The 115,343-nt window shown below is 37.4% G+C and carries 105 protein-coding genes and 2 tRNA genes (2 of these 107 running past the window's edge); 56 read left to right on the top strand and 51 right to left on the bottom strand.

What is annotated here, in order from left to right:
- The 4 genes from CH364_RS02215 to CH364_RS02200 all read left to right on the top strand — a co-directional run.
- A protein-coding gene (locus tag CH364_RS02215; protein ID WP_100741990.1) for a hypothetical protein crosses the window boundary here: on the top strand, positions 1-380 show its end. Its footprint begins 751 nt before the window's first position; only the last 380 of its 1,131 coding nucleotides appear in the window; its start codon lies beyond the left edge, outside the window; the stop codon is at positions 378-380.
- A 77-nt stretch (positions 381-457) separates the two neighbouring features.
- Positions 458-1,138, top strand: coding sequence for a biliverdin-producing heme oxygenase (locus tag CH364_RS02210; RefSeq protein WP_100741989.1), 681 nt, complete (start codon positions 458-460; stop codon positions 1,136-1,138).
- 3 nt (positions 1,139-1,141) lie between these two features.
- Positions 1,142-2,395 carry an MFS transporter gene (locus CH364_RS02205; RefSeq protein ID WP_100741988.1) on the top strand — a complete coding sequence of 418 codons (1,254 nt, stop codon included), beginning with the start codon at positions 1,142-1,144 and terminating at the stop codon, positions 2,393-2,395.
- 33 nt (positions 2,396-2,428) lie between these two features.
- The gene (locus CH364_RS02200) at positions 2,429-2,791 is read left to right on the top strand and encodes an LIC13410 family lipoprotein (protein ID WP_100741987.1); all 363 of its coding nucleotides are present in this window, start codon (positions 2,429-2,431) and stop codon (positions 2,789-2,791) included.
- 2 nt (positions 2,792-2,793) lie between these two features.
- Here the strand turns inward: CH364_RS02200 and CH364_RS02195 are convergent, their stop codons facing one another.
- Positions 2,794-3,558 (bottom strand): LIC13411 family adhesin, encoded by a 765-nt coding sequence (locus tag CH364_RS02195; RefSeq protein WP_100741986.1) that lies wholly within the window; start codon positions 3,556-3,558, stop codon positions 2,794-2,796.
- A gap of 63 nt (positions 3,559-3,621) precedes the next feature.
- On the opposite strand from CH364_RS02195, the gene CH364_RS02190 reads away from it, so the two are divergent.
- The 4 genes from CH364_RS02190 to CH364_RS02175 all read left to right on the top strand — a co-directional run bounded on the left by CH364_RS02190 (position 3,622) and on the right by CH364_RS02175 (position 8,037).
- Positions 3,622-4,614 (top strand): helix-turn-helix transcriptional regulator, encoded by a 993-nt coding sequence (locus tag CH364_RS02190; RefSeq protein WP_100741985.1) that lies wholly within the window; start codon positions 3,622-3,624, stop codon positions 4,612-4,614.
- Positions 4,607-6,112: a DUF2779 domain-containing protein gene (locus CH364_RS02185; protein WP_100741984.1), complete on the top strand. Its 1,506-nt coding sequence runs from the start codon at positions 4,607-4,609 to the stop codon at positions 6,110-6,112. Before CH364_RS02190 ends, CH364_RS02185 begins: the two co-directional genes overlap by 8 nt.
- Positions 6,112-7,158: an alpha/beta hydrolase gene (locus CH364_RS02180; protein WP_100741983.1), complete on the top strand. Its 1,047-nt coding sequence runs from the start codon at positions 6,112-6,114 to the stop codon at positions 7,156-7,158. The genes CH364_RS02185 and CH364_RS02180 overlap by 1 nt, the downstream gene beginning before the upstream one ends.
- A 69-nt stretch (positions 7,159-7,227) precedes the next feature.
- Positions 7,228-8,037 carry an LIC13212 family protein gene (locus CH364_RS02175; RefSeq protein WP_100741982.1) on the top strand — a complete coding sequence of 270 codons (810 nt, stop codon included), beginning with the start codon at positions 7,228-7,230 and terminating at the stop codon, positions 8,035-8,037.
- Here CH364_RS02175 and CH364_RS02170 read toward each other — a convergent pair.
- Entirely contained in the window at positions 8,034-8,261 is a 228-nt protein-coding gene (locus CH364_RS02170) for a hypothetical protein (RefSeq protein WP_002978805.1), read from the bottom strand. The genes CH364_RS02175 and CH364_RS02170 overlap by 4 nt on opposite strands.
- Positions 8,258-9,613 carry an MFS transporter gene (locus tag CH364_RS02165; protein WP_207762201.1) on the bottom strand — a complete coding sequence of 452 codons (1,356 nt, stop codon included), beginning with the start codon at positions 9,611-9,613 and terminating at the stop codon, positions 8,258-8,260. The genes CH364_RS02170 and CH364_RS02165 overlap by 4 nt, the downstream gene beginning before the upstream one ends.
- Before the next feature lie 69 nt (positions 9,614-9,682).
- On the opposite strand from CH364_RS02165, the gene CH364_RS02160 reads away from it, so the two are divergent.
- From CH364_RS02160 to lpxD, 4 genes are all read left to right on the top strand, one after another.
- Complete coding sequence (locus tag CH364_RS02160; RefSeq protein WP_322113120.1) at positions 9,683-9,922, top strand: (2Fe-2S)-binding protein; 240 nt, start codon at positions 9,683-9,685, stop codon at positions 9,920-9,922.
- Positions 9,919-10,560, top strand: a complete 642-nt coding sequence (locus tag CH364_RS02155) for a RibD family protein (RefSeq protein ID WP_100741980.1) — start codon at positions 9,919-9,921, stop codon at positions 10,558-10,560. The genes CH364_RS02160 and CH364_RS02155 overlap by 4 nt, the downstream gene beginning before the upstream one ends.
- Before the next feature lie 79 nt (positions 10,561-10,639).
- Positions 10,640-11,077 (top strand): DoxX family protein, encoded by a 438-nt coding sequence (locus CH364_RS02150; protein WP_100741979.1) that lies wholly within the window; start codon positions 10,640-10,642, stop codon positions 11,075-11,077.
- A gap of 91 nt (positions 11,078-11,168) precedes the next feature.
- Positions 11,169-12,227 (top strand): UDP-3-O-(3-hydroxymyristoyl)glucosamine N-acyltransferase, encoded by a 1,059-nt coding sequence (gene lpxD, locus CH364_RS02145; protein ID WP_100741978.1) that lies wholly within the window; start codon positions 11,169-11,171, stop codon positions 12,225-12,227.
- A gap of 69 nt (positions 12,228-12,296) precedes the next feature.
- On the opposite strand, the gene CH364_RS02140 is transcribed toward lpxD, so the two are convergent.
- Both CH364_RS02140 and mazG read right to left on the bottom strand, forming a co-directional pair.
- Positions 12,297-12,710, bottom strand: a complete 414-nt coding sequence (locus tag CH364_RS02140; protein ID WP_100741977.1) for an LIC_13241 domain-containing protein — start codon at positions 12,708-12,710, stop codon at positions 12,297-12,299.
- 57 nt (positions 12,711-12,767) lie between these two features.
- On the bottom strand, positions 12,768-13,631 hold the full coding sequence (gene mazG / locus CH364_RS02135; protein WP_100741976.1) for a nucleoside triphosphate pyrophosphohydrolase: 864 nt from the start codon (positions 13,629-13,631) through the stop codon (positions 12,768-12,770).
- Positions 13,632-13,714: 83 nt separating this feature from the next.
- Between mazG and CH364_RS02130 the strand changes: the two genes are divergently transcribed.
- Positions 13,715-14,227 (top strand): DUF6580 family putative transport protein, encoded by a 513-nt coding sequence (locus CH364_RS02130; protein ID WP_100741975.1) that lies wholly within the window; start codon positions 13,715-13,717, stop codon positions 14,225-14,227.
- A 15-nt stretch (positions 14,228-14,242) separates the two neighbouring features.
- Here the strand turns inward: CH364_RS02130 and CH364_RS02125 are convergent, their stop codons facing one another.
- The 4 genes from CH364_RS02125 to CH364_RS02110 are packed head-to-tail and all read right to left on the bottom strand — an operon-like array spanning position 14,243 to position 19,173.
- Positions 14,243-15,193 (bottom strand): alpha-L-glutamate ligase-like protein, encoded by a 951-nt coding sequence (locus CH364_RS02125; protein ID WP_100741974.1) that lies wholly within the window; start codon positions 15,191-15,193, stop codon positions 14,243-14,245.
- Complete coding sequence (locus CH364_RS02120; RefSeq protein WP_100741973.1) at positions 15,190-16,776, bottom strand: 7TM domain-containing protein; 1,587 nt, start codon at positions 16,774-16,776, stop codon at positions 15,190-15,192. Before CH364_RS02120 ends, CH364_RS02125 begins: the two co-directional genes overlap by 4 nt.
- 1 nt (position 16,777) lies before the next feature.
- Positions 16,778-17,347 carry an ATP-dependent zinc protease family protein gene (locus CH364_RS02115; protein WP_243401203.1) on the bottom strand — a complete coding sequence of 190 codons (570 nt, stop codon included), beginning with the start codon at positions 17,345-17,347 and terminating at the stop codon, positions 16,778-16,780.
- A gap of 17 nt (positions 17,348-17,364) precedes the next feature.
- A complete protein-coding gene (locus CH364_RS02110; RefSeq protein ID WP_100741971.1) occupies positions 17,365-19,173 on the bottom strand; it encodes a chloride channel protein in 1,809 nt (602 codons plus the stop codon).
- An 88-nt stretch (positions 19,174-19,261) separates the two neighbouring features.
- Here CH364_RS02110 and CH364_RS02105 point away from each other — a divergent pair, with 88 nt between their 5' ends.
- On the top strand, positions 19,262-19,963 hold the full coding sequence (locus CH364_RS02105; RefSeq protein WP_100741970.1) for an LIC10920 family plasminogen-binding lipoprotein: 702 nt from the start codon (positions 19,262-19,264) through the stop codon (positions 19,961-19,963).
- Between the two features lie 24 nt (positions 19,964-19,987).
- Positions 19,988-22,192 carry an ATP-binding protein gene (locus CH364_RS02100; RefSeq protein WP_100741969.1) on the top strand — a complete coding sequence of 735 codons (2,205 nt, stop codon included), beginning with the start codon at positions 19,988-19,990 and terminating at the stop codon, positions 22,190-22,192.
- Here CH364_RS02100 and CH364_RS02095 read toward each other — a convergent pair.
- From CH364_RS02095 to CH364_RS02080, 4 genes are read right to left on the bottom strand one after another with little or no spacing between them, the layout of a single operon-like run.
- The gene (locus tag CH364_RS02095; RefSeq protein ID WP_100741968.1) at positions 22,189-23,142 is read right to left on the bottom strand and encodes a polyprenyl synthetase family protein; all 954 of its coding nucleotides are present in this window, start codon (positions 23,140-23,142) and stop codon (positions 22,189-22,191) included. The two genes, CH364_RS02100 and CH364_RS02095, sit on opposite strands and share 4 nt — an antisense overlap.
- A gap of 3 nt (positions 23,143-23,145) precedes the next feature.
- Positions 23,146-24,039 (bottom strand): transglutaminase-like domain-containing protein, encoded by an 894-nt coding sequence (locus CH364_RS02090; protein ID WP_100741967.1) that lies wholly within the window; start codon positions 24,037-24,039, stop codon positions 23,146-23,148.
- Between the two features lie 48 nt (positions 24,040-24,087).
- Positions 24,088-24,900, bottom strand: a complete 813-nt coding sequence (locus CH364_RS02085) for a transketolase (RefSeq protein WP_100741966.1) — start codon at positions 24,898-24,900, stop codon at positions 24,088-24,090.
- Positions 24,901-24,909: 9 nt separating this feature from the next.
- Positions 24,910-25,299: a hypothetical protein gene (locus CH364_RS02080; RefSeq protein ID WP_100741965.1), complete on the bottom strand. Its 390-nt coding sequence runs from the start codon at positions 25,297-25,299 to the stop codon at positions 24,910-24,912.
- Between the two features lie 84 nt (positions 25,300-25,383).
- Here CH364_RS02080 and CH364_RS02075 point away from each other — a divergent pair.
- The 3 genes from CH364_RS02075 to CH364_RS02065 all read left to right on the top strand — a co-directional run bounded on the left by CH364_RS02075 (position 25,384) and on the right by CH364_RS02065 (position 26,277).
- Positions 25,384-25,458 (top strand) — tRNA-Thr (locus CH364_RS02075).
- 12 nt (positions 25,459-25,470) lie between these two features.
- A tRNA-Tyr gene (locus CH364_RS02070) sits at positions 25,471-25,552 on the top strand.
- Between the two features lie 320 nt (positions 25,553-25,872).
- Positions 25,873-26,277, top strand: coding sequence for a DUF4345 domain-containing protein (locus CH364_RS02065; protein ID WP_100741964.1), 405 nt, complete (start codon positions 25,873-25,875; stop codon positions 26,275-26,277).
- Positions 26,278-26,286: 9 nt separating this feature from the next.
- Here the strand turns inward: CH364_RS02065 and CH364_RS02060 are convergent, their stop codons facing one another.
- From CH364_RS02060 to CH364_RS02040, 5 genes are read right to left on the bottom strand one after another with little or no spacing between them, the layout of a single operon-like run.
- Complete coding sequence (locus tag CH364_RS02060; protein WP_100741963.1) at positions 26,287-26,748, bottom strand: hypothetical protein; 462 nt, start codon at positions 26,746-26,748, stop codon at positions 26,287-26,289.
- A complete protein-coding gene (locus CH364_RS02055; protein WP_100741962.1) occupies positions 26,745-27,716 on the bottom strand; it encodes a hypothetical protein in 972 nt (323 codons plus the stop codon). The genes CH364_RS02060 and CH364_RS02055 overlap by 4 nt, the downstream gene beginning before the upstream one ends.
- On the bottom strand, positions 27,717-30,314 hold the full coding sequence (locus CH364_RS02050; protein WP_100741961.1) for a transglycosylase domain-containing protein: 2,598 nt from the start codon (positions 30,312-30,314) through the stop codon (positions 27,717-27,719).
- 15 nt (positions 30,315-30,329) lie between these two features.
- Positions 30,330-31,202, bottom strand: coding sequence for a ChaN family lipoprotein (locus CH364_RS02045; protein ID WP_100741960.1), 873 nt, complete (start codon positions 31,200-31,202; stop codon positions 30,330-30,332).
- Complete coding sequence (locus tag CH364_RS02040) at positions 31,186-31,746, bottom strand: glutathione peroxidase (RefSeq protein WP_423790147.1); 561 nt, start codon at positions 31,744-31,746, stop codon at positions 31,186-31,188. Before CH364_RS02040 ends, CH364_RS02045 begins: the two co-directional genes overlap by 17 nt.
- Positions 31,747-31,755: 9 nt before the next feature.
- Here CH364_RS02040 and CH364_RS02035 point away from each other — a divergent pair, with 9 nt between their 5' ends.
- From CH364_RS02035 to CH364_RS02020, 4 genes are read left to right on the top strand one after another with little or no spacing between them, the layout of a single operon-like run.
- Positions 31,756-32,622 carry a phosphorylase gene (locus tag CH364_RS02035; RefSeq protein ID WP_100741958.1) on the top strand — a complete coding sequence of 289 codons (867 nt, stop codon included), beginning with the start codon at positions 31,756-31,758 and terminating at the stop codon, positions 32,620-32,622.
- A complete protein-coding gene (locus CH364_RS02030) occupies positions 32,615-33,613 on the top strand; it encodes an SPL family radical SAM protein (protein ID WP_100741957.1) in 999 nt (332 codons plus the stop codon). Before CH364_RS02035 ends, CH364_RS02030 begins: the two co-directional genes overlap by 8 nt.
- A 49-nt stretch (positions 33,614-33,662) precedes the next feature.
- On the top strand, positions 33,663-37,400 hold the full coding sequence (locus CH364_RS02025; protein ID WP_100741956.1) for an adenylate/guanylate cyclase domain-containing protein: 3,738 nt from the start codon (positions 33,663-33,665) through the stop codon (positions 37,398-37,400).
- Positions 37,397-39,484 (top strand): adenylate/guanylate cyclase domain-containing protein, encoded by a 2,088-nt coding sequence (locus CH364_RS02020; RefSeq protein ID WP_100741955.1) that lies wholly within the window; start codon positions 37,397-37,399, stop codon positions 39,482-39,484. Before CH364_RS02025 ends, CH364_RS02020 begins: the two co-directional genes overlap by 4 nt.
- Position 39,485: 1 nt before the next feature.
- Here the strand turns inward: CH364_RS02020 and CH364_RS02015 are convergent, their stop codons facing one another.
- Positions 39,486-39,818 (bottom strand): hypothetical protein, encoded by a 333-nt coding sequence (locus CH364_RS02015; protein ID WP_243401202.1) that lies wholly within the window; start codon positions 39,816-39,818, stop codon positions 39,486-39,488.
- Positions 39,819-39,947: 129 nt separating this feature from the next.
- Between CH364_RS02015 and CH364_RS02010 the strand changes: the two genes are divergently transcribed.
- The 5 genes from CH364_RS02010 to CH364_RS01990 are packed head-to-tail and all read left to right on the top strand — an operon-like array spanning position 39,948 to position 44,950.
- A complete protein-coding gene (locus CH364_RS02010; protein WP_100741953.1) occupies positions 39,948-40,466 on the top strand; it encodes a helix-turn-helix transcriptional regulator in 519 nt (172 codons plus the stop codon).
- Between the two features lie 51 nt (positions 40,467-40,517).
- Positions 40,518-42,080 carry a peptidoglycan DD-metalloendopeptidase family protein gene (locus CH364_RS02005; RefSeq protein WP_100741952.1) on the top strand — a complete coding sequence of 521 codons (1,563 nt, stop codon included), beginning with the start codon at positions 40,518-40,520 and terminating at the stop codon, positions 42,078-42,080.
- Positions 42,077-44,014 (top strand): ankyrin repeat domain-containing protein, encoded by a 1,938-nt coding sequence (locus CH364_RS02000; RefSeq protein ID WP_100741951.1) that lies wholly within the window; start codon positions 42,077-42,079, stop codon positions 44,012-44,014. Before CH364_RS02005 ends, CH364_RS02000 begins: the two co-directional genes overlap by 4 nt.
- Positions 44,014-44,448, top strand: coding sequence for a Crp/Fnr family transcriptional regulator (locus CH364_RS01995; protein WP_004787483.1), 435 nt, complete (start codon positions 44,014-44,016; stop codon positions 44,446-44,448). The genes CH364_RS02000 and CH364_RS01995 overlap by 1 nt, the downstream gene beginning before the upstream one ends.
- A complete protein-coding gene (locus CH364_RS01990; protein ID WP_100741950.1) occupies positions 44,438-44,950 on the top strand; it encodes a Crp/Fnr family transcriptional regulator in 513 nt (170 codons plus the stop codon). The genes CH364_RS01995 and CH364_RS01990 overlap by 11 nt, the downstream gene beginning before the upstream one ends.
- On the opposite strand, the gene CH364_RS01985 is transcribed toward CH364_RS01990, so the two are convergent.
- The 14 genes from CH364_RS01985 to CH364_RS01920 all read right to left on the bottom strand — a co-directional run bounded on the left by CH364_RS01985 (position 44,951) and on the right by CH364_RS01920 (position 61,254).
- Positions 44,951-45,664 (bottom strand): SDR family oxidoreductase, encoded by a 714-nt coding sequence (locus tag CH364_RS01985; RefSeq protein ID WP_100743345.1) that lies wholly within the window; start codon positions 45,662-45,664, stop codon positions 44,951-44,953.
- Positions 45,661-46,578 carry a CE1 family esterase gene (locus CH364_RS01980; protein WP_100741949.1) on the bottom strand — a complete coding sequence of 306 codons (918 nt, stop codon included), beginning with the start codon at positions 46,576-46,578 and terminating at the stop codon, positions 45,661-45,663. Before CH364_RS01980 ends, CH364_RS01985 begins: the two co-directional genes overlap by 4 nt.
- Positions 46,575-47,111, bottom strand: a complete 537-nt coding sequence (locus tag CH364_RS01975) for a hypothetical protein (RefSeq protein ID WP_423790146.1) — start codon at positions 47,109-47,111, stop codon at positions 46,575-46,577. The genes CH364_RS01980 and CH364_RS01975 overlap by 4 nt, the downstream gene beginning before the upstream one ends.
- On the bottom strand, positions 47,098-47,712 hold the full coding sequence (locus CH364_RS01970; protein WP_100741948.1) for a hypothetical protein: 615 nt from the start codon (positions 47,710-47,712) through the stop codon (positions 47,098-47,100). Before CH364_RS01970 ends, CH364_RS01975 begins: the two co-directional genes overlap by 14 nt.
- A 9-nt stretch (positions 47,713-47,721) precedes the next feature.
- Positions 47,722-48,828: a DNA alkylation repair protein gene (locus CH364_RS01965; protein WP_100741947.1), complete on the bottom strand. Its 1,107-nt coding sequence runs from the start codon at positions 48,826-48,828 to the stop codon at positions 47,722-47,724.
- Positions 48,816-50,972 (bottom strand): ABC transporter substrate-binding protein, encoded by a 2,157-nt coding sequence (locus tag CH364_RS01960; RefSeq protein WP_100741946.1) that lies wholly within the window; start codon positions 50,970-50,972, stop codon positions 48,816-48,818. The genes CH364_RS01965 and CH364_RS01960 overlap by 13 nt, the downstream gene beginning before the upstream one ends.
- Positions 50,973-51,102: 130 nt before the next feature.
- Positions 51,103-51,645, bottom strand: coding sequence for a PadR family transcriptional regulator (locus CH364_RS01955; protein ID WP_100741945.1), 543 nt, complete (start codon positions 51,643-51,645; stop codon positions 51,103-51,105).
- 40 nt (positions 51,646-51,685) lie between these two features.
- A complete protein-coding gene (locus tag CH364_RS01950) occupies positions 51,686-52,282 on the bottom strand; it encodes an NAD(P)H-dependent oxidoreductase (protein WP_100741944.1) in 597 nt (198 codons plus the stop codon).
- Between the two features lie 118 nt (positions 52,283-52,400).
- Entirely contained in the window at positions 52,401-53,396 is a 996-nt protein-coding gene (locus CH364_RS01945; RefSeq protein ID WP_100741943.1) for a DUF1554 domain-containing protein, read from the bottom strand.
- 216 nt (positions 53,397-53,612) lie between these two features.
- Positions 53,613-54,608 carry a DUF1554 domain-containing protein gene (locus tag CH364_RS01940; protein WP_100741942.1) on the bottom strand — a complete coding sequence of 332 codons (996 nt, stop codon included), beginning with the start codon at positions 54,606-54,608 and terminating at the stop codon, positions 53,613-53,615.
- A 176-nt stretch (positions 54,609-54,784) separates the two neighbouring features.
- Positions 54,785-55,333 carry an NADPH-dependent FMN reductase gene (locus tag CH364_RS01935; RefSeq protein ID WP_100741941.1) on the bottom strand — a complete coding sequence of 183 codons (549 nt, stop codon included), beginning with the start codon at positions 55,331-55,333 and terminating at the stop codon, positions 54,785-54,787.
- 6 nt (positions 55,334-55,339) lie between these two features.
- The gene (locus tag CH364_RS01930; RefSeq protein WP_100743343.1) at positions 55,340-57,760 is read right to left on the bottom strand and encodes an LA_1737 family protein; all 2,421 of its coding nucleotides are present in this window, start codon (positions 57,758-57,760) and stop codon (positions 55,340-55,342) included.
- A gap of 109 nt (positions 57,761-57,869) precedes the next feature.
- Positions 57,870-58,691, bottom strand: coding sequence for a hypothetical protein (locus tag CH364_RS01925; RefSeq protein ID WP_100741940.1), 822 nt, complete (start codon positions 58,689-58,691; stop codon positions 57,870-57,872).
- Between the two features lie 58 nt (positions 58,692-58,749).
- Positions 58,750-61,254: a methyl-accepting chemotaxis protein gene (locus CH364_RS01920; protein ID WP_100741939.1), complete on the bottom strand. Its 2,505-nt coding sequence runs from the start codon at positions 61,252-61,254 to the stop codon at positions 58,750-58,752.
- Between the two features lie 716 nt (positions 61,255-61,970).
- Between CH364_RS01920 and CH364_RS01910 the strand changes: the two genes are divergently transcribed.
- The 3 genes from CH364_RS01910 to CH364_RS01900 are packed head-to-tail and all read left to right on the top strand — an operon-like array spanning position 61,971 to position 66,348.
- A complete protein-coding gene (locus CH364_RS01910; protein ID WP_100741937.1) occupies positions 61,971-63,593 on the top strand; it encodes an FAD-binding dehydrogenase in 1,623 nt (540 codons plus the stop codon).
- Positions 63,594-63,615: 22 nt separating this feature from the next.
- Positions 63,616-65,385 carry a thiamine pyrophosphate-binding protein gene (locus CH364_RS01905; protein WP_100741936.1) on the top strand — a complete coding sequence of 590 codons (1,770 nt, stop codon included), beginning with the start codon at positions 63,616-63,618 and terminating at the stop codon, positions 65,383-65,385.
- 18 nt (positions 65,386-65,403) lie between these two features.
- Positions 65,404-66,348 carry a tRNA dihydrouridine synthase gene (locus CH364_RS01900; protein ID WP_100741935.1) on the top strand — a complete coding sequence of 315 codons (945 nt, stop codon included), beginning with the start codon at positions 65,404-65,406 and terminating at the stop codon, positions 66,346-66,348.
- A 439-nt stretch (positions 66,349-66,787) separates the two neighbouring features.
- On the opposite strand, the gene CH364_RS01890 is transcribed toward CH364_RS01900, so the two are convergent.
- Together CH364_RS01890 and CH364_RS01885 are read right to left on the bottom strand one after the other, a co-directional pair.
- Complete coding sequence (locus CH364_RS01890; protein WP_243401201.1) at positions 66,788-67,201, bottom strand: hypothetical protein; 414 nt, start codon at positions 67,199-67,201, stop codon at positions 66,788-66,790.
- Positions 67,202-67,422: 221 nt separating this feature from the next.
- Entirely contained in the window at positions 67,423-67,845 is a 423-nt protein-coding gene (locus CH364_RS01885) for a hypothetical protein (protein ID WP_243401200.1), read from the bottom strand.
- A 391-nt stretch (positions 67,846-68,236) separates the two neighbouring features.
- Between CH364_RS01885 and CH364_RS01880 the strand changes: the two genes are divergently transcribed.
- The 3 genes from CH364_RS01880 (at position 68,237) to CH364_RS01865 (ending at position 71,827) form a co-directional block, all read left to right on the top strand.
- Positions 68,237-68,725 (top strand): DUF2721 domain-containing protein, encoded by a 489-nt coding sequence (locus tag CH364_RS01880; protein WP_100741933.1) that lies wholly within the window; start codon positions 68,237-68,239, stop codon positions 68,723-68,725.
- A gap of 512 nt (positions 68,726-69,237) precedes the next feature.
- Complete coding sequence (locus tag CH364_RS01870) at positions 69,238-70,548, top strand: 3-hydroxyacyl-CoA dehydrogenase family protein (protein ID WP_100741931.1); 1,311 nt, start codon at positions 69,238-69,240, stop codon at positions 70,546-70,548.
- A 13-nt stretch (positions 70,549-70,561) separates the two neighbouring features.
- On the top strand, positions 70,562-71,827 hold the full coding sequence (locus tag CH364_RS01865) for an acetyl-CoA acetyltransferase (RefSeq protein ID WP_100741930.1): 1,266 nt from the start codon (positions 70,562-70,564) through the stop codon (positions 71,825-71,827).
- A gap of 368 nt (positions 71,828-72,195) precedes the next feature.
- Here CH364_RS01865 and CH364_RS01860 read toward each other — a convergent pair whose 3' ends face one another.
- Together CH364_RS01860 and CH364_RS01855 are read right to left on the bottom strand one after the other, a co-directional pair.
- Positions 72,196-72,627: an OsmC family protein gene (locus CH364_RS01860; protein ID WP_100741929.1), complete on the bottom strand. Its 432-nt coding sequence runs from the start codon at positions 72,625-72,627 to the stop codon at positions 72,196-72,198.
- A 33-nt stretch (positions 72,628-72,660) separates the two neighbouring features.
- Positions 72,661-74,352, bottom strand: coding sequence for a methyl-accepting chemotaxis protein (locus CH364_RS01855; protein WP_100741928.1), 1,692 nt, complete (start codon positions 74,350-74,352; stop codon positions 72,661-72,663).
- A gap of 364 nt (positions 74,353-74,716) precedes the next feature.
- On the opposite strand from CH364_RS01855, the gene CH364_RS01850 reads away from it, so the two are divergent.
- The 4 genes from CH364_RS01850 (at position 74,717) to CH364_RS01835 (ending at position 79,885) form a co-directional block, all read left to right on the top strand.
- Positions 74,717-76,519, top strand: a complete 1,803-nt coding sequence (locus tag CH364_RS01850; protein WP_100741927.1) for a SpoIIE family protein phosphatase — start codon at positions 74,717-74,719, stop codon at positions 76,517-76,519.
- An 80-nt stretch (positions 76,520-76,599) separates the two neighbouring features.
- Positions 76,600-77,991 (top strand): MFS transporter, encoded by a 1,392-nt coding sequence (locus CH364_RS01845; protein WP_100741926.1) that lies wholly within the window; start codon positions 76,600-76,602, stop codon positions 77,989-77,991.
- A gap of 6 nt (positions 77,992-77,997) precedes the next feature.
- Positions 77,998-79,566 (top strand): adenylate/guanylate cyclase domain-containing protein, encoded by a 1,569-nt coding sequence (locus CH364_RS01840; RefSeq protein ID WP_207762200.1) that lies wholly within the window; start codon positions 77,998-78,000, stop codon positions 79,564-79,566.
- Positions 79,567-79,609: 43 nt separating this feature from the next.
- Positions 79,610-79,885: a hypothetical protein gene (locus CH364_RS01835; protein ID WP_243401199.1), complete on the top strand. Its 276-nt coding sequence runs from the start codon at positions 79,610-79,612 to the stop codon at positions 79,883-79,885.
- 9 nt (positions 79,886-79,894) lie between these two features.
- Here the strand turns inward: CH364_RS01835 and CH364_RS01830 are convergent, their stop codons facing one another.
- Positions 79,895-80,380 carry a DUF4468 domain-containing protein gene (locus tag CH364_RS01830; protein ID WP_100741923.1) on the bottom strand — a complete coding sequence of 162 codons (486 nt, stop codon included), beginning with the start codon at positions 80,378-80,380 and terminating at the stop codon, positions 79,895-79,897.
- Positions 80,381-80,641: 261 nt separating this feature from the next.
- Here CH364_RS01830 and CH364_RS01825 point away from each other — a divergent pair, with 261 nt between their 5' ends.
- The gene (locus CH364_RS01825) at positions 80,642-80,932 is read left to right on the top strand and encodes a hypothetical protein (protein WP_100743342.1); all 291 of its coding nucleotides are present in this window, start codon (positions 80,642-80,644) and stop codon (positions 80,930-80,932) included.
- A 1-nt stretch (position 80,933) separates the two neighbouring features.
- A complete protein-coding gene (locus CH364_RS01820; protein WP_100741922.1) occupies positions 80,934-81,656 on the top strand; it encodes a lysophospholipid acyltransferase family protein in 723 nt (240 codons plus the stop codon).
- A 124-nt stretch (positions 81,657-81,780) separates the two neighbouring features.
- Here the strand turns inward: CH364_RS01820 and dapF are convergent, their stop codons facing one another.
- Positions 81,781-82,623 (bottom strand): diaminopimelate epimerase, encoded by an 843-nt coding sequence (gene dapF, locus CH364_RS01815; protein ID WP_100741921.1) that lies wholly within the window; start codon positions 82,621-82,623, stop codon positions 81,781-81,783.
- 111 nt (positions 82,624-82,734) lie between these two features.
- Here dapF and CH364_RS01810 point away from each other — a divergent pair, with 111 nt between their 5' ends.
- Together CH364_RS01810 and CH364_RS01805 are read left to right on the top strand one after the other, a co-directional pair.
- Positions 82,735-83,586 carry a class I SAM-dependent methyltransferase gene (locus CH364_RS01810; RefSeq protein ID WP_100741920.1) on the top strand — a complete coding sequence of 284 codons (852 nt, stop codon included), beginning with the start codon at positions 82,735-82,737 and terminating at the stop codon, positions 83,584-83,586.
- Positions 83,583-83,798, top strand: coding sequence for a hypothetical protein (locus CH364_RS01805; RefSeq protein ID WP_100741919.1), 216 nt, complete (start codon positions 83,583-83,585; stop codon positions 83,796-83,798). The genes CH364_RS01810 and CH364_RS01805 overlap by 4 nt, the downstream gene beginning before the upstream one ends.
- Here CH364_RS01805 and CH364_RS01800 read toward each other — a convergent pair.
- Positions 83,795-84,757, bottom strand: a complete 963-nt coding sequence (locus CH364_RS01800) for a hypothetical protein (protein WP_100741918.1) — start codon at positions 84,755-84,757, stop codon at positions 83,795-83,797. The two genes, CH364_RS01805 and CH364_RS01800, sit on opposite strands and share 4 nt — an antisense overlap.
- Entirely contained in the window at positions 84,754-86,676 is a 1,923-nt protein-coding gene (fliD, locus tag CH364_RS01795) for a flagellar filament capping protein FliD (RefSeq protein ID WP_100741917.1), read from the bottom strand. Before fliD ends, CH364_RS01800 begins: the two co-directional genes overlap by 4 nt.
- A 25-nt stretch (positions 86,677-86,701) precedes the next feature.
- Between fliD and ppk1 the strand changes: the two genes are divergently transcribed.
- From ppk1 to CH364_RS01755, 8 genes are all read left to right on the top strand, one after another.
- The gene (gene ppk1, locus CH364_RS01790) at positions 86,702-88,846 is read left to right on the top strand and encodes a polyphosphate kinase 1 (protein ID WP_100741916.1); all 2,145 of its coding nucleotides are present in this window, start codon (positions 86,702-86,704) and stop codon (positions 88,844-88,846) included.
- 10 nt (positions 88,847-88,856) lie between these two features.
- Positions 88,857-90,269 (top strand): FAD-binding oxidoreductase, encoded by a 1,413-nt coding sequence (locus tag CH364_RS01785; protein WP_100741915.1) that lies wholly within the window; start codon positions 88,857-88,859, stop codon positions 90,267-90,269.
- Positions 90,270-90,389: 120 nt separating this feature from the next.
- On the top strand, positions 90,390-90,719 hold the full coding sequence (locus CH364_RS01780; protein ID WP_100741914.1) for a hypothetical protein: 330 nt from the start codon (positions 90,390-90,392) through the stop codon (positions 90,717-90,719).
- 263 nt (positions 90,720-90,982) lie between these two features.
- Complete coding sequence (locus CH364_RS01775) at positions 90,983-91,360, top strand: hypothetical protein (protein ID WP_100741913.1); 378 nt, start codon at positions 90,983-90,985, stop codon at positions 91,358-91,360.
- A 98-nt stretch (positions 91,361-91,458) separates the two neighbouring features.
- Positions 91,459-92,880: a TolC family protein gene (locus tag CH364_RS01770; protein WP_100741912.1), complete on the top strand. Its 1,422-nt coding sequence runs from the start codon at positions 91,459-91,461 to the stop codon at positions 92,878-92,880.
- 1 nt (position 92,881) lies between these two features.
- Positions 92,882-93,889, top strand: a complete 1,008-nt coding sequence (locus CH364_RS01765) for an efflux RND transporter periplasmic adaptor subunit (RefSeq protein ID WP_100741911.1) — start codon at positions 92,882-92,884, stop codon at positions 93,887-93,889.
- Between the two features lies 1 nt (position 93,890).
- Positions 93,891-94,643, top strand: a complete 753-nt coding sequence (locus CH364_RS01760; RefSeq protein ID WP_100741910.1) for a hypothetical protein — start codon at positions 93,891-93,893, stop codon at positions 94,641-94,643.
- Positions 94,636-97,944, top strand: coding sequence for an efflux RND transporter permease subunit (locus tag CH364_RS01755; RefSeq protein ID WP_100741909.1), 3,309 nt, complete (start codon positions 94,636-94,638; stop codon positions 97,942-97,944). The genes CH364_RS01760 and CH364_RS01755 overlap by 8 nt, the downstream gene beginning before the upstream one ends.
- 89 nt (positions 97,945-98,033) lie before the next feature.
- Here the strand turns inward: CH364_RS01755 and CH364_RS01750 are convergent, their stop codons facing one another.
- From CH364_RS01750 to CH364_RS01740, 3 genes are read right to left on the bottom strand one after another with little or no spacing between them, the layout of a single operon-like run.
- Positions 98,034-99,242, bottom strand: coding sequence for a porin (locus CH364_RS01750; protein WP_423790145.1), 1,209 nt, complete (start codon positions 99,240-99,242; stop codon positions 98,034-98,036).
- A gap of 35 nt (positions 99,243-99,277) precedes the next feature.
- Positions 99,278-99,679, bottom strand: coding sequence for a hypothetical protein (locus CH364_RS01745; protein WP_100741907.1), 402 nt, complete (start codon positions 99,677-99,679; stop codon positions 99,278-99,280).
- 21 nt (positions 99,680-99,700) lie between these two features.
- The gene (locus CH364_RS01740; RefSeq protein WP_100741906.1) at positions 99,701-100,579 is read right to left on the bottom strand and encodes a DUF455 family protein; all 879 of its coding nucleotides are present in this window, start codon (positions 100,577-100,579) and stop codon (positions 99,701-99,703) included.
- A gap of 76 nt (positions 100,580-100,655) precedes the next feature.
- Between CH364_RS01740 and CH364_RS01735 the strand changes: the two genes are divergently transcribed.
- Positions 100,656-100,994: an MGMT family protein gene (locus tag CH364_RS01735; RefSeq protein ID WP_100741905.1), complete on the top strand. Its 339-nt coding sequence runs from the start codon at positions 100,656-100,658 to the stop codon at positions 100,992-100,994.
- 1 nt (position 100,995) lies between these two features.
- Positions 100,996-101,796, top strand: coding sequence for a bifunctional hydroxymethylpyrimidine kinase/phosphomethylpyrimidine kinase (thiD, locus tag CH364_RS01730; RefSeq protein WP_100741904.1), 801 nt, complete (start codon positions 100,996-100,998; stop codon positions 101,794-101,796).
- Between the two features lie 6 nt (positions 101,797-101,802).
- On the opposite strand, the gene CH364_RS01725 is transcribed toward thiD, so the two are convergent.
- The gene (locus CH364_RS01725) at positions 101,803-103,920 is read right to left on the bottom strand and encodes a sigma-54-dependent Fis family transcriptional regulator (RefSeq protein WP_423790144.1); all 2,118 of its coding nucleotides are present in this window, start codon (positions 103,918-103,920) and stop codon (positions 101,803-101,805) included.
- A 247-nt stretch (positions 103,921-104,167) separates the two neighbouring features.
- Between CH364_RS01725 and CH364_RS01720 the strand changes: the two genes are divergently transcribed.
- From CH364_RS01720 to yihA, 4 genes are read left to right on the top strand one after another with little or no spacing between them, the layout of a single operon-like run.
- Positions 104,168-106,096: a GAF domain-containing SpoIIE family protein phosphatase gene (locus tag CH364_RS01720; RefSeq protein ID WP_100741903.1), complete on the top strand. Its 1,929-nt coding sequence runs from the start codon at positions 104,168-104,170 to the stop codon at positions 106,094-106,096.
- Complete coding sequence (locus CH364_RS18880) at positions 106,093-106,416, top strand: tRNA lysidine(34) synthetase (RefSeq protein WP_100741902.1); 324 nt, start codon at positions 106,093-106,095, stop codon at positions 106,414-106,416. Before CH364_RS01720 ends, CH364_RS18880 begins: the two co-directional genes overlap by 4 nt.
- Before the next feature lie 26 nt (positions 106,417-106,442).
- Positions 106,443-107,393: a tRNA lysidine(34) synthetase gene (locus CH364_RS01710; RefSeq protein WP_279306192.1), complete on the top strand. Its 951-nt coding sequence runs from the start codon at positions 106,443-106,445 to the stop codon at positions 107,391-107,393.
- Between the two features lie 5 nt (positions 107,394-107,398).
- Positions 107,399-108,031 carry a ribosome biogenesis GTP-binding protein YihA/YsxC gene (yihA, locus tag CH364_RS01705; protein ID WP_100741900.1) on the top strand — a complete coding sequence of 211 codons (633 nt, stop codon included), beginning with the start codon at positions 107,399-107,401 and terminating at the stop codon, positions 108,029-108,031.
- Here yihA and CH364_RS01700 read toward each other — a convergent pair.
- The 5 genes from CH364_RS01700 to CH364_RS01680 all read right to left on the bottom strand — a co-directional run bounded on the left by CH364_RS01700 (position 108,010) and on the right by CH364_RS01680 (position 113,075).
- Positions 108,010-108,720 (bottom strand): hypothetical protein, encoded by a 711-nt coding sequence (locus tag CH364_RS01700; protein WP_100741899.1) that lies wholly within the window; start codon positions 108,718-108,720, stop codon positions 108,010-108,012. The genes yihA and CH364_RS01700 overlap by 22 nt on opposite strands.
- A 135-nt stretch (positions 108,721-108,855) precedes the next feature.
- On the bottom strand, positions 108,856-109,539 hold the full coding sequence (lsa25, locus tag CH364_RS01695) for a surface adhesin Lsa25 (protein WP_100741898.1): 684 nt from the start codon (positions 109,537-109,539) through the stop codon (positions 108,856-108,858).
- Between the two features lie 13 nt (positions 109,540-109,552).
- Positions 109,553-111,040 carry an Omp85 family outer membrane protein gene (gene omp85 / locus CH364_RS01690; RefSeq protein ID WP_100741897.1) on the bottom strand — a complete coding sequence of 496 codons (1,488 nt, stop codon included), beginning with the start codon at positions 111,038-111,040 and terminating at the stop codon, positions 109,553-109,555.
- A gap of 72 nt (positions 111,041-111,112) precedes the next feature.
- Complete coding sequence (locus CH364_RS01685; RefSeq protein ID WP_100741896.1) at positions 111,113-111,628, bottom strand: acyl-CoA carboxylase biotin carboxyl carrier protein subunit; 516 nt, start codon at positions 111,626-111,628, stop codon at positions 111,113-111,115.
- Between the two features lies 1 nt (position 111,629).
- Positions 111,630-113,075: an acetyl-CoA carboxylase biotin carboxylase subunit gene (locus CH364_RS01680; protein ID WP_100741895.1), complete on the bottom strand. Its 1,446-nt coding sequence runs from the start codon at positions 113,073-113,075 to the stop codon at positions 111,630-111,632.
- A 94-nt stretch (positions 113,076-113,169) separates the two neighbouring features.
- Here CH364_RS01680 and CH364_RS01675 point away from each other — a divergent pair, with 94 nt between their 5' ends.
- Positions 113,170-115,170 carry an LTA synthase family protein gene (locus tag CH364_RS01675; RefSeq protein ID WP_100743340.1) on the top strand — a complete coding sequence of 667 codons (2,001 nt, stop codon included), beginning with the start codon at positions 113,170-113,172 and terminating at the stop codon, positions 115,168-115,170.
- Here CH364_RS01675 and CH364_RS01670 read toward each other — a convergent pair.
- Positions 115,150-115,343, bottom strand: partial view of a 7(1) septoil knot domain-containing protein gene (locus CH364_RS01670; protein ID WP_100741894.1) — the 3' portion only. Its footprint extends 121 nt past the window's final position; 194 of the gene's 315 nt are visible here — the last part of the coding sequence; its start codon lies off the right edge, out of view; its stop codon occupies positions 115,150-115,152. The two genes, CH364_RS01675 and CH364_RS01670, sit on opposite strands and share 21 nt — an antisense overlap.

Here is a 115,343-nt window from a genome sequence, read left to right as displayed (position 1 = left end):
TTCGCACCAATGGAGGCACCATCCAAAGAGTGGTTTCTGAAAAATCAGACATCCAATGGGCCAAAGCTGCCACCATAGTCGATTTAGTGTATGGAAGTTTGTTATTCTTTTTCCAATACATCAGTAATGTTCCCATGTCCACCACCTGGGCTTTCCTCGGACTCCTCGCAGGTCGGGAAATCATCCTGAACGTCATCACTTACAAAGACCTACCTTATCTAGACACGTTTCGCAAAGTGGGAAAGGATGTGGTTCTCGCCACTATTGGTATCCTTGTTTCCATTTTGGTATTTTTTCTTTCCTACTTTCTTTACCCAGAACAAAGGGCCCATACTCCCTTGGAATTTTGGAAAACCCCTACCCAGGAAGATTCTCTATAATTTTCTTTGACACCAACGGCAATTGTCAGGGTAGTGTCATATATGAGATTGATTCTCATATATGAAGAGGAGCCATTATGTCTATAGCAATGATGTTACGAGAAGGAACTGCCGACAAACACCAGGAAACTGAAAAGGTTCCTTATATTCGTGCGATTTTTAGAGGTGGCCTTGATGCCCAAACTTACACCTACCAATTGGAAAGCCTTCACTCCGTTTATGCAGTGATGGAAGAACTCTACCGCCAAAATAAAGAAAACCCTATCCTTTCTAAACTTTACTTTCCAGCTCTCTTTCGTGAAAATTCTTTGAAAGAAGACATCGCTAGTTTTCAAAAAAAATTCGGAACTAAACTTCGTGGTTCTATTTCCAAAGCCACACAAAACTATATTGATCATATCAAAAATACTGCAAAAACAAAACCGGAACTACTCGTAGCACAGGCTTACGTCCGTTATCTGGGGGACCTTTCTGGTGGCCAATCCATCAAAAAAGTAGTAGCAAAAACTTTTGAATTAGAAGGAAATGAAGGAACTGCTTTTTATGAATTTCCTGAAATCGAAGACCTTATGGCTTTCAAAGGAATTTATCGTCAAAACTTGGACACTCTCCCTTTGAACGAAGCACAAAAAGCAGAACTATTGGCAGAAGCAAATGCCACTTTTGATTTAAATAAGTTTTTGTTTATAGAGCTCGATTCCGATCTAAAAGAAAATATCGGAATGGATCGTTACCAAACTCTTTTACCAGCAGGTTAATTTTTGGGATTCCCGTATACTTTAGTCACTTTAGTTTTTTTATCTATGTTACCGGTTACAATGATTGTGCCGGTAGTAAAGGATGTTGTAAAGGATCGGTTGCTCGGTTCCAATTGGGAAGTTGCGTATTTTACAAGTATTCCCATGCTTGGTTCCTTTCTTTTTGCACCGGTTGCGGGAATCATTTCTGATCGTTTTAAAAACAGAAAGTACTTCATAAGTTTTTTCTGTTTTTTGGACGCTGGACTTTTTTATTTACTCACCATTGTCACCGATATGGGACTTTTTCTATTTTTAAGATTCCTAGAAGGTGCCGCTCATATCTTTATCATTGGGCTTTTACTTAGTTCCGCAGCGGATCGCGAAAATGATCCGGAGAACAAACGTTACTATGGCAAAGGAATCCTTATGGGGATCACGGGGATGTTTTTATCCCTGGGTGGAGCTTTTGGAATGCCACTGGGAATTCTAGGAAGAAAGAATCCTCTTTTGCCATTTTATGTAGGTTCGGGAATCCTCATCTTTGTTGGATTAATGAGTTTACTCATGTTAAAAGACAAAGGAATCCATAAATCAAAAGATTTTAAGCTGAGTGACTTAAAAGTTGCCATTTTCGAAAACCCATTTTTGTTTGTTCCGTTTTTATTTAACTTTATCGACCGTTTTACTGTTGGTTTTATTATTTCTTCCTTTAATATACACTTACGAGAAACACTCGCCTTCCACCCTGGAATGCTCGGAGTTTTCTTAGGACTTGTACTTTTTCCTATGAGTTTACTCTCCTATCCATCAGCTCTACTTTCTCGCAAAACAGGCGTTTTACCACTTGTACTTGTTGGGTCCACCATTTATGGAATTTTTCTCGGGTTATCGGGAACCACCAATGAATATTGGTACCTATTTACATTTTTACTCATCTGTGGAATTGGTGCTGGTGTGATGTTTGTTCCTTCCATGATGCTTGCGAGTAAAATGTCTAAACCAGGACTAACTGCTACCACGATGTCCGCTTTTACGGGAGTGGGTTCTCTTGGTTTTATGCTTGGGCCCGTGGTGTCTGTACAAATGCAATTGGTCTTTGAATCAATTTTGCCACCTGCTTATAGTTTTTCTGCACTTTCTTTTTTCTTTGGTTTTTTGGAGATAGGACTCGTTTTTTTAACCATTCCATTTTTCAAAAAGATTTTGGGAAAAATGAACCGAATCGATGAAGAAAGAGAAAAGATATCACTTGCCAACCCTGATCCCATCCTGTAGAATCTTTCCTTAGTCCATCTAAGGTAAGGGTTTATGATCAAAAAACTTTTGATTCTCAGCACACTCGCTTCCGTTTTGTTTTTAGTTTCCTGTACATCAGGAAACAAAGTACAAGCTGGAAGCACTAAAGTTCATCCACACACGGCACTTCGCAAATTAGAAATCGATATGATTAAAGTGGGGGATGGTTTGGTAAAAACAGAAGCTGTTCTTGGCAAATCGACAGAAAAATCATCTGATCCAAGTGGAACTGTGATGGTATGGTATTTTGCTGAAGACCGTGATGTTCCAGAACAGTATTACACTTTAAAAGAAAAACCAGATACAGTAGAAAAGTTTTTGAAGCTCACATTTGATCCCAAAAACAAAATTACTGCAAAAGATTTTAAACTATAAAATCATTCATCTGATGTAGAATCTGTTTCCGCATCGGTAGGAGCGGGAAAAGGAAAACCAGGGAAACTTGGTTTGACTTTTCCTTCCACATCATCATCTAACAAATCAACGGTGGTAAATCCTAATAAAAAATCAAAAGCTTCCGCAACATTAAATCCAAGTCTAGCCCCACCATAAACACCAGCTGTCACTTCTACATTCCAAGAATATCCAGGTGGATATCCAAAAGGTTTTAAATCTTCCTCAGGTAAGTAGACTAAAAATTCTTTTTGGCCAGTAGAGGCAACAATGTCTTTTGTTAACTCACGACGAAAATGTTCCTTTTTTCTTCTCTTTCGATCTTTGACCGGATCATAAATATAAGAGTAATAACGCATCTTATAACTTTTTACATTGGCACGTTCGTCGCTAGTAAGAGGGATTCCTTTTTTATCAACAAGCCAATTCCCTTTAGCGTCCAAAAGTGGCAATCCGGAATGAAAGCTTTCACCACCTAATATACCAAAGACGAGTTGTTGGGAATGGTATGTGCCAAATTGCCCTCCCCGAAGGCCCACTCCACGACCCAAATCTTTTTTACCCATCTCAGATTCTCCACCTTGGAAAACAAAACCGATAGGCAATGGCCCTACTTTAAGGGCAGCTCCATACATCGGTGTTTCCGCGCCAACAGTGACTATGTCTTGGAAATCGTTTTTACGATTTTTCCAATAAGTGGCACATTGCAGAAAAAAAGGAAGGATAAGAAGGAGTCCAATGGTTCGCATTCTTTTCCAGTTTTTTTCATTTTCTACTTTTCGGAATCAAAAAAACAAACAATTTGGGAAGATATGACTTCTTTTGAAGACTTTCCAATGATCGAAGTGAAAAAAATGAATGAGACGGAAGTTCGTCTCTTCGCTTTGCTCTTCAATCTACTCCGTGAACCCAAAGGAATTAGTTTCCAAAAATTTCGTAATATCATGCCTCGGTTCTATAAAAACGAGGATATCGAATCAGATCGTAAAAAACTTTATAGAGATCTAAACCAATTAAAGAGCCTTGGATTTAATATCAAAGTGGCTCAGTTTGGTTACCAATCAGAAGACTATTTTCCTTATTATTTAGAAAAAGAATCCATCGATCGCACACTAAAGTTCACCAAAGAAGAGTTAGAATATCTTTCACAGGTTTTGTTTGCTACCGAACCTAGCACCGAAGGGATAAGCCTTTCACAAAAGTTATTTTCCCATCATTTGGATCTCATTCCCAAATTTGCAAAACAACCAAAAGTAAATTCAGAAACAGAAGAAACTTTCGATTCTTCTCATACCGAAAAAATCCTTCAGGCTATCAAAGACAAACGAGCGCTCACTATCCAATACGGTTTTGAAGAAAAAGAAAGGACCATAGAACCCTACAGACTCGTTCGAAAGAATACTACAGACTTCTATTTACTGGCGTATGACCGAGGTAAAAAGTCATTACGAAGATTCATCCTCCCTAAAATTACAGTCAAAAAAGAATCCAAAGAAGAATTCCAATCCAATCTTAAAATTACAAAAGAAGATTTAAATTTTCATCCTTTGTTACTCTCCAAACATCCAGAATCAGAAATTACAATTCAAATCCATCCCGAATATGAGGATCGTTGGAAATTGTTTTTAGAAGGGTCAAATTTCGAAAAAGTAAATAACGAATACCGAGTCAGGACCACAAACCAAAATGCCCTATTTCAATTTTTTGTCCTTTCCCCGGAAGCTCTTGTCGCTACCTCGGAAGTTTGGAAAGAAACATTCCAATCCTATACAAACCAATGGGAAAAATTGTATCAGTTTGTTTGATCAAAAGCTGACCCCAATCACCAAATCTCAGTATTTACAATACTTAAGATGTAACAATGCGTTCCATTTAATAAAAGATGGAATCGTTCAAAAACCATCTACTACATCTTACGGTGGTTATCTGGAATGGACTGACTTTCTGCAACTTTGTAGAAACCAGTTTCAAAACTCGGCAATTATCGATAAAACACTCGAAAAAGAAGAAAGTTTCAAAAAAACAGAACATTTAATTTTAGAAAAAAAATCAATTTTCCATGCCCACCTTCGTTTTGGGAAATTTGTGTCCACCGTTGAATACTTAGAATACGACAACGAACGTGCAGGTTGGATTCTATGGGATTTCCGACCCATTGGTTCCATCAAACAAGACATTATGCGTTCTATGTTTTTCCACAAACAAGTGGCGGAAGGAATGTCTCTAAACATTCTAGGATACAAACTCATTCGTATCCAAACCAAATATCTTTATCCTGGTGGTCCAATCCAACCGGAAGACTACCTACTCATTGAAGACATAACTCCAAGAATGGATTCAGAACTCGGAACTAGAGAAGAAGAATGGAGACAGTTTCAAGAAGAATTAGATAGAACAAACGAACAAACTGTACTGTATTCTTTTTTGGAATCCAAACCCGGTTGCCGGTCACTCAAAACCTGCTTGTCTCCAAGTCATTGTGCAAAAGGAAAAGAAAATGCCAAAGAAATCTTTGATTTCCGAGACAGCTCCGAATTAGCCAAACAATGGTTTGCCTTGGGTTACAATTCGTACGAAACAGTTCCTGATTCAGAACTTTCGCCCATCCAAAAGATACAAAAACAAGCTCATATTACTGGAAATATTTACTTTGATCGAAAAGCCTTCGAATCTTACTTTTCTAATGTGACAAAATCTGTTGCTTTTTTAGATTTTGAATCAATCAATCCCTATATCCCATTGTATCCCCAAACAAAGCCCTTCCAACACATTCCTTACTTGTATTCCTTACACATTTGGGATCCAGAATCAGACACACTAACACATAAAACCTATCTACACGAAGATCTGGGAACAGATCCTCGTTTTCCAGTGATGACTCAGTTACAAAAAGACTTACCAGAAGGGATCACCATCTTCTCCTTCAATGATTTCTTTGAAAAACTCATCATCCAAGAGACAGCAACTGCCTTCCCTGAGTTTTTAGAGTTCTGGGAAAGAGTCAAATCGATGTTTATCGACCTTGCAATGCCCTTTAAAAAACTTTGGATCTACCATCCCGGCCAAAATGGTAAAGCATCATTGAAGGAAATACTGCCTTGTTTTAGTACAGAAAGTCACGGAGGCCTTTCCATTCGAGAGGGGCAAGATGCAAATTACCAATATTTAAGATTGATAAAAAAGCAGGTGACAGCCGAAGAAAAAAAACGTGTTCTGGAGGATTTGATAGCTTATTGCAAACTTGATAGTTATGGTTTGTTTTTAATCTATAGAATGTTACAAGAAAGATTATCGGTTATTTAATGTTAGGTATCAAAAAATCAGTCGCACAGCTTGTCTTTTCGTTACCGGAACATTGGATTTCCACTTTGGTTCGAAAGAACAACCAACCGGAAACCAACCAATTGGATCCACGTTGTGCTTTAGCATGTAACATTGCGAAGTTCCTACCAAAAATGGAACAAATGAGTCCAGAAAAGGCACGTAGGCATTACCGCGATCAAATGCGGATCTTCGATGAGCCAGAATTTCCGATTGCTCATATCGAAGACAAACTCATTCCCACTCCTAGTGCCTCTTTCATTCCCATCCGAGTCTACAACGCAAACCCACAAAAAAGAAATCTTCCCACGATACTTTTTTTCCATGGCGGAGGACTCACCATTGGTAATTTAGAAACACATGATAACTTTTGCCGTAAAATGTCTCATTACACAAAAAGTATCGTCGTTGCAGTGGATTACCGTTTGGCACCGGAACACCCATACCCTGCAGCTCACGACGATGTTTGGCTTGCTTATCAATATGTTCGCAATACTGCCTATCTTTTTGGAGGATCTCCAAATGCGATCGCCGTCTGCGGAGATAGTGCGGGGGCATTACTTGCCACCTCACTTTGCCTCCGAGCCAAAAAAGACAAAGTCCCAGTTCCAGTTTTCCAGGCACTATTGTACCCAATGCTTGATACAGCGAAAGAATCTGAAACGTATGAACTCTTCGGAGAAGGGTATGTCCTGACAAGATCACTGATGAGATGGTTCATCCAGAACTACCTTCCCAATCCCAAAGATCGACTTTTACACAATAATTCCCCAGTTTTGGCGGATCCAAAAGAGCTGAAAGGCCTCCCACCTACCTACATTGGAGTTGCGGGTTACGACCCTCTCCGTGAAGAAGGGGAAACCTATGCCAAACACTTGCAATCCGCTGGGGTAAAGGTAGAAGAAAGGCTTTTCCCATCCCTTGTCCACGGTTACATCCAATTGACCGGTCTCATTCCCAAAGCCAAAGAAGCGGAGCAGGACCTCTTTCAGTCCTTATTACGTTTTTTTTCTGCAAGAAAAATCTGAGTCAGTCCATTCAAGAATCGACAAGGAAGGATTCGATACTATAAAAGACAGAATTCCCTGAGGTACGTCATGATTCTACGATTCTCCATCGCTCTCGCTTTCCTACTTGGAATTTCAGCTCTTTCTGCTGAGAAACCGGCTTCTGCTACCTTGAAGGAACGTGAGACCCAAAAACAAATCGATCTACAAAGAAAAAACGGGTTTGGTGATAACGAAATCGACACCCTTCACTCAGATATCATTGGAAATCTGAAAAAAATAAAAAAGCTCCAAGAGTTAGGCGTAGATAAAACAGCAGCCCAATACTTGGCGCATACACCTGAAGAACACAAAGAACTTTATAAAAAAGACAAAGATGGAAAACCATATTTGGAAATCAAACTTCCGCAAGGGCAGTCTTACATTGATTATCCGACAGTTTTTTTATACGATGGAATTGCTTACATTTATCCCAAAGAGGATTTTAGCGACTTAGATAAAATCATTTTAACCTTTCGTCGGGTGAACGCGGATGGAACCATCCATGTAAAAGAAATGAGACGTTTAGTAAATCCTACGCCAAGATCGGAAAGTACAGAAAAAGATGAAAAGGGAGAAGCAAAGTTAGATACAAACTCTGATATTCGATTGGAATACTACAGATCCCTAACTTCCGATACCATTTGGCCAAATGATCCTGTGCAACCAGCGGAACCAGATATTGCTATGGTTCTCAATGACGAAAAAGATCCACTACCTTATGACAAACAAAAACATATCATGAGATCTTACAAAAAGATGTTACGTAAAATCTCCAAACAAACAGCATTCAAACTACGTAACATTGAGTTAGACCAAAAACAAATGATTACAAAAATTTTGGATTACAACACAAACTAGTTCTGCTGCTTTTCTCTTCGACTGATGAGGAGTTGCGAAATCGTTTGCTCCTCAGTCACATACTTCCTCTTTAAATAAGATAGGGCGTTGTTAATAAAACGAGGTACCTTTTTTTCTGCATCCAAAAGATCCATCTTTGTTAACATAAGTTCGTCGATAGTTGCCAAAGCCAAATTTCTTTGGCTCTGGTGTAATTCGAAATCGTCCTCGTCTTCAACAATCATGTTTTTTCTTGGAAGCGATTTGCAGCTTCCACTCCCCTTTCTTCATTCACAAAAAGGTTAATGATTAGCGAGAGAAAATAAAAGAAAGCCACAACGAGGAAAGCATTACGAAGGGTTACGAGTGTTTGGATGTATCCAAATAGAAATAATCCTGCCGCTGCAGCAATTTTTCCAGAAAGTCCCCACATTCCAAAAAATTCACCTGATTTGGATTCGGGACTAAAGATACCAACAAGAGCTCTTGATGCTGATTGGGTAGAACCAAGTCCCATCCCTGCAAGAGAAGAGATAAAAACAAATACCCATTGCACTGTCCAATTTTTTCCAAATGTTGCATTTGCAAAATTTGTAAGATCATGCACAAAATAAATTAAAGCACAAGTCACGAGCCAAAGAACGAGGGTTAGGTTGAAAGTTTTTTTGGCACCAATACTGTCTTGGATGACGCCAAAAGCAAGGGCTCCAATCGCAGCAAAAATTTGGATAAAAATAAACATAGTTTGTTTGTGTTCTGCTTCGATATGAATTTCTTGCGATCCATAAATAAAGGCAAAAGAAATGACTATGGCAAGAGCGGCCATCGTAAAAAACAAAGAAACCAAATACACCATTAAATCTTTGAATTTACTTGCATCTTTTAGAGTTTGGACTACCCTATCCTTTCCAATTTTGAAGTAATTGACATTGTGCGAAACACCAAGTGGTAAGTGAGGTTCTTTTAAGAAAAGAAAGGTAGGAATTGCCGCAATCAAAAAGAAAATTGCAGTGTAAGGACCAACTAACTTTAAGTTTTCGAAATTTTCAAAACTGTAATCGCCAAGAGTGGTCGCAAGAGCCACAGATCCAATGCCACCGAAGTATCCAATCCCCCAAGCATAACCTGAAATTTTACCTAAGTCCTCTTTGGAGCCAAGGAAGGGTAAAAAACTTGAGGCAAAGTTTTCGCCAGAGGCAAAGAAAAAGTTTGAAAAGGCAACAAGCACCATTCCTAACCAAACCATTCCCGGTTCCACGTAATAGAGTAAAAAAGTGGCTACAACACAACCAACGTAACTGAGGAATAAAAACAGTTTTTTCTTAGAACTATAGTCAGTGATAGCCCCAAAAATGGGTCCTGTGGCTACCACAAATAAATAAGACGCAGCAAGTGCCCAGGCCCAAAGGGAATTCCCCATTCGGTACGGATTGTCCGATCCAATTTCAGCTGGAACGACGAGTCTTGTGAAAATTTCACAATAAACAACGCTAATAATGACTGTGGTGTAGGAGGAGTTCGCAAAATCGAACATACACCATCCAAAAATTTCGCGGTTTTTTTTCTTTTTTGCTTCCGGGTTTTTGTCTTGGGACATAGAGGGTGTTAGAATTTTCCTTGGTTGAAAGTAATTAAAGAGTTTCCCTCCCTTTCCTAAATCTGTCAAATGAATAGTTCAGGTATGGATCCTTTCGATTTAAATTCCCTCATGAGACCCAAACGGGTTTGTTTATGTCGAATGGTGACAGAAGATGAATTAGTCCGTGCCATCCATGCGGGTGCCGTGACCATGGAACAAATCAGAGAAACAACAAGGGCCTCTACCGGCTGCGGAACCTGCTCCATGCAGGTTTACCACATCCTCCAGCGCGAATTGCAGAATCTCTCCCGGAGGAAAATTTCATGAAACTCTCGATTAATATGGCCATGACCTTGGACGGAAAGGTCGTTCGACCGGATGGTCGTTGGTATGGTCTCACATCCAGTGAGGACAAAACCCAGATGGATGTCTACCGTTCACAATCAGATGCGATCCTTGTAGGTAAAAACTCTATATTAAACGACAACCCTATTGTCAAAATTCGTGCCGTTCCCAATGCTTTAAATCCAAGACCAGTTATTTTGGTCCGCAAAGGAACTCTTCCTCCTGACAAACATGTCTTTGAAGAATCTGACCATATTCCTTTAATTATTTGTACCAAATCCAACTTGAAAGAAATCAAAACAAGCCTGGAGAACAAAGCCGAAATCTTTGCTTTGGATTCCGATGACATTGATCCTAAAAAAGTAACGGGGATTCTAAAACGCAAAGGATACAAAAACGTCATTTTGGAAGGTGGCCCCAAACTCAATTTTTCCTTTTTGGAAGCAGACCTTGTGGACCGAATTTATTTGACCATTGTACCCTTCGTGATCGGTAAAACTGGCCTCCCGGGGATCGCTGACCGCAATTCCGAACTTCCAGGATTTGACCAGAACCGTTGGACACTCAAAGACCATTTTGCCAAGGGAAACGAAATCTTCCTCGTTTATGAAAAACCTTAAAATTTTTTAAAATTTGGATTGACGGGTTTGGTCATCATCAAATAGTTCGATATTAAACTATTTAGCAATAAGAGGTTATATGTTTTATAAACTACTCGCAACAAACAAAGACATCACACTCACGATTCTTCGTGTCGTACTTGGTATCGCCATTTTCCCACACGGAGCTCAAAAAGTTTTAGGTGCATTCGGTGGATACGGATTCGAAGGAACGATGGGATTTTTCTCAAGTTTAGGGATCCCTTACTTCTTTGGTCTTCTCGCTATCATTGCAGAATTTTTTGGAGCGATTGGTCTTATCCTTGGACTCTTCACTCGCGTTGCAGCGTTTGGAATTGCTGTAACTATGGTTGTGGCAGCAGTGCTCGTTCACTTGCCAAATGGTTTCTTTGTAAACAATAACGGTTATGGTTACGAATACCACATTCTTGCTGTAGGCATTGCTCTTCCATTAATCATCAAAGGCGCTGGTTCGTTCTCTTTAGATGATATCTTTGCTCATAAAATCGAAGGATAATAGAAAAATCGTGACTAAGACTATCTAATAGTGTTAGCCAAACTTTGACCTCTCTGATTCCTTGTCTTAAACCAACGATAAGGAATCGGAGATGAACCAACTCAATCTATCTACTCTCCAGTCATTACTCCCAGAAGCAAAGTTTCAAAATACAGATAAGATTCTTTCTGTTTCTTTTACTGGACTCAGTTCTCTTTCTTTAGCTACTACAAACGATATTTCTTTTGTAGCTTCCAAAACATTTGTCAATGATGCCAAAACCTCCAAAGCTCTCGTACTCATTGTATCTTCTGATATTGTTGATTCGTTAACAGAAAAAGCTTTAATCATTGTTCCTAAAGTGGAACTAGCGACTGCAAAAATCATTCGCCACTTTTTTCCGGAAAAACAACCCACAGGAAAACATAGTGCGCAAGTTGCCATCGATCCTACTGCAAAAATAGGAACAAATACCGATATCGGACATTTTGTAACCATAGGAAAAAACTCAATCATAGGAAATGACTGCATCATCGAAGATGGAGTCAAAATTGGAGACAATGTTCATATTGGAGATGGTGCAAGGATTGGAAAAAACTGTGTCTTCTTTGATGATACCATTGTAGGAAAACGATTCATTGTATTTGGAAATTCTAGTTTTGGTGGAGATGGATTTGGATTTGTTTTTGCTGATGGCAAACACAACAAAATCCCACAAGTAGGTCGGGTTGTGATTGGTGACGATGTAGAAGTTGGAAGTAACTGTACCATCGACCGTGGCGCTTTAACAGACACAACGATTGGAAACGGATGTAAATTTGATAATATGGTTCACATTGCTCACAACTGTAAAGTAGGAGATCATGTGATTATCGCTGGTCAATCCGGTCTTGCAGGCAGTGTGACACTCGGAAATCATGTAATCATCGGTGGTGCGTGTGCGATCAGTGACCACTTAACGCTTGTAGATGGAACCATCATTGCTGGTGGATCAAGCCTTCGTACATCCCCAAAAACGAAAGATGTTTATGTGGGTTGGGACTTGGGTCTTACCTTCCCTGAATTTCAAAAGTATCGAGTAAACATCAAAAACATTGTGAACCTAAACAAATGGCTCAAACGAATTGAAAACATTGAAAAGAAAGTAGGAATCGAAGCTAAGGAATCTTAATTAAATTCCCTAAAGAAAGATTTTCGAAATACATACTTTCATCAATCTTTTGGCCTTTCATTCTTCCATTTAAGAAACCGAATCAATATACAAATGAACTCGGTTTTGGATTTCCACAAGAATGGATGAATCTGGGAAAGGAACTGGATTTCCTTCTGGATCTGTCCAATGGAACTTTCCCTCTTTTGATTTTCTGAGACTTAAATAAAAAATGGGAGCCGGATTCCTTCGGTTCCCTTCCAATCCACCTAACCTAAGTGTTACGGATCCCATATCCGAAACCACCCATTCAAATCTTTGACCAAATTGTTCTATAGTCCAACGAATTGGGAACTCAATGGGTTCATTGGATTGGTTGTCCTTTTCATTTAAAGTTGGACTATTCGGAATTTCGATTTTTGGGAATTCATTTAGTAACCAATGAAACACACGAAGGGATTCTTCTTTTAAAAATGGCAAATCGTTAAAGTCGAGAGAGTTCATAGTTAGTTTTTTATATTTCCGATCTAGTTTTATTCTAAAAGATGATTTGTTAAACCATCAGTTGGATTCTTTTTTGTTTGTTTCTTCTTTTAATCTTAACTTCGCTTTGTCCCAAAACTGGTCCAATTCCTCTAGAGAATAATCTTTTAAAGTTTTCCCAGTTTCTTCTATGAAACCCTCCACGACACGAAACCGAGTTTCAAATTTTTCGTTCGCTCGACGAAGGCAGGTTTCAGGATCAATAGAGAGTTTACGAGATAAATTGACGAGTAAAAAGAAAAGATCACCTAACTCATCTTCGATGCGTTCGTCATAAGGTAATTTTTTTAAATTTAGGGAACCTTTGGTTCTTAGTTCTGTAGCTAGTTCCCCTATTTCTTCTTGGAATTTCTCAAATACTCCAGAGACTGTTGGCCAATCAAATCCTTGTTTCGTAACCTTACTCTGGATTTTTTCGGAACGTTGGATGGCCGGAAGAGCTTTTGGAATCCCTGCAAGAATACTTTTGTCTGAATCGGTTTTCCCTTTCGATTCCTTTTGTTTTAGTTTTAACTGATCCCACTGCGTAAGAACCTGCTCACCCGAATGGATTCCTGCGGTATCTCCGTAAACATGCGGGTGGCGAAAAACCAATTTTTGAAATACATCGTTGGCAACGTCCTGAAATCCGAAGGCTCCCCTTTCTTTTGCCATTTGGCTATGAAAGGTAATCTGAAACAGTAAGTCACCTAATTCTTCTTTTAGGTGGTTGTCGTCTCCCCTTTCAATCGTATCAACGACTTCGTAGGTTTCTTCGAGCAAGTGCGGAATGACGGAAAGGTGGGTCTGTTCTTTATCCCAAGGACAGCCATCAGGGCTGCGTAGATCCGCTGTCAGAGCCAGTAAGTTTTCCAAGGGTGAATCAAAATTAGGAGGGTTCACTGATTGTATTTTTCCCGAACCTTGCGGGAAGCAAACGGAAATTTTATCTTGCGAAAGCCCCCCCCCTTTACGAGTCTATCCCTATGTTCCAATCTCGTGTCTCCGTTGCCATCCTTATGGTGATCGCTACTGTCATCAGCCGTATCCTACCTCACCCACCGAATTTTACGCCCATTTTGGCCGTTTCTTTGTTTTCGGGTGCTTATTTGGCAGACAGACGAATTGCTCTTTTAGTTCCTATTTTGGCAATGTTTGTTTCTGATTATTTCATCGGGTTTCATGACCTAATGCCAGTGGTATATGGATTTATGATTCTCGCAGTACTCTTTGGAAAACAAATCGGAAGTTCGCTTACAAAATCCTTTGGGTTTACTGTGGTTGGATCGATTGTTTTCTTTGTGCTCACTAACCTTGCGGTTTGGGCAACAAGTGGGATGTATACTTTAGATGTTTCTGGTCTTGTGACTTGTTTTACACTCGCCATTCCTTTTTTCCAAAACTCTATTGTTGGTGATTTAGTTTATTCAGGAATCCTATTTGGATCGATGGCCTTTCTCAATCGCACTGTATTTGTTACGACAAAACAAAACGCTTAAAGTTTAAGCCTCTATTTACAACTCTTGAAACATTCGGTGGACTCTTGTCTTAGGACCATCCGCCGAATTCTTGATTCTCTCCACTAGCTGCAAACGATCTCGTAATCCCATCCGATTCGCAATTTGGATTCCAAGTCCTGGCCTTGCATTCATTTCCAAAAGCAATGGCCCTCTTAATTCATCCAGGACAATATCCACACCCAAATATCCAAGTCCGGACATATCGTAACACCGAGATGCCATTTCCAAAATAGTTTCCCAATGAGGAATCTTCCTTCCGCTTAACTCTTGTTTTGTGTCTGGATGAAGATGGATTATTTTGTCATTACAAACTGAATGGGTAAGGATTCCTGTTTGTAAATCTACTCCCACACCAAGTGCGCCCTGATGGAGATTTGCCCTTCCACCCGATTCCTTAGTGGGCAAACGTAACATAGCCATTACAGGATAACCCAAAAATACAATCACACGAATGTCAGGAATCCCACGAAAGGAAATCTCACGAAAGAAGGAATGGCATTCCAACCTCTCTTGTAAAATACAAGAATCGGAGTTTCCATCTAAAGAATACAATCCCGATAAAATTCCTGAGATATGATGTTGTAATTCTTTTTCTGTAATTTTTTTTCCATCTACTTTGTGATAAAGCGTAGGTCCATTAGGAGACTCCGAATCACCAGTAATTACAAGGATTCCATTCCCCATACCGCCGTTCGCTGGTTTCACCACAAATCCTGGTTGATTCTGGATAAGTTCGCGAGTGTCGCGAATTCCACCAAATGCATCGACAACTCCATAATGGTGAGGCATAGGAACATGAAACTGCCTAGCTAGTTCAGCCGTTTTCCATTTATCATCCACTAAGGGATAATATTCTCTTGGATTGAAAGGTAAAATGTATTCGCCAATCCTTCGATTGATTCCGAGAATTCCCTCTTCATCAAATTTTTTGAAAAGAGAAATCATGGTTTAAAAATTTCCTTAAACCGAAAGAGCTCTGAAACTCGATACCCTTTGTATTGCCCAAGAAGAATTTGGATGGCAATGACTATAAACAATAATTCGGGATGAGTAAAAAAGAGAATTTGTAAGGAACCAAAAAAGAAAATCATATAACTGATGAGTGCAATGAGTAGAGTTCCAGCTAAAGTCACAAAAGTGTTCAAAATTCCTTCTTCAATGATCATTATCGAGAATCGTTCGACAAAAATTGTTGTGATGACAATTGGAAATAATGTCACACTCATTTGATTAAAAAACGAAATCTCCTCATTAAGTACCGAAAACAATATTAAAGTAATTACGGTAATTGTGAGTAAAATCGAAAGTCTTGGTACAGCTAATAAATAGTATTTATCCAAAGCATACCTTTCGAAAAAACCAAGCCCAATCATCAAAAGAAAAAAACATATTCCAAACAGGAGATTTGTTTCATAAAAAAACATTGCGAGAAGTATTGGTGTAAAAATTCCAAAAGTAGGAATCCCAATCATATTCCTAGCTACAGATAAGACTAAAGCACCAATGGGAATCAATATCACCAAACGAAACAAATTCTGTAACGGTGTTGGCAAACTATACAAAGAATAATATCGTAAAAACCGATTACTTGATGCAACTTCCTCACTATATTCTTTAAAGTTATATCGATTTACATTTGATTTCGTAATATAGGCAGTATAACGAAATGTAGCTGGCTCCTCTCCAAGTGATCTTTTCTCTTCTACAGATTTCCAAAGTGGAAGGTATCCATTCACATTTCCTGCGAATATGTTTTTATATGTTGATACAAAATACCATTTTCCATGAATTCGAATTTCATTCCAAAAACTAAGTTTGGTTTTATTGTCCTTTGTGTTTTGTTTGGACAAATCAAAACCGGCAACTGTTCTAGCCTGGATTCCTTTCATACGACAAAGTAAGGAAAATAAAATAGCCTGCGTATAGGCATTTCCATTATTCAACCGGATCGTATCTGCAAGCGTAATTTCTTTTGTGGTATTGATAACTTCTTCTGAAATAAAATAATAAATTTGTTTGGCTGCCGCAACATTGTCCTTGTCATAAGGATGGATTTGTTCAAATAATTTTTTTGCTAAACGAATTTCTTCAGGCGAAAAGTTTTTTAAAGAAAGGTAATATGGCTCTTTGGTTGGTTGTTTTTTATTTTCAGAAATAATTTCTGGTTCTGGATGAGAATGTGCGTATGGTAAAATTTTTATCTTTGCATAATAACCAATCGATGAATTCCAATCTTCTCCTTCCCAAATTCCCAAATGTCCATATTGTCTTTTTTGCATCCGAAAATCTAAATCCTCTACTTTCGTATTAGATTTTAAAACTCTTGCTTGGATGAATTGTTTGGGGACAGGAAAAGTTACTTCTGATACGGCAACATTTTCTTTCGGAAGAATCACAACTTGCAAATTGACAGTGTCATCAACTTCCACAGGCAAAAGGGAAAGGTCTGCAACATTCAATTTATAAAGAATCGAAATGATTGGTAAAATAATCAAAATCGATACAGTTATAAAAGTTTTACGATCCAAACTAATCCCCTAACGCGTGTGACAAGGATACATCAACAAGGAATTTTCCCATAAGAAAATTTCGCCCAATCAGAATAGGGTAATTCAGATTGGTTCTATCATTTAAATTGATGATGACATCTTCTTTAATTTTACCCATCTTCATAACTTCACGAATCATAATTCGTTTTTCAGAAATCCCAGAAGTGCTAGAAACTTTTGCTTCTTTTACAAATCGACTTTTCAGTTTTACTGGTTTTTCATCCACAAAGGTTTCAAAGACTACAAATTCTTCCCCATTTTCAGTGATCTTTTCTATATTAACCGCATGGATCGAACAGGATTTTGCACCCGTGTCAATTCTTGCCCTCAGTTTGAGTTTCCAATTGGGAAATTCTACCCATTCCACTCGGCCTACAATTGGTTTTAAATATTGTGGTGGAATGACTATTGGTTTGATATGGGAATCCGGTTTTTTTTCAATGATTTGTTTGGATCCAAAACAATTGGCAACAAACGTCATTGATCCAAACAATAGGATCAATAAAAAACGACTAACAATTTGACAAATGAATAAGGATTGAACTTTCATAAAATGACTTGAAAAACTCATACTGACTTACGCTGCTTATTTTTCACTTCATTTTGATAAGCATTGAATAAATCAATGTAACGCAAATAACCCAAACATTTACCATCTTCAACAATCGCAAGTTTGTCGACATCATATTCTAAGAGAATACGTAGAGCTTTTCCTAAAGTATCATTTGTGCAAACAGATGGAACATCTTGCACAATTTCTCCGCAAGTAATCAAGTTTTTTAAATCAGCTTCAAATTCTGGAAGGATTCTATTTTTTCGGAGTGAGACAATTCCTCTGTATTCTTCTCCCGCTCCGATAAGAATAAAATCACTGGCTTGGATACCTGGTGCATTGGATTGTAATTCTGTCAAAGAAAGATTTTCGGAAACCATTGCATACTTTCTAAATTCAGAAAAATGATCCGTAATTCGAATCCGATCCATAATATCCTGATTCATATCCCAATGATGAGATGGAGACAAAAATCTGTTTTTAATTTGATTTCGATAAATAGAAAATTTATGTGATAAAACCACCGCGATCACTGATACAATCATCAGGGGTGGTAAAAGTTCATAACTTCCAATCATATCACAAACCATTATCATTCCCGCAATGGGAGCCCTTGCCACACCAGCAAAAAAAGATCCCATACCCACCAAAAGAAAAGGAAAAATGACAATACCTAATTCTGGAAATACAACTTGAGCCATCGATCCAACAAATGCACCTAACATACCACCTATGGCGAAAGAAGGACCAAGCAATCCTCCTGAACTGCCGGAACCAACAGTGAGTGATGTAGAAAAAACTTTAAACAAAGCTACAGCCAAAAGAAAAAATGGTCCAGAAAAAGCAAAACTCGTAGACTCTAATACTTCACCATTGATCATCCTTTGGATGAGTCCAAACCCAGAACCCAATACTTCTGGAAATAACAATGCAATACATCCCACAATCAATCCGCCAAACGCTGGTTTTAAGAAGTTTGGCAATGGGAGTTTTGAAAAGATATCTTGTACAAAATGATATACTTTTACAAAAAAATAACCAACAGCATAACAAAGAAGCCCAAGTAAAATATATAAAGGAATGTGTCTGTAATCGTTAAGGCTATACTCTTGTACAGAAAATATTGAACCACTCCCTGCAATGCTTGTATAAGTCAAATAAGCGGTAACGGAAGATAAAATACATGGAACAAGAGAATCACTTTCGATATCTTCTTGGTAAACCATCTCAACTGCAGTAATGGCTCCACCGAGAGGTGCACGAAAAATGGCACCAAGTCCACCAGCAGTTCCGGCCAACATCAAAGTCCTTCGCGCTCTGGCACCGGCGCCTAAAAATCCAGCCAAACTAGAACCAAACCCTGCTCCAATTTGTGCAGTTGGTCCTTCTTTTCCTCCAGACCCACCAGAACCTAACGTAAGTATGGTGGCTACTGCTTTATAAAATGGAACCTTGGTTTGGATTTTTCCTTCATTGAAATGGAATGCATAGATTAGGGAATCAGTTCCACCACCTTGGGCTTCAGGACAGAAAAAACTTGTGATGATTCCAACAAGAAGACCACCGATGGCAGGTAAAAAAACAACCCAAAGAGGAGAAATTGGGCCCACAGCTCCAATGGAATGGAAATGCAAATCACCAGCTGGAATCCCTGGATCGTAACCCATCAAACTTCCAAAGGTAAACGATTCCGTCCAAGTTAAGACCCAGTTGAATCCATAAGCACCAAAACCAGAAAGCAGACCGATGAGCAGCGAATAGACATAAATCGATCGCGGTCCCTGGATGGAAAACACGTCTTTTAGACCGAAATTTGACCCCATAGGGCAAGATTGTATTTTCGCCTAAATTTCCCAAGGAAATTCTGAATCCTCTTGACCAGGGAATGAATTCCTGTGACGATTGGATGGTATGTTTCGATCGATTGTTATCCTTTTGGTATTTTCCTCCGTTTTTGCCGCATGCGGTCTAAAAAACGAAAACAAAGCAGAATTGTCGATGCTTGCCGATGGAGAGCCTGGCCTCTACTTTTTAGGGGAAGTGGATAGCGATATCACGACTAGTTGCGGACAAGCCACTCCAGCAACATCCACTACTACTACAGGAACCACTACCGGAACCACAGGATCAACCTCTACTACGAACAACACACGTTTTACCGTTATTTCTCAGCTCGTCTTCAAAACAAAGGAAACACTAAACCTTCGTTTTACTTATGACAGCACACAAATCCAAGGAAAAATTGATCCACAACAAGGCTTTGTTCTTGCTGGTGGTGCTTTCGGCAAAACTGTCCAAGGGACACAAGGTACTGTTGAATGGTTTAACCAAGGGATCAATATTGACACTGCACTCCAAAGTGCCCAACAGATTTCTTTCTTTAACTTAGAAATCACACTAAATGGAACGTACAGCTCCACTGCGGCTTCCACTTCCATACTAAACTCTTGTAATACATTAGATAGTGTTAATTGTACATCAGGAACATCCACAACGCAATGTTTTACATCGGACAATAAGACTTGTTTGGTGCAAAATACAAGCACAGATGCAAAGGCCGTGATCATTCGCGGAACCATCAAATGTAATGCACCAAACATCGTTCCACAATAAACATAACAAAACAGACTTTAACGATTGTATCGATTTCTTTTTTGCCTTTGTTTCCTTCCTCTCTCGCTTTGGGCGGAAGGGAATCCTGGTCTTTGGCATTTAGGAACAAATCCCCAAACAAAACTTTCCGAACTTTCGCCTAAAGATTACAACCATCACTTTTATTTCGGTTTTACGAAAGACGACCACTATTACCAAATCCAAATCGAAAAAAATACTCCGCAATATTTTCATTTTGAAAATGGAATGATTTCGGAATTGGATGTATGGTTTTTTCAAGAAGGTCGATTGGTTTCAGAATTACAAACCGGTTTGCTACGAAAAAAAAATCCGGATGTATTGTTTACAGGTGGGTTTGTATTACCTGCAAAAGAAAAAGGAACTTACCGATTTAGAATCCATTCTGATGATCCTCACCGAATCAATTTTCAAATTCGTAGCGAAGCAAATTTGTTACAATATACCAAATCCATTTCCTTATGGCAGGGATTTCATTTAGGACTTTGTATTTTAGTATGTCTTTTATCTGCAATGCAGTTTGTCTTGTTAAGAGAAAAAGTATATTTGTTACTTACATTTGCTACTCTTTCGATTCTTTTTACCAATACCTTAAGATCGGGACTACTATATGAATATGGTGCCAGTAACTATGAATGGTTTTATCGATACATTCCAGGTCTCATTTCACTCACTCCATTTGGCCTTGTCATTTTTTTAAGAGAGTTTTTGAAGATAAAAGAAAAATATCCAAATGCAGATAAATATTTTGTATCCTATGCAATTTTTATGTTGGCGTCCATTTTGGTTGTTTTTATAGACTTACAACTCTATTTTCGATTTATATATTCAAATAATTTGATTTTAACATCGCTTACATTTGGTTATGCGATCTATAGCTTAATCAAAAAGAAAGAAAATGCAAATGCGCTGTTTTACGCATTTTTTGTTCGGCAAGTTAGCACAAGCCTTCTTATTTTTACAAATTTGGGTATTTTGCCATCTTATCCTTTTTTAAGTTCTGCTAACGAAATTGGAGCAGCTCTCCAAATGACAATTTTTACAATTGCTATTTCAAAGTTTCAAATCCAAACCCGAATCAAAAAAGAAGAATCAGTCACCAAGGAAAACGCAGAACTTGAATCAATGGTTTTGGAACGCACAAAAGAAATCCAAAAACAAAAAGAAGAACTAGAGAAGGCCTTACTCCAAATCAGTCATACCGAAAGTAAACTTGTGTTTTCAGAAAAAATGTCCGAATTGGGGAAACTTGTCGCAGGGGTTGCACACGAAATCAATAATCCATTAAGTGCAATCAAAGCATCCATCGAAACATTAATAGAATCAAAAAACAATGAAATCAAAAATTTAGGATCAAAAGAAAACATTTATTCATCTCTCACACCGCAAGAAATCAAAACGATGAAACAACTATTAAGTTTTCAATCTGACTTTGGACTTGTTGCAAGTTATACTGAAAGAAAAGATAAAAAAGCAAACCTGAAGCAGATTTTTAAGGAGAATGGATTGGAATTTGAAGATGCCATTCTGGAAAGATTTTTGGATGTAGGGATTACAAAGTTGTATGATGAAGAAATAAATTTACTTAAATTAGGCCAAGACAAACTCTCTCATCTCATCTTAGAAGAAAAAAATTTTAAACTTCACTTATCCATCATTCAAATTGCAGTGGATCGATCTTCCAAAATCATTTTGGCACTTAAAAACTTTTCCCGAGTCACAAAGGTCGAAGAAAGAAGAATTTTTACTCTCCTTGAAAATATAGAAACAGTACTTACCATTTACCAATACAAAATGAGAGGAAAAGTTTCTTTAAAAAAAACATTTTTGACTGATGCCACCATTCTTGGTTGGCCCGAAGATCTCATTCGAGTATGGACTAATTTGATTTTGAATGGATTAGAAGCCATGGACCAAAAAGGAAATCTAATGATTACTACTGAACAAAAAGGAAACAAGGTAGAGATCAAGGTTGTTGACAATGGCCCAGGAGTTCCATTGGAGATTCAAAACAAAATTTTTGATCCATTCTTTACTACCAAAAACCATGGAGAAGGAACTGGGATGGGGCTTGGAATCACAAAGTCTATTATAGAAAAACACAAAGGGAACATTTATATTGAATCCGAACCGGGTAGAACTTGTTTTTCGGTTTTGTTGCCTGTGATCGAATTCATCGATCCGAATGAACCGTTTGTAGAAGAAACTTAAGTCAGGCGATCCAATTGTTCAACAAATAACTGGCGTTCTGCGCTATTTGAAAATTGATTCAAAAAACTGAGAAGGTATTTTTTTTCCGCACTTAACTCTTTGTGAAGCTTTTCAGAAATCTTTTTCGATTCCATGAGTCCAAGAACATAAGTTTCGTCGGCAGTAGTCCTTTCTTCTTTTTTAAAAACAGATTCCAACTTTCTTTTTTCTAAGAGATTCAAACTTTCTCTCAAAACAAGAATCGGATAAGTATAAAGTCCATTTTTAAAATCTTTTAGAAATTCTTTTCCACTCACGTTAGAATCTGTAAAATAATCTAAACAATCATCTTTCTTTTGAAAAAGTTTTCCAAGTCTAACACCAAAATCACGGATAGTTGCCCTTTCTTTTTTTGACTTACCAGCAAGAATGGCTGCGGATTCAGTACAAACTCCAAATAAAGAAGCAGTTTTCCCATAAATAATGGAATCATAAACTTTCAAAGTGATCTTCGGATTTTTTTCCCATTCCATTTGCAAAAGTTCACTCACAGAAAGATCCTTTAACACTTGGGAAAATATTTCCATTAGCTCGGGATTACCAATTGAGTTGAGTCGACTGATTCCACAGGCTAACAAGTAGTCGCCAGCAAGAATGGCAGTTTTGTTTCCAAACAATGTACCAATCGTTGGTTTCCCTCGACGAATGGGCGCATTGTCAACGACGTCATCGTGAAGTAAACTTGCTGCGTGAATGAGCTCAGCTACACTTCCTACATCAAGCCAACTTGTATCTTTTACATTTAAAAACTGACAAAATAGATAATGTGAAAAGGGACGAATCCGTTTTCCACCAGAAGTGATGACATGTTTTTTAATTTTTTTAAGAACGGGAATATCTTCTTTGATGATTCCATCTAAATTTTTATCAAACTTAGCTAATATAGATTGGATACGAAGATTCGATTTCATTCGTTATTCCACATGAGTGGATCGGCTTTCTAGAATCTGCAGGTGATCCTTAATGGTATTTTCCATTTCTTTCGTTTGATTGTCGCGGTAAATATGGATAAGATTTCGGCACATACGTTTGATCATCGATAATGTTGATGCTTTTGTGAAATACTTAGGAGAATTGGAATATCCATTTGCTTCTAAAAATTTTTCACAAGTGAACTTATCTAATAACACTCCACCATGAAATGGATCAATATAAGTAAAATAACCTTCCGATTCGTATTGTAAAAGAAAATGAAGTGGCAAATTAGTTCCATAAAGTGGCAACCCCAATCTCTGACCAACTAACAAATATACCACGGAGAGAGAAATTGGAATCCCCAATTTGCTTTTGATCACTTGGAATAAATAAGAATTTCCTGGATCATTATAGTTCTGGATATTCCCAACAAATCCTTCTTCTTGGAATAAAACTTGGCAAAGGATTTGTACTTTTAATTCATCTGTCAAATATCCTGAATGATCATCGTACAATTCGGAAACTCGAAGAGCTATACGATCTAATTCATGTTTGATCTCTGCATAGTTTTGGTCAGGGAAACCTATACTAGAAAGTTGGACACACATCTCTTCTAAATCTTTATAATGATTTGTATTCCCACGTAACGTGAGTTTGAAGAAAGAATGACGAAGTCTATGGCGAGTGATTTCTGATTTTAAACTACGAGCTTGTACTCGAAGGTAAGGATCTTTAACTTCTTCCAAAGCAGACTCTACTTGAATCTGCCAAGGAACACGCGATGCAATGAGTTTTAATAAAAAACGTTTTTTCTCAGGCGGTGCAATTTCCCAATCATACAATAAACGAGTGATATCATCCGGATAAAAATCAGGAAAGGAAGTTTGTCCCATAGAAAAACTATCTATATAAAAACAAAAATGTCAATCGAATCTGAAAGTTTATACTAATTCCGCAAGAGCTTGTGCTTCTTGTTCTTTGTTCGGAGGAGTTCCATGCCATTTAGGATTGTTTTCCATATAAGAAACACCTTTTCCTAAAATAGTTCTAAACACAATGAGAGTTGGTCCACCAGTATGTTGTTTTGCCTTTGCAAATGCAGCAAAAATCTCTTCCATATTATGTCCGTCTGCATTGATTACGTTCCAACCAAACATTTCAAACTTTTTATCTAATGGTTCTAACTTCATTACTTCTTCTGTATTACCATCAATTTGGATGTAGTTACGATCCATAAAAGCAATTAGATTGTCTGTTTTGAAGTGAACAGCAGATTGTGCTGCTTCCCAAGTCATTCCTTCTCCACATTCACCGTCAGAAATACATGTATAAATTTTATATGTCTCTTTTTTTAATTTTGCACCTAGAGCAAGTCCCACTGATACTGAAAGACCTTGTCCAAGGGAACCAGAACTTGATTCGATTCCCTTCATATAACGAGTGGAAGGGTGTCCTTGCAGATATGAATTGATATTACGAAATGTAAGTAGATCCTCTACAGGGAAATAACCAGAAAGCCCCATAGATGCATAACGTACGGCACAAACGTGGCCGTTTGAAAGAATGAGTCGGTCTCTTTCTGGCCATTCTGGATTTTTTGGATCATGGTTTAAAATAGAAGTATAGAGTGCAGCATAGATATCAGCAAGACCAAGTGGACCGCCTGGGTGACCAGAGTTGGCAGCAGTCACCATTTTGATGACTTGGATTCGGATATCTTTTGCAAATTTCTTAGCGACTTCAATTTTTTCCATGAACATTCCTTAAAGCGGTTTTGATTGAAATAAAAACAGACCGGAGATATAAACAATCGTGTACAATGGCAAAAAGATGTAATGCAATTTTACATGTAAGTTCCGTTTTCTTTTCCACCCCAAATATCCCATACATAACATAAGAACGAGGGCAATAGCTGCAAAAAACCTGTGGATGTGAATGATCATTTCTGGTGCCGTTGGATAAATATGGTGGATGGTTACGCCACCTAACAGATATTTCATACTCAAAAGATAAACAGCTGCAGTAAGATTTGCCAAAATTCCAAGCGAATTGAACAACCTATGTCGTTTTTGGTCTCTCTTTCGAAAAAAATACCCCAAATAAAATCCAATTATGGAAATAGTCATCAGAGAATTGACCCAAAACAGTGCCATCTCCTGTCATTCTGAAAGAAACCATTTCCACTCAAAGAATTTTTATTTGACCTTAACAGCTTTTCACAAAAATTGGATATGCATGCCGCCTTAGCTCAGTGGTAGAGCAGCTGTTTTGTAAACAGCCGGTCGGAGGTTCAAATCCCTCAGGCGGCTCCATGCAACTTCTTCGGGTAGGTACTCAAGTGGCCAACGAGGGCAGACTGTAAATCTGCTGGTTTTACCTTCGAAGGTTCGAATCCTTCCCTGCCCAGACAAAGAAGTCCCTTAACCACAAACAAAATCTCCAACTAACAACCAATTGAAGGATTCGAATAGAGGAGATCGTCTGCGACCCATAGGGAGCAGTTTCCGCACGATGCGGAAAAGATCGACGACGGGCCCGAGCGAGCGTAGCCAGGATGGCGGAGCGAAGGGTGGGCGAACCTTCCCTGCCCAAACTAAGAAGTCCTTTAACCACAAACAAAATCTCCAACTAACAACAAACCGAAGGATCCGAATAGAACCGTATTGTCTGCGGACCAACTATTTAATGATTGTTCTATGAATCAGAAAATGCAATAAACGGTTCAAATGAACAAAAAAGAAAGAATCTTACAGATCCTATTTGTCCTTGTGTTTCTGATTGGGCTTTCCGGTGGAATTACCAATTTGATACGAGGTGTCTCCCTCGTATTTCCTGATGGGACGGCCGTAACCCCTTATGCAGACAATGTATATCGTTATTTGGCAGGGATCCTTCTAGGTGCCAGTCTTATCGCTTTATGGATGGCGATTACCATTCGTAAACAAAGTGATCTTGTTTATATTATGGGTGCTGCCATATTTTTATCTGGTATAGGTCGAGTGATTTCCATGATTACTGTTGGACTTCCGACAGAATCCAGACTCTATGCCTATGTAGCTATAGAATTATGTTTGCCGATAGTCATTTGGATCTTACAGTTCTTGAGACAAAAAGAACTAACTACAAAGTAATCTAAAACTTTAGATCAACCAGTTCTGAATCTTGGTTCTATAGAAAAAATAGGCCCCATCTTTTTTTCTCTGCAACTGCACTCCGAACTGGCCACGTTTGGAACGGACAATGGATACCAAATACAAAGGTTCTTGTCCGTCCCAGGATACAATTGGAAACAATTGTTTGCCCGCCCCATCATAGAAGGCCCACTGAGTTTCTTCGGTCTCTGTTAATTCTTCTGTAAAGAACTGGTCCAAACTCATTTCCGACTCTTGTAAAAATTGGCAGGCCATTGAAGGTGCTATAAGATTACGACCAAAAACTTGGGTTGGTTTTTGTTTGCAAAAACGAATTTGGTCCCTGGAAGATCCGACAAGTTCCAATCGTAAAGTTTGTTCCGGTGTAACTAAAAAATTAGAAAACACAGGATAAACGAAGAATAAAATAAAATTAAGAACGAAGACAATGGAATGAGATTTAATTTTCATTGGTTTGTCCCAGGAAAGAGTAAGGTTAAAAATTCATTCCCATCTCTTTCGGCTAAAATGCGAATGCTCGGTTCGAATTGTTTCCACGTATTGTTTGGATTAGGAGAACAATAAAAATGCAAAAGAGTTTCGATTTCATCATTAGAAGAAGAAACAAATTTAAATGTATTACATATCTCCTTCGCATTTCCTTTTAAAACTAGAGATTTCGTGGTTTCTAAATCTGCTCTAGGTTTGGATCCAAAACTTCCACTCATCCGAAAGTATCTTGCTGACAAATCATATTCTGCCGTTTGGCGGTAATACACACCCATCAAATACAATACATCCGATTTTTCTTGGTCAGATCTTTCTGTTTCAGATTCTCCCAAAATGGTTTTCAAAAATTCCTTACCTGAATCGGCTCCAATTTTAAATTCAGAAATTCCAATAAACAAAGGGGTTTTTGCCATCGCCTGGTTCTCAGAGTAAATTGATAAAATTACCTTGTATTGTTTGCGTTTCAAAAGTATGATCGAAGCAAATTCATATAACTTTTGTGAGTTGGAAGTTTTCAAAAAATCGGATAATTCTGTAAATTTATCGGCTGTGGCTTTGGCTGCATGTACGTAAGTTGCCGAAAGTTCAGAAAAACCAATGGGTTTATATATTTCTGATAAGTTAGTCCAAATCCAACCTCTTTCTTTGGATGGGATTAGTGATGGGTACTTACTTCCTAAAAACAATGCATCTAACAACTTTCCATGTTTTTTATACAAAAAGAAAAGCCTAGATACCACAGCCTTTTGTAATTTACCAGATGGTTTTTGCGTTAGAGCTTTTTCATACAAAGGGATCGCAAAAAGTGTATTTACTTGTTCCATCTCATACCCTTCTTCATAAAAAGAATTGGCAACGAGAGTGTTTGTAACTCCAACTAAATACAAAACAAATATGAAATAAACGTAAGTGACACGAAGGATTTTCATCTAATACAGTCCTTTCATTAAATCTTTGTTCTCTGAATGCACTGATTTATGATCCTCTGTACAAACTCCATCCGGAGGATAATCGGAAAGATACAATTCGTTTGTCACAGGACAATTAGTACCTGCTTGTTTTCCTGTCAGCGAACAAATTTTATACGATTTCGCATATACAGGTTGGCTGAACTGAATTTTAGGAATTATATTTTTTTTATCTATAGAAGAAACAATTTCTCCCCAAAGGGGTGCAGCCACAGCACCACCAAGCCCACTTGGTCCCATTCCAAATTTTGGATTGTCATAACCAATCCAAACGGCCAAAGCTAAGTCTGGTCTTGCACCTACAAACCAAGCATCTTTATAATCATTTGTGGTTCCTGTTTTACCAATTAAGTCACCCGCATAACCGCCGTTTCTGACTCCACTGGCGCGACCACTATCTCGTAACAAAGATACCATCACTTCTGCAGTGTCTGGACGAATCACTTGGCGCTCAGGTGGTAGTTTTAATTTAAACTCATCGGTAGTGCCCACTTCATACAAAACAACACCTTTCGAATTTTTTATCCTTTGGATGAGGTAAGGACGTTTGACTGTGCCTTGGTTGACAAAACCAGTAAAGGCGGATGCCATCTCCAATGGAGAAATCTCTAGGGTTCCAAGAGCCAGAGACAAATCACCTCTATATCGATTTTTCTTTTCTGCATCGTTTGGAAAAAAATATTTTGTAAAATAACGTTCAATGCCTGCACTACCCAATCGTTCTGCGACTTGTACAGCGGCTGTGTTTTTTGATTTTACTAGGGCTGTGCGTAAAGAAATTTCTCCATCAAAACTTCCGCCCAAATTTTCAGGAGCCCATTCTTTTCCACCACCACCACGATAATACAAAGGTGCATCCAAAATTCTTGTACCAGATTGAATGACACCAGCATCAATGGCAGATGCATATAATACTGCTTTGATGGAACTTCCAGTTTGCCTACGCATTTGAGTGGCACGGTTGAATTGGTTTTGTGAGTTAAATTCTTCACCACCATGTAAAAATAACACCTGACCTGTGTTTGGTTGAATTCCAACAATGGCAGCTTGAACAGCACTCGTATCTTTTTCAGAATCCAAACTATCAGTATTCCAAACTAATTCATTTAAAATGGTTACCTCTTCCATCTTTTGTCGAAATGCTAAATCTAAAGGAGATTCCGGTTTCAATCGAACTCGTTTTTTTTGAATTTTCCCAGACTTTCTCGATTTTGTTAAATATTCTCGAACGATTGGACCAATGAGCTCTTGGGCACCTCTGTCCAAAGTTGTTTCCACTGTGTATCCACCACTTTCGTAAATATTTTTGTCGCCTTCTAAGGAAGAAAGAATTCCTCGAACATGTTCAGTTACATAGGGTGCAATGTCTTGTCTAGAACCAAATACAGTTTCATTTGGAGACCGAGTGGAAAGATTATGGTAAAAGCTAACAAACTTATCTCGATCCAAATTGGGATAAATTCCACGATTGCGAAACATCTGCAAAATTGCTCTGACACGAGTATAAGAATCTTCAGGATTTTTTAGTGGCGAGTATTTGTTTGGTGCAGAAGGAAGAGATGCGAGAAGCACCATTTCTTCTTTACTTAACTCCATCGGATTTTTTTGGAAAAAGAATTTAATTCCTTCTCCAAATCCAAAAGCCCCATGCCCCAAATAAACATGATTCATATAGGTTTCCAAAATCTGTTCTTTGGTGAGTACTGACTCTAAGGCAAATGCAAGTTGTGCTTCCCGCCATTTACGATTTAAACTTTTGCGACGGTCATCCAAAATGATCCTTGCTAACTGTTGTGTGATCGTGGAGGCACCTTGTTTATAACTTAGGTTAACAATATTTTTAAAAAACGCCCTGAGAATTGCAGAATAATCAATTCCACCGTGAAAAAAGAACTTTTGATCTTCTATATTCAAAAGAATAGAGATCATATCTTCTGGATAGTCTTGCAAATGTAAGGTGGAAGTTCTTTTTTGAAAAATTTCACTCACCATTTGTCCATTACGATCCAAAATTTTTGTAGGAATGTTTTTAGATAACGATTCCAAATACAATGGCACTTCTTTTTTTGTGGTTAACACTCCTGCAACAAAGTAGGAAAAACCCAGGATAAACAAAAAAAGACAAATGGAAGTGATTGTAAATGCAAGTTTCACAAAAGAGAATCTTTGAGACTTGCCCCGTCCTCTGTTAACACCGCTAAGTCGTTGTTTCAGTGGTTTTGGTTTGTAGGCACGAACTTCCGGTTCTCTTTCAAATACAACCTTTCTCTCCCAAAAAGGTTTGGATTTAGATTCCAATTTTTCTTTACTGAAATTTGGTTTTTCAATGGATTCCGTTGGAATTTTAAACGGCTGAAACGACTGGGCTGCATCAGAAACTACTGATTCTTTGGGAACCACTTGTAAAATTTCAAATCGATAATCCGAAAAACTCAAAATTACTTTTTCACTACAGTGAGCACATGTTAGCTGGAATTTGCCCTCTCTAGGGATTGGTTCTGGCAATCGAGATGCTTTTTGGCAATGAGGACAAAGATATTTGGGAGAAGGTGCCGACATAGGTTCTCCCTATTCCTATCGGACGTTTGTTAAAATTACAAAATCAGCGATTTTCACAAAATCCCGGCTTTCTTCTCGATCTTTGACAAACCCGGAGATTACAAGTACAGAAAGGCCCATTTCTCGGAGCCGATGTACCACACCACCGCTTCTATCAGAATGAAAACGACCATTTAAGTGGATTACTTTCTTTCCCGTTTTATAAAATTCACGAGAAATTGATTCCGCCATCCCTTGGTCCCAGGTTGATTGGCCCAAAATCAAATAAGGAGTTCCTGAACCCTGGCCTACACCATGTCCACTTGAAAATAGAGCCGTTAACCGTTGTTTGTAATCCTCAGTTAAATATTTTTCTAAAGTATAAGCAGGCGGAAGGTATTGAATTGCTATGTCAGAAAACTCTTGGTAAGCCAGCAGACCTTTTCTCGAAATTAAATTCACATATCGTCTGGGAGGATTGGCTGCAACAACATTGCATTTTTTTTCTTTTGCAATCAAAACTAAAGGAAAGTAATCGGTTTTGAACGATTTCCAATGTGTGATTGAGGATAAAAAATGGGATTCGGTAATCGTTCCTTTTAAAAACTCGTTCACAGTATTTTGTCCATCTTGTTCCAACATTTCCAATGACAGGGAAGCGGATTCTACGGAAGTTATTTCTTTAAACAGGGTTTCATAAAAACGGTGAAGGTCCTGGTTGTCATGGTCTTCGCCAAAAACAATGACATTGTATTTGGAAGATTCTTTTACAATATCAGCGATGGATACAACATCTGCTGTGGATGTCCGTACGATTTGTACGGACGAACTTATTTCTTCGGCAGAAATTCCAAAACTAAAGAAACAAAAAAATAGAAAACAAACAAATCGATTAAAGAAGGTTTTCAATTGCTTGTTTTAACTCGGCAGATTCAGGTTTTGTTCCGGATGGAAATCTTCCCACAACTTTCCCATTTTTATCGATCAGGAATTTTTCAAAATTCCACTTCACGTCACCTTTATCTTTGGCATTTTCAGTTAAAAATTGATAAATGGGATCTTTATCATTCCCCAACACTTTTGTTTTTTTCATTAGGTCAAAACTGACTCCAAAGTTGAGTTTACAAAACTCAGCAATCTGAGATTCAGTGCCTGGTTCCTGGCCCCCAAAATCATTCGAAGGGAAACCAATAACCTTTAATCCTTTGTCTTTATAAGATTGGTGAATTTTTTCGAGGCCATCGTATTGCGGCGTATAACCACATTTAGATGCTACATTGACAACTAGGACGGGATGTCCTTTATAATCGGAAAGAGAAACTTCCTTTCCTTGGATGGATACAGATTTAAAATCGTGGAATGACATCTTTTTTCCTCCAGCATAGATATGGAAACCGATAAAGAGAAAAATAGCAAACAAAACTTTTCTTTGCATGGAACCCCCCTGTTTCAAGTTTAGACTATGCCTGCATTGTTTTTCGCTGTTCTTTCTGAAGCCAAACCTTGGCTCACAAAACTAGAAGCGAAACCAATTTCCCATTCCGGAAAATTTCGAATCTTCCAAAAAGAAAATCAATATATCATTATTTCGGGCACTGGTAAACTTTCGATGGCTTTGGCCGTTTCTGAATTTGCCCATATCCTTTCCAAACAAGAACGGAACCAAATGAAAATCTGGAATCTAGGAATCGGTGGTTCAACGAATACAGAATTTTTGTTAGGTGATTTTTTCTGGATCCATAAAATCACAGATGCAGCCACAAAAAGAGATTTTTATCCGGATAGGATCCAAAAATCAAAATTCACAAAGGAAACAACTCTTACCACATTTGACAGACCCATTTCCAAATACAAAAATTCTGATCGTTTTTTATTTCTCACCAAAGACGAGTTAGATGGAATCCAACTAATCGATATGGAAGGGTCTGGTTTTTTCGAAGCAACATCTCTATATTTTCCAATAGAAAACATTTCGCTTGGAAAACTTGTATCGGATCATCTGGAAGGAAACTTTTGTAAACCAGAAATGGTAGAGTCCATGATGGAGAAAACTATGGATATACTTTATGATGAATGGATTTCTCCTCTCCCTTGGATAATTGCCGATCCAATAGAAACATCAGATTGGCCCCTGGTTGAATCTTTTATTCATAATCTCCGCCTAACTGAAACAATGAAACATGATTTAAAAAAATCCATTCGGTTTTTCCGATTAAGAAATCCAAATGCAATTCTCCCCTTTCCAGAGGAGTCTCTTAAAATCCATTTAAAATCCAAATCAGACCTCAAAGAATATTTTGATTTATGGAGAGAATCTCTACATGTTTAAAGCATTTTCTCATATTTATATTGAAGAGGGCGTTCGTGATCACTGGAGAACAAAGGAAATACTCAAACGATTTCCAAATGCAGTCCCTGTTCCCATCAGACATTACAAAGATAGTTTCAATCGAAATTCCCAAAACTTTCGGATTCAAAAAGAAACACCTAAATTAATTTTAGCAGAAAAAAAAGATCATTTTTTATATAAAGGCAGCGATTTTTCACCTAACTTCTCTCATCCGCACTTTTATTATAATACAATTGCTCTCAACTGTATTTATGACTGTGAGTATTGTTACTTACAGGGCATGTTTCCTTCCGCCAATCTTGTGTTATTTGTAAATTGGGAAGATTTTTTTGAAGCCACAAAGGACTTTATAGAAAAGAACCAATCTTTGTATTTAGCATTGTCTTATGATACAGACCTTTTGGCATTGGAATCTTTTTTCCCAGCTACCAAGGCATGGTTGGAATTTGCCAAATCCGAACCAAATTTAAGTTTAGAAATTCGAACGAAGTCGACTAACTACGGTCAAATTGCCAATTTTTCTCACAATCCCAATGTTATTTTGGCTTGGACCATCAGCCCACAAGCCATCATTGAAACCATTGAACATGGAACTCCTCCACTCCACGCAAGAATCAAAGCAATCAACCATGCCATCCAAGATGGTTGGAAAGTTCGGATTTGTATTGATCCAATCTTAAGAGTTCCTGATTGGAAAACCCATTACCAATCGTTAGCCGATACATTAGGGAAAGAACTAAAGATAGATGGCCTTGTTGACATTAGTATTGGTGGATTTAGAATGAATATTGATTTTCTAAAGCGAATGATGGATGTAAGAAAGGGTTCTTCCATTTTATTTCATGCTTTTGAAAAAAAAGATAAAATTGTTTCTTACTCAAATGCAGAAACAGAAGAAATTTTAGAACTTATGTCATCGACACTCAGCCAATATGTTTCTCCTTCACAAATAAAAGTAAGTTATACTTGAATTTTTCCTTTTCTTTTCCGTCACTACTTCTTAACCTTAGTGCCTACCTATGAAGAAAAGACTCATTTTACTATTCCTATTTTGTATGTTCTTTGGATTCTCCGGCTGTGCGGAAGTCAATCGCAACAAACCAATTGCAAAGGAAGGAAAGATGGATTTGTCCTCATGGGACTTTTCTAAAGATGGAAACATCACTCTTGATGGAGAATGGGAATTTTATTGGAAACAAACGAACAAAGGCATCCAAATTGATACCGAACTGGGACGAGAGCCTAAGTACATCTACCAAACAATCCCTTCCAATTGGAAAGGTGCGGATTGGTTTGGTGAAACACTAGGTGGTTTTGGTTATGCGACATATAAATTAAAAGTTCTTTTCCCAAAGAACACACCTATGCTTGCCTTTCACAACTTAGATCTCTCTTCCGCCTACCGATTGTACATCAACGGCAAATTAGTTGTAGAACAAGGAAGTTTCGGGATCAATCCAAACTACTTTGAGCCTTCGTATAAATCAGTACTGATGGATTTAGAACCACTGTCAGGTGAAACCGAAATCGTATATGAAATTTCAAATTTTCATTATTCGAAAGGTGGATTTTGGGAAAGTATGGAAGTGGGCGAAAGACGAATGTTATATGACAAAGTCAATCGCAGTTACCAAATCACTTCTTTTTTAGCTGGAAGTATTTTCCTTTGGGCTTTATATCATTTGGGGCTTTTTGTTATGCGCAGACAAGACAAAGCCAGCCTTTTTATATCTTTATTTAGTTTACTTATTGTTATGCGGCTTTTAACAATTGGTGAAAGAAATATTCTAAACATATTTCCTAATATGCCAATGGATTTCCTTATCCGATTGGAATTTGCAACCATCTATATCGCCACCATTGTTTTTGCTTATTTCTATCGTTTGGTATTTCCGAATACTGTCGGAAAAAAGACGATGTGGGTCTTAAATATTCTCATCACTCCATTTCTAATTTCGTTGTTTTTGCCAGTGGCTATTTTCAGCGCCCAAATCCATTTTTTTCAAATTTTTCTGATTTTAGTCTGCGTTCGAATCACCATTGCTATCATTATGGCCTACCGTTCGGATACAGTGGGAGCAGGCCTTTCTCTCATCGGATTTAGTTTTGTTTTTGGAACCGTTGTCCATGACATCCTTTATCAAAATAATATTATCAATACAATGAACATAACACCCTTTGGGTTTTTAGGATTCATTTTATTTCAAGGTTATATTCTATCTTATGGATTTACAAGAGCATATCTTTCTATTGAAAAACTCAAAGAAAAACTAGAAGTATCCAACAAAGAACTCAATATTCTAAAGGAAGGGCTGGAAGATATTGTCGTTGAAAGGACTCAAGAATTAGAAAATTCGAAAGCAAATATAGAAAGATTGAACGAGTTCGCAAAAACCTTAAACACATCTTTGGAACTCGACAGCATTCTCACAAAAGCCTTTCATTACTTAAATGAAGAAGTATTTTGTGATTCCATGATTTTACTTTTGGTTGATGCAGAAAATTCAAAACTCATTTATCACAAATCAGTTTTTTCACCTAACTCAGGATTATCACTCGAATCAAAGTTAAATGGAATGAGTTTTTCCTTGGACTCCAGTGCAGGAATTTTTTATCACGTTTATAAACGAAACCGTCCATTCCGATTCGCAAAAGTATGGGAAACGCGTTTAACCGAATCAAACAAACAGTTTGTTCAAATGGTTGGGAAACATCCAGGTATGATTATTCCCTTGAGTTCACAAGGGAAAGTAATCGCCTTGTTGGCCCTCTTTAGTGAACAAAAAGGTAGAAGTTTTTCTAGATCCCAACTGCAGTTAGTTGAGAACACAGCCGAGAACATCGCCACAGCAGTTACAAACTCTATTCTTGTGGAAGAAATGAATCGTGAAAAATTCTTTGCTGAAAACTCCAGAATGTTAATGGAAAACGCAAAAAATGAAGTTGTAAAACTAAACGAATTCACTAAAAAGATTAACTCTGAATCCAGTCTTTCCCAAATCATCGAGGAGATGTTCAATTATATATTAAAAACGTTTGAAATTGAAGCCACACTCCTACAACTCATTGATACAAAAAAAAATGAACTTTATACTTACAACACAACAATTCCAACTTATGCGACAAAAGAACAGTTGTTATTCGCGAAATCGATCAGAGTTCCATTAAATGAAAAAGGTGGAATCATCTATAAAACTTATCTTAGAAAAAAAGCCTTGTTTGTTCCCAAACCTCCGAAACGATACGAATCCGAGTTGGATGAACAAATCTTTTCGCAACTAAGCCTCACATCTTTTGTTGCAGTTCCACTTGTGGTGCAAAACGAAGTGATTGGAATGGCATACTTCACTTCCTTTCAAAAACCCTTGGATGTCACAAGGGAAGTACTTCGTAGAATTTCAGGATTTTGTGATCAAATTGCTGGGGCCATCCAAAACTCTTTGTTATTACAAATCACTGAAGAAGAACGTAAAAAATCAGAACAAGCTAAAGCAGAAATTCAAAAAATGAATGAGTTTGCAAAGAACGTAAACTCACAAAACAATTTAGAAAATATATTAGCAGAAATTTTTGGATTCATTCGTAAAAATTACAAAATAGAACACTGTGTCCTCTATTTTTTGGACAAAGAATATAATGAGTTTCGATACCTAAATCACTCAGGATTTGATCTATTGGTGGATGAGAATATAAACTATTTTAAATCCCTTCGATTTCCTCTCCGAGAAGAAAGTGGATTCATATATAAATGTTATAAACGGAAACGTCATTTTTATATGAAACATGTTCCCAAGTCACTTCCGTTTGCTATTGACAAACAAATTACAGAAAGATCAGGGATGAATGGATTTTTAATCTCTCCTCTTGTGAATAATGATGAAGTAGTAGCCATGGCAGTGTATGGAATCAGTGATGAAAACATTCAGCTAAATACAGATGAAGTAAATTCTATTGTAGGTGTTTCGGAACACATAGCAAGTGCCATCAACAATCACTTTTTACTAAGAAAAATTGAAGAAGAAAAACAAAGATCCGATTCGCTTTTATTAAACATTCTTCCTAAAAACGTCGCAGAAGAGTTACAAAAAAAAGGCAGAGTTAATCCTGTTGAATTCGAAAACGTAACCCTACTTTTGACTAGTTTTCCTGGTTTCTCTCAGATCACCGGACAACTAACTCCTGAAGAACTCATCGAAGGATTGGATTTATATTTCTCACGTTTTGATGAAATCATCAAAGCACAAGGGATGGAAAAACTTAGGATGACCGGAGATATGTATTTGGCAGCTGGAGGACTTCCCGTTGGTAATTTTACACATGCTGTTGACGCTTGTCTTGCCGCATTACAGATCAAAGACGAAGTAATGAGGATGATAGAGGATTTTAAAGACATTCCATTCCGTCCAAATGGGATCACCATTGCAATCCATTCAGGTCCAGTAGTGGCAGGTGTCATTGGGAAATCAAAATTTAACTATGATGTCTGGGGAAAAACAGTCACACAAGCCCAAGCAATTCGCAGAGGAGGAGTTGGAGTTCCAATTAATATCTCTCAAGAAACAATGGAAAAAGTAAAACGGCTTTTCCATATCGGAAACCAACGTCAAATCAATACATACGAAGGTGATCAAGTTCCCATTTATGAATTGTTATCTTTAAAACCAGATTTATCTGATGACACAGGATCCATTCCAAACGAAAAATTTGGAAGATTATACACCCAGCAAAAACGAGGAGCAAAGATCCTAATCAAATGATTTACCTTCCTTTCCTCATCGCTATACTTTTTGTGGGAATTCTTTATGGGATGTATTCATTATACAAACAAAAGGAAGATAAAGAAAACACCATCATTGTATACCAAGCCGAAGTTAAATTATTAAAAGAAGAATTAGAAAAAAAAGAAAAAGAACTCATCAACACAAAATCTATCTCTGAAGAGTTTTCAGACAAACTAGTTGCCTCATATACGCAACTTTCCGACTTAGATGGGCTTCTAAGAGAAATCAATTCAGCTTCTGATTTAAAAGATATACTCAAGATATTAGGTCGTTACATTCGAGAAAAATTCAAAGTCCCTCACTATTTATTGTATGTTTATAAAGAAGAATGGGAAGCACTTGAATTCTTTCACAGCAACTTTCCTGAAGAACTTACCGAAAAAGTTAAAGAAGAAATCATGGGTAGAAAAATCCCTGTTTCCGACTCATATGTCACAATGTATGCACATGCTTATGTTCGAAAACGCAAACGTAGTTTTTATATTCAAGATTTTGAATCTTATAAAACCGAAGGAGTAGAGCTTGCTAACAAACAATCTGCCAATCTCAAATCTCTTCTTATTGTACCATTGTATTTGCGGAATAAATTCATTGGAACGCTAGATTTATTAGATTACTCTGGAATTTTTGAGTTAACAGAACAACAATTAAACCAAATCAAAATCATTGCTGATTATATTGCTGGTACAATTGAAACTGGTTACCTTCTCAACGAACTCAAAGAAGGAAACACCACCATTCAGAAAGAAAAAGAAAACATAGAAACCAACAGGTTGAAATTAGAAAATTTACATCGTTTTAACCGGAAGATAAACTCTTTTTCACAAATAGATGACATTGTTAGAGAAGTTTTTTCCTATCTCAAAATCAACCATCGAGTCGAACTTGGTTTTATTTTACTGGTAGACCCAAAAACCAATTCTCTTGTACCTTTAATGGAAGGTGCAGAAGTTTTTAACAAAGGACTTCTTGTTACCAATTTCCTCAGAACATTTCGACCAACTCTTTTACCAAATATTGGTTCTCTTTTCAGAACGTATGAAAAACAAAAACCTGTTTACTTAAAAAAATCAAGTAAGTGGAAACAACTTTCGAACATCGATACATCGATTGTAGATAGTTTTAAATTAGAGTTGTTTGGACAAATTCCACTTGTGGTCCAAGGACAAACAATTGGGATCATTTGTGTTACACGTCTCACCAGAGAACAAGACTGGAACAAAGATGAATTTGCTGAAATCATATCCTTCTGTGAACAAGTTGCTGGGGCTATTCACAATGCAAATCTTAGGCGAGACTTAGAAAAGGAACGAGAAAAAACACTGCATTTCATTAGGAATATTTTACCTGGAGATTTAGCTGATGAGCTGATCGAAAGAGGTGAAGTGGTTCCAATGGAATATGAATCTGTTAGCATTCTATTTACAGATTTTAAAAATTTTACCTTAGCAGCGGAATCATTATCTCCAGAGGATCTCATTGAACAACTGGATGGATGTTTTTCTCAATTTGATGATATTGCAGTCCGTCATAATTTTGAAAAATTAAAAACCATTGGTGACTCCTATATGGCTGCAGGAGGAATCCCACAAGGTAATTTCACTCATCCAGTAGATGCCTGTCTTTTTGCTATGGAAATCAAATCCTTTATGACACAAATTAAATCCTTTAAACAGATGTTAGGTCAGGATTTTTGGGAGATTCGAATTGGAATCCATACTGGTCCAGTTGTTGCAGGTGTTGTAGGGAAAACAAAATTTGCATACGATGTTTGGGGAGATACCGTAAACATTGCAAGCCGTATGGAAAGTTCTGGTGATGCGGGTGAAATCAATCTTTCTGAAACCACATACGACAAAGTGAAACGTTTTTTTGAATGTGAATATCGTGGGAAAATAAAAGCCAAAAACAAAGGCGAACTAGGAATGTATTTTTTAAAAAGACTTCGTCCGGAATTTTCCAGAGATTTAGAGGGTATGGTCCCCAACCAAATCTTCTTGGATTTATATAAAAATTTGCAAATTGGTGCCAAAATCATCTACAGACAAACTGGTTCCTAATTTAACTTCCTCCACCCGAAGAACCAGATCCTGAACTAGAGTTTCCTCCACCATTGTTTCCTGAACCTCCCCCCGTAGAACTTCTGTATCTTGTCGTAGAAGTGCTGCTAGTGGAAGGGACGGGACATTTATCATAACAGATTTTATACATTGTTATACATGTAATTGTTGTGGCAGTGGCATTGTCCAATTGAGGCGCAACTGCCAAAGCACAGACATATTGTTCACGAACACATCGGTCCATACACTCAGATCTTGTTTCAAAGTTTTTTGAATGAGAACAGCCGTAAATTCCCAATACAATTCCCAAAGTAAGAATCCAAACTTTTGACATACCACAGCTCATGCCATAAGGGTCTCACAAGATCCTTTGTTCTTCAATGGAGGATACCCGCAAATGTGGTTATTACCTAAGAAACTCGCTTGCTTATACAGGGACTAGTTGCAATGTTTAGATAGAAATATGGACACCCGCAAGGTAAGAATTCTTTTTTTAGCATTTTATGTTTTATCGCTGATTGTGTGGATTGCTGAAGAAATTTTCACCTTAACAAACCCACCCGAATACTTTGATCGATTTCGTATCATCATTGCGACAGTAGAATCTTTCATCGCCATCTCATCCTTTCTCGTGGTCTTTATTCTTTATAAAGAACTAAAGGCAGAAGCGGTTGAAAACATACATGCCAAATCCCAAATCCATGACTTAAAACGTACAAATCGCATCTTAAAAAACCCAGAGATGGGTTTTTGGGCAGAAGCCAAAGCTCAAATGGAAGAATGGAAATTATCCGATGCGGAAACAGAAATCGCCATACTCCTACTTCGAGGATTTTCTCAAAAACAAATCGCTGCCGTTCGGAAAAAAAGCCTTCGCACCATCGAAAACCAAACGGCATCCATCTATGAAAAATCCTCAATGAGGGGAAAATTGGAATTTATTTCTTACTTTTTGACTCCCCTATTGCCAGAAGAAGAATAAACAAAAAACCTTGACCATTCGCATTTTCTTTGGTTTTTTATAGTTTGTTTTATGAAAAATCAGAAAATCTTTTTTACCTCTATTTTTCTATTGTTTTGTTCCTTACCTATTTTGTCTCAAACCTCGCTTGAGGAAAGAGACAAACAAAGGCAATCTGGACTTGTTTCCACAAACCAAAAAAAACAAGAAGAGATCTTACAAAAGTACAATGACTTTGTCAGTCGTGTTCAAAACAAATTCCCCGGACTTAAAATCACATCATCACCAATTGACTTAAAACAAGCAGAAGGGATTTCGGATCACAATGCGGCTCCCGGTGCAAAAGACAAAAAATCAAAATCACTTTCTGCAATTGCAGGAGATAGTTTTTTTCTGCAATTAGAACCTTCGAATCAACGTTCCTTACGTTCTTCCACAAAAGTGAAAAGAGGAGAAACGTTAGAAGTAGTGATGGTTTTAAAACAGGATGTCACTGCAAAAACAGAAAAACCACATTGGGTTCTTGTTCGAACCAAATCCAAACAAGAAGGTTACATTACCCAAGACTTACTTTCTCCAACCAAACCTGCGGTTAAATCTAGAAATACAGATGGATTGTCTTTGGATTTATCTTCCCTTTCTGGTAGAATTGCAGGAACACCTAACATAAACGATTCTGATTCAAAAAAAGGAAAGGATATGTGGGTGGAAGCAAGTTCTCTTAACATGAGAGGAGAACCAGATGTCAATGCTTATGTTGTCGCAAGATTACCCAAAGGCCAAAAAGTCAAAATTGAAACTTCCAGTAGTTCTGAAGAAACCATCGATGGAATTACTTCTCAGTGGCACCAAGTATCTTCTGCCTATGGAACCGGATGGGTGTTTGGTGGATATTTAAGTGCATCAGAAGTTGTATCTTACAATGTCCAACCGGGAGAAATTTCTTACCCACAAGAAAATCCTGATGAATTAACAACGGGTGAAAAACGATTTGTCCGATCCACAAGTCTAAAAATGAGAGATGAACCAAATGATTATGGTTCTGTAGTGACATCTATTCCTGGGGATGAAAAAATCAAAATCATTGATTCTAAAAAAGAAATCGAAACCATAGGTGGAGTTAGATCCAGATGGATCTATGTATCATGGAATGATGAATGGGAAGGTTGGGTATTTGGAGGTTTTGTTTCTAAAGAACGTGGACCTCTTGTAGATAACGATGATATATCCAAATACTTCCAAATCCCCGTAGACAATGATCGTTATGTATCTTCCAATTTTGGAACTCGAGTAGATCCAGTGACCGGAAAGGTAGGTGCCTTCCATTCAGGGATAGATTTACCAGCTTCCATTGGCACACCGATAAAAGCGGTCAGTGATGGCAAAGTATGGAGAACTATCACAACTAGCGGTGGTTATGGGATGTTGACTATCCTCAGCCATAAAAACAATATTTTTACCTATTACGCACACCAGAATGAACGCCAGGTAAAAGAAGGTGACAGTGTCCGATCTGGCGATATCATTGGTCAGGTAGGAAACACGGGCAAATCAACCGGTCCACATTTACATTTTGAAGTTAGGAAAGGCCCAGACCAACAAGCGTTGGATCCAGATGCCTATTTACCCAAATGAAACATAAATTTTATACTGTTAGTTTAGCCCTTCTTTTGATTTCTTTTGGATATAGTTTTGCTCAAGACAATTCGCAAGAAACTACATCCACCACTCCTGTGGCACCAAACATGGTGCAGATTTTACTAAAAGGAAGTCCAAAAGATTTGGAAACTGCCATCACCAACGGTGGTGATATCAATGCCAATGATGATTCAGGAAAATCGCTGCTGGTCCTTGCTGTAGAAAAAAACAAACCAAAACAATTTGAAATTCTTCTGAACCATGGAGCCGATTTAAACAGAAGGGATTTATCTGGTAAAACATTGTTACATTATATTGTTACATCTCGTTTGACAAACCAAATCAAAACTATTGTAGAAAAAGGGGCTGATTTAAATGCATATGATGCGGATGGTAATACTGCTTTACATGTAGCCATACTAAAATCAAATCTCGCCGTACAAAAAATATTAATAGAAAGCAAAGCCGATGTTAATTTACGCAACAATCCAAGAAAATCTCCTCTTTACTTGGCTTTTGAAAAAGCGAAACTAGATTCCATTACATATCTACTTCAAAATGGAGCAGATATCAATCTTCCTGACTTAACAGGAAGAACACCATTGTTTGTTGCGATTGATCAAAAAAACATAAAACTATTAAACCTTGACCTTGACTCTAATGGAAATCCTAACACGGAAGATACAAAATCGATTAGTCCCATAGTTTTTGCGATTGAAAAAGGATTTACTCAAGGAGTAGAAATACTTTTGAACCGAGGTACCAATGTTAATTCAAAAACACCAGAAGGTGAATCCTTACTTTTTTATTCTGTGGAAAAGAAAAATCTAACAGTAACAAATTTACTTCTAAAAAAAGGTTTAAATGTAGATTCTAAAAACCTTTCTGGCAAAACATTATTTGAAATCGCCTTACAAAAAAACGATTCCAATCTGTTAAAACTAGTTTTGGATGCAGGTGCCAATCCGAATCAGATGTTATCTTCAAATAAAAATCCACTCGAAGAATCAATAGAAGCATCTAAATGGGTTGTTGCAGATATCCTAATTCAAAAAAATGCCGATGTTTTCACACCAAATTCGTCCGGTTATTTGCCGATCCATTTGGCATCCAGAAAATCTGGATTAAAAATTGTAGAAGAGTTACTTAAAAAAAATGTTCCAGTTGATGTTCAAAACCAAAGAACCGGTGAAACATCTCTTTCGTTATCATTAGAAAATAAACAGTTAACAATCACAAAGTTTCTTTTGTCTAAAAAAGCAAATCCCAATCATAAACTGAAAGATGGATCGAACCTTATTTTTTCAACAATTGAAAGAAAAGATGCGGAAGGTTTCAAACTTTTGGTTTCGGCAGGAGCCAATCTACAATCAGTAAATGATGAAGAGGAAAACTTAATCACAACAGTATGTAAATTAGATTTGGAAAAAAAAGATCAAAAATTTTCTGACGAAACAATCAAGTTGTTGATTAGCAAAGGCGTAAACCCAAACACAAAAAACAAACGCGGGTTAAGTGCACTTCACATCGCCCTCAATCGAAATCGAATCGAAACAATGTCTCAACTCATAAGTTTAGGCGCAGACCCCAACCTAACAGATAATAACGGACTTACCGTATTACATAAGGCGATCCAAAAGTTCTTAACTTCCAAAGACAATCTTCAAACAGAAAACTATAAGAAACTAGTACTATTCCTAGTGGAAAGAAGAGCGAACCTTAACCAACAAGATAAATTAGGGAAAACTATACTTTCCGAACTAGCAATCCAGTTTGATCCTGGTAAAAGTGATTCCATTTTGGAATTAGCTCGAGTCTTCGTTTTAAATGGCGGTGACTCGAAACTAGAAGATAAATTGGGAAAGTCTCCTCTGGAATATGCGGAGGATAAAAAAATACCTGAACTGATTGAGATTTACCGCGGCCTTTAATGTCCATTCCTAAAAAAGACAATCGAATCAACATCTTTGACTTCGTCAATACTGTCCCTACAAAGACATTCAAACGAGGAGAAATCATTGTAAGAGAAGGTGAACCGTCTAACGAAAAGATGTATTTTATCTTAAGTGGTTCTCTCTCTGTTGGAATGGGTGCACCTGACCAAGGAAATTTTCATGAAGTAAGAAAACTTTCCACTGGCGAATTTTTTGGTGAAATCGCACTTATCTCCAGTCATCCAAGAGCAATGACAGTCTTTATAGATTCTGATAGAGCTCAACTCGGAATCCTAGATAAACAAAACTTAACTCGTATCGCAAATTCTAATCCAATGTTTGTTTATGCTTTATTACAAACTTATGTTGAACGTTTGATCGAAGCTGAACAAAGATTAAAAGATCTAACGGAGTCAAGTGATGGGACTTAAAGAATCTCTTGCAAAACTAAGTATGATCAATATCAAACGTGGAGAAGTTCTCTTTAAAGAGGGAGTTCCTTCCAACGGAGCAATGTTCTTTTTATTTGAAGGACAGTTAGATATTTATAAACAAATCGAAGGCAAACATATAAAACTAAGAAGTATCCTTCCGGGTGAGTTTTTTGGTGAGATGGCTATTATCAATAATAGCCCGAGAGCTGCTTCGATCGTTGTAGTTTCAGAAGCTGCAAAATTAGGCATCATCAACAGAACCACCTTTGTTCAGATGAGCCAGGAAAGTCCTGAATTTTTATTTTTATTACTCAAAAAAGTAATCGAACGATTGTATGAAACCGATGGAAAAATCCGCGCCATCAAACGAAAACAAGACGAAGATTCTATGATTGCCAAAGTTATTCCTGCTTCCGGCTCAAATGCAGATGGAAGCGGAGGTGATACAGAAAACCAACCTGAACCTTTTTCAGATGATATTGCCCCTATTGGGGAATGATTATTGATTCTGTTTTTTACGTTTGATCTTAAATAGTTCTGGTGAAATTTGAATCTCTGGAACGACCCAATTCCTTTGGTCATCGATCAGTTCCCCAATGACTTCTGCAATTTGATTTGGTAATAAATAGGAATTTGGATCTTCATCGGGTTCAAAATTTAGATGATTATAAAAATCCGTTTTTGTAATATCTGGAATGACTAAATGAACTTTTACACCAAACTTTCGTAATTCGGCAAACAACTCTCTTGCAAAATGGTGGATCCCTGCTTTAAGCGAGGCATAAACATTTCCCCAAGGTGAAATTTCCTTCCCTGCCACAGATCCAATAAAAATAATACGTCCATGATTTTGTTTTAAAAACCGAGTGAATTGGCTTGTTAACAACATAGGTGCCGTTGTGAGAAGGTTTACCATCTCCCGAATTTTATCTGACGATAGCTCTTCAACAGGAGCAAAATAAGCAAGACCAGCAGAATGAACCAACAAATTAATTTCCTTTTTTTCCGGGAAACGATCTATAAACAATTGTAGTTCTTTAGCGTTAGTAAGATCACAGGGAACCAAATGAAAAAATTCGTTTTGGTAATTACAATTTTCTGGATTTCTGGAAACTCCATAAACAGTATATCCCATACCCACTAACATTTGCGAGATGGCAAGCCCAATCCCTCGTGAGGCACCGGTGACTAATGCTATTTTTTTACCACTCACAAACTCTCCATAAAATCCCAAACAAGTTTAGAACCATCAATCACTTTCGTTGTTTTTCCCTGATCAATAAAAGGAATCATCGGTGTTTCCCCTGGCCAACTATGTCCAAGGCCATTCAATTGAATTAAGCCAACTTTTTTATTTTCTGCACAAGTTTCATATTTAGAAAAATCAATTTGTATTTCGTTTAGATCTTCTTTATACGTTTCAGATTTTCTTTTTACTGATTCATTACATTGATTCCATTCTTTCCAACGTAAAATAGAATCCTCCACTGATAAAATTTCTCCACCGTCTCTTACGTAACCGCCACTATATGGTACGAGTGGATCTTCAGTACCTGCGATAATTCCAACCGAAACCGGGTTTGTTTTTAAAGCCAATTTTCGTTTGAGCGTATAAACAGAAATTTGTGCCGCAACACTCACTACTCCCTTCCATAACTCAGGTTTTTCCACTGCCAATCTTTGTGCCATAAAACCGCCGTTGGAATGTCCTACCAAAAAAACTTGTTTGGGATCCACAGAACCTTCGGCTACCAATCGTTTTACGATTGATTCTATAAACACTATATCATTAATTTGGTCTTCATCTGCGGGAGTATTCCCTCGTCCGTCAGCCCAACTCCTTTTATAACCGTCAGGAAAAACAACAACAAAACCTTTGGAATCGGAAAGGAGGTCTAACTTTGTTTGTTTGATCATAGATGAACCTGATCCAAACCGACCATGCAAAGCAACTAACAACGGTATTTGCGATCCATTCCAATTTTTTGGATAATGAACGATATAGGTTCTCTTTTTGTTTTGGATCTCAAAAGAATCTAGTTTTTCATTAGAAGTCAATCTCCGGCTTAATCCAAAACAGGAAAAGAAAAACAAACTCAACAATAGAACCAAACTAATGTTTTTCATATTTCTTTAATCTCCAATTTTGTTGTTTCAATTAGTTGTTCTTTATAAATTCGATTTGGCCAATGAGTAATCACTAAAAGAACAACGGGAATCCCCCTCCATTGAGCCATACCAATATTATAAGTAGATTCGTTTTCTAAGACTCCAAGATTTGTGTAACGGAATGTAAGTGTATGTTCCGTTCTAATATGCGAAGGAACAACACCACCCGATAAAAAAGTTAAAACTAAATTCAAACGATGCAACCATAAATATTGATACACTGGATCTTTTTTTTGTAATATTACTTCTAACCCTAAATTAGAATTTGGATCTTGTATTATGCCTGCACTAAGTAATGTTTCCTGAATTTGCTTTTGTTCTTGTTCATAACGATAAAATCCAGTGAAAACTATTTTTACTTTTTCTTTACGAACTTCATAAAGTTTTCGTTCTTTGGATGTCACTACATCAGGAAAAGCCGCACAGTTTAATACAAAAAGAGCAGAAATGAGCGAAAGTAATTTAGAAAATTTAGATTTACAGTTCATCATGTGCATCTCCTAAAAATTTGGAAACTTTTTCTGCGAGAATCGGTTTCCATTCATTACGATCATCTCCCCACATTAGAAGGAGTGATACCCAACCAAACACTCGATAAGATTCCATCGGATATCGATACTCTTTTTCAAACTTTCCCTTCCTACTCAGACGAAACACCAAATAGTCATCATCTCGATCTATATCCGGGATGATGAAAACCGTACTGATTGCAAGGAACCGATTGACTAAATAGGCACCAAACCTTATTGGATCTCTCTCCGGTAAGTAGGAAACAGGTTCCGTTGATTCTCCCAGAAAAAACTTAAATCTTGGACTCGATTCCAAAATAATCTGAAGGTGTGCATCCGCTTTTGTTTGATTTTGGTACTGAACGGAAGTAAATTTTCCAGATGATTGTAAGGCAGAAAGAATATGAGAAATTCTACGACGATCCACTTCATCATCCCAACCAATCAATTCATAACTCAGTGACTTATCTTTGATATGATTCGAAAAATCTATCTTTGGTCTTTCTGAAGAATAAAAAACGGAACAAAACTCAAAGAAAAAAAGAATAAAACCTATGAACAATATAAAATTTATTTTTCGCAAACCTAATTCCTATCCTCTCTTTAATTCAAACTTCTGCATATTGTATTCATTTCCGTTTATCAAAATAGAAACAGTCTGCGTTCCCGGATAATACACGCGAGTGGTAATAGGTGCAAAAGAATGTTTTTTGGTAATCTCAATCGTTTCGGATGGTAACAATATTCGTTCACCCAACTGAAATACTTTATATCCATAATTACCATTGGACAGTCGGAATCCAATTTTATATTCTAATCTGACTTTTGTTTTATCTTTTGAATTTTGAGTTAAATTGATTTTAAACTCTATTGGATTGCCAATTTTTATCTCTTTCTTCGAAAGTGAAAATTTCAATTGATGTGGTTTCCATTTTGTATCGTAAGAAAAGAAAGCTAATGCTTTGGTATTTCCTTTTTTAAGTAGTGTTCGAAGAGAGTGCTTCAAATTTTTGTCTAGCTCTGTTGATTTGCCAAATTTACTTTCACAAAACCCCAATACAAACTCTGGATTCAATTTTGATATATCATTTAAATGGTTTGCAACACTTCTACGAACAATTTCATCCTGATCATCCCAAAGATTTTCTAATATTGATAAATGAATTTCTGGATTTTTTTTGATTTCAGGGATTCCGATACCCCAAGGTAACATAGGACGACTTCCTTCGCTTGCAAGTCGTCTGACCATTGGCTCTTTGTGTTTTGACCAAAGAAACATTTGTTTTAAAGTCTTATCAAAATGATGTTTATAAAAAAAACGAATCGCAAATTCTGCACTAGAAAATACGGTAATCTTTTCAAAGGCCATCATAGATGTCTTAAAATCACTTAATCCTGATTTGGTGACAATATCATTTAAAAAAATATATGGAAAATTAAAATCAGAAATCCCTTGGTTACGAAGTAAACGCATCAATTCAATGATTTTGGGATAAATATCAGCAATTGGGCCTTGCCAATTTTGAATCAAAACATCGGCAAGCCGATTGATTCTCTCTTTTAATTCCATTTCCTTCCATGGAGAAGTAAATACTTGTTTCTGAAATTCCGAAGGTTTGATATTAGAATCAACTTTGTTTAAGTAGTTTCCTAAACTCAAAACCCATTCACGTGAATACATTTCTTTTAATGGTTCCATTCTTCAATGGGTAACCAAACGGAAAAACAAGCTCCTTTCGTTACCTCCTCCAATTCAATTTTTCCTCCCATCCGGGAAATAATTTTTTTACAAATGTCAAGACCTAAACCCATACCTTCCCCATCTGGTTTTGTGGTAAAAAATGGATCAAAAATTTTTCCTTTAATTGTCTCAGGAATTCCAGGACCAGAATCAGAAATAGATACCTTGATCCATGTTTCAATCGACTGGATTTTAATTTCTAATGTCCCAACATAATTCATAGCTTGCAAGGAATTATTCAAAAGATTAATCCAAACTTGGTTGAGTTTGTCTCTATTCCCTTTACATCTTTTGTCTGTTAAATAAGACTTAACTATATTAACTTTACTCAGATTATAATGATAAAGTGAAAGAATGGTTTCCATTTCAAAAATAATATCTACTACCGTATTCCCACTCAAAATATCCTTATCTGTAACAAGATAACTTTTTAATGCTCGGATCACATGTGTAGCCTTTTCGGATGCAACTGAAATGATTTGATTAGAACGGTACGCAGCAGAAATACTGGCAACAGTTTCTAATATGATAAGTGAATTTTCGCTTTCTAAAATTTCTGTGAGTTCATCACCCAACCGATATGCACCCGTTTCAACGACTAATTGCATATGTTTTCCATATAAATCCATCTTCGTTATCGTTGAATACTTGGAAGCAAGTTCCTTTTTTATCAACCTCTCGGTTTTCCCCTCAAGGAAAGTTTGATTTTTGATACTTTCTTCTAACACTTTATGAAATCGAAGTGAATCATCTTTATTAAATCCAAGTATAGTTTCGATGATTTTATTGATTTTATGATTAAGAAAATCTGATAACGATTGGTTAGAAGAGACAATAGCGCCCAAAGGTGTATTCAGTTCATGTGCCATACCTGCAGCCAATTGTCCAAGCACTGCTAATTTTTCAGATGCCAATAGTCGATCCTGAGCTTCCGTCAGTTCCTTTAAAGTATTTAACAAACTTTGATTTAAAACTTGTAAATACTCATTAGAGTTTTTTAACTCTTCCGTTCGGACTTCGACCTGAGTTTTCAAATTTTCAGAATATTGTTTGTTTAGCTTTCTCCACTGAACCAACCAAAATACAACGAAACTAAATACAACTACACCGAATGAATAATATATCCAATCATAATTTTTCTGAGGATTGGGATCATAGATAAAACCTTTTAGGTTTATGTTTTTAGGAAGCATTCCCAAGTCAGCATAAACATCATTGATATGTTTCCAACGACCTGGGTTCATATAACCCATCTCAACAAGTACGGGCTGAATCAATGGAGTCATCTGTTTTGCTTCAAATAACAGACGTTCCTTTGAATTTTTTTTTGAATATTTTTCATAAATTAAATCAACAATTTCTTCCTGGTGGCTCATCGCATATTGCCAACCACGAAGGCTAGCCTCTCGAAATGCTTTTACCCTTTCAGGATATTCAGAAACCTCTGTTTCACTTGTAAAAAAATTATCACCATAAAAATCAATGCCTGCCACTCTAGGTGAATATTCTACAAATGGAAACCCTGCTTTTTTAAAGTCAAATGCTTGTGTCGTTGCATATCCTGAATAGGCATCCACCTTTCCTGAAATTAAATCATCAGGATTAAATTTATGTTCTAACAGTTGCAAATCAGTTAACTCAATCCCTTCTTTTTTGAGGTAAGCTACAATTTCATCCATTCGAGGTGTTAACATCACTCGTTTGCCGACTAAGTCATGAATACTTTGGATATTGGAGGTTTTTTTAAAAAATAAAACCGAAGGAGAATGTTGGAAAATAACTGCAAGAACAACCACTGGTTTTCCCGCATATCTTGCTTGGATGAGTTCGTTACTACCGACTCCGTAATTTCCAGCTGATTGAGTTACTTTTTCATGAATCCCTTTGATTCCAACTTTACTCTCTAAAATTTCGATATCTAGACCAAGTTCTTTATAATATCCCTTCTCAAGTGCAGTATAGTAACCTGCGAACTGAAATTGATGAAACCATTTGAGGTGAAGAGTGACTTTTTCTGTTCCGAAAATGGGGAAACAAAATACAAATGTTACACAAACTAAGAACACATAGCAACATCTTGGTAAAAAAGTACCCCGACCCATAATCTATTTTTTTATATAGAATATTTTTACCAAATCAATGATTTAAATCTGAATATCATTATTTTATTTGTTATATAGATTGTATTTAGTAAAAAATTTTTAATTTATCAATTTTGAATCAAAATTATAATCAGGTCTTTATTTTACTCTTAACTTTGTCAATCCAATCCAAATTAAGTTTTGTTTGTTTTCCTGCATATTCGAGTGTCATAGACCAATACTCCAAATCTGGATGTTTTTCCCAATCAGTATCAAGTTCTTTCTGAAAGTTTTTTAGTAGTTTTAAATCTTCTTTTTGTTTCCGAACTTCTTCTTCCAATTGTTGGGTTAATAATGTCGGATTCATATGCCTCCCGAAAAAAACTTTAAACAACAATTCGTTTCTTTTATTTGATTGGATTGGTGATTCATCCATCCAACGCCGAAAAGTTTCTGAACCTTGCCGAGTAATTTTATAAACTTTTTTCTTTTTGCCATTGGAATCTTTTTTATCTAATTCACGAATCAAACCTTCGTCTTCTAACTTTGACAATGTGGGGTAAATTTGTCCGAAACTTTCGCTCCAAAAAAAACTAATAGTAGATTCTATGTATTTTCGGATTTCATATCCATTCATTTCACATTGGGAAAGGATTCCTAACAATGCATATTGTGTTTTACTTTCTCTTTTCATTTTTTTTAGATTATAAATTTTCTAAATTTTGAATGAACAGTTATTTGCCTTGGAATGCAATTGTTTCTACTTCTTTTGTCCATTTTAAAAAGTCTGGTTGTTTACGCGTTCTTACCTGGTCGAAAATTTTTACCTTCACGGGAGACACACCACAAAATTCTAAGGTTCCAAATTTTAATAATTGGACACCAGGTGATTTGTTAAACCATCTATAATACCAACTTGGTGCATCCATAGTAACAAAAATATGGGCCGTTTTACCTAACAAAAGTTTTTCGGGAAGCGGCGAGTTTTTCCTATATTTAAACGTTACCCCTGGTAAAAACACCCGATCAATCCATGCCTTTAAAACTGCTGGCATACTAGCCCACCAACTGGGGAACACAAACACCAAATGATTTGCTTCCAAAATCAATTTTTGACTTTGGAGTATGTCCGGCTCAAGTACCTGTGTAGAATCTTTTTTATGACCTGAATATAAGTTATAATCAAATTTTAATTCAGATAGTTTGATAAAATTGACGATGTGTCCTGATTGTTTTGCTGAATTTACATATGTTTCTGCCAAATGACCACAAAGTGAATTTGTGTTTGGATGGCCGAGAACTACAAGAATATTTCGTTTTTTGGTTAACATGGATTAATTATATCTAATAGATATATCTATTAGATATAATTGGTCAATCGGAAAGAATTAATTTTCTATGGAAATGGGATTTTTTTGGCAAAAATCATTTAAAGGACTGACTACCTACTTATTGTTCAACGCAATAAAAAGGTAAATTACTATTACAGGTAAAGCTATTAAAACCGATTGCCGAAGTTCCAGTACCAGCCGTATCTCCTGCATTTCCATTTCCAGTATTCAAAGTCCAAGAACCACAATGGTTTGCATTGCTTGTCCAATCACTACTGAGGCCTGTCCAAGCTGTGGAGGAAGTTGGCCGAATTGCCACAATGGGAAAAGTAAAAAGAGATGAGGCAGTGGTAGTTCCAATCACTGTCGCACTATCATTTCGAACATAAGTAGAAAATGGCTTTAAAACCCAATCGATTTGATTATCACCAATATTTGCTGTATTTGATGCCTTTCTAGTATCAGAGCCGGCATCAACTAACATAGCTTTACAAATTTTTCCAGTAGGACATTTAGTATCAGCTTGGCAAATTGAATCTGCACCAAAAGTTCCGCCCAAAATTCCGGAATAACTACTGGTAGTTATAAAAATGATTTTATCATTGTCTAAGATTTGCATAGAAATGATTTGGTCTTGGAGTCGCATTGAAGAATCATTAGAAGTGGGAGCAAGGCGAATCAAAAAATTGCGAGTACCATTGATCACAGTATCATTCACGGCGGTTATGGTGATATTTTTTTTGACCTCCCAGTCGGACGTTGTCCAAACAAATGAAGTTGGGGTAACGGTTGCATAAGCAGGATTACTAACAATAACTTGGACTGACACCGGGTCTCTCGGCGCCATTCCCAAAAACAATTCAAAATTGAGTGAACTTCCTTGTAGGGCATTCCCACCAAACTCAGAAATTATTCCACTGTAAGAACTTAGATTTAAACCAGGATTCGAGACAATCCGAAACCCCGGATAACACGGATGTTTTTTCTCACCTAAAAAACCAAGCAACACAGAAGTTTCTGCATACGCTTTTGATTCAGGATCGCAGACATTATTAGGAATATCTTTTCCACAAGATAGAAAAAAAAAGCAGAGTAAAAGAATTCTAAAAAACATTGAAAAATTAATCTCTTAATTCTACCAAATTTCGGAATCTATAATTCGAATCAATGAAAAATAAGAAGAAAAATTTACCAAACTGATGTTAAACGCTACAGATGCTAAAATTAGCATATAAAATTTGTTTGGTATTTTTTTGTCACAACAAGAAAAAGAAACATAAAGAAATCAATAGATAATTTTTTATATTAAAATATTTTTACAAATTTGAGTTTAATACTCAACACAAAATAAATTTGCTTGGTTGCTACAAGAATAATTTCCACCAAAAAGTGTATTGTCTGTATATTGTGTTCTAAAAACATAACCAGTGTTCACTGCTGTTGTATCAGTCCAATTGAGACAATGATTCGCACCGATTACCCATCCAGCAGAACTGCCGAGCCAAATGCCAGGTGAAATAGTATCAATCACATTTGAAAATGGAATTTGCAATAAGGATGAAGAATTCGTATTTGTAATCGGTGTAATTCCATCTTGCAGAAAATAATTTGCATTTGGATGCAAAACCCAGTCAACTTGACCGTCTCCCATATTTGCTGTAACGGATGCTACACGAGTACCTGGATTTAAAATCATCGCCTTACAAATGGACCCCTTGGGACATTTAGAATCAGAGGCACAAATAACATCGGCTCCAGTCACTCCGCCAAATCCCCCTCCTTGGTACGAACTCAAAGACAAAAACAATCTCTTCTCATTATCAAAGATTTGCATATCGATTGCATTTGGATTAAGATCTAATTTTTTATCATTTGAATTGGGGATAAAAATTATACGAAACTCTCTTGTTCCATTTAAAAGAGAATCATTAATTCCGGTAACAATGACAGATTGGGGTGTAGACCAATTATTAGAATCAAAACTTAGAGTCACTGGAGAAACAGTAGCATAGGCAGGATTTGAAACAATGACCTGCACATCGACTTGAGCCTCTGGTTTTTTCTTCAAACGAACAGAAAAAGAAGACGAACTCCCAAGAGTCATACTTCCTCCACTTTCAGATACATTTCCAAATTTAGTGTTCAAAGCAATCACAGATGGGTTCAGATCAATGATTCCAGTAGAACAGTAACTTTTAGTTTCACTTAATAAATTAAAAACAAATACAGATTCAATATAAGAGTCAGAATTTATATCACAAACATTGTTAAGTGATTTTTCACGACATGACAAAATTAACAATGCTATCAATAGAATTCGAAACATAGAAGTGAACAAGGTTTAAGTTCACAAAATTTACGATATAGTCAATGTTCGCAATCAATAATCTAAATCTATAATTTATTGCTAAGGATGATTGACATATTAATATATTCTAACAAAATCCTTTTACACTTTGTAAATAAATTCATTACATATTAAATAGCTATAAGAGAAAACTTCTACTCAGTTTTTTTTATTAGGGATTTCAGAAAGATTCCCATTAAGTTTTTAACGGCATCTTTCGTTGGTTCATCAGTAATTTGTCCTTCTGGAGATACTTTTCCCTTGACCCCGGATATCAAAAGATTGGTTTCTTCCGATAACTTTGCACCAATTGTTTTTAATACCAAAAGTAAAGATTCATGTGCCTTTTCACCAACGGAAGCGGCTGTAATTAAAGCAACTGGTTTGTCCGTAAACACAACAGAAGAAACTGCCCATTCTATTGCATTTTTTAATACTCCAGGAATACTAAAAACATACTCAGGAGAACAGATTAATATTCCATCAGCGTTTTCGACTTCTCTTAAAAAACTTTTCACTATTTCAGGCGTTTCTTCATCAGAAATTCCCGATGCAAAAAAAGGGAACTCACTAATCCGATCATACATGATCATTTCACAATCTTCTTTATAATTTTGTTTCAAAGTAAGAAGAATTTTTTTGTTATACGAGGTGGAACTAATCCCACCGGATATTGCTAGTAGTTTTGGTTTTGTTTGCAACATAGCCGATTAAATACTTATTCCCATAATTTTTTTAGTTCCGTCTGTTTCTTTAGTGTAAGAGAAAAGTTTTAAGATAGAAAATTTTTCATAACCATTCTCTTCTGTTTGGTATTCCCAAAGCCATCCCCATAAACTTCCCTTTTTTACATATCCACGTTCGATCTCTGTTTTCTCTTGATACAAAGCTCCTAGCAAAACATAGGTGGAATATTGATTATCCGATTTGGTTTTATTATGATAATATCCAAGCCCAGCGAATAACAATTCCGTTTGTTCTTCTTCTGAATTGAAATGATAATAAAGAAAGGGACCATACAATCTAGACTTTTCTTTGTCTGCATCAGCAATTCGTATAATTGGGAAAAAATTATATGTAGTTTGATAAGACCGATTATCATAACCTAACCATAACAATGTGAATCGGTTGATTTTAGATTGTTCTTTTTCAAATCCCCAGAGCAAACCTGCTAAACTTTTGAACCGATAGTTCGATTCCGTATTTTCCGATTCTATTAAATATAAAAAATTATAATAATGGCCATTACGATTCCAATTATAATAATTTAAAAAAGTAAAAGTTGTGAAACTATCATCACTCCAATCATTAAATGATAAAGGAATGATGGAAAAACTTGAACTTGTTTTATAAAAAGGAAAAATCAAGAGGTGGGATAATTTTGTTTCTTTTTGTAATGTATTCGTTGGATTTGTTTTTAAATTTTGATTAAAATCAGCTACCCTATACCATTCCCAATCAACGAACCATAAGACATTCGTTCTCGTACCGTTTTCCCTCATATTTCTATAAAAAAATGGAGTTACCCAAAGTGTTTTCTCATTGAGATTTTGGTTTAATTTTTTTTCTTCATATGATATCCACAAAGGCCAAAAGAAAAACTCAACATCAGAATAAGAGTTTGTCATGGTTTTTCGATAGGAGGAAAACAACGTAAACGTATCACTATTTTTTTTGTTGTCTCTTTCATAATTCCGATGGACATAAAATGGCAATACTCTGTGCCCCGAACCGGTATTTGATTTATAGACATTTACAAAAGGCCAAAAATAGGACTGTTCTTTGTGATTATTTTCTTTAATATCGTCAGTTAAATAAAAATTCAAAACATAAGCTCTATATTCTGAATCCTTATCTTTCTGTTTACCATATAACGGAAACAATACTTTGTATTCCAGATCATCTGATTGATAACTAAACCAAATTGGGAAAAATGGTGGCAATAATACCACATTATCTCTCGAGGATTCATCCCAAGTAAACCAAGCCAGTGGCAAGAGCCTGATATGTCTTTTTGTATCAGCTCTTTCATAGGAAAAAATTCCGAAAAGCAAATTGTAACCAACGAAACTGTCACTATTGTCTCTGTTAAATTCTCTTTTTTTTACAAGTTTAGGTTGGTTTGTATCGACTGAAATTGGTTTATTAGACTCCAAATTACCTTTTAGTATTTTCGTTCGTTGCGAATACCCAATCAAATTATATAAAACACCGAAATCAAAATCAACAAATACATTTCCTTCATTCGTTGCGACATTTACATTTGCAGAATTTGTTTTTGTATACCACAACAAGTTGATATGGTAATCTTCTTCCTCATCATTATAGTTAAGATAAAGTGGAAAGATAAAATCAAACTCCTTTCCTGGCTTTCTATATCTTCCGAAAACAGGGAAGGCTACCAACAAACTCTCTTCCTTCACTTTATTGTTACTATAATAAACGGGACCTAGCCAATATTCGTTTTCGTTTGATCTTTGATTTTGATAATACAAAAGGGCTGGAAAAAACAAATAATTGTTTTTGGAATAATAAACCAAAGGGAAAAAGGAAAACTCAGGGAACCCTTGTTTATCATCTATTTCAAAGTGAACCAAAGTTAAAATACGGGAATAGTAGTTTTTATTCTCTCCTGCAGTTCCTCGATTATGGTAGTACAACAAAGGTATTACGGGAAAACCCAGCTTACTATTGGTTTCACTGGATCTGGAAAAGAAAAAAGGAATTGTAGTTAAATAAGATTCATTCTTATCCTTACCCCAAAAAACAAACGGATAAATCGACTGGTCGACAGCTTCTTTTTCTTTCGTTACATTTATATTTAAGATACGTTTGTATTCTCGGTTATCAGATTTACTTTGGATATGATAGTAAAAAGGAAAAATAGATTTTGTTTTAGCTTTCGGATAATCGTAATATCTATAGAATCCCAAAGCCCGAACCGAATAGTGGTTTGTCCAATTTTCTATGTCATACAAAATATTACTCGAACTAAACTTTGCACTTCTTTCGCTCCCATACACTTTAACTTCTTTTTCTGCTTCTAGGTCCGGCCATGTCTTAGGGAAAATTCCAAATGGAAAGATAATAAATAGAAAAACTAGAACATATCGATAGAAATTGATAACCATTCCCAGAAGAACATCCTTAATGATTGGATCATTGTAACTACTCTTGTTTGTAGGCAAGAAATTACTTGGTTACTTTAGAAGTTTCTTTGATTGGTAAATCAATCAACTTTTATGTTTTCTTCGGAATATGTTCTAGGATCTCTGCCGCTTTCGGATTCTTGGAACCGGATTTATATTTATAATTTATTTCTGATAACAAAATAGGTTTGGTAGTGGGATACATTTGGCCAATTTGTTTTTTCCCTTCACGATCATATAAAGGAATGACTGACTTAGAAATGGAACGATACGGAAGATAAGTAGAAACTTTCATCAAACGTCCCTCGTCATCATATTGAAAATCATTATAACCTAATACAATTTCTTCTTTGGAAATAATAATACCTTCCATCACATCTTCAGTAAATTCATAGGTTCCTTTTCCCATCCCTAAGATAAAGGCTGTTCCAGTAAAAGCAACGAATACAATTCCCAATGCGGCTAAAGCAACTACACTTGAGGTAGCATAAACAGGCATATAAACGGGAGACCTTTCGTTCGCTCTTCGAATATCATATTCGCTCCTCATAGTCTGTTTAATAGAAAGATGTTTAGATACATTGATGGCATAGTATACTGGATAGTATAAATATTCTTCTGGTTTCAAATCCATATCTTTTGAATCCACAAGTATAGCGATGCTTCTCACTATACGATTGTTTTCTTTATTTCGAAGAATCCCGTAATAGATTTTACCATTAGTGTTTGGTCTTTCCAGAGAATCCGATACCGAAGGCAAAAGAAAATCGGAAAATTCTAATTTTTCAACAAACTCTGCTGGCATCAAAGTCGCATTTAAATTTTCTTTTGGAATATAAACTTTTTGCGTAGAACAAGAAAAAAACGATAGAAGCAAAAGAAATGTAAAACTATTTGATAAAATTGATTTCATGAAATGATTTAATTAATACAAAGAATTTGTCATACAACCAAAACAATCATTTTTTACTTTAATATTTATAAGTTTCAACGACAGTCTGCAAATGTTCACCAGTCACTTCTATATCTTTAGCTGTATCCAAAAGAACCAACGAATTGTCTGCAATTACTTGTGTTCCTGTTGCAATGGTTTCAATCGATTTTGAAATTTCATCTACTGCTATTTTTTCTTGTGATGCCGCATTTAAAATTTGTAGTGAGTTTTCATTGATTTTATGGACAGATTCCACAATCCGATTTGTATCAGCTGTTTGTTTTTCTTGTGCAGAACTAACGAGTTTTGCAGTTTCTTGAATTTTGGAAATATTACTAAGTAACTCCCGAAAACTTTCTTCAGTATTCATCATAAGACCAACACTAGTTTTAATCGCATTTTTTGTGTCGGTAGTCAAAGTCTGAATGTTCCTTGTATTATGTGCAGTTTGTTCAGCAAGTTTTCCGATTTCTTGCGCAACAACAGCAAATCCACGTCCAAGATCACCCGCACGTGCTGCCTCAATGGCTGCGTTTAGCGCAAGTAAGTTGGTGCGATCTGAAATCTCATTTATAATATTAACCACTTCATCTATTAACTCGGCCTTTTGATTCACGATATGAATGGAATCAGCTGTCGTTTTTGTAGTCAACATCCCATCATTCGCTTGTTTATAAAATTCTTCTGTTAAATTTGTCATTCCAAGCATAGCATTGGCTACTTCTGCCATTGCCAATTTGAAATCAGAGGTTACCTTTTCTATTTCTTTCAAATGATCCGCTTGGGTAGAGATACTAAGAAAAACATTTTCAACTGATGCCGCAAGTTCTTCTGTCGCAGCTGATGTCTCTTCTGTAGAAGCGGCTTGGTCTTGTGTGGTGGCAGAATAATTACGAACCAAATTGGCAGCGTCTTTTGATTTATTAGATAACTCACCGGATACTTGCCTAAGGATAAATACAATTTCAGTGATGTTTAAAATAAAAACTCCCATCCATTTTAACAAACCTCCAATTTCATCATGAATCCCATAATCTAAGTTTTCTTTGAGTTCGCCCGAACCACGCACAATTTGAGAAATGATATTGGTACTTTTTCGAATTACAGACATTATGCTATGTATGATAAAATATTGAAGAAGGATAAAAAAGATAAGTGAAAAAGTCGTAGCAATTAGGATCATGATTGCATAAATTTTAGCAAAATTAGCTCTTTGTGTAAATTTCTCAGAAAGTTGTTTTGAAATGAGTTCATTTACGTTAAAGATCTGATCGATCAAATTGGTTGTAGCATTGTAATACTCCAAAGTCTTTATTGTAGGTTTTTTTTCTTTGATCACTCTGTTTTGAATGAGCTCACGTAGAGCAGGAAAATCTAACTCTGCTTTTTGAAAAGAATCAACTATCAACTTTCCCTCAGGATTAAACTTACGAATTGAGTTCATACTGATGGTAATGGATTCAAAATGTCCTGCCACAGAACCTATAATCTCTTGGAGCAGATTTTTTTCGGAAGGATCTGCTTTTTCTCCTTTAACTAAATGCGCTAAACCAGTCCCTCGAAGTTGCCCAAGTTTTTCTGCCAAATATGGTAGTTTTGTCAACGAAACATCAATCATAAAGTAAGTATCTTTATCTGGATCTAAGAATAAACCTGAAGATTCACCTACTCCATTGTTTACATTTAACATTTTTTTAATCAAGTTTACATGTTGCACATAACTATCATTTGCCGACAATTTAATATTAATATCTTTTAATAAAATCCATTTTTTATGAATTTCCCTGGATTCGTCATAAACTTGAAAACGAAGTCCCTCTTCCTCATTTAATGCTAAAAAAATTTCGTAAGTAACTTCTAACTCTTTTTCAATTGAAACTGCACTTTCTTTAGCACTTGGGTCTCCATTTAAAACACGTGCCATAAACCCTCGATGTTTTGCAGTAAGTCTCATTAGTTTTGCTAAACTTAAATTATATTCTGCACCTTTGAGCCGATAAAATGCTCCTTCGTATTCTTGTTTTTTGATATAAATAAGATTAATACCCAAGGCCAACATAAGTAGGGCCATAAGACCAAACACAAACAGTAGTTTGGTTTTAATTCTAAATTTGTAGAGTATTTTTTTTGGATTTAAAGTAAAACTAGACTGAAGTTTCTTTGGATTCAAATAAAATTGTTCACCAATTGTGATTTGATTTTCTGAGGCAGTACGTCCAACAAACATTTGACCAATAGTTTTTCCATCTGTATCAAAATATGGAGTAATGGTTGTATTTGCCCAAAAATAATTTCCTGATTTGGTTTGATTTTTTAAAAGTCCGTTCCAAGGTTCATTTTCATTCAGAGTTTTCTGTATATTCTTATTAATTGATTCTGGCGTTTCAGGGTGTTGGATTTTTTTGAACGGTTGTCCCAATAATTCTCTTCGTTCGAATTCACACAATCTAACCAAATCATCATTTACGAATACGATTATACCCGCAAGGTCTGTTTTTAAAGATAACGTTGTATTTTGTGGAATTTTAACCTGAAAACTCATACCGATGCTCCGAACTAAATATAGAATCTAGAAAGAAAGGAAAAAGAGAACTTGCGAATATGAAAATATGTTAAAGCAATCGAATCCTGGCTGATCCTTTTGGAGTTGGAAATTCTTTTTTTGTGTTTAATGGAAAAAATAATTCATTTTGTTACAAATCTCTTTCGACTAACATGGACCTCTTTGGATATTTTTATTATTTTTTTCTGAGTTTTTATACCCAAAATGCAATAATTAGAAATCCTCGACAGTTTTCATTTTTCCCAATTTTAAAGAATTTGATTTTTTTCACTGATTCGGCACTTCAATTCTTCAAAAAACCAATTCACATTAAATGCCATATAACAACTATTAATATATCATTTTATTGAATCCAATTGATTCAACCAATAAGATCAAAATAATTAAATTTAAACTTACAAAATTATTTTTCAGATAATTATAACATAACAGTCGATAAACGATAAACACAAAACTATTTAGAACTATTCTAGTAATAATTATAAATTTCAATTGTCCCTGTTAGTTGTTAAATTCATTCTAATATTTGAATTCCGCATCTTTTAAAAAATTGAGTCGCATTTGTTTATTTTAAAATAATACTATGTACATTGTGTTATCGATGTGTTTCTTTAGATCGAAAAATTTTTGATCCATTCGATAACTAGGACAATCATTTCTCAAATGATTCAATACAAGGAGAAGGAGGATCTATAGTGGCAGTAAAAAACGATGTCATTATTATCGGAGCAGGAATCGCAGGATTGGTCGCAGCATATGAGTGTTTAAACCAAGGTAAATCTGTTTTAATTTTAGAAAGAAATACAGAGGAACATTTAGGTGGCCTCGCTAAACTTTCATTTGGTGGTATGGCTTTAGTAGGTACTCCCTTGCAAAAACGATTGGGAATCAAAGATACTCCAGAGATTGCCTTGGATGACTGGTTATCCTTTGCAGACTTTGGTCCCAATGATACTTTTCCTAAATTATGGGCCGAACAATATGTAAACGAAACTCTAGGACAAGTGTATCACTGGCTCGGAGGCCTAGGTTTACATTTTTTCCCTGTAGTCAATTGGGTAGAAAGAGGACAATACAAAAGAGGAAACTCCGTTCCGCGTTATCATGTTCTCTGGGGAACTGGTTACCGTTTGGTGGAACGTTTTGTAGAACTATTAAGAAAACACAAACAAAGTGCAAAGCTTAAAATAGTTTATGAACATAAAGTTCATGATTTCATTAAAGAAAATGGAAGGATCGTAGGATGTATCGCCGAACAAGAAAAAACGGGGGCGAATGATTTAACGTTTTATGCGGATCATGTAATGGTTGCGACAGGTGGTATTACTGGTAACTTGAACAAAGTCCGAGAACATTGGCATAAACCTTGGGGTGATGCACCAAAGGAAATGTTGAACGGTTCTCATCCTTATGCTGATGGATTGGTTCACGATGCAGTGAAGAAACACGGCGGAAATCTCACCCATTTGGATAAAATGTGGAATTATGCTGCGGGGATTCCCAATCCTAACCCAGAATTTGAAGCTCAAGGTCTGAGCCTAATTCCTTGTAAATCCGCACTTTGGCTCGACCATTCGGGCCGTAGGATTGGACCCGAACCTATGATGACAGGATTTGATACCAACGAACTTTGCCATAGAATATCTGGATTAGAAAAACCTTATACATGGCAACTCTTAAATTGGAGGATTGCCGCCAAAGAACTTGCAGTTTCAGGATCAGAACACAATCCGATGATCCGTGATCGCAAACTTTTTATGTTCTTAAAAGAAGTATTACTTGGTAACCACCGCCTCGTTAGGCAATTACAAAAAGAAAGTGACCATTTTATTGTGGCAAACAGCTTACGCGAATTAGTTGACAGAATGAATCAATTGAATGGTGACCAATCGATTGATTACGAAGTATTAAAACACGAAGTCACACAGTTTGATGATGTAATCCGAAGAGGAAAAGGGCTTTGGAACGATGACCAGTTACGTAGAATCCAACATGCAAGGTCATGGCGTTCGGATCGTGTACGCACTTGTGCTCCGAAACCCATTCTTCATCCAAGTGCCGGTCCACTCATTGCCATCAAACTTAGACTGATTACAAGAAAAAGCCTCGGTGGAATCCAAACTGACTTAGAAAGTCGCGTATTAGATCCGTTAGGTTCTCCAATTCCAGGATTGTATGCCATTGGAGAGGCGGCCGGATTTGGTGGTGGTGGTGCCAGTGGATTTAAATCATTAGAGGGAACTTTTTTATCTGGCTGCATTTTGACCGCAAGAGCAGCAGCAAAGTCAGTTAACAACGGTGTTTCATTTAAAGGATAATCAAACAAAGGAGAATGATCATATGAAAAAAACAGGTGCTTGGTTAGTAAGATATGCATTAGAACAAATTGGAGTTCGTTATACCTTTGGAATTCCTGGAGTCCATAATACAGAAATTTATGATGAATTAAATAACTCAGAGTTGATCCATCCAATGCTCGTAACACATGAAGGATGTGGTGCATTTATGGCCGATGCCATTAGTCGTACGAGTGATTCGATTGGGACAGTTGTCATCGTTCCAGCAGCAGGTGTGACTCATGCTGCTAGTGGAATTGGTGAAGCGTTTTTAGATGGGATCCCTATGTTGGTGATTGCAGGTGGAGTACGTAGCGATTCCAAATTCAAATACCAATTACATGATATGGACCAACATACACTCGTGAAACCTATCACTAAAAAAACTTTTAAAGTAAATTCGCAAGAGGAAGTGGTAGAAACAATTTACGAAGCATACCAAATTGCTGTGAGTGGAGAACCCGGGCCCGTGTTTATCGAAATTCCTGTGAACATCCAATTGTATACAGGAACAGTGGCAAACATTCCTAGTTATGAAGAATACTGTAATAAACAAATTCTCAAACTAGCAACTCCATCCATCCAAGAAAAAAGTTTGGCCGAAGTGGTTGAATTACTTCTTCAGGCAAAATCGCCAGGTTTATTTTTAGGATGGGGGGCTGTGGATGCTATGGATTCAAGTGTGACCCTTGCGGAATTATTGGGTGCACCTGTTTCTACCACCTTACAAGGGTTAAGTGCATTTCCTGGAAATCATCCTTTACATTGTGGAATGAGTTTTGGTCCAGCAGCGGTTCCTGCGGCAACCCAGGCTTTTTCTGAATGTGATTGTTTACTCGCCGTAGGAACCCGTTTTGCCGAAATTGCCACTGGTAGTTTTGGAGTGACCGTTCCTAAAAATCTAATTCATATCGATATCAATCCCGATGTCTTTCACGCAAATTACCCAGCCAAAGTCAACATTCAAGGCGACGCCAAAATCGTTTTGCCAGAACTGGTAAAAAGACTAAAAAATAATTTGCAGCTAACAAAGGAAAATCGGGAAAAAAAAATCCAAGTGCTCACAGCAGAGATAAAGAAAAATAAACAAAACTATTTGGAGGAATGGTTCCAACATGACAGTAAAGATAGGGTGAACCCTGCTCGTTTCTTTAGTGCTTTACGTACCTCACTTCCTGATGATGGTTTTGTTGTGGTAGATGATGGAAATCATACTTTTTTAACGGCCGAGCTAATGCCCATCCACAAACCAAGGCATATGATTTCTCCCACAGATTTTAATTGTATGGGTTATGCAGTGCCTGCAACCATTGCAACCAAACTAGCCAATCCTGAGAAAGCAGTTGTTGGGATCATTGGTGATGGAGCCTTTTTAATGACTTGTATGGAATTAATCACTGCCAGTCGAAATAAAATTGGAGCTGTGTTTGCCGTTTTTAACGATGGAGAACTTTCCCAAATTTCACAAGCCCAACAAGTTCCTTACAATCGGAAAACCTGCACTGTTCTTGGCACCACAAGATTTGAAGGCATCGCTTTGGCCACGGGTGCAGAATATCTTTCCATCCAAACCAATGATGAAATCAAACATAAGTTAGATGAAGCATGGATTCTTGCAAATGAAGGGCGTCCTGTCATTTTGGATGTCCATATTGATTATAGTAAAAAAACTCGTTTTACCCAAGGGATCGTTGGCACCAATTTGAAACGTTTGCCATTTGCAGCCAAAGTCAGAATGATTGGTCGAGCCTTAGTACGAAGGGTCACCGGATAGGATTGGTCTAAGTTTCTTTTGCGTATCTTACTTGCACCTATGGAAGGACTTCTTGACTACCGACTTCGTGACACTCTCACGCAAGTGGGTGGTTTTGATGAATGTGTTAGTGAATTCATTCGAGTGAACGATACACTCCTCCCATCACATAGGTTTTATAGATATGTTCCCGAATTGTATGAAGGTTGTCGCACAAGAGCTGGAGTTCCTGTCAAAGTGCAATTGTTAGGTTCTGATATCAATTGCATGGCGGAGAACGCAAGTAAGGTGGCATCTCTTGGTGCTTACGGGATCGATATTAATTTTGGATGTCCAGCTCCCACAGTCAACCGAAACCGGGGAGGAGCGGCTCTTCTCAAAGAACCAGACCAGATGTTTGCCATTGTAAAGGCCATTAGAAAAGCGGTTCCTTCTGTCATTCCAGTCACAGCAAAAATGAGGTTAGGTTACGATTCCACCGAACAGGCGCTTGTTTGTGCAAAAGCCTTGGAAGAAGGAGGAGCCGAAGAAATAGTAGTCCATGCAAGAACCAAAACAGACGGTTACAAACCTCCTGCCTATTGGGATTGGATTTATAAAATTGGATCAACTGTCAAAATTCCAGTCGTTGCCAATGGCGAAATTTGGACTGAAGAAGATGCAGTCCGGTGTAAAGAAATCTCTGGTTGCCAAGACATTATGATTGGTCGTGGTGCTGTTGCTAACCCAGCTCTTGCTTTGATGATTCGAGGAGAAAGAAAAGAAAATCTTTCTTGGGATGAGGTCAAAAAAATTTTACATCGGTATTGGCAAAGTTTAGAAGCTGATATGGAAGTTAAAAGCCGGGCAGGAAGAATCAAACAATGGTTACACTATTTATCCCGCCAGTATCCAGAAGCGGAAAGAGACTTTGAAATTGTGAAACGACTGACAAAAATAGAAGATTTTACAAAGTATTTGGAATCGCCAGTGACTGCCGATTAGAACGATCTAATCATTTTTTCTCACAATATCTAACATTTGAATTCGAAGCCAGAACTCCTCTATTTAACTTTTTCAAGGAATCACCTCAAATTGTACCGTTGTACAAGGCGTAGTTGGATAATCAGAAGATACAGAAAAATTGTATTTCAATCCTGACGGCCCAGTCGTAAATCGATACTTTTTTCGAACGGAAGTGGAAAGCACTGGAGAACTTAGAGCCAAGGGAGTTGAAAGACTTTCGTTATCACACGCAGGATCATAGTCCGAACTTCTAAACAATGTCTCAAACCAAATGACAAAAAGACCTTCGGCATCGCTCCGGCTTTCTTTCTTTAGGTCTTCACACGATACAAAACTTAAAACAATTAGACATAAAAGTATAAATCGTTTCATACAATTTCAGATGGAACATTCAATAATTTGCTCGAAGTAGACATTTTCACGGTAATGCCTCAAAGGTGATTGTAGAACATTTAGTCGTTGGGTATGATGTTGAATTCGGCTGAATCAAAATCAAAATCATCTGGTTTGCAAAAGAAGGAATGACACATGTTTGAGTAGCACCAGAAACATGATTAGAAAATGTCCCCGAATCACAATTTACGTCAGAGTTAGTGGCATAAAAATTTGGTTTCGCACAGTTATAAATAAAAAGAGTCACTCCACAATTTGGATAGTCTCCTGAAAGTGAAAACGCATATTTTAAGCCGCTGGCACCTGTTATGATGCGATACCTCTGACTGAAGGAGCCTATAGTCACAAGGCTGTTCAAAGAAAGAGGAATCGATTGATTAGGATTATCGCAAGCGGAATCATACCCTGAACTTCTAAACAATGTCTCAAACCAAATCACAAAAAGCCCTTCGGCATTGCTTCGGCTTTCTTTCTTTCTTTAGGTCTTCACACGATACAAAACTTAAAAAAAACAGCAGTAATATTATCAATTGCTTCATATTACTTACCTCCCTCTCCTAATTGCTTCATCAATGGCGGCTTTGCGAAGTGTAACGAGCCATTGTAAGTTTGTCTCGATGATTTGTTTTTCTGATTCCGGTAAATTCGCAAAATAGTCCGTCAGATACGAATGAGCAACAACCCCAAGGAAAGAATTGCCTCGTAAATGAGACAATTGTTTGGATGATAGTTTTGAAACGTCTTCAAGTGCTTTGCATAAAAATCATTCATACTCTTTACTTTCTCTTGGTATCGTGCTTCCTGCTCACTCGGAGAAAGTGTCCTTTGTGGAAGCGGTGTTCCATTCTTCCAAGCTAGAGCCTCCTCATCCATTGCAGCGGGTGATAAAAAAACATATCGATTGAGTTCTGTAAAGTCGGATGTAGTTTTTTGCAAAGACTCTGGAGTTAAAAGTTTTTGCGCATCCAATCCTTCTTCCATAGAGAGAGACGCCGTCAGCTCCTCCTCACTCGGGAAGTAAATCGCATTGGGATCATACGGATCCGTTAGATTATGTCCCGTTTGTCCACCCGATCCCTGCATTCCCAAAAGAAGTGGAGTGAGTTTAGCAGATATTGCTTTTTTTCGATCGGACTGGCTAGGAATCGAATTTGAGCAATCAGCAAAAAGGAAACCTAAGGAAACCTAAGGAAACCTAAGGAAACCAAGATTAGTATTCTTATTTTCATATGGATATAATAACGGTTAGTTTATAAGTCTAAAAACCGAAGGTCAATACTATTTTCGTATACCAAGTGCTAAATGGTTATTTTATAGAAAAGAGAATGATTTTTTTTTCCAGCTTCGCTTAAACCCATCTCACCTACTTTAAAACTATTCTAGAAACTTTCAAATTTTTCCCTTCGAGCGAGTTCCGCAAATAACCAAACGTTTTTTCCTTTCAAAACAAACAAAGTCCGCTAAGTTATTCCTTATGTTCGAATCGTTTTCCAATTCCGAAATCCTTTCCGGTATGATCACCCCAGCAGTGCTTGTTTCGGCTTGCGCTAGTTTGATATTTTCCACAGCCAATCGGCTTGGGCGTATTTTTGATCGAGTGAATCTTTTGAAATCGGAAGTGGAACTTCTATTAGACGGGAAAAGAAGTTTTCACACAGAACGAATGGTCTATATGCGCCACCAACTTTCTGTTCAAAAAAAAAGGGCCGTCCTCATCCAACGTTCGATGGCCTTTTTGTATTTGGCAACATCCCTATTTGTGATTTCGAGTTTGACACTGGCCATCACTCTTGCCTTTGCCAAAGAATTGTCCTGGATCCCCACAGTCGTTGCTTTATCTGGTGGGATTTGTTTGTTCCTTGCCAGTGCCCTTCTTTTTTACGAAAGTAGATACAATCTAACATTCATTAATCGACAAATTGAATTTACGGAATTTTTAGAAAGAGAAGTGCAAAAAAAATAAAAAGTAAAAACCATTTTCAGAAAAACATTGCCCAAAAGGAATTGGTTGATTTTCCTTTGGGGCGCCTCGAATCCGTTAGCTGATAAACATAGATTCTAAAACCGACCGCGTTATCCGCTCCAATCTTTTGCTTTGCGAAAGGATTTCCGCTACTACCGCTGGCGCCAGGGACCAGAAGGGCTTGGTCCGAGGAGGCTGTAAGCCTGCAAGGACGGGAGCGAACGCGGACCCCGAATGAGGCCCGCCCGGGCGCCCAAAGTACCAACTATGAACTTATCGGAATTAAAATCGGGGATTTTGGGAAGTGGAGTGCGGAAAACGGCGGGTCGTGATAGATGGAAGTCATTGGGTGGCGGGTCTAGTTCCCCACCCTCAGATCGGGTGGGGAAAGTGTACCCTGCACCCCACCCCTACCGCCCCCATTTTGTAACAAATCTGACAAAAAAAAACGATTTTCCTGTCACCTTGGCTTTCTAGAACGGTAAGTAAAAATTAGATTCGGAAATTCCTTCATGAGAGAAATCAAAACTGTCACGATTTTAGGTGCCAACGGAGCCATGGGTTCTGGAAGTGCAGGCGTCATTGCTGCCTTCGGTGGTGCTAAAGTCCATATGCTCGCTAGAGATGTAGAAAAAGCAAAACAGGGTATCGAAGCCGCTGTCGCATCCGTAAAAACGGATACAATCCGCGCACGAATGATCCCTGGTTCCTACGATGCGGATCTGGAAAAAGCTGTCGCAGAGTCAGATTGGGTATTCGAACTCGTGGCGGAAAGTTACGAAGTCAAAGAACCGATCAATGCTCGCATTGCAAAAGCGCGCCGTCCGGGAACCATCGTTTCCACTGTGTCCTCTGGACTTTCTATAGGTCGTTTGGCAAAAGCTTACGATGAAGATGGTCAAAAACACTACTACGGAACGCATTTTTTTAACCCTCCTTATAAAATGATCCTTTGTGAACTCGTCACTCACTCTGGTAACGATAAAAAAGTCACACAAGCGTTAGGTGAATATCTAGACAAAGTTCTAGGTCGTGCAGTCGTTTATACAAATGACACTCCTGCATTTGCTGGAAACCGTATCGGATTTCAGTTGATGAACGAAGTGGCTCACTTTGCTGAAAAGTATGCTGACAAAGGTGGAATCGCACTTATGGACGAAATCATGTCTGGTTACACTGGACGTGCTATGGGCCCACTTGCCACTGCTGACTTCGTAGGTCTTGATGTTCACAAAGCCATCGTAGACAATATTTACGACAACACAAAAGATGAAGCACACGAAACATTCAAACTTCCTGGTTACTTCCAAAAATTAATCGATGCTGGTAAACTTGGTATGAAATCTGGTGGTGGTCTCACAAAAGTTGTAAAACACGCTGACGGGAAACGTGAGAAGTTTGTTTACAATATCAAAACGGGTGAGTACGATCCGTACCCAAAATTTGATATTCCTTTTATCAAAGAAGCTCGCCAAAAAATCAAAGAATCGGACTACAAAGGTGCGATGGAAGTAGTAAAAAAAGCAAATGGCTTCGAAGCAGACATTGCTCGTTACTTCATTTCACGTTACATTAGTTATTCGCTCTCTCTCGTGGGAGAAGTAGTTGATACAAAAGAAAACACTGATGGCGCTATGGGATTTGGTTTTAACTGGGTTCCTGCTTCTGCATTTGTTGATTTCCTTGGTGGACCAAAAGAAACAATCAAACTTATGGAAACGTCTAAAATACCAGTTCCAAAACTTTTAAAAGATGCAAAAGAAGGCAAAAAGTTCTACGAACTTGGCGACAAACTGGATGCAAGGTCTCTCTTCAAAGGTTAATTAGGAGTATCATATGAGTGAAAAAGTATTCGTATTAGGCGGAGAACAAACCGACTTCCAAAGAAACTGGACAAAAGAAGGAAAAACCTTCATGTCCATGATGCGTGAAGTATTAGATGATGCTCTTGAAAAAGTGGGCATCAGTTATGATGAAATCAAACGATTGAACAAAGAAAACCGTGTGGCTGTGTTTGTTGGTAACTTCGATGCTGAACAGTATGCCAACCAAGGCCACTTGGGTGCTTTTTTAACAGAAGTAAACCCAGCTCTTTTTGGAGTTCCTGGTGCACGTTACGAAGCAGCTTGTGCTTCTGGTTCCGTTGCCCTTGATGCTGCCATCACACATATCCGTGCGGAAGATTACGATCTAGCGATTGTTCTTGGTGTGGAAGTGATGAAAACTGTATCTTCTTCTGTGGGTGGTGACTTCCTAGGAACAGCTGCATATTACGAAAAAGAAGCGAAGGGAGTTCAATTTCCTTTCCCTAAACTTTTCGGAAAACTAGCAGATGTCATCCTCGAACGTTACGAACTCAAAGAAGAACGTTTTATGGATGCTCTTGCAGAAATTTCACGTATCAACTACGCAAACGCAAAACGTAACCCAAAAGCACAAACTCGCACATGGTTCATGAACAAAGAACATGCGATGGCTCGTGGTGGTGATAACAATATGGCTGTGGGTGGAAGACTTTGTATCACTGACTGTTCACAAGTAACAGACGGTGCTGCTGTCACTCTTCTAGCATCTAAAAGTTATACAAAAGAATACGCTAAAAAAACTGGTCGTAAATTTGATGACATCCCTCGCATCAAAGGTTGGGGACACCGAGTGGCACCAATTACGTTTGAAGCAAAAAAACTAGAATCCGTTGGGGACAAATACATCCTTCCATGGACTCGCCAAACAGTAAAAGATGCTTACAAACGTGCTGATTTAGATGTAAAAAACATTGATGTGTTCGAAACACATGACTGTTTTACTTCTTCTGAATATGCTGCGATTTCTGCATTCGGAATCTCTGAACCAGGGAAAGAACACATTGCCATCGAAGATGGAACCATTGACTTTGGTGGTAAAAAACCAATCAATCCATCTGGTGGACTCATTGGTGTGGGTCACCCAGTAGGTGCATCCGGTGTTCGAATGATGCTCGATCTCTACAAACAAGTCACAAACACGGCAGGAGACTACCAAGTAAAAGGAGCTAAGAATGGTCTTATGCTCAACATCGGTGGATCTGCGACTACAAACTTCGTGTTTATCTTAGGTAAATAGTAACAATTAAGAGGAGTCGGAATTAGTCCGATTCCTCTTATTTCTTCTGAATTTGCCTTTTTTCATTTTCTATAAATCAAATTAACGGCAAAAATATCTTTGCAAAAAACAAATCTTCAATGTAATACTTTTATTCTATGGGGTATTTAGATGTCGCACGATAGCACTAAGAAAAAAATTCACTCCATCAGAATCACTTTACTCTATTGACTTTTTGTTTATTATCATTCCGCTTTTTGGATCTCTTTACTTTTTTTCTTACACGGTAATAGTAATTTTAAAATTTCTAAGCAATTGTGCAAAATAGAATATGGATTAAAACTATTCTCTGCAGAAATTCACAAACCCAAAGTAAACCTTTGGGTTTTTTATTTTCTTCGAATTTCACCAGCCAAATCGGTTCCCGGTGCCACGGTATTGAAGACGGTTCCATACTTTTTGATATTCTCATGTAACAGGCGCAGACGATCTTCAGATTCTTCCGTGTCGACAATGATTTGATAACGAATGGATTCCATTTTGGGTGGGACATCTTGTCGGATTCCATCGACGATGACCTGAATCCCTTTGAGTTGAAAATGAAGGATGGGAGCCACTCTTTCTACTCCTTTGATGATACAGGCCGAAAGAGCCGAAAGTAACAGCTCCGCAGGATTGAAGGCATTTGGATTCCCGGCCATATCCGTATCTAATACGATTTCTGCCGATTTACACCGAGATAAACTCGAATGGGAATCAACTCGTGAAGTTTCCACATGGAAGTTCATTTTTGGTTTTGCATTTGGGTCTGGATTTGTCATTGCCTTACCTGATAATGTGTATACTACGTGTCCTCAAAACTGAAATCGAAAGGCGGCAGAATCCAACCGGTCTGCTACCGAACCTAAATTAGTGATAGACTCTTCAATAGCAGCAACCGTTTGTTTTTGTTCGTTCGCTGCAGCAGACAACTCTTCCACAATTGCTGAAGTATTGATGAGTTGCATTTGAATCTTTTCCATATTTCCCAAAACATTTCCAGACATCAATTCTGTACCTGCTGTTGATCCATTGATCTTTTCTGCACTATTCTTTGTTTCTTCTGCATTCTTTAAAATTTTATTCATTTCCAATTGGACCGTTTCAAACTCTAATGAACCCACCTCCACTTCGGTAAGTCCTTCCTGAATATCAGAGACTGTTTGCAAAATTTTTGATGTTAATTCATTGATGAAGGCAGAAATTTCTTTAGCAGATTGATTGGATTGGTCTGCCAGTTTCCCTACTTCTCCAGCGACGACAGCAAATCCTCTTCCCGCATCCCCTGCTCTTGCTGATTCAATGGATGCATTTAAAGAAAGTAAGTTTGTTTTTTCGGAAATAGCGGTGATGGTCTCTGTAATCTTTCGAATGGCTTTGGTTTTTTCACCAAGTTCTTTAATGACTTCAGAAGTTTTCAAAATTTGTTTCCTTGCTTTTTGGAATTGAGTCATTGCTTTATCAGAACAATCCTTTCCCACCAAAGAAAAATGAAATGATTCTGTGGATTCTGTTTGTACGACATTTGATTCAGTTCGTATATTACAGATTAGTTGATTTAAGGAATCCATTTCCTGAAAGATACTATCCGAACTTTCACGAGTGATAATGCTAGAATCAGCCAATGAAAACATCGCCTTAGATAATTCTTGAAATGCTACATGAATATGTTCAACAGCATAAGTGAGTGCTCCAATTTGTGTTTTTACAATTTCTGCATTTCCAATCAATTGAGAAATCATTCCTCTAAACTCAAACTGTGTTTTTTTGATCATTGGGAAAATCTGAGAATAATCACCGCCATTTTCAAACGTTACATCAAACTTTAGATTTCCATTATACAAATTTCCAAGATATTCTTTTACTTTCAAAAAAGCTTTTTTATTATTGTGAATCGATAAAAATCCAAAACTTGCGACCAACAAAAACAATACAAACCCAAAAATTGAGACCAATGGATTGGAAAGAAAAACCAAACTAGAATACGATTTCAATGAAAATAGAATCAACAAAAGACAACTAACTATAGTTTGTACAATAAAAATAGAAGACATTGAAAATCCAAAGTTCAAACTTCCCTTGGTTTCGAGTTTCAAATTTCCCGCATTCAATTTTGTGTAATAGTTATCTGCTTTGTGAATTTGTTCTTTGGTTGCTTTTGTCCTCACCGACATATATCCAATATGTTGTCCATCTTGGTAGATTGGTGAAACGTTTGCATCTACCCAATAATAATCACCGTTTTTACACCGATTCTTAACAACCCCTACCCAAGAATTTTGAGATTTGATCGTATCCCACATATCTTGGAAAGCCGCTTTTGGCATATCAGGGTGGCGTATTAAGTTGTGAGGTTGGCCTATGAGTTCATCTTCTTTATATCCACTAATGCGTAAAAAATCCTCATTCACATAGGAGATAATCCCTTTTAAATCTGTCTTAGAAGTGACTTTAGTTCCTTCTTGAAACTCCACTTCATTCTTTGTTACAGGAAAATTCTGACGCATGTATTCTTTGTATTTTGGCGCAGAGGATCGTCCAAGTACAATTTGCGAAAATTAAAATTCAAATCTGAATCTATGATCCTCCATTTTTACCAAAAAAACCGGCGTCAAAACATTGTTCTTTTTTCGATTTTTGAGGTAAGATTGAGAATGATTGATTCATCAAATAACATAACTATCGATAGGTGAACACGCTTTAAAAAAGGAATTTTAAGGTTTTATTGAGACCTAAATTCCGAAATTTTTTAGAATCAAAATATAATTTTTCTATTTTAAAGATTATCTGAAAATCCAACCCTTCGACTTGACTTTTACTAATTGATCCTCCAATATATGCAGAAACTGGAAGGGAAGATCAGGTGACAATGTGAAACGAGAAACTCTTTTCTGGGATCTTACTCTTAAACTAGAAGCATTCACTCACACGGTTCCCGTCCCCTTTGCTGTGTACTATGCAATCATCACCCAAAAGATGGAAACTGAACATTGGCGAATCTTCATTGCCCTTTGTGTGGTTTTTGCAACTGGGATTGGTCTTCTTGGAACTTTTGTTCGTCATCTCCTACTCAAATATGTATTTGCAAAAATAGAAAGGATTCAAATTCCAACAGCTGGAATTTCTTCGTTATCAAAAGAAGAATTGGAATATGCAAAATCGGTTAAAATACTCCTTTTTCGTTACCCTTTACTCGAAGCAATCATAATCGTAATACGCTGGTTATCTGGCGTAATTCCAATTAGTTTTTTGTTTTTCTATTTGGTGACTTATATGCCATCGGTTCTACGATCTGCCATTTTTACGTTTGTAATGATCGCCCCTGTTTCATTTGTTACTTACTATTTTATTTCAGAAAGTAGTGTTCGCCAACTTTTTGACCTTCCACAAATCAAAAACGTTGAACTTCAGGAAAAGGACATACCTAAGTTTAATTATTTCGCAAGGATTCTAGTCGCATTTTTTAGTTTGGCCGCTCTTCCCTTTGTAATCTTTTCCTACATTCTCTATTCACTGGCAATGGGTGAAATTGCTGTCAAAGAACCTATGATTCCCATTGTTACAGTTTCTTTTATTTTTATCATCCCACTAGTCGTCTGTTCGTATGTGGTCGCCAAATCTGTAAATGAAGGTCTAAACGAAACAAGTAGGTCATTAGGAGAACTTTCTAAAGGAAATTTTGATGTAGTTGTTACTCCCAAATCAAGTGATGATTTCGCAAAACAAGCATTTTACTTAAGTTCGGTTATCTCTAAATTAAAGGGAATGTATGAAGAAATTCGAAATTTAAATGAAGGATTGGAGGAAAAAGTTACACAGAGAACCAACGAACTCAACCAAACTCTAAAGGATATCAGTAACTTAAAAATCCAACAAGATGGAGATTACTTTCTCACCTATCAGTTGCTAAATCCACTAGCAATCAAAGATGTAGAGAGTAAAAAACTAGAAGTGGACCATCTTGTCCGACAGAAAAAAGTATTCGAATACAAAAACCAAAGATATGACATTGGAGGAGATATCAATATCTCTCATTCCATAGTTTTACAAAATAAAAGATTCTTATTATTTGCCAATGCAGATGCTATGGGAAAATCTATGCAGGGTGCTGGCGGAGCCTTGGTATTTGGCGCCGTATTTCAATCCATTGTTCAAAGAACAAAAACGGACCCTGGTTACCAAGCATTAGGTCCAGAGGATTGGCTAAAATACAATCTTCAAGAAATGCATATGATCTTTGAAGCCTTTGATGGAACAATGCTTGTTTCACTCACCATGGGACTTTTAGAAGAAGATTCGGGCCGGTTATTTTTTCTAAACGCAGAACACCCTTCCATTGTTTTATATCGAAATAAAAAAGCAGAATATCTATCTGCCGATGTATCCTACAGAAAATTAGGAACTTTAGGTGCGATGCCGATCCAACACATCAAAGAATTTCAGCTTAAACCTGGTGATATACTGATCATTGGTTCAGATGGAAAGGATGATCTTTTGCGTTTAGATGAAGAAGGGAAATGGGAAGTGAATTCAGACGAACAAGTTTTTTTAAAACTCGTTGAAGCAACTGAAGGCAACTTACTCGCCATCACAAAACAAATTGAAACCCTAGGCCAAGTCATCGACGATATTTCGTTGATACGAATTTGTTATTTACCAAAAAATATTTCCTAATCAAAAACTGAATTCACCCAAAGTTCAGAATTTTATTCTCCGGATTCTCCATCCCCAACGTCCAATACTTGAGTCCAGGAATGAACCAAACAAAATTAAAACTCCCCATCAAAATGGGATATGGATTGGCAGAAACTGGAATAACGGCCGTTCAACTATTCACACAAATTTATTTACTCAAATATTATACTGAAATTGTCGGTTTAAACTCTAGTTTGGCCGGCATTGCCCTTTCCATTTCAGTGCTTTGGGATGCCGTGAGCGACCCTCTAATGGGCCGTATTTCTGACCACACAGATACCAAATGGGGGCGCAGAAGACCTTATATCCTATTGGGTGGAGTTTTGCTTTCTCTAGCAGTCCTTCTCCTCTTTTCACCTCCCCACCTAACAACACAAATAGGAAAATTTTCATACCTTTTATCTGTTTATCTTTTTGTTAACACTGCAATGACTATAATCTCTGTTCCTCATATTGCCTTAGGAGGTGAACTCAGTTTCGAAAGGAACGAAAGAACTTCTGTTTTTGGCTGGAGATTGTTTTTTAGTAATATAGGTATGCTTATTGGGATGATTGTTCCTGCTGCCATTTTACAATCTTTAGGTGATGAATCCTCTAAAGAAAACATTATTCTTTCGCGGACAACGGCAGGAGAAATAGTTTCATTGGTGATTTTGGTATCTTCAATCATTACCTTTCTTGTGACAAAAGGAAAAGACCAAACCAAAAGTAATCCGGACCATAAAATTCCATTTGTTTTAGCTTTTGTTTCTGTATTAAAAAACAAAATGTTTCTTATCTTGCTTTTTGCATTTATTATTGCAACGATTGGAAGGACGTTCAACTCAGCCATTGCACTTTATTATTATGAATTTAGATTGGGACTCAAAGAATCTTTAGTTGTTATCAATATACTATTACCATTTTTTCTAGTCCTTCTCCTCTCGATTGGTTTCTGGGTTTGGATCGCTAAAAAAATTGGGAAAAAGATTCCCGCATTCCTCGGAGTTTTTTGTTTGGGAATTCTTACTGTTATCGCCTATCCCCTGTTTCCTTATGGAGAACTAAGACCTCCGCTGATCGTTGCATTTATCGGAGGAATTTGTGCAGGTTCCATCCTTATCATGGATTCCATCCTCACTGATGTTGTGGACTATGATGAATTCAAAACGGGGGAAAAACGGGAAGGATTGTATTTTGGAATTTGGAAGATGGGAGTTAAATTTTCGCAAGCATTTGGAATTGCAATCACCGGATTTTTACTCGATATGATCGGATTTCAAAATGGAGCAAGTATACAATCGCAAGAAGTTGGATTTCGCCTAGCAATGATTTTTGGCCCTGGAGTGGGATTCTTTTTTATTTTCGGCTCCATCCTCTTTTTATTTTTCCCGCTCTCTGACAAAAAACACATCCAAGTCCAAAGAATCTTATTGAAACGAATGGAAAAGAGATCCAAACTTAAAGGATAAAACATTATGAAACCAGGTCGAACCATTCAATTCATTGCATTTTTGTTAATTTACTTCATCGTACCATTCTGTGCTTGTTTATTCACTCTCTTATTTGCAAATTATACAGCTTCTGCATTTTTACCTGATAAGTTCTTAGCATTATTCGAAGCTACACAAATCAAAAACGACCAAACATTAGCAATTTTTACTTGGGCTCCCTTTCCGATCATTACACTCTTTTTGTTTTTCTATAGTTTACCGATCGCAAAATTTCTTTTTTCCAACAAAGGATGTAACTTCATTTCAGAAGAAAGGGCGAGGCATCGAATTGTTCACTCACCTCTTACCATTAGTATATTAGGATTTATTGGTTGGGAGCTTTCTAATTTTTTAAGTGTATGCCGAATCGACTCTTTGTTTCCAGACGCACCTCACCAGAGTATTGTTACAGTTTCTATATTATTCGGATTTTGGGGTTTATTTGCTTTTGCTTTTTCTTATGCCACTACCACGTATTTAAATAAACTCCTGATCATACCTTGTGTATTTCCTGAAGGTGGGCTTGGGAAATACGCACATGGAAAACAATTTTCCATCGTCACCAAACAGTTTATTTTTTGGGCTGCATCAACTCTTTTCCCAATCGTATTACTAATCTTTGGAATTTTACTAAGAACCAATCAAAACATTTTTAATTTACACGAACTGGTGCACAATGATGTTCTTTTTGAAGTCATTGCCATTATGCTTGTTTTTTCCTTTGCATTTGCTATGTCTTTTGCATCGAGTTTACAACATCCACTCAATCAAATTGAAAAAGCGACACAGCTGATCAAAGAACAAAAGTTTGATACTCGGGTTAATATTTTTAGTTCCGATGAATTAGGTTTACTTGGTGATGCTGTGAATGAAATGGCAGAAGGCCTTGCGGAAAGGGAAAGGATCAAAGATACTTTTGGTAGGATTGTAGACCCAAGAGTGAGGGATTACTTACTATCCAACGAACACAGTTTAGGCGGTAAAGTCGTAGAAGCTACTATTTTATTTTCTGACCTTCGAGATTTCACAACACTTTCGGAAAAAAGAAAACCAGAAGAAGTATTATACATCCTCAATCGTTATTTCCAAGAAATGAGTAATGCCATTGAAATCCATGGCGGATTTATTAATAAATTCATTGGAGATGCTATCCTAGCAGTGTTTGGAACTCCCATACCAATGGCAGACCACGCCGAACGTGCGTTTGCAACAGCCCTACAAATGCAAAAGAATTTAGATTCGCTCAATGCTCAATTTTTAAAGGAAGGGCTTACCGAATTAAAAATGGGAGTGGGAATCCATACGGGCAGCCTCCTTGTAGGAAATATTGGCTCTGCCAACCGAATGGAATTTACCGTGATTGGTGATACAGTCAATACCGCTTCTCGCGTAGAAGGTCTTTGTAAAGGCCTAAAGAAAAACCTCCTGCTCACAGAAAACACATCTGTCCTTTTGCCAGAATCCATTAGGTCCAAACTAAAGTCCGAAGGCGAATATGAACTAAAAGGAAGGGAGACAAAAGAACAAATTTATTCCTATTCTGAAATTGAATAAAATGGTTGAACCAAATCTAAAAACTTCACAAAATGGGGAAGTTATGAAGTTTTCACTTGGAATATTTTTGGTTTGCCTTTCTTTTGTTTCGTGTAACGAAATCAAGTTGGTAAATACCAAAGACATTTTAGACCTTTTGGAAGGTGATGGAACACAAGGTGGATATTCTTCATCAGGTTCTTCAAGTTCTTCTTCAAATTCATCCACTAACAGCGGAAATTCGAACAATCTAAACCACTATGGTCTCACAGATTCGGCAACAGGAACGAATACTTATGGATCTACGGGTTCCACTGTTGGAAACCCGCTCGGATATTAATCTTTTTCTTTATTTAATAAATTCAAAAAAATCATCCATCAAGGGTCTAAAACAAGACCTGATAGTAATTTTGGCGACCTTCTCATTTTTTGGCCCATAATTCAAAATGATATCGTTCGGATCGCGAATGAAGGAAAAGATTTTGTTGATCTGCATTTCTGCGTGACCATCTCTAATTTTGATTACGTATTCAAATTCATGTTCATTGGCATCCACTTCTCCAATTCCATAAGGAACGTAACATTTGATGAGGCCAATTCCTTTGAGTTCGCCCGTGTCCTGGTTTTCCATTTCGATTTTGGAAAGTTCAGGATCTAATTTATATTCCAACCATTGTTTCGCTTTTAGAAAACTTCGAGTTTTTTGGTAGGTTTTATGGTCTCTTGCGTCTTCTGTGGTTCGGTATTTGGAAGAAACTATCCAAAGTTTCAAACACATCGAGTTTTGAAAGAAAAGGAAAAATACAGTTAAAAGGATGAGTCGTTTTGCCATCATTTCTATGCTTCTCTTTCCTCACCCGGCTCGCAAAACAAATCTTCACAGAGATGGAAAATTTTCTCCTTATTGGGAAGTACAGGGAAGGGCACTACATTCGGTGGCAATAGGGATGTGTTCTGGTTTGTTTTTTTGATCTTATGTCTCTTGGACTCGATTCTATCTCTCACCTTATTATTTTCGGAACTGCCCTCCCCCATTCTGGAGTGCCCAAATAAAAATTGGATTGAATTTGTCGGGGCATCACTTTCAATCTTGATCATGCCCGATTTTGATCGTATTGATCTTATGAATTATGCCATGTACGGAAACGATTTTGATCCCCAATGGGATGAGATCCGTGCATTTTTAAAAACGAATGTATCTGCTCAAAAAGAGTTAGAAGAGATTAAAAGAACCGTTCCAAGCCCGCATCTAGGAAAAAAACGTAGAGAGCCGCTTACCACTGATCCGAGAGAGTCCAATAGTGGCAGCGGAATGGGACAGGAAGTCAGAACTCCCGCCGGAGACCCTTCTACCAAATCTTGGTGGCAAAAAATCTTAGGAGAATGAAATGGAAAACACCGTAGACCAAGTCAAAAAGAATGTTGAGAACATCAAAAAGTTTGTGACTCCGTTCTTTAATTTGGCGGTAAACACAACAGTCTACGGTTACCATAACATAGTACCCAATGGCAAACTCATCCTCACTTGCAATCATAGAAGTGATATGGATCCCTTTGTGATTGGTTCTGTCTTTCCTCGATTTATTTCTTGGATTGCTGCGGAGTACACCACTCGCATTCCTCTCTTTAAAGATTTGGTGGAAAAAACAGGAACCATTCCTATGGCCATCGATGGAAATATCTCTATGGCCAGTATCAAAAAGGTACAACAAGTTTTTAAAAACGGAGATGTACTTGGGATTTTTCCAGAAGGCCATGACTATATGGTGCAAAATGATTTTTCTGCTCCTCTTGCCAATTTCCATTCGGGTTTTGCTGCTTTCAGTCTTAGAAACAAAGTGGATATCCTACCGACAGTCATCATTCCCGATGAAGAAACAGTTACCGATTATCCCATCCCCCCATTGGTACGTGCCTTTATGGGGATGCCTAAAGAAGTTTGTGATATCAAACGTCGAGTGGTTTATAAAAAAATCAATGTTGTGTTTGGGGAAGTGATCAAATACGAAAACTATGCTCACCTACCGCTTGACAAGGGTATGGTGGAGGTTTCAACCGAAACCAAACGTAGAATGGGTGAATTACAAAAAGTAGATTATTTGAAAAAATAATCTACTACTAACTCAAATAACAGAGTATTTATTTGCCCTGGTTCGCAAAACTTTTGTTAGCTTACTTGCTAACAACTGGAAGCAGAATCGACACCATGGCCGATTCACTTACACGAATGTGTATCTAAACTTCTACTTCTCCAGAAAACACTTCCTTCGCAGGCCCTGTCATCATTACTGATCCATTTTCTTTCCATTCGATATTGAGGGTTCCACCACGAAGATCAATTTTTACCGATCTTCCTGTTTTACCATTTAAGATGGAAGCAACGGTCACAGCACAGGCCCCAGTCCCACAAGCCAAGGTTTCCCCGGCCCCTCTTTCCCAAGTCCTTTGGTAAAGATGGTCCTTTCCCCGAACCGAAACAAATTCCACATTCACCCTTCTTGGGAAAAGTGGGTGGTTTTCAATGAGAGGTCCAATCTCCCGCACCGGGAAGGCATCGGCATCGTCCACATAAATCACACAATGAGGGTTCCCCATACTAACAGCTGTAAAATGATACTTCTTTCCTTGGACTTCCAAGACTTGGTTGATGACTGGTTCGTCACCTGTCCATACAATGGGAACAAGGGATGGTTTGAGGATGGGTTCACCCATATCCACAGTTACCATTTCTACTTTGCCATTGTTTCCTGTTTTTAGGTCGAGGGTGAGAACACCTTTACCAGTTTCAATGGTTGGCTTTTGGTTTTTAGTCAGACCATGGTCAAAAACAAATTTTCCCACACAACGGACTCCATTCCCACACATCTCTGAAGAACTTCCATCAGAGTTGTACATGTCCATTTGGAATTCACCGGTTTTTGAGTTACGGATAAAAATCACCCCGTCTCCACCAATTCCGAAATTGCGGTCGGATAGTTTTTGGATTTGTTCGGGACTGAGACGAATATCGTTTTTCGTTGCATCGATATACACATAGTCATTTCCAATTCCTTCCATTTTGGTGAAGTTGATTTTCATTTAATCCTCTCTTATCTCACCCCATGTTTTTTTCATCATGAATGTTGGCAAGCCGGATCAAGGTTTTTTAGTTTGACCCTTGTTCTCATCATTTAGACTGACTCTCAGACCATGAAATCTTGTATCCTTTGCCAATCTGCCGAGTCCAAAACCGTTTTCAATGAAAATGGAACCCCTATTTTAGAATGTAAAAAATGTGGACATGTATATTCCTCTTATGAACAAGAAGAACATTACGAAGGTTATTGGGACGGAGCAGAACAAACCTATGATTTAAAATGGTGGGATGATGCACACCGAGCTGTGTATTCCGATTTCATTTCGACTTACTTAAAACAGGAGAAAGGAAACTTACTCGATGTGGGTTGTGGGCTTGGATTTTTTGTGAAGGCAGTGCTTACCAAAAAACCAGGTTGGTCTGCCGTTGGTTATGAAATTTCCAAACAAGCTGTCAAATTTGCCAACGAACAAAATGGAATGAAAACTGTGTATGCGGGTCTTGTCCAAGATTCCAAACTTCCTAAAGAAAGTTTTGATATCATCACTTTATGGGATGTGATCGAACACATTCCCAAACCACATTCTTTACTCACTTACCTACACGGACTACTGAAACCCGGTGGGATTCTATTTTTACAAACTCCCAACTTTCCCATCCAACTAGCAAAAGCAAATCTAAAGGTAAAATTAAAAGGGATGCAGGAAGGGGTTCATTACCTAGAAGCAAAAGACCACGTCAACAATTACAAGATGCATACATTGGCAGAACTAGGAAAACAATGTGGATTTATAAAACCAAAATACAAAGTGCTTATGCCCATCCTTTCTGTATCTGGAAGCAAAAGCAAACTTGCCGTTTATTTAAAGTTAGCTTATTATTATTTTACAAAACTAATCTTTACTTTAAGTTTTAGAACCATCAACTGGAACAATACTTTATTTTTGACCTTAAAGAAGCCATGATTTCCCTATCATCCATTCTTGCAGTTTTATTTTTAATCCTAGGAGTGATCTTATCTCTCTATGGAGTCTGGACTTGGTCCGATCCTATGTATGAAAAATCTCTAGGGTGGAATCTTAATTTGATTTGGGGAGGAGTGGTGTTTTCTGTGGGAGTATTGTTTGGGATTGGGAACCGGATTGCCACCCGATTCCCTAAAGAACCGAATCCTTAAGCTGCGACTCTTTCTAAAACAAGTGAAAGGAAAGGAATGAAGTCGCTGAGTAATTCAGGAAGTTCGTATTCCAAAATATCGCCAGCATAAACTATATCATTTTTTTCCATGGCCGATGCAATGTTGGAAAGTGTTTCATTTAAACTTGTGATCACATCCGATAGTTTTTTATCTTCAATCGCAAGAGATTGCCAATCCAGTTCCGCATGACGAGTTTGCACAGAAACAAGTGCTGACATAAGTCCTGTTAACCGACCAACTGCATCATTTAAAATCTCAGAAGCCAAATGATCTTTTCCAGATTGGAAGTTTTCATTTACCAACATAAAATCTTTGATGATTTTATCTTTATCGACAACGAATCGAGTGATAATTTCGATCAATTCACTTTCGTCCATACGCATTACCGCAAGGCGAGTGCTAAGATCCATAAGGAAAAGTTTTACATCACGAAGGTCTTCTAAAAATGTTTCAATGGCTTTTGTGGAATCTAAAACTTCTGATCCATTTTGTAAGGACTCCAAAATTTCTTCTACGTTTTTGCCTTTCCCCATTGGTTGGATGAGGTTTAAGTTTAAATTCAGAATTTTTGTTGTGGTGCGAATCATGGAAATGATCCAAGGAATTCCTTCTTTTAAATCCTCTGTTTCTTTTTCCGTCAGAGAATCACGACCAACAAGAGTACTTCCCACTTTATCTACGTAGTTATCTACTTCCCAAAGGCTATCTTCGATCACATCCAATTCTTCACCTACAAACAAATCTAGGCGTTCTGTTTCTTCCACGCCCACAGCGTTTAAATCGGAACGGTTCAACTCCTTCCCATTCACAGTGAAATGGCGTAGATACTTTCCATTGGATTCAATCCACTTTTGAATTTCATCCAACACTTGGCCAAGGTTTGTTTCGCCATCTAGTTTAGTATCTAATTGTTGTTCGTTGATATAAATATTCATCATTCCCCACCGTTCCCTCTAAACATATTATTCTGTAAATAGTTTCCAACTGATTTGTTTTTTCCCACACCTTGTTCCATGTAGAGAAATCGTTGTTTCAGCTTGGCTTCAAAACTAATGAGATGAGACTCATGTTCTTTGATTTTTTTATTATTTCCTGAGACACTTTCTTCCAAAAGTTTTACTTTGCTTGTGACAATTCCGGAGGCATATTGATTATAAGGTTTTAGAATTTCAAGTAATCGAATTCCAACCCCCTCTTCCATTTTTGCATCGTTGTTCGGATCGGACGCAAATAAATCACGAACCCCATCTGGGTTTTCAGAAAGGACGGCAATCAAACGTTCTTGATCAATTTGTAAAAGCCCATCTTGGATTTTTTCCCAATTGGATCCTACTGCTCCCGTGGAGATTCCGATGTCGGTTAAAACTCGAAATCCATTCTCTTTTGTAGCAGGATAATATGAGTTAGCTGTTGTTTTTAGAGAGGCAATGAGTCTTAGGATTGCATTTTCACCAGCAAGAATTCCTGATTTGGATTTGTTATCCCAAAAGTCCTTTGAGATGTCTGCTGATTTGGAATCATCACTTTCTTTTTTATCAGAAATTTTTCCATTTTTTTCTACGGAAGTGACTTCCTTAGAAAACTTCATAAGTTCATTATAAGCATCCACCCATTCTTTGATCAGGGCAGATCCTTTGGCATGATCCACATGAATTTTTAAAGTAACAGGTTCTTCGGTCACTTTATGAACATTAAACGAAATTCCTTCCAATACATCCGCAATCCCTTCGTTAGATTCACGAGTGATTTCCACGCCATCAATTTTGATTTTAAGATCTTTTCCTTCTTGTAATACCTTTAATGGTTCTGCCGTTCCTGGTGCTTGTGGTGTGACAAGGGTCACGGATTTAATGAGAACTGGTGTGGTTGCAGCATTAGAAAGTATAATTGATGTTAGATTTTTATCGCTTGCAAAATCTCCAGCCAAAAAAACATATTTGGATTCTGTTTTGGTGATGGGAAGGAATTTATTGCGAACACTTCCATCCTTTTCAAATCCAATTCCCAGCTCCATCACTGCAGGAGCTTCACCGATGATTTCAACTTCAACAAAAGCTCTTTCTTTGATTTCTGTTACGGCAACAGGAATCGAAAATGCAGTGTCTGGTTTGATACTGATTCCTTCTTCGGATTGGATCAGTTTTTCCGTTTCGGATTCTGATTTTTTAAACTTAGTTTGGTCCCAAACCTTTGATTTAGCAACATCCAGAGATAACAGTTGTTTAGTATCTTCTACACTGGCTTTGTTTTCGCCAACTAGGCCTGCTAGTTTTAAAATTCCATTGGGATCAGCAAATTGAAGTTCATTTTTTTTGCCAGTCTTAACTGAGGTCACCGTAAGGATAGAAGAGTCTTTATCTATTTTGATGATAGAAGTGTCAGCAATCCCCCCTGCCATATTTTTGATGGCGGTAGTGAGTTCACTTAATGTCCCACCTGGGAAAGTCACAACCTCTTTGGATTTTCCAGAATAGATAGTAAAACTTCCTTCTGGCAAACGAATGTCTGAATCGATGGCAACACCAGATAACTGATGTTTGCTTGCCATTTCCGTGATTTCTAAAGCTCGGTTTCCTGATTTGGCAGCGCGAGAAGCCTCCCCAGTGATCACACCTTCAACTGAAGAAGAAACCGATTTGGTAGCAAAGGGAGCGGTAAAGGAAACAAGGGCACGGGTTTTGGTTTGTAGGTTGGCGGAAAGATTTTTCACTTCTCCCCAGATTTGTATCTGTGCCTTGGCGTATTCGTTTTCGGTTTCCCATCGTTTGATGGGCCGGCGTTCGAGTTCGACCAGTTTTTTAACGATATCGTTTGTATTTTGCCCAGTCATTAGACCCGGCATGGTGTATGCTGGCATATCGTCCCAAATCCCTCTGAATCTAGTGTCGTCGAATTCTACAAAAGGATTAGGAATTTACAGAATTTTTTCCTTCCCAAATCCTAGAATTATGACTGCTAGCCCTACAGAAAAAATAGAACTGGGGAACCAAAATATCTTCTTCGACCGCGAACTTTCCTGGGTCGACTTCAACCACCGTGTATTGGAAGAATCCTTTGATAAGGAGAACCCCCTTCTCGAACGCCTCAAATTTCTTTGTATCACTGAATCCAATTTGGATGAGTTTTTTATGGTCCGAGTGGCGGGCCTTCTCAACTTAAAAAATGCAGGAATCGAAGAACGTAGCCTCAATGGGAAACGCACTTCTGAAACACTTGCCGAACTCTACTCCAAAGTGGGACAATTTGTAAAAAGACAATATGAGTCCTTAGATGAGATCCTTGTCGAACTAAAAACAAACAAAATTGTGGTGGTCCAAGATCCTAGCGAACTTGCCGGTGATGACATCCAATTTGTAAAAAATTATTACAAACGAGAAGTCTCTTCCATCCTCACTCCACTTGCGATTGATCCTTCACATCCTTTTCCTCATATTCTCAACAGAACTTTGAATTTGGGAATCACTTTGTATTCGGATGATGATAAAAACAAAGCTAAAGAACTTTTTGCCATCGTTCAGGTGCCGAGTGTTCTTCCACGTTTTTTGCAATTACCACAAAACAAAGAAACTGACGTGAGAAGGTATTTCCCTCTAGAAGAGATCATCAAACTTCATTTAGGTGACCTTTTCTTTGGAATGAATGTAAAACAAATTCATACATTCAAAATAGTAAGAGATGCGGATATCTCCATCAATGAAGAACAAAACATTGGCGACCTTCTTGCCACAATGAAAAACGAATTAAAGAACCGAATGTGGGGAGATGCGGTTCGTTTGGATGTTCACTCTGGCGCAGGGCACATCAAAGAATTGTTACGTGGGCTTTTGGAATTGGAAGAATACCAAGTGATGGAAATTCCCACCTTACTCAGTTTAAATGACCTTATGTTCTTTCAAAGTTTAGAAAAAACTAGCCATTTAAAATATTCATATCCTGTTCCAAAATCTGGTTTTGCTGCAAAAAAAAGTGAATCTATCTTTTCGGAAATTCGTAAAAATGATCACTTACTTCATCACCCTTATGAAAGTTTTAAGTCGATTGAAGATATGTTAAAGATAGCAAGCCAAGACCCAAAGGTCCTTGCCATCAAAATGACCTTATATAGAACTTCTGGAGATTCACCCATCATCCAATATTTAGGGGAAGCAGCAGAAAACGGCAAACAGGTTACAGTTCTTGTGGAACTCAAAGCAAGGTTTGACGAAGAAAGAAACATTCGTTGGGCCAAAAAACTTGAGGATAGTGGTGTTCACGTTGTTTATGGTGTGGTCGGACTTAAAATCCATTGTAAGATGTTACTCATCGTACGCAGAGAAGATGATAAACTCAATCGTTATGTACACCTAGGAACAGGAAACTATAACTCGACCACTGCCAGGTTTTATACAGACTTAAGTTTGTTCACGGCAAATCCTGAAATCACTGAAGATGTTGCGATTCTTTTCAACACCATCACAAGTTCAGGTAAAATGCCTAGGCTTTCTAAAATTTATGCCGCTCCTACTTTTTTAAAAGAAGAGTTTCTCCATCTGATCCAAAGAGAAACAGACAATGCAAAAAACGGAAAACAAGCTCGTGTCATATTTAAAATGAACTCTCTTGTAGATCCTGATATCATTTTAAAACTTTACGAGGCTTCACAAGCGGGAGTTAAAATTGATTTAATCATTCGGGGGATCTGTTGTTTAAGGCCCGGAATTCCAGGAGTTTCTGATCGCATCAATGTTCGCTCCATTGTCGGAAGATACTTAGAACATTCACGAATTTATAGTTTTGAAAACGGCGGAAAACCAGATGTTTATTTGGCATCTGCCGATTGTATGCCAAGAAACTTTCTTCGTCGAATTGAAGTTATGTTTCCGATCTTACAGGATAAACATAAAAAAAGAATCAGTAAAATCCTGGAACTTCTCCTTCGTGATAACACACAAGCAAGAGTTTTAGAATCTGACGGAACTTACACACGTTTGACACCAGGCGATGATGATCCTGCTGTTAACTCTCAAATCGACATGGTTGATATCTAAAGGATAAAGAATGGATTTTTCAAAAACAAAAAATGACTTAAGCCAACTCATTGGTGACAAAAAGGTAATACAAAAAAATGACGGAACCATGGATGAAGCTTTGTTCAATTCTTATGGAACTGATAGAACTAAAGTTTATCCACCAAATTACCAAGTATTAGTATTTCCAGAAAGTACGGAAGATGTTGCTGCGATTGTTTCTTATGCTTACAAAAACGATATTGCAGTCGTACCATCTGGGGGACGAACCGGTTATGCTGGTGGAGCTGTTGCCAAAAATGGAGAAATAGTTATCTCATTATCCAAAATGGACAAAGTGGTTGACTTTGACCCCTTTCTTGGCACCTTACACGTACAAGCCGGAATGATCACAAAGAATCTCCACAAAGAAGCAGAAGAACGTGGATTTTATTTTCCAGTGGATTTTGCTGCCACTGGATCTAGTCATATTGGTGGAAACATTGCGACCAATGCCGGTGGAGTGCGTGTGGTACACTATGGTTTGATTCGAGACTGGGTTCTTGGCCTGACTGTTGTGAATGGAAAAGGTGAAACTTACAAATTCAATGGTGAAATTCTAAAAAATAATACAGGTTACGACCTCAAACATTTGTTTATTGGTTCTGAAGGCACACTCGGTATCATCACGGAAGCCGTGGTCAAACTCACAAAACCGCCAAAAGACATTCGTGTCATTTTCCTTGCTGTTCCCGAATACAAAAACATTTTAGAAATCTTTCGAGAAACACATAACTTTGATTTACCACTTCTTGCTTTTGAGTTTTTAACTGATTATTGTTTGGACAAAGTGAAAGAACATTTAGGAGTACCTGATCCTTTCCAAGCGCCTAGCAAGTATTACGTGTTAATGGAATTCGAAGTTAGTGGCGAATCAGACGAAGAAAAACTTTATTCCATTTTAGAATCCATAACAGAAAAAGAATTCGTCACTGATGGAAGCATTGCGCAGAACTCACGACAAAACGAAACATTTTGGAAATACAGAGAAGGGATTTCTGAATCTTTGTCACTTGCATATACGGTACATAAAAATGACATCTCACTTCCACTTCGTAATATGGAAGCTTTCTTAGATGAAATGACATCCCTCTTAACCAAAAAATACCAAGGATTTCACATTGCACTTTTTGGACATATTGGGGATGGAAACCTCCACCTAAACATTGTGAAACCAAAAGACCTTTCGGATGCCGAGTTTTTTGCCCAGTGCAAACAAGTGGATCCGGAAATGTTCACTCTCATTCAAAAATTCAAAGGATCTATTTCGGCGGAACATGGGATTGGACTTTTAAAAAAGGATTATTTGAACTTTTCCAGGTCCGAATCTGAAATCAATACCATGAGAGCGATCAAGTTGGCGTTTGACCCCAAAGGAATATTAAATCCCGGCAAAGTGCTCTAAATCCAGGCAGAGGCAGTCTGAACAGATATTTCTGGTCGTTCTGCCTGTTTTGTAGGCAAGTCCTAAAAAAATGCTAGATTTCCATCAGATTCAGTCTATACTGTAATTATGTTCAGGAATGTGATAAAAATATTTGGGATTTCCCTACTCACAATATCCCTGGGCAGCGCTTTTCTTTCCGAAGAGAATGTTCTTGTTCGAACTCGCGGAGCCAAATCCAGCCGAGTCAGTGGAAAGAGCCATCTATCAGGTGCTCTTGCCATTTCGATCAGCCAGTCCTCCTCAGAAGAAACTTCAGGTACGAAAGATTTAGAAGATGTACTCACATGGAGTGGCAAAGGTCAGACTTTACTTACGACCCTTTTGCTAACACATAACGACAAACTCCATACGTCTTTTATTTCAGGGCTTCTTGCATCCCGTTACCTGAGTCTACCTCCACCCGTTTAACTCCTCTCTACCGCTTAAACCTGTGTCCCGTAAGGGACACAGGATGTTTTTATATTCTCAACATTTCCTATGATTTGTTTCTCATTTGCCAAAGACTCTTGTGACTGTTCCGGGGATTCCTGACTCTGGGCAGTCTTTTTTTTGAAAACTCCTTCGTCCGATATCTTATCAATTCAACAAATTGAACAATATATGAGATTTGAATCAAACACTAGAATTGTTTTAGAATTGAGCACATGAATCAAAATGAATGAGTGGACATTATGAAGGCAAACTGTTCTGCCAAACTGATCGCATTTTTCTTAACGGTAACCATTGGTTTTCCGTGGGATGCTACTTCAGATACAGTTTCCCAATATCTGGAAGCAAATCTCCACCAGATTAAAAAGTCTTATTCTTCCTCTCTCGAAACTCCAGAAGACACGGCCATTGATGATCCTCGAATTTCTGCAATAGATGATTCAGCGACACTCAGCCGGTCAAGAGCTGACTTTTTAGATTTTTTTAGTGAAAGTCGATCTGATGTTTTATCAGAATCACTTTTATTTTCTTTTGTTGATTTAATTTCAAATGGAACCTATGTTCCTGGTTTACTTTCTTCACTTCTCTTAAATATTCCTCCACCGATTTCTTTTAGTTAATTCACTTCGGCATTCGCTGAATCCAGAAGTATACCTATGTTTACAGGATCTTGGTGTACCTATGTTTTTTTTCTCAATTTTTTTATGTTTGGTAACTTATGAGTTTTTACAAAAGAATCGGTATCTACCTCTTCCTTGTGTTTTCTACCTCCCACTTATGGGGAGAAGAAACTAAGCTAGCACAAGCAAGTGAAGCCCTGAAAAGACAACTTTCAGATGAAAATCCAAGGTCATCGCTAGGATCTAGTTTGTATCCTGATGACCAAAGGTTAAATCGTGAAATTGATTTAGAGTCTGCAGAGACACTTTTGTGGAAGAATAACCTTCTACTCATTGCATCTCGTTTCCAAATCGATGTAAAAAAAGCAGGGATCTTACAAGCAGGACTCTATGCAAACCCAAACATCGCCATTGATCAGAGTATTTTTGCAGAACCAACCCAAAGATACTTTGATACAACTAGGTCAGGACAATCGGTAATCCAAATCCAACAAGTATTTCTACTTGGTGGAAAAATTGATAAACGTGTGAAAGTTGCAGAACTTAACGCAAAGATTTCTGAACAAGAGTTTTATGATTTAGCTCGTGCTGTCATAACGAAACTAAGAAGAACTTTTTACACAATATACTTTTATAAAAAAGCAGTAGTGTTTTATGACCAAAGTATTGCTTCAATTGAAAAAACTGTAGATTCATCTGAACTTGCTTACAAAAGACGAGCTCTTCTTCAAGCGGAACACTTACGTTTGAAGGCACTATTGTTCTTCTTAAAAAAAGAAAGAGAAGACTTAGCGATCAAAGTTTATGAAAAAGAAGCCGATCTAAAAATTCTTTTGAACGATGATTTGTATCGTGATGCTCGCATAGAGTTTAATCCCACGGTCAATGAATCACATTTAGATGCCATTGTTCCCAACCAAGCACGTTTGGAAGATTTAGTTGAAATCGCTCGTGAAAACCGACCCGACTTAAAAAAAGCATTACAAACCTTACGATTTGAAGAAGCGAACTTAGAACTTCAATATGCCAATGCGATTCCCGATTTGTCTTTTGGTCCTGTTTATAACCGAGGTGGTACTGCATTTCAAAACTATTGGGGAGTCACAGCACAACTTAGTGTTCCCCTTTTCGATAGAAACCAAGGGAATATACAAGCAGCAGAAAAAGCCATACTTGTCCGCAAACAAGAGTTAAAGAACAATATTCTCGAAGTAGAAAATGAAGTGGCCGTTGCATACCAATCTGCACGGATTAAAGATGCTCTTTATAAACGATTTAGTAATGCTTATATCAAAGATTACGGAAGTTTATCTTTAGATATGATTATGAGTTATGAAAAAAAATACATAACCATTTTAGAGTTCGCTGACTTCTTTGAAACTTATCGATCGAGCATTGTTGAAATGTTAAAACTCCAAACGGATCGAATGGAAGCTATCGAAAATGTAAACTATGCTGTGGGTAAAGGTATCTTTATCCCCAAATCTGAAAATCAAACCAATCCTAAAACTGAGGAATAAAATGTTAATTACCTTAAAATCTTTAAACCAAAAGGCAAAAATCCTCCTAATTTCAGGAGTGGCTCTTGTAGTCATCGCTGTTCTATTTATGATTTTTTCCAAACCTGCAAAACCAGTTCACAAACATCCAGAGAAAGCTGAAGTTTTTGATGGTGGATTACGAATTGAATTCAAACCAAATAGCCCAGGCCTAGAAATTGTAAAATCAACAGCAATTGGTGGCGGTGGAGAATTTGTAAGTTTGGAAGCACCGGCAAGACTCATTGCTTCCACTTCACCATCGGTTAGTAATGGTGCTCGAATCATTCTCTTCGAATCAGCGGAGTTAAACGATCTTTATGTTGGATATATTCATGCTAAAAACAAACTCCATAGATCCAATAAGAACTTAAGCCGGATCAAAGATATGTTTGTCCACCGAGTGGCAACTGAAAAAGATTTAGTAGAATCGGAAACGGATTCTGGGAACGATGCAGCAGAACTTGCCGAATTCGAAGGGAAACTCAGAGCACAAGGATTAAACCCAAGTGAATTAAGTACGGCAGGAAGTTTAAAAGCATGGATCATTACCGATGTTCCTGAATCACAAATTTCCACGTTACGCAAAGGTAAAAAAGTAAAAGTAGTATTTGCCTCTTTTCCTGATGAAGAGTTTGTGGGAACTGCGGAAGCAATCGGTGATAACGTTGACCCTCTCACAAGAACAGCTAAGATGAGAATCATTGTTGTGAACGATAAATACAGATTGAAACCAGGTATGTTTGGAGTTGTAAAATTCCCTGAACAAACAGGTGGAGATAGTGTGGTTTTACCTTACACAGCAATTGTCACTGTCGAAGGAAAAAATTATGTTTTTGTCGAAGAGAAACCATTAACTTTCAAAAGAAGAGAAGTTGTATTAGGTATCTCTACAAAAGAAAGAGTCAATATCATTGAAGGATTGGCTCCTGGTGAGAAGGTAGCAATCCAAGGTTCCATTCTTTTAAAAGGTTTAAGTTTTGGTTTTTAATATGAAAAAACTCAGCCTTTTACTGATTACCATAACACTATTCGGATCTGCTTTATTGGCAGAACCTTCTTCTCCTTACCCGAAGGATAAGGAAGGCAATGAAATCAAACCAGAATGGACACCAACTAAGTCGGATCAGTCGGCATTTGGTGAAGATGAAAAATTAAAAGCTGATAGTTTGGATGCCAAAAGACTCCCGAAAGCAACTAATTTTTGGGTTTATGGTGCTTCCATTGGATCACCAGCAAGTATCAACTTTAACTTAGGTTATTACTTTAAAGATGTCGTTGTACGAGGGTCAGGCGGTGCGTGGGGTCCTCATTGGTATGGTGGTCAGGTGGATTTAGGATACACCTTTTGGAAAACTCCAGTAATTGCTCATAGTATTTCGATTGTGGGTGGATATTTTGAAGTGAATCCTTTTGCACCAGAAGTTGGTCGTGGAGGCCAATCTTCCTATCCAACAGGACTCAATATTCCTGGATACAACAGGAGAGACCCTTCACAAGAAGACTTACTCATCAGATCTTATGTAAACTCCATTGATAGTAATGTCGGAGCTTATTTAGAATATGAAAGCAGAGAAAGACAAAGAGTCCATCTTTCGCAAAGATACATAGGTATGACTTACGACTTCCTACTTGGAAACTTCTTTTTACAAGTGGGTGGTGGAGTTGGACAAGGCGACTATAAAAACCCACAATTATTACTCCAAATGGGTTACCTCTTCAATACGAGGGAATATCATGATTAAAGATTTTATCGAAAAAGCACTTAAAAACCGAGTAACTACGCTCATTGCAGCAGCAGTTGCTGTTCTCTTTGGGCTATGGGCATGGATTGACATTCGTAAAGAAGCGTATTCGGATATTGCAGATACTCAAGTTAGGCTCATCGCAAAATTCCCAGGTAAAGCCGCCGTTGAGGTCGAAGAACGTGTCACCCTCCCCATTGAACGGGTATTAAATGCAATTCCAAAGGTTGCAGTAAGAAGGTCCAGAACCATTAACGGACTCGTAGTATTTCAATTTGTCTTTGAAGATGGAACAGATGATTATTTTGCAAGGATGCGACTTATGGAACGAGTTGCCGATGCAGATATCCCTGAAGATGTCCATCCAGCGCTTGGACCAATGAGCTCTCCTGTTGGTGAAATTTATCGTTATGTTGTAGAATCTTCAGAAAACCACACGCCGATGGAACTTCGAACCATCCAAGACTGGATTGTAATGCCGAAGATGTTACAAATTCCTGGAATTGCCGACGTAGTGACATTTGGTGGACTACCAAAACAATACCACGTGGTCACTTCACCCGATAAGTTAATTCGTTACAAATTAACAATTGGTGATGTCATCAAGGCAATTCAAGAAAACAACTTAAATACAGGCGGAAATTTACTCCTACAAGGAGAACAAGGGTTTCCCATTCGATCTTTAGGTGCCATTCGAGATCCGAAACATATTGAGAACATTGTGGTTAAAACCGTAAATGGTGTTCCCGTTTTTATCCGAGATTTAGGTTCTGTTGAAATTTCTCATCCCATTCCTAGTGGCGTTCTTGGTTATACCATTCAAAACGATGATGAGGGTCTTATTGACGTAGACTCATCTGTTCAAGGTTTGGTAGCAATGCGCCGTTGGGGTGATCCAAACGAAATGGGTGAGAGGATTAGAGAAAAAGTAAAAGAAATCAATGAAAACTATCTACCTAAAGGTGTTCAACTTCGAAATACCTACGATAGAACTGATTTAGTAAATTATACCCTTCGTACCATTGGTAAAACTTTGGTGGAAGGTGTTGTTGTAGTCAGTTTAGTTTTGATTTTCTTCATTGGAAGTGTTCGTGCATCATTAGTGGTTGTGGCAACGATTCCATTTGCGATGTTATTTGCCTTTCTCCTAATGAATATGACAGGAATTCCTGCCAGTTTACTTTCATTAGGTGCCATTGACTTTGGTATCATTGTGGATGGTGCCGTGATCATGGTTGAAAATATCATGAGGCGGTACAGAGATGCAACTCCTGAAGAAAAATCACATGGAATATTAGCATTCACAAGAGATGCAGCATCGGAAGTAGGAACCGAAATTCTATTTTCGATTTTGATCATCATCTTAGCATATCTTCCGATTTTCTCATTTGAAAGGATCGAAGGTCGTTTGTTCAAACCTATGGCTTTTACAATTTCATTTGCGATCCTTGGAGCATTGATTTTTGCGATGGCAGTGATTCCTGTGCTAATGTCGATCATTTACAAAACTTATTTTGAATCAAAAAATCCAGGTCCCATTGAATGGCATAACCCGGTATATGATTGGATAGAAATTCGTTATAAACGAATCATTGAGTTCATTGTAAATAGATCACGAAAAGCAGTTAAATATACATTCAGTGTTGTGACAGTTTTCCTTGCAATTGGTATGTTCTCACTTGGAACAGAGTTCCTCCCTGAAATGGATGAAGGTGGATTTAACATTAGGATTTTCTTTCCTGTTGGTATCTCCCTGCCGGAAGCCAGAAAGTTTATGCCAAAAATTCGGCAAACCATCTACAAAAATGAACAAATCAGCGTGGTCATCTCTCAATTAGGTAGAAATGATGATGGAACAGATCCACTTCCTCCAAATAGATTAGAGGTTCTCATCGGCCTAAAAGACTATAATCAATGGAAGGAAAAAATCACCAAACAAGAGTTACTCTTACGAATGAGAAATGATTTGGAAGCTACACTTCCTGGTGCAAGGGTAAGTTTTTCTCAACCGATTATGGATAACCTTTCCGAAGCCATTATGGGTACCATTGCGGATCTTGCGGTTTTTGTTTCCGGTAACGATTTGAAAATTATGCGTGGGATCGGTAATGAAGTCCTAGAAGAAATCAAGGAAATGAAAGGTGCTAGCGAGTTTGGGATTGAACAAGAAGCCGAAAGTCCTCAGCTAACAATCAACATCAACAGAGAAGCTGCCGCACGGTTTGGAATTAATGTCATCGACATCCAACAGATGATTGAAGCAGCTATCGGGATGCAAAAAGTGAGCACCTTATACGAAGGTCCATCTGACATTCCGCCGAAAACACCTGCTCGATTTGGAATTGTTGTTCGATTTTCAAAAGATTACCGCGCATCAAAACAAGCGATTGAAAATATGCCTATTATTTCTCCGAAAGGAGAAAGGATTCCATTATCACAATTGGCAGATATAGAAGTCATTGATGGACCAACTATGATCTTCAGACAAGAAGGTCGTCGTGTCGTAACTGTTCGGACAAACATCCGAGGTCGTGACCAAGGAGGATTTGTTTCTGAACTCCAAAAACGTGTGAAGAAAAAAATCAAACTTCCCGATGGTTACGAAATTCGATTTGGAGGCCAGTATGAAAACTTAGCTCGAGTCGGAAAAAAATTAGCGATAGTCATCCCAATTACAATTCTCATTATTTTTGGTGTCCTCTATATGTTATATAGAAACCTAAAGTATGTTTATGTTGCGCTTGCATGTATTCCGCTTTCACTACTTGGAGGAATTTATGCATTACTATTTAGAGGATACTACTTCAATGTTTCTGGCGGTGTAGGATTTATTTCCCTCTTTGGAATTGCCACAATGGCTGGTGTATTGTTTGTTTCAAGAACCAATCACCTGTTAATCGAAGAGCCAGACATTACGACTAAAGCTGCGGTAAAAAAAGCTGCAGTAATCCAGCTTAGACCAATGTTAATGACTATGTTACTTGCACTACTTGGTTTAATCCCAGCAACGCTTGGAACAGGAGTTGGATCAGATGTTCAGAGACCACTTGCAACCGTAATTGTTGGGGGATTGTTCTCAGCGATGTGCCTCGTATTGACGATTCTTCCTTCTCTTTATTTAGTTGTGGTTGGCGAAAGAAAACCGAATGCTAAGGAACTTGAAGAAATGAGTCACAAAAAGCACATTCCTTTCCTAGACTTTGTTAGCGAACTCAGTGAAGAACCTTTGGAAGAAGATGAAGAGGATGATGATACTCTAAAGAAAAAGAAAAAACCAAGTAAAAAAAAGAAAAGAACCTAAACTAAACTCTTTTCATAGAATTAGAAACTATTCCCATTTCTCCTATTTTCAACTCCAGACCACAAAGTGGTTTGGAGATTTTCTTTAAACTAATACCGAACCGAAGCAGCTACAATAAACAATCGTTCGATACGACTATGTTTATTTTTATCAGTTTCAAATATAGGATCCATAGATTCTTTCTGAGTCATTTCAAATCGAATCATCCCAGGGTGCCAGTGTAACAAATCGAAGGTGGCTGTGTAACCATTAGTCATAAACCCATTCCGTGTGTAGGTAGTTGCCAATACTTGTTTAGGATCGTAATACCTTTCAATACGGAAACTTAAACGATATAAATCATCATAACGAAAACTTGTCCAAAAAGTTCCATGGTACCATTGATTATAGGCGTTTGATTCCATATTAGTATAAACGCCAAGGACAGGATTAATTTCTTTCCACCAAGGTTCATATTGAAAAGATTCTTTTGCTTTTTGTGCACCAACATCTCCAGAAACAGCAAACGACAACCAATCCAAAGCCTTCCATTCCAAAATTGTGTTATTATAAAATCTTGTTTGTTTTCTTTCAAAATCGGGAGCTTCATTTCCGACAAATTGATTTGCTGTAATGGTAAAATTTGGCGTTAAAAAAAACTTAAATTGAGATCCAAGAGACTTATCTTTATTTTGGTCCGTGATGTTTTGCCACCCATTCATTACATGAAACTGAAATTGAAACTTTTCCGTGAACTTAGTTGTAAGTCGAACACCCGAGGAATAATACGGAACGTAATCAAGAGCAAGTGCTCTCGTGTAATTCCAGTTATCTGAAGATATCCATGATTCATGACCTATGTGCCCAAAGTAAATACCAGCATCAACCCAAGTATCTTTTGCTAATTTAAAACCTACGTAGGCTTCTTGAATATGTTTTACTGAATTTTGATTTGAACTGACATCTCGGTTTGCTTCGGAAGCATAATTCGTATTTACCGATGTACCAAATTGCAAAGCCAAACGTCCTCGAACTTTTTCCTCCTGCCATTTGGCATCAACAAACCCAAGATTGATATTAAATTCATCATTACGAACTGCTTGAGTTGCATACAATCTTTCTTTTGAAATCGGATGATTGGTGTTATGTGAGTAGTATGTATCGACAAATGCACCAAACTTTAAACTAGCTGGTAGTGGATTCTGAGTTGGCAAAGGAGTATCTGTTGTTTTTTCTTTCAACTCTTCTGCTTGTAGCATAAAGATACTAAAGAAAAACAAACACATAAATAATGCGAGTTTAGAACAATTGATTTGCATCACGGTGTTCCGCTCCCGAAAGAGCGGAGATAAGATTATTTTTTTAATAATTCTTTAATTTCTTTTGGAAATCCAAGAAGATCTTCTGGAATAGGAATTAGTTTTTTTCTGTATTTGGCTTTGTATTCTTTTTTAAATTTTGTATGACAAGACTTACAAGTTTCATCGGGTTTTCCAAGTGCCATCTTAGCATCGATAATTTCTTTCCATTCGGCTTTTTGGTCTTCAGGTGCCATATCGGGAACCTTTTCCAAAATTTTATTCAGATAATCAGCATTCTCTTTTTTATCATACAACTTTGTTGCAGGTTTAGTATAATCTTCCATAAAATCATGAAGATTCATTTCAGTTGTTGATTTGGTCTTTTTTTCTGCATTCAGTACAATTCCGAGTGCGGACAAGAACAATAATGTACTCAGTATCATTTTCAATTTCATAATTACCTTCCAAGAGAAATCTTAAGGATTAAGTAAATGAGAATCAAGTCTGTTTTTACGATGGATCGTCTCTCCCAGTCCAAATTTTTTAACCGATTCCAAATTGACACGACCAGTGTATTCATCTTCGTAGGCACCCAGAGATTGGATGAAACTTTTGTCCATTCCAGCAAGCAATCTTGTGTCAGGCAAATAAAGATATCCTTTGGCCCTCCGTGGCGTAAAAGGAAATTGAATTAAAGATAGATAGTGATCCCAGTGACTTACATTTTCTGGAACAGAATGTTCAAATGCACGGAGTCCTCTTTTTACATGTTTCACTTCATCCTCAAATACCGTTAACATTATATCAGATGTTAGATGGTCTCCGAAATAGGAAAAAACTTGTGCATAAACCTGTGCGTAATCTAAATTTGCACCTTCAAAAGAAATTGACATTACTGCAGCAAAAGATTCTAAACTCTTAAATTGACCTTGTTGTTTCCAAAAAATATAATTCAAAGGGATATCGCCAAAATCAACACCGAAGTCTCGCATTCGATTCAAATATAACTTTAAATGAGTTTGTTCCTCTTCAATCGTTTTTAAAAAACCATTCCGAACTGATCTTGGTGCATCAGGAAATGCGAGCAAAGCCCAAGCGAATAACTCAATTGCCATCAGTTCGTGATTTGCAAAATGATGAAGACTAAGCCCTCGATTGGATACTAAATTGAGATGCTCCAAACGAGGAATTTTTACCTTTTTGTCGGAGAATTGAAATTTTTGAGAACGACCAGGTGCTTCGATTCTGATCGAATTAAATTCAGTTTCTTCATCCCAATGACGGCTAGGAGGAAGTAATTTATCCTCCAAATTTGGAGCAAGTAACAAATGTTTTGCGTAATCGGAAATTTTCATATCAATAAAGACGTTTAGAACTCTTAAAAAGGAATTTACAACAGAATTAAATAATTAGGATATAAATCCAAATTCAATGAGTCCGCCTAAAACTAAAAGTACGAATTTTTACGATTCCGTCTATGCAGTGGTAAAAAAGATTCCAAAAGGAAAAGTTACCACTTACGGTCACATTGCTTTACTTCTTGGAAGTCCAAGAGCCGCAAGGGCAGTAGGTTACGCATTGAATGCACTGAAAAAGGAAATGGAACAAAAAATCCCTTGGCAGCGGGTCATCAATGCCCAAGGCAAAATATCCTTTCGTGGAGATACTTTTCGTGCTTCTTTGCAGAAAAAAATCTTACAATCGGAAGGTGTTGTCTTTGATCAAAATAATGATACATTGAATTTTGACAAGTACGGATGGTTTCCATAACATGACGAAAGATTTTCCCATTACTCTAACAATCGCCGGTTCTGATTCTGGCGGTGGCGCAGGAGTCCAGGCAGACCTTAAAACATTTTCCTCTCTTGCTACATTTGGAACCACTGTCTTCACATGTTTAACAGCACAAAATCCAGATGGCGTTAGTGGAATTTCTGAAATAACAACTGACTTTGTATCAGCTCAATTAAAAGCAGTTTCTGGATATTTCCCAATCAAAGCAGCCAAAACTGGAATGTTGTATTCTGCCAATATCATAGAAACAGTCGCAGAATTTTTTTATGAAAATCCCGATATTCAATTGGTTGTAGATCCAGTAATGGTTGCCACAAGCGGCGCAAAACTTTTGAAAGACGATGCAATTCTTTCATTAACCAATGACCTTTTGCCACTTGCAAAACTAATTACACCTAACTTAGATGAGGCTTCATTGTTGTTAGGCGAACCAATTAATCAATATGATCAATTGGTTCCCATGGCAGAAAAATTATTTAAAAAGTATAATGTCCCCATCTTATTAAAAGGTGGGCATTTACCAAATGCAACTGAAGCCACTGATGTTTTATTCGATGGAAAATCATCGTATCTATTTTCAAAACCGTTTTTAAAAGGCAAAAACACACACGGAACCGGATGTACCTACTCTGCCGCAATCACATCCTTCCTAGCACATGGAAAAAATCTTCCAGAAGCAGTTGGCTCCGCAAAGGAATACCTTCACCTAACTCTTGAAGATGAAATTAAAACTGGACCTATTTTCCATTTAAATCATTTCCCAGATCCAACTAACTGAATCAAATTAGTATTCGATATTTAATTCTTTGATTTTTTTATCTAAGGTATTTCGATTGATTCCCAAAAATTTTGCTACGCGGGTTTTGGTGTAGCGAAACTTCTTCATAGCATACTGAATGAGCCTTGACTCTACTTCACTCACAACAATTTCCATTGCACGGCCATCCAAACCATCCAATTGCCCTGGAGTCAATCTACCGGAACCTAAATCCAATGGTTCTGCCCCCGATACTGATTCCACATGATTCAGTTGGGTCACTTCGGTTGTATTCTCAGGTAAATCATCTATACTAGAAAGAATATCGGAAAAATCATCCTCACTTAAAACTTCATCTTGTGCAAGTACAACAGCCCTTTCAATGACATTCTCCAACTCACGAACGTTACCTGGCCATCGGTATTTTAATAAAAGTTTTGAAGCTTCACGCGAAATTCCTTTCACTACTTTATTATTGTCTTTTGTATATTTTTCCAAAAAGTGATTCATTAAAAGAGGAATGTCTTCAACTCGATCACGTAACGGAGGAGTGTTAATCTTTACTACATTCAATCGATAAAACAAATCTGCTCTAAACTTTTTCTCTGCAACAAGTTGCTCCAACTCCGCATTGGTTGCAGCTATGATTCGAACATCCACCTTCTTTGCTTTTGTAGAACCAATGGCTTCAATTTCTCGTTCTTGCAAGACCCGAAGTAATTTTGATTGTAAATTTAAATCCATTTCACCAATTTCATCAAGAAAAATGGTACCGGTATCTGCTAATTCAAACTTTCCTTTTTTATCTGTCACTGCCCCAGTAAAGGAACCTTTTTTATGACCGAATAGTTCGCTCTCTAATAAATTTTCAGGAATCGCTGCACAGTTAATTTTAATAAATGGGTTTTCCGAACGAGAACTATTATAATGAATTGCGTTAGCAATCATCTCTTTTCCTGTTCCGGATTCTCCTGTAATCAAAACCGATGCTCTAGAATCTGCAACTAGTTGGATTTTTTCAAACATCTTCTCCATACTAGCCGCTTTACCAATAAGAGATCCAAATTTATATTTATTCTTTAATTCTCTTTTGAGCTGTATATTTTCACGAGAGATTTCTTTTTTAGCCTCTTCCACCAAATTTTGAATTTTAATGGATTGAGAGATGATGGAAGCAACAACCTGTAGAAAATCCAAAAAGGATTTTAAATCGGTATGTTTATTTTGAACAATAAATGCATTCACTACACCTAACATTGTCTGTTCACTTAGAATTGGTGCACACAATAAACTCACGTTATTCGGATCATGTTTAAAGTGAGATAAATATCCTACTCGATTTAGAAAGTCAGGATGGCTTGCCACCGACTCAATAATGATCGGTTCTCCTGATTCATACACCTTTCCAGTAATCCCTTCTCCTGGTTGGTAAGTACCCTTATCAATTTCCTCAGGAGATAATCCAGATGCGGCCACTATACGAAGAAGACCTTCATCCTTATTAAATAAAACAATACTTCCCTTTTCTAAACGAAGTGATTTTTCCATTGTCACCATGATAGAATCAAAAACTTCATTTTGATCTAAAGTGGAACTCACCACTTTTGAAATTTCGATTAGTGTCGCTTGGATTTTCGTTCTTTGTTCTAAACTGCGAATGGTTTGTAGGTTCTTAAAAATTTGACCTGCTTGGTGTGAAAGAACACTAACAATTTCCAACATCTCTGCGGTAAAAGCATTCAAACGATTTGAATCGAGAGAAATGACCCCAATAATATCATCTTCCACAATCATAGGAGCAACTAACTCTGATTTGATTTCTTCTTTTACCTGAATGTAATCAGGATCCTTTGAAACATCATTCACTAGTTTTGCTTTTCCTGTGGAAGCTGCAACCCCAGTGATCCCTTGCCCAATTTTGAGTTTGGTTTCCCGCAACAACTGTTGGTTCATACCCCGAGACGTTACGGCGTCTAAAACTCCGTGTTTTTCGTCGATGAGCATGAGAGATCCGGATTCCACACCACAAATTTGGATGCAACGATCCAAAATCAGTTCGAGGAGTCCATCCGGGTCTTGGGTGGAATTCATTGCGGTCGCTACTTCATGGATGGATTGAATGGGATTGAATTTTTTCACGCTCATAGTTCTTGCTCTTTAGTATTACGCTCTGCCTCGAAAGAATACAGAAAAACATTGTTGGTGACCAATACAGTATGCTTATTTACTAAACAAATAAACCATTTTTTAATCATATCTACCGACATCCTTTCGATTTCTGCAGAAAAAACAACATTTGCTTATAGATTAAGCATGAATCGTACCAGCTTTCTTCGATATTGAGGAAATTCTTGTAGCAAATGAAAAAAGAAATCGATTAACCTGGCTTAGGATGAACCGAGAGCCCACTGATGACCGGATCTGTTTGCTCTGTGCAGAATCTCAAGTTCCCAATGGAATCACAAAAAATGGGCGTTTTTTCTGCCAAACTTGCGACAGGGAATGGATTTTAGAAAAACGAAAAATCCCAAGGATAGGGCACAACATCCTGTCTTCCCAAGAGAAAACTGAATTTCTTTTAGACAACCTTTCATTATTCAACTCCTCCATGGGTTTGGAAGATTTGATGCAAAGGTTTACAGAACTTATCTCCGCACGTCTAAAACGAGACAAAGTTGCAGTATTTATCACCAATCTAGAGTTAGGTGGAATAAAACTAGTTTATTATTCTAGCCGTCAAAAAACTTTACAAAGAGCTATCAAACGAATTGCTTTAGATTATGATTTAAGTTATGGAGTCCTTATTGAATCAATGGCAAAAGGGGAACCATGTTTTTATAAATTTACTGATCAAAAACATCCATTTTACGAATTTTATTCAAAACTCACAGGAACCAAATCTCAATTGGTGATTCCCATCCTATATGCAAATACTGCAGTAGGATTGTTAACCATTGATTACGATGAAGAAGATTATTCTGATTTCCGAGAAGACCAAGAAATTTTACAATTGGTTATAGGACAATTTGCTGTATCGTTAAGAAATTCACTGCTTTTTTCTAAATCAGAAAATCAATCCAAGAACTTTCAAAGTTTACATACAGCCGCACTCACCTTAAGCCAAATGTATTTAAATAATCACGATGAAATGATAAGGATGATTCTTTTAACTTTGTCAGGAATAGTTGAATCTTCGTTTACTTGTTTGATTGAAAGTCCGAAAGAAACATCCAAAACAAAAATATTTAAACTCTATAGAGACCTAGAAAATTATCAAATTCAAACAGAAACTATAATGATCGCAACAGAAGAGATAAATTCTCTTTTGCAAACCAAAGAGAATATGGTGATGAATCCAACTAACCAAACGATTCTTCAATCCATCGGAATTGAAGGGAAAGAATCTGTAATTTTTCCTCTTAGTTTGGAGAATGGCACCCGATGCGTTTTTGTTCTCACAAAACAAGATAGTCGGTTTCCAAATGATGAAATAGAAGCTTTAAATGCTTTTATTTCATTAGCAAGAATCACAATGGAAAATTCCAATTTATACCAGAACCTTTCTAACAAAGAAAGATTGGAAAAAGAAATTGAAATCGCAAAAGAAATTCAAAGTACACTTTTACCACGAAAAGCTCCAGAGGCCGAAGGATTTTCCTTTGGTGGTTTTATGGTACCGGCCCGAGGTATTGGTGGTGATTATTATGACTTTATATTATCACCTAACAGAAACGAATTGTTTATTTGTATTGGTGATGTAAGTGGTAAAGGTGTTGCTGCTGGACTTGTTATGGCAACGGTAAGAACCATCCTTCATTCCCTGGTTCGAGTGAAGGATTCACCATGGGAAATTTTAAACGATATCAATAATTACCTTTATTCCAATTATAAAGAAGCAATCACACCTCGTTTTATGAGTATGATTCTGCTTCGATGGAATCTCATCACTGGAGAAGTCCATTATTCCGGTGCTGGGCATGGAAATTTTTACCACTTCCATTCTGAATCAAACTCACTTTCAATCATTGAAACTGAGGGTGTCATTTTGGGAATCAAACCAGACATTTCCGCCTTTCGAAACGAATCGAAACTCAAATTTGATTCTGGAGACACGATTTTACTCTATACAGATGGGGTAACAGAAGCCCTAAACACAAGTGAAATCCAGTTTGGAGAACCGCAACTCCAATCTAGTTTTCTTTCCTATATCCAATTAGAGCCAAAAAACATATTAGAGAAAATCTACTCAGAACTAAAAGAATTTGTCAAAGAACAGGAACAACACGATGATATCACTATGGTGGCAGTAAGGAAGATATGATCCCGGTAATTCCTACTTTGATTTCAAATCTTTTTGAGTTGGCCCTCAGTAGAATGGGAAACCAACTCCCAAGTTTATGGGCAAAAAATAAAACACAGTTTCTTATCTCCTATTCGGGAGGAAAAGACTCTTCTATTTTACTTCTCTTTTGTCAGTATCTAAAAGAAAAATACCAAATCCCAGCTCCTATTTTGTTTTATTTGTCACATGGCATTCGTTCGATTGAAACAGAAGAAAACGAACTATTTCAGTTTTTAGAAAAAACTAACTTCTCTTTTTATTTTGTAAAAAAAAAATCCCAAAACTTTCTCTTAAACTAAAAAAAGGATTAGAAGAAACGGGAAGATTGGTTCGTTACCACGAACTAAAAAAAATTACTGATAAAAACCCCGGCATCATCCTCACAGGGCACCACTGCAAAGATTACACAGAATCTATTTTTTTGCACCTAACGAGAGGAGGTGGTAAAAAGGTTTTTTATACTCTCCCTCCTTTTGACGGGGAACGTTTTTTACCCTTGGTTTTCTTTGAAGATAAAGAACTGGAACAACTATACCAATTTGTTTCAGAGAATATAAAAATTTTCGAAGATGAATCAAATCACGATCCAATTTATAAACGCAATCGAATCCGGATGGATTTGCTTCCCATATTAGAAAAAGAAAATTGGAACTTTCATAAAACCTATTGGAATTTTCATGATAGGTCCCAATTGGATCTTAAGTTTGGTTTAAGATCGCAATCTGTCTCAAAACCAAATCCTCATATCTTTCGTATCCCACATGAAACTTGGACGAGCCTTAGTTTATCCGCAAAAAAAGACCTAATCGATTTTCATTTAAAACTACTTGGACATTATCCATTATACAAATCTGGATTTGATAACTTTCATCTTCAGTCTGAAGGTGAAAGAGCCTTTTTAGAAAACAAAAATTGTTTTTTATACAAATCAAAGTTTGGTGATTTGTTTATCATTGATAAAAAATCGCCAGCCTTCAAAAAAGCTGTTTCTTTTCGAGAAGGAGAAAATCTGTGTATCGAATGGAATCAAAACAGATTTAAATTACCGGACCCACAAGAAAAATATAACCTAGGGTCTTGGCATCATGGCCAAAAAATCCAAATTCGCTCAGGAAATAAGGAAATTTCTGAATGTATGCGCGAAAACGGAATTCCCTTCTTTTTGAGAACCTATATTCCTATTCTGTATTTTGACGGAGAACCCATCCAAATTTTGTTTTCTCTGTTTTCCAAAAGCGAAAAGAATTATCCCAAACGAATCTATCTAGAAAGGTGAACTAGATGCACAAGTATTCTAAAGAAATTCCATTTCCTGAAACTAAATTTTTCACTTCGATTGCAAACTTGAGTGAAAAAGAAGAATTGGACTCCATCCCTTCAATCGCCTTTATGGGAAGATCCAACTCTGGAAAATCAAGTTTACTAAATGCACTGTCCAACCACAGAGGACTTGCCAAAGTTTCGAGAACTCCTGGCAAAACAAAACTTATCAATATTTTTAGAACCAAAGAAGGATTTAATTTGGTCGACTTACCTGGGTTTGGTTATTCAAAAGCATCTCACAAAGAACATAAAGATATGATGAAACTTCTGGAAGGTTTTCTAAATACCTGGAAACATCTAAAGTTATTATTTATTCTTTGTGATTCGCAAAGAGAATTTCCTGAAGAAGAACTTTCAACTATCGAAGTTGCCATGGAGAAAAAAATTAAACCAGTTGTGATCAGGACAAAAATAGACAAACTAAATCAAAGTGCACAACACCGGGTCAGAACTGAAATGGAATCGGCTATGAATGAAATTGGTATTCCCTTTCGGGTGTTTTACCTTTCGGCAACTACTGGCAGGGGAATTGGAGAACTAAGAGAGTTTATTGTCGAAAATATGATAGATCAAACAAAGGTATCTAAATAACTTCCAGTTGTTGATTCCGGTTGAAGGTTCATCATCCCAAACAAATTTGATGTCATCATTTTACGGAAATCAGTTAACAGTGCAAATGTTTCCTTCAATTGTTCTTTTACACGGATGAGTCTTATTTCCTCTTCTAATCTCTTTTTTTCTGATTCAATTTCTTTTAAACGTTCTTCCGAATGAACATCAGATGATTTTTTAGTTTTTTCAGATTCCAAACGAGTTTCTAATTCTTTAATTTTAGATTCCAAATCTTTTTCATGAGATTTCCGCATCACTTCTTTTGGATCTGATTTAGATTTTTCAACCGACTTGGATTTTTTATCTTCATCTTCTTTTAATTGGAAAAGATCTTTTATCGACTTCCCGTCGGAATAAGGAACGAGGGCAGGATCTTCTTCATGTTGCGAATGCGGGCGTGTCACAGCATGAGTTTCCCCACTCACAGCCACCATCCGGCCATCTCTTAATTCATAATTGATTTTTACTTGGACAGACTGAATATCTCGTCCTTCTCGGAAGGCTTCGTTTTTGAACTCTGCAGCGTGACCTAATTCATGGGAAATGACATGCAAAGCAGAAAGTGATTCTGGTGAACTTTCCAATTGTCCATGTCCGACATAGTTCACCCTACGATCTTTTAGAAGATCGACATTCAACCGATTGAATGGGGACTCGTCAATTCTCATGGAAACCTTACCACCTAATGGGTACTTCGGTTTGTCTTAAGAAAATATTAGTAAGAAATTAGATTTTTGGAAAGCAAAAACTCTCCTGTTCCTCACAGGAGAGTGATGAAAAACCGGGAATTAGACCTACTTGCGTTAAGGACCAGTCCGAATGCAACGGACATAATTCCTTTGTGTTTTGACTACATTCTTTTGGACTCCATAAGACTGTCTGTCAAATGAAATGGCATAAGCCGTCTCTCCAGGTAGGTCTTCATGGTTAGACCAAGCAGTCCAATAGTCATCTTCCTGTGTGGAAGGAAAAAATTGGAGGGTTGCTGCACGACCAGGAATTACCAATCGTTGGTATTCAATGGCTGTCGGTACTCGCCATGTAGCCCCTAAAAAATTGCTGTTCTGGCAAGCGGCATACAACTCACTGACTCCTGCAATTCCAATAGAGGAAAATCCTTGTACCACTTGTGGGAATGCCACAGAGTTACAAGCATGCGTTGAGGAGTCACAAAATGCAACAGGTGCTGCACCAGCCCGTGCTGTATCATACGGATTGAATATGGAACCTTGTGGAGCCCCCAAACAATCGTTAAATCCTGCACGATATACCTGACCATGTGTACATTTTTGCCAAACTAAATTGGCGGCAGTATCAGTGATGGTTCCGTTTCCATTGTCACGAAGACTTTGGTTTGCAATAAGACCTGCGAACAGTTGGTTGGTTTCTTCCGGACTTAAACCGTAGATATCATCCACTGGTTTCATTTCACAGTTCATGAAAAAAGATAAGACCAAAAGAGCGAAACAATATTGAAGTTTTTTCATAATCTCTGCCCTCCTAAAATATATGGTTAAAGTTAATGAATGCTTGTCTATCTTCATTTGAAATTGCATAATCAACGTAGATAACAGTTGCTTGGTTCCATGGAATTCTTAATCCAAGACCACGAGAGTGTTTATAGTTTTTAAGATTTGCATCTTCTGTACGATCCCAAACTCGTCCCACATCATAGAAAGGAACCAATTGGAAGTCAAAGTGTTGTCCCCCAAATTCCGCCTCAGCAAATTTCCAACGAATTTCAAAGTTGGCAAATGCCATAGTTTGACCGACAAAACGATCTTGTTTGTAACCGCGAATGGTTGTCCTACCACCTAAACCAGATTGATTGGATTCTGTTCCCCACATATTGCGGTATTCATAAAACGGAGCGTCCCCATTGGTTTGGACCATGGTTCCTCGAGCAGCAATCACAAACTTTTCCAAAATCTCAGGAGGTTTGTTTGTGAACCATTGGACAGGACTTAAAAAAATACGACCGGACACCAAGTTTTTATTGAACTCAGAAGTAGAACCGATGGCCTTTGTGGAACGTTCGTGAGTGTATTCTAAAAACAATCCGCGGTTTGGATCTGGTTCAAAATCACGTGTGTCATACACAATACCTGCACGAATTGTATTCGTATAACCGCCATTCATACCTCGGATCTTTCCATCTTTATCATCGCGAGTTACTTTAGTTTCTCCTTGCGGAGTTCCAACAGTACGATCGATATCGAGAAGACCTAAAATTCCATCAGCAGGGCCTAATTGTGCATCATTGTATTTACCATCATAGGTACGAATGATTTGTTTAGAAAGACGAACCCCAGTTACCGTACGGAGTGTTCCACCAAAGAAGGAATATTCACCAGATGTACTAAAGTTTGGATTTTCAATGTCGTAACGATTGTATCTATGATCACTGACAACGGGAGATTCCCCAACACCTGCATTTCCAGGTCGTCGGTAGTTCAAATTGTCTTCATAATCTGCAAATGGAGCATTTCTTCTGATATGACCACTCGGATCGTTTCTTTCTAAATAAGAAAGAGGTTGGAGGGTATTTTCGCCAATCCCAAAGTAAAGAGAGTTCGGGTTTCTGTCATAAACCAAATCCGCACGAAGTCTCCATTTTGTATCAAAGATAAAGGGAGCATCCACACTCAACATGTGGTAAGGAGCTTGTTTGGTTGTATTAAAATACTGAGCAAAAATACGGAAACGATACGGTGTGTATTCAAACAATGGAGAAGATTTTGTTCCATTGTAAAAATAGAGCACCCTTGCTCCATATCCAATCCCCACATTCGGATCAGAGTTAATCAAAGGAAGACCTGTAAAGTATCCCCCCTCTTTTTTAATCTTAAAGTCCCGTTCGCTCAACCTCTTCTTTTCAGAGATTTCAAACGGAAGGTCCGTGCGGGGTGCTCGTTCCTGAGCGAGAACCCCATGAAAAAAGGAAAAAAACAAAAGAAGTGTGAAACTTCTAACTATATGATTGTACATTCTCTACCTGTTAGCCAAAGAAACTGCCTTATGGTGGGAAATTTGGTAAATATGTCAAATAGATTCGAAAATTTATGTTTTTTCCGGTTCGATTCTGTGTAATATGATGAGCACCTCGTCTTGTTGGACAAGGTCACCTTGTACTTTGCGAATTTCTTCCACACGGCAAGCATAAGGAGCCTTAACGGCGTTCTCCATCTTCATTGCCTCCAAAATCAAAAGTGTGTCCCCAACTTTGTGTTCCTTTCCCACACTAGTAGAGATTTGCACTACTTTTCCTGGCATAGGACTTTTGATTTCCGGCGAAGTTTGCCCTCCACCTTCATACAACCGTTCAGTGAGTTTTCCACTCCATGTTTCCCCTTTCCAGTGTAGGAAAATTTCATTTCGTACTTTCAGGTATTTTAATATAGATCCATCATACATAGTCACCGATTGTAACAGATTTGTATTACTGGATGGACTTTCTTCTTTGATCAAATTTTCCAATTGGAATAAAAAAGAATGAGCTGCCAAGCGAACACGAACGGAGGAACCACTGATACAAACGGAAGCAGGTCCGGACTTTGTTTCAAATAAATAATCCATGTTAGGTAGTTTCCTTGATCCAAGGGCTGGTTAGTTCTTTAGATGTAAAAAAAGTTCCACTCAAGGCTAATTTTAATTCTTCTTTGGTGTTGTCAGATAAAAGTTCAACCTCATTATCAGCGATGAAGTGAGTTGATACCTTTCCTTCCGCAAATTCCTTTGCCGAAACCAACCTTTGCAAAAATTGTAGATTGGTCTTTGGACCAAAAACAATGGTTTCCGACAAACATTCAATCAGTCGATGAATGGCTGTAAGTCGATCTTCTCCCCAAACAATCATTTTTGCAATCATTGGATCATAAAACATAGTGATCTCAGATCCAGAAACCACTCCGGAATCAATTCGTAAGTAATCTCTTGAAGGAAAAGATAAATGATGAATACGTCCAATGGATGGCAAAAATCCCTCTTTCGGATCTTCCGCGTAAATACGGACTTCCATGGCATGTCCTTTTTGTGATGGAGTTTGTAATTGAGGTAAAACCTCTCCCTGGCAAACCCGAATTTGCCATTCCACCAAATCAAGATCTGTTGTCATTTCAGTGACTGGATGTTCCACCTGCAATCGAGTGTTCATTTCTAAAAAATAAAACTCGCCAGATTCACCTAATATGAATTCGACGGTCCCAGCACCTTCGTATTGTACTGCCTTTGCAGCCATAACAGCTGCTTCTGACATTTTTGTTTTTAATTCGGATGGATATCTTGGAGCAGGAGTTTCTTCGACCACTTTCTGGTGTCGTCTTTGTAAGGAACAATCCCTTTCATGTAGATGAATGATATTACCTTTTGTATCTCCAAAAATTTGGAACTCAACGTGCCGTGGATTTGTAATGTATTTCTCTAATAAAATACGATCATCACCAAAAGCAGAAAGTGCTTCCCGCTTTGCAGAGAGAATACCCGTTTCCAATTCTTCAGGTGTGTTGATTCGACGCATTCCCTTTCCCCCGCCACCAGCGCTGGCTTTTGCCATAATGGGGTATCCAATTTTTTCTGCTTCTTTTTGAAATACAGAGATTTCTTGGGAAGCACCTTCGTATCCTGGAACGACAGGAACTCCACTTTTTGCAACTAACAAACGTGAGCCTATTTTATCACCCATTGCTTCTATGGAGTGAGGTTTTGGCCCGATGAATCGAATTCCATGTTTTTCTAATTGAGAAGCAAAGTCAGTATTTTCTGACAAAAATCCATATCCTGGATGGACTGCATCCGCACCTGTCGCAAGACAAGCCTTTACGACTTTTTCGACATCTAAGTAGGAAGAACGTGCATCTGTTCCCCCTAAGGAGAACGCTTCATCCGCAGATTGAACAAATAAACTTTGTGCATCTGGATCGGAAAAAACAGCAACCGTCTTGATTCCCATTTTTTTTGCAGTGCGAATGACACGAACGGCAATTTCTCCTCGGTTGGCGATGAGTATTTTTTGGATTGGCTTCATGTAAGTAGGATCAAAATTAAAGGGCCGTGAAAATAAATCAACTGAAAGATAGGAAGTCGATTGACCATCTCCTTTGTCGGTTTATTCTTTTTTTATCGTGAAACTCTTGCCATCACTCAGATTTTCGGATCGAATTTTCCTAACTTATTTTACCTTTGGATTTTTAACTCTCTTCCTCCATCGCATTTTATTTTTCATCGTTTATTCTTATCGACTGGATGAGTTTCCCTATTTGGTTTTACTCAAAGCATTTTTGATTGGATTTCGATTTGATTGGGTCACCATATCGATTTTGTTAGTTGTCTTTTATATTCTATCTCTTTGGGATAATGCTGCAAAGTTCAAACCTTATCGGCAGTTTTGGATCATCACCCCACTTGTGTTGTATCCATTTTGTTTGGTCCATTTATTTGCCGATTTATTATATTTTGAAAATGCAAACAAACATATTGGATATGAGGCTATTGTTTTTTTAGGTGATTTGGATGTTTTAGTATCTTCTGCTATGAAAGAAGCACCTTTCAAAATTTTAGCATTTTTTATTAGTATTGGATTGTATATTTTGGGAATCCGGTATTGGTTTTCCAAACTTAAAATTACTGATAAACGAAATGACAAAGAATCATTTCGATCCAAATCCTTTAAGGCCATTTTATGGATTCTTTTTTTCTTTATTGGGCTTCGGGGTGGCCCACAAGAATCTCCCTTACGTGCAAGTGAAGCCATTATCTCTGATGATTCGTTCATCAATCAACTTGCGTTAAACGGAATTTATACAACTATCAATGACTTCAAAAGCCAATCCATCCCCAAACATTTAAAGATGTCAGATGAAGATATGTTGGCAGCCGTGAAGGCAGAAATTTCCTACGAAGGTGCTAGTTTTATCAATGATCCTGAGTTTCCCTTGGTTCGAAAGATTCAAGGAATCCCCGGAAGAAAATCTATCAATGTTGTGTTAGTCATCCAAGAATCTTGGACTGGAAAATATGTTTGGCCAATTTCCGATGGAATATGGTTGGGAAAAGAAGTAACTCCATTTTACAATAGTTTGGCGAAAAAAGGGCATAGTTTTCGAAAATTTTATGCCAATGGCGGAAGAACTAGCAATGCTTTACTTTCAGTCCTTACCAGTGTTCCAGATAGACCAGGTCTTACTGCCATTCGCACCCCACAAATCCTTAGTCATTTTTCGGCCATTGGAAATCTCTTTTCCGGTTTTGGATACCAAACCAGTTTCATTACAGGTGATGATTTAAAATTTGATAGTTTGGTCACCATCTTACCACATTTTGGATTTCAAACTTTAATAGGAAAAGAAGACTTTCGAAAATCAGGGAAGTATACAATTGGTGCTTGGGGATATGACGATGAACATCTTTACTCAAAAGCTTTAGAAGAAATGGATCTTTATCAAAAAGAAAACAAACCGTTTCTTTTGACCATTCTCACAATGACCACACATTATCCATATAAAGTGCCCAACTCAAAATACGAAATTTATGATCCTTCGGTCACTGATTTTGATTATCTGAATACGTATCACTATTCTGATGCTGCATTAGAAACGTTTATGAAAGAAGTTCAAAAACGAAAATACTACGAAGACACTCTTTTTGCATTTGTAGGTGACCATACTCATCATAGGTATTTATCTTATTACGAAGATAGAATGGTTCCGTTTTTATTGTTTTCACCTAAATACATTAAACCCAAGTTAGATGAAAGAATTTCTTCTCAATTGGATGTTCTACCTACAATTTTGGGAGTGGTTGGTAAAGAAACATACTTTGCTGGATTTGGAAAGGATATGTTTGCACCAAACGTAAAATCTGGTAGCACTTATTTTGCTTATGGAAGCGCCTGCGGTTGGATCGATGAAGAAAAAATTCTCTATCAAAGTGTAGACGGTGACACTCAATTTATTTTTCAAATGAACCCGCCATATAAGGAAGATCCTGCCTGTAACCCTGATCGTAAAAACTGTTTTCATCAAACCATCAAGGCACGGGCGTTCTTTAATTTATCTTTAGAATTAATGAATCGAAATTCAGTTTATCCTTTAGAAGGTTCTTTACGGTACACCAGGAAATGAATCCACATACTTCACTTTGATATCGGGAAAACTTGTGACAATCTGAACTTTAAAATCGGGAAAGGAAGTGACCTCTTGCCACTTACCGCAGTCGGAAGGAAAACTACTTACCTTTTGGACTTTTAAGTCAGGAAAACTATCCACTATTTGCACTTTGAAATCTGGGAAACTGG

This window comes from Leptospira harrisiae (assembly GCF_002811945.1).
GTDB classification, from domain to species: domain Bacteria; phylum Spirochaetota; class Leptospiria; order Leptospirales; family Leptospiraceae; genus Leptospira_A; species Leptospira_A harrisiae.
The sequence above is the reverse complement of the archived record's forward strand: the minus strand, read 5'-3'. Positions and strand labels throughout refer to the sequence as shown.

Excerpts from the sequence above, each read along its gene's own strand:
- CH364_RS02195 (WP_100741986.1), bottom strand. The coding sequence starts at position 3,558 with ATGCGAACCATTGGACTCCTTCTTATCCTTCCTTTTTTTCTGCAATGT.
- CH364_RS01975 (WP_423790146.1), bottom strand. The coding sequence starts at position 47,111 with ATGATGAACTGTAAATCTAAATTTTCTAAATTACTTTCGCTCATTTCT.
- CH364_RS01960 (WP_100741946.1), bottom strand. The coding sequence starts at position 50,972 with ATGGGTCGGGGTACTTTTTTACCAAGATGTTGCTATGTGTTCTTAGTT.
- CH364_RS01980 (WP_100741949.1), bottom strand. The coding sequence starts at position 46,578 with ATGAAAAACATTAGTTTGGTTCTATTGTTGAGTTTGTTTTTCTTTTCC.
- CH364_RS01765 (WP_100741911.1), top strand. The coding sequence starts at position 92,882 with ATGTTAATTACCTTAAAATCTTTAAACCAAAAGGCAAAAATCCTCCTA.
- CH364_RS01735 (WP_100741905.1), top strand. The coding sequence starts at position 100,656 with ATGAGTCCGCCTAAAACTAAAAGTACGAATTTTTACGATTCCGTCTAT.
- CH364_RS02020 (WP_100741955.1), top strand. The coding sequence starts at position 37,397 with ATGATTTACCTTCCTTTCCTCATCGCTATACTTTTTGTGGGAATTCTT.
- CH364_RS01700 (WP_100741899.1), bottom strand. The coding sequence starts at position 108,720 with ATGAGAATTGACGAGTCCCCATTCAATCGGTTGAATGTCGATCTTCTA.
- CH364_RS02095 (WP_100741968.1), bottom strand. The coding sequence starts at position 23,142 with ATGAAATCGAATCTTCGTATCCAATCTATATTAGCTAAGTTTGATAAA.
- CH364_RS01840 (WP_207762200.1), top strand. The coding sequence starts at position 77,998 with ATGAAACCAGGTCGAACCATTCAATTCATTGCATTTTTGTTAATTTAC.
- CH364_RS02080 (WP_100741965.1), bottom strand. The coding sequence starts at position 25,299 with ATGGCACTGTTTTGGGTCAATTCTCTGATGACTATTTCCATAATTGGA.
- CH364_RS01720 (WP_100741903.1), top strand. The coding sequence starts at position 104,168 with ATGAACCGAGAGCCCACTGATGACCGGATCTGTTTGCTCTGTGCAGAA.
- CH364_RS02000 (WP_100741951.1), top strand. The coding sequence starts at position 42,077 with ATGAAACATAAATTTTATACTGTTAGTTTAGCCCTTCTTTTGATTTCT.
- CH364_RS01920 (WP_100741939.1), bottom strand. The coding sequence starts at position 61,254 with ATGAGTTTTCAGGTTAAAATTCCACAAAATACAACGTTATCTTTAAAA.
- CH364_RS02085 (WP_100741966.1), bottom strand. The coding sequence starts at position 24,900 with ATGGAAAAAATTGAAGTCGCTAAGAAATTTGCAAAAGATATCCGAATC.
- CH364_RS02015 (WP_243401202.1), bottom strand. The coding sequence starts at position 39,818 with ATGTCAAAAGTTTGGATTCTTACTTTGGGAATTGTATTGGGAATTTAC.
- CH364_RS01775 (WP_100741913.1), top strand. The coding sequence starts at position 90,983 with ATGAAGGCAAACTGTTCTGCCAAACTGATCGCATTTTTCTTAACGGTA.
- CH364_RS01750 (WP_423790145.1), bottom strand. The coding sequence starts at position 99,242 with ATGCAAATCAATTGTTCTAAACTCGCATTATTTATGTGTTTGTTTTTC.
- CH364_RS02140 (WP_100741977.1), bottom strand. The coding sequence starts at position 12,710 with ATGAACTCTCTCGACTTTAACGATTTGCCATTTTTAAAAGAAGAATCC.
- CH364_RS02065 (WP_100741964.1), top strand. The coding sequence starts at position 25,873 with ATGAACAAAAAAGAAAGAATCTTACAGATCCTATTTGTCCTTGTGTTT.
- fliD (WP_100741917.1), bottom strand. The coding sequence starts at position 86,676 with ATGCCAGCATACACCATGCCGGGTCTAATGACTGGGCAAAATACAAAC.
- CH364_RS01810 (WP_100741920.1), top strand. The coding sequence starts at position 82,735 with ATGAAATCTTGTATCCTTTGCCAATCTGCCGAGTCCAAAACCGTTTTC.
- CH364_RS01830 (WP_100741923.1), bottom strand. The coding sequence starts at position 80,380 with ATGATGGCAAAACGACTCATCCTTTTAACTGTATTTTTCCTTTTCTTT.
- yihA (WP_100741900.1), top strand. The coding sequence starts at position 107,399 with ATGCACAAGTATTCTAAAGAAATTCCATTTCCTGAAACTAAATTTTTC.
- CH364_RS02210 (WP_100741989.1), top strand. The coding sequence starts at position 458 with ATGTCTATAGCAATGATGTTACGAGAAGGAACTGCCGACAAACACCAG.
- CH364_RS02125 (WP_100741974.1), bottom strand. The coding sequence starts at position 15,193 with ATGATTTCTCTTTTCAAAAAATTTGATGAAGAGGGAATTCTCGGAATC.
- CH364_RS02150 (WP_100741979.1), top strand. The coding sequence starts at position 10,640 with ATGTTTTATAAACTACTCGCAACAAACAAAGACATCACACTCACGATT.
- dapF (WP_100741921.1), bottom strand. The coding sequence starts at position 82,623 with ATGAAAATCAACTTCACCAAAATGGAAGGAATTGGAAATGACTATGTG.
- CH364_RS02165 (WP_207762201.1), bottom strand. The coding sequence starts at position 9,613 with ATGTCCCAAGACAAAAACCCGGAAGCAAAAAAGAAAAAAAACCGCGAA.
- CH364_RS01835 (WP_243401199.1), top strand. The coding sequence starts at position 79,610 with ATGAAGTTTTCACTTGGAATATTTTTGGTTTGCCTTTCTTTTGTTTCG.
- CH364_RS01945 (WP_100741943.1), bottom strand. The coding sequence starts at position 53,396 with ATGTTTTTTAGAATTCTTTTACTCTGCTTTTTTTTTCTATCTTGTGGA.
- CH364_RS01935 (WP_100741941.1), bottom strand. The coding sequence starts at position 55,333 with ATGTTGCAAACAAAACCAAAACTACTAGCAATATCCGGTGGGATTAGT.
- CH364_RS18880 (WP_100741902.1), top strand. The coding sequence starts at position 106,093 with ATGATCCCGGTAATTCCTACTTTGATTTCAAATCTTTTTGAGTTGGCC.
- CH364_RS02050 (WP_100741961.1), bottom strand. The coding sequence starts at position 30,314 with ATGTCGGCACCTTCTCCCAAATATCTTTGTCCTCATTGCCAAAAAGCA.
- CH364_RS02175 (WP_100741982.1), top strand. The coding sequence starts at position 7,228 with ATGATTCTACGATTCTCCATCGCTCTCGCTTTCCTACTTGGAATTTCA.
- CH364_RS01740 (WP_100741906.1), bottom strand. The coding sequence starts at position 100,579 with ATGAAAATTTCCGATTACGCAAAACATTTGTTACTTGCTCCAAATTTG.
- CH364_RS01860 (WP_100741929.1), bottom strand. The coding sequence starts at position 72,627 with ATGACAAATCCAGACCCAAATGCAAAACCAAAAATGAACTTCCATGTG.
- lsa25 (WP_100741898.1), bottom strand. The coding sequence starts at position 109,539 with ATGAAAAAACTTCAATATTGTTTCGCTCTTTTGGTCTTATCTTTTTTC.
- CH364_RS02110 (WP_100741971.1), bottom strand. The coding sequence starts at position 19,173 with ATGGGGTCAAATTTCGGTCTAAAAGACGTGTTTTCCATCCAGGGACCG.
- CH364_RS02130 (WP_100741975.1), top strand. The coding sequence starts at position 13,715 with ATGTTCCAATCTCGTGTCTCCGTTGCCATCCTTATGGTGATCGCTACT.
- CH364_RS01845 (WP_100741926.1), top strand. The coding sequence starts at position 76,600 with ATGAACCAAACAAAATTAAAACTCCCCATCAAAATGGGATATGGATTG.
- CH364_RS02010 (WP_100741953.1), top strand. The coding sequence starts at position 39,948 with ATGGACACCCGCAAGGTAAGAATTCTTTTTTTAGCATTTTATGTTTTA.
- CH364_RS02025 (WP_100741956.1), top strand. The coding sequence starts at position 33,663 with ATGAAGAAAAGACTCATTTTACTATTCCTATTTTGTATGTTCTTTGGA.
- CH364_RS02105 (WP_100741970.1), top strand. The coding sequence starts at position 19,262 with ATGTTTCGATCGATTGTTATCCTTTTGGTATTTTCCTCCGTTTTTGCC.
- CH364_RS01855 (WP_100741928.1), bottom strand. The coding sequence starts at position 74,352 with ATGCGTCAGAATTTTCCTGTAACAAAGAATGAAGTGGAGTTTCAAGAA.
- CH364_RS01680 (WP_100741895.1), bottom strand. The coding sequence starts at position 113,075 with ATGAAGCCAATCCAAAAAATACTCATCGCCAACCGAGGAGAAATTGCC.
- CH364_RS02115 (WP_243401203.1), bottom strand. The coding sequence starts at position 17,347 with ATGAAAGTTCAATCCTTATTCATTTGTCAAATTGTTAGTCGTTTTTTA.
- CH364_RS02190 (WP_100741985.1), top strand. The coding sequence starts at position 3,622 with ATGACTTCTTTTGAAGACTTTCCAATGATCGAAGTGAAAAAAATGAAT.
- CH364_RS01870 (WP_100741931.1), top strand. The coding sequence starts at position 69,238 with ATGAGAGAAATCAAAACTGTCACGATTTTAGGTGCCAACGGAGCCATG.
- CH364_RS01940 (WP_100741942.1), bottom strand. The coding sequence starts at position 54,608 with ATGTTTCGAATTCTATTGATAGCATTGTTAATTTTGTCATGTCGTGAA.
- CH364_RS02200 (WP_100741987.1), top strand. The coding sequence starts at position 2,429 with ATGATCAAAAAACTTTTGATTCTCAGCACACTCGCTTCCGTTTTGTTT.
- CH364_RS01745 (WP_100741907.1), bottom strand. The coding sequence starts at position 99,679 with ATGAAATTGAAAATGATACTGAGTACATTATTGTTCTTGTCCGCACTC.
- CH364_RS02055 (WP_100741962.1), bottom strand. The coding sequence starts at position 27,716 with ATGAAAATCCTTCGTGTCACTTACGTTTATTTCATATTTGTTTTGTAT.
- CH364_RS01800 (WP_100741918.1), bottom strand. The coding sequence starts at position 84,757 with ATGATGAATATTTATATCAACGAACAACAATTAGATACTAAACTAGAT.
- CH364_RS01885 (WP_243401200.1), bottom strand. The coding sequence starts at position 67,845 with ATGCAGGGATCGGGTGGACAAACGGGACATAATCTAACGGATCCGTAT.
- CH364_RS01905 (WP_100741936.1), top strand. The coding sequence starts at position 63,616 with ATGAAAAAAACAGGTGCTTGGTTAGTAAGATATGCATTAGAACAAATT.
- CH364_RS02160 (WP_322113120.1), top strand. The coding sequence starts at position 9,683 with ATGAATAGTTCAGGTATGGATCCTTTCGATTTAAATTCCCTCATGAGA.
- CH364_RS02170 (WP_002978805.1), bottom strand. The coding sequence starts at position 8,261 with ATGATTGTTGAAGACGAGGACGATTTCGAATTACACCAGAGCCAAAGA.
- CH364_RS01925 (WP_100741940.1), bottom strand. The coding sequence starts at position 58,691 with ATGAAATCAATTTTATCAAATAGTTTTACATTTCTTTTGCTTCTATCG.
- CH364_RS02030 (WP_100741957.1), top strand. The coding sequence starts at position 32,615 with ATGTTTAAAGCATTTTCTCATATTTATATTGAAGAGGGCGTTCGTGAT.
- CH364_RS01930 (WP_100743343.1), bottom strand. The coding sequence starts at position 57,760 with ATGGTTATCAATTTCTATCGATATGTTCTAGTTTTTCTATTTATTATC.
- CH364_RS02090 (WP_100741967.1), bottom strand. The coding sequence starts at position 24,039 with ATGGGACAAACTTCCTTTCCTGATTTTTATCCGGATGATATCACTCGT.
- CH364_RS01685 (WP_100741896.1), bottom strand. The coding sequence starts at position 111,628 with ATGGATTATTTATTTGAAACAAAGTCCGGACCTGCTTCCGTTTGTATC.
- CH364_RS02180 (WP_100741983.1), top strand. The coding sequence starts at position 6,112 with ATGTTAGGTATCAAAAAATCAGTCGCACAGCTTGTCTTTTCGTTACCG.
- CH364_RS02005 (WP_100741952.1), top strand. The coding sequence starts at position 40,518 with ATGAAAAATCAGAAAATCTTTTTTACCTCTATTTTTCTATTGTTTTGT.
- CH364_RS01955 (WP_100741945.1), bottom strand. The coding sequence starts at position 51,645 with ATGAAAAGAGAAAGTAAAACACAATATGCATTGTTAGGAATCCTTTCC.
- CH364_RS01880 (WP_100741933.1), top strand. The coding sequence starts at position 68,237 with ATGTTCGAATCGTTTTCCAATTCCGAAATCCTTTCCGGTATGATCACC.
- CH364_RS01805 (WP_100741919.1), top strand. The coding sequence starts at position 83,583 with ATGATTTCCCTATCATCCATTCTTGCAGTTTTATTTTTAATCCTAGGA.
- CH364_RS01965 (WP_100741947.1), bottom strand. The coding sequence starts at position 48,828 with ATGGAACCATTAAAAGAAATGTATTCACGTGAATGGGTTTTGAGTTTA.
- CH364_RS01770 (WP_100741912.1), top strand. The coding sequence starts at position 91,459 with ATGAGTTTTTACAAAAGAATCGGTATCTACCTCTTCCTTGTGTTTTCT.
- CH364_RS01990 (WP_100741950.1), top strand. The coding sequence starts at position 44,438 with ATGGGACTTAAAGAATCTCTTGCAAAACTAAGTATGATCAATATCAAA.
- CH364_RS01995 (WP_004787483.1), top strand. The coding sequence starts at position 44,014 with ATGTCCATTCCTAAAAAAGACAATCGAATCAACATCTTTGACTTCGTC.
- CH364_RS01760 (WP_100741910.1), top strand. The coding sequence starts at position 93,891 with ATGAAAAAACTCAGCCTTTTACTGATTACCATAACACTATTCGGATCT.
- CH364_RS02155 (WP_100741980.1), top strand. The coding sequence starts at position 9,919 with ATGAAACTCTCGATTAATATGGCCATGACCTTGGACGGAAAGGTCGTT.
- CH364_RS01755 (WP_100741909.1), top strand. The coding sequence starts at position 94,636 with ATGATTAAAGATTTTATCGAAAAAGCACTTAAAAACCGAGTAACTACG.
- CH364_RS01950 (WP_100741944.1), bottom strand. The coding sequence starts at position 52,282 with ATGTTAACCAAAAAACGAAATATTCTTGTAGTTCTCGGCCATCCAAAC.
- CH364_RS02060 (WP_100741963.1), bottom strand. The coding sequence starts at position 26,748 with ATGAAAATTAAATCTCATTCCATTGTCTTCGTTCTTAATTTTATTTTA.
- CH364_RS02035 (WP_100741958.1), top strand. The coding sequence starts at position 31,756 with ATGCCTGCATTGTTTTTCGCTGTTCTTTCTGAAGCCAAACCTTGGCTC.
- CH364_RS01820 (WP_100741922.1), top strand. The coding sequence starts at position 80,934 with ATGGAAAACACCGTAGACCAAGTCAAAAAGAATGTTGAGAACATCAAA.
- CH364_RS01785 (WP_100741915.1), top strand. The coding sequence starts at position 88,857 with ATGGATTTTTCAAAAACAAAAAATGACTTAAGCCAACTCATTGGTGAC.
- omp85 (WP_100741897.1), bottom strand. The coding sequence starts at position 111,040 with ATGTACAATCATATAGTTAGAAGTTTCACACTTCTTTTGTTTTTTTCC.
- CH364_RS01865 (WP_100741930.1), top strand. The coding sequence starts at position 70,562 with ATGAGTGAAAAAGTATTCGTATTAGGCGGAGAACAAACCGACTTCCAA.
- lpxD (WP_100741978.1), top strand. The coding sequence starts at position 11,169 with ATGAACCAACTCAATCTATCTACTCTCCAGTCATTACTCCCAGAAGCA.
- CH364_RS01725 (WP_423790144.1), bottom strand. The coding sequence starts at position 103,920 with ATGAGCGTGAAAAAATTCAATCCCATTCAATCCATCCATGAAGTAGCG.
- thiD (WP_100741904.1), top strand. The coding sequence starts at position 100,996 with ATGACGAAAGATTTTCCCATTACTCTAACAATCGCCGGTTCTGATTCT.
- CH364_RS01825 (WP_100743342.1), top strand. The coding sequence starts at position 80,642 with ATGCCCGATTTTGATCGTATTGATCTTATGAATTATGCCATGTACGGA.